A 115,343-nucleotide genomic window follows, 5' to 3' on the forward strand; every position below is an offset into this window, starting at 1 on the left:
CATGGGCAGCGGGCACTGGTCCGGCCCGCTGCGCCTGTACCCTTACGACGAATCCGCCCCTGTGCTCTACGGCAACGGTCGCTTCATCCAATGCCCGGCCGTCGACCGTTACCACTTCAACGCCGACCGCCTCATGGAAGAAGGCGAAACCCTCTACGACGCCTTCGACGGCCTGCAGCGCGGCGGTATCCTCCCTCGCGACGACAGCTGGCAGTTCAAATCGATCTTCGCGGCATCCCGGATCCCCGCCCTGCTCTCGCGCATCGGCGGTGGAAGCCGGTAGCAGGAACACGCGAACGGAAAGCGACAACGACCACACTCGATGGCCGGTTGCCCTGTCGCCTTCCGAACCGCACACTGTGGCCATCCGGCACGGACGGGTGGACATAGGATCACAGACCGCCAGGGCGAGCTCGATCGTGGCAACAGGGTCGAGCTGGTTCGCGGGTGTGGACACGTGCCATGGATGCTCGTATTTCGACCGGAATTCCGGCATCCGGCGATCCGCCGTGTCCCGCCGCCCCTCGGCAGCGGCCTATTGCTTACCGGCGCCATCTACCAGGTGGGCGGCCCTTCCGCCGACCACGCCGACGGCGTATCCGTGGTCGCGCCACAATAGGTAGACACCGACAGCACGGGAACCGTCGACCGCTGGATTGTTCGGGATGGCTGGATCGAGACGACTGCTATCGAATCCGCCGGTCTGGTATCGGGGGACACAGCTGCACACGCAGCCGCGTCGCTTCCGACGAACCGGATCTAGGATACAAAGCGGGGGGTAAACGGGGGGCCAGAACAAGATAGCAGGTCATGCCCAGTCTGAGACTGGGCATGACCTGCAATTTTTGTGGAGCTAAGGGGACTCGAACCCCTGACCCCCACACTGCCAGTGTGGTGCGCTACCAGCTGCGCCATAGCCCCGGATGGTTGCCGCCGGTTCCCCGGCTGCCTGAACGAAGTTACACCACCTCCACGTCGGGCACCAAATCGGCTGGAGTCCGGGTGAACGGCGCGGTCAGGGGGCGACCTGCTGGACCCATTCGTGGTTCTGGGTGTCGAGCTTGGTGGCGACGTCGAACACGCTGGGGGTTGCCGCGTCGCCGTCGAGGGCGGTTTTCAGGTCTTCGAGGGCCGCGGTGGCCTGCTGTCGCGCCTGGTCGGTGCGGGCGCCGGTGGTGATGCAGTCGTGGGCGGCCCGAGGCGCGCCGGACTCGGTGGCGATGGTGGCGAGTTCGTCGTCGGTCAGGCCGGAGCCTTCGTCGGGTTGCCGGGTGTTGAGGAGGGCATCGTGGAACTTCGAGTAGGTGACCCCGGAGCCGGTCTCCGCGACGCATTGCAGGGCTGCGGAAGCGCGGGTGGAGTAATCGCCGCTCTCGGACTTGGAGTCGAGGAAATTCACGAAGCGGTAGCGGACGGCGAGTTTGCCCTCGTCGATTTTCTGGGCGATTTCCTGGCCGTAGAGACGTTCGAGGCTGCCGCAGCCGGGGCACATGGGGTCTTCGTAGATTTCGAGGGTTTTCGGGGCCTCGGGTAGGCCGAGGCGCACGCCGCCGTCGGTCTGCACCGTCGCCGTGACCGAGGGGTTGCGGACCGGTCCATAGCCTTCGTTGCGCACTTCGGCCTCGTCGGTCCCCCAGCGGAAGGCGAAGAAGACGATCAGCGCGATCAGTGCCAGGGCCACCCCGCCCAGGGCGTAGGTGGTGCCGTTGGACATCGACCGGGGGGTGTAATCGGGCGGCGGTTTGCTCACGCGACCACTCTGCCGTATCCGGGCGAATCGGTCACGCGGACCCGGTTCCCGGACGCCCGGCAACGCGCCACCGCGATCGGCGTGGCCGGGGTCAGCGCTTCGAGTTCGCGGCGTTCTCTCCGGCCGATGTTCCGGTGCGGTCTCCGCCTCCGGCCTCGGCGTCGGCAGCATTGTGTGTGTTCCCAGGAGCGGCCATCGTCTGTTCCGGAGGCTCGACCATCCCCGGCGACTCCGGCTCGGGTTCGATGCTGGCACGCCTCATCGGTTCCGGAACGACGAACCAGGCAATAGCGGCCACGGCCAGCAGGGAACCGGTGGCTGCGAGCCCGGCGCCGTAGCCCAGCTGCTGGGCGATGGCGCCGACCACGATGGGCCCGAGGACGGTGCCCAGGTCCTGGGACATCTGGAACCCGGCGAGCATGGTGCCGCCGCGTGCGCGGGAGCCGATGATATCGCCGACGGCGGCCTGCTGGGCGGGGGTGAACAGACCGGATCCGATACCTGCGACGAACGAGGTGACCAGCAGCCACGCGAGATTCGGGGACAGGCCGAGACCAGTGGTACCGACCGCGCAGACCAGGGCGCCGGAGATCAGCAGGGGGCGGCGGCCGTAGGTGTCGGAGAGCCGGCCGGAGTAGAACAGGACGGTCGCGTTACCGGCGGCGAAAACAGTCAGGGCCACCCCGGCCATACCTGATGGCTGGCCGTGGACTTCCACGACCAACAGGGGGACGAGCGCCATCCGGACGCCGAACACCGCCGCGCCGTTGGCGAAGTTGGACCACAATGCCGCGCGGTATTCGGGTCGCGCCAGGCCCTGCATGAAACTCACGGTGGCGGCGTCGGCAGCGGATTCGGATTCGGTGATCCGCGAGTCCCGCAGATTGAAGTACACGACCGCCACAGCGACGAGCAGCGCCGCCGCATAGATGAGGAACGGTGCGCGCAGGCCGAACCCGGCCAGCGCCCCACCGATCAGCGGACCGGACAGTCCGCCGATCAGGAAACACGTCGACCACAGCCCGGTGACCCGGCCGCGTTCGGTGGGCGGGGACAGCCGGATCACCAGCGCCATCGAGGAGACGGTGAACATGGTCGAACCGATCCCACCCAGGGAACGCAGCACCATCAGCTGCCAATAGGTCTGAGCGAAGGCACTCGCGCCGGTCGAAAGCGCGACGATGAGCAGCCCGACCAGATAGATCCGCCGCTCCCCCAGCATCTGCACCAGGCGCCCACTCACGGGCGCGAACAGCAGCCGCATCGCCGCGAACGCGCTGACGATCGCGGACGCGGCCGCCACCCCGACCCCGAAGCTCAGCGCGAACTGCGGCAACACCGGCGAGACCAGGCCGAACCCGACCGCCACACAGAAAGCGGCGGCGATGAGCACCCAGATTTCGCTGGGCAGCGGCGGCCTATCTGTCTTGCGGACCCGGCGGCCCGGTCGGCGAAAGCGCCCCAGCAGGGAGGACCGGCCCACAGCGTTCGCCCCAACCGGCCCATTCACGCTCTGGGATCCGGATCGATCGTTCGCTACGGCCTCATCACTCACCCAGGCAACCAACACCGAGGTGGCCGTCACAATTCCCTGCTGTAGAAGCACGACGCCGCAGAGGCGGACAATTTCCGCAGCACCGTCCTCGTCGCTGTCGAAACAGCGGGCCGGCCGCAGAAGGGTGGGCCGAGCCCCGTCCCGGCCGATACGGCCCGCAAGATCACCGTGGCGCTCGACGCCGCATGAGCGGGTGGATCCGGCCGGGCCTCCCGGCCGGATCTTCCGGACGGCACGGCGAATCGGCGGGCTGTCGCCGGCCGCCGCGTATCCGTCAGCCGGCTGCCAGCACCCGTCCGACCAGCTCCCGGGCCGCTTCCTGGACCTGCCCCAAATGGTCGGGTCCGTGGAACGACTCCGCGTAGATCTTGTATTTGCTCTCCGTGCCCGACGGGCGGGCCGCGAACCAGGCGTTTTCCGTGCTCACCTTCAAACCGCCGAGCGCCGCGCCGTTACCGCGGGCCCGGGTGGCGACCTCGGTGATCGGTTCGCCCGCGATCTCGGTGGCGGTCACCTGTCCGGGGTCGAGGGCGGACAGCAGTTTCTTCTGCTCCGCGTCGGCGGGGGCGTCGATGCGGGCGTAGGCGGGGCTGCCGTGGTTGCGTTCCAGTTCGAGGTAGCGGGCCGAGGGGCTCTGCCCGGTGACGGCGGCGATCTCGGCGGCCAGCAGCGCGAGCAGGATGCCGTCCTTCTCCGTGGTCCACACGGAGCCGTCCATGCGCAGGAAGGAGGCGCCGGCGCTCTCCTCACCGCCGAAGGCGAGACTGCCGCTGAACAGTCCGGGGACGAACCATTTGAACCCGACCGGCACCTCGTAGACGTCACGTCCCAGCACGCGGACGACTCGGTCGATCATCGCCGAGGTCACCGCCGTTTTGCCGATCTTGGTGAGCGCATCCCAGCGGTGCCGGTTCGCCACCAGATAGTCGATCGCGACGGCGAGGAAGTGATTCGGGTTCATCAGGCCGCCGTCGGGGGTGACGATGCCGTGCCGGTCGGCGTCGGCATCATTACCGGTGGAGATGTCGTAGTCGTCGCGGATCGAGACCAGCGACGCCATCGCATGCGGGGACGAGGGATCCATCCGGATCTGGCCGTCGCCGTCGAGTGTCATGAAACGCCAGGTGGGGTCGACCGTCGGGTTCACCACCTCGAGCTCGAGATCGTAGCGCTGCCCGATTTCTTCCCAGTAGTCCACGCTGGCACCGCCCATCGGGTCGGCGCCGAGCCGGATCCCTGCGCCGCGGATGGCGTCGAGGTTGAGTACCGCGGGCAGATCCGCGACGTAATGGTCGAGGAAGTCGTAGCGGCCCGCGGCGGCCATTGCCTGCGTCAGTGCGGCCCGTTTCACCCCGGCCAGGCCGCCGCGCAGCAGTTCGTTGGCGCGCTCGGCGATCGCATCGGTGGCGCCGGTATCGGCCGGGCCGCCGTGGGGTGGGTTGTATTTGATACCGCCGTCACGTGGTGGGTTGTGCGACGGGGTCACTACGATACCGTCGGCCTGCGGTCGGGAACTGTCGCGGTTGTGGCGGACCACCGCATGGCTGAGTGCGGGCGTCGGGGTGTAACGACCGCGGGAATCCACCACGGCGCCGACCTCGTTGCCCGCGAGAACTTCGAGCACGGTGGTCCACGCCGGTTCGGACAGCGCGTGGGTGTCGCGGGCCAGATACACCGGCCCCTTGATTCCGCGGGTGGCCCGGTATTCGACGACGGCCTGGGTGATGGCCAGGATATGCGCCTCGTTGAACGTGGCGTCCAGGCTCGAGCCGCGGTGCCCGGAGGTTCCGAAAACGACCCGCTGGCTGGGTTCGGCGGGGTCGGGAACGCGACTGTAATACGCGGTCACCAACCCCGGCACGTCCACCAGATCGCCGGGGCGGGCCGGTCGCCCGGCTCGGTCGTGCGCCATGTTCGGAGCTCCCTTCGTGGTCGGCCGTACCCGGCTGGTCATCGTGATCATCCGAACGGTCCCGCGGCGGTGGCGCCGAGAGAGACCGCGCCGAGACAGATCCCGGTGTTGAGCACGATATTGCCGAACGCCTGCCCGGCAGCACCACCGGTGGCGAGCGCGACCGTCTCGTAGCCGAACGTGCTGAAGGTCGTGAATGCACCGCAGAATCCGATTCCCGCGGCCGCCACCACCGCGTCACTCGCACCCGACCCGATCAACACACCCAGCAGCGCCGAGCCCACAATATTAACCGCCAGCGTGCCGAGCGGAAGCCGGGAATCGGTATACGCGGTGACGACGCGATCGAGCAGATAACGCGCGGGCGCGCCCAGCATTCCGCCCAGCACCACCCATACCGCGGTCACCGGCCGGTATCCGTTCGCTGCCGGCACTCCGCACTCACCGCTACCGCCATCACCCGACCCCTCTCGCTCGTCCCGTCTTACGTTCAGCTCGTGCCGTACTGCCTTGTCCCGCCGCGTCTTCCCGTAATCCACCGGGTGACCGTCATTCCCGCGAGGACCGCGACCAGGCAGGTCACCACGGTTCCCCCGAGGTATCCGAGCGCTACACCCGGGGCACCCGATTCGAGCAGTGTACGAACCTCGGCGCTGTAACTGGAAAAGGTGGTGAATCCACCGAGTACCCCGACTCCGAGGAACGGGCGCAGCAGCCGCGGCGGGGCGAACACCTCGGTGATGATCACCATCAGGATGCCGATGGCCAGGCAGCCGAGGGTGTTGGCGAGGAAGGTGGCCCACGGAAAACCTCCGGGCCGGACCGGGATCCGCAGGGTGAGCCAGTAGCGCAGGCCGGCGCCGAGCCCACCGCCGCAGGCGACGGCCGCCAGGACGGCGGCATCCATCGGTGCGGTCTGCACTGGTTCGCTCATGCTCCGGGACCTCCTGCGTTCCACGGCGGCGTGCGCACGGATCGCGCATCGCAACGGTATCCGCAGGCGGGGCGGGGTTTATATCGGGCCGGATCGAAATGGTCTGCGTTAATTCGTAGCTTGCTACCATTCCGGATGTGAACCTCGCCACCACTGCGCCCCGGACGCGCCGTCTCCGGGTGGATGCGGCGCGCAATCAGCAGCGGATCATCGATGCGGCCCGGGAGCTGTTCGCCGACCGCGGACTGGAGATCACGCTCGACGATGTGGCCGACCGCGCGGGGGTCGGTGTGGGCACCGTGTACCGCCGGTTCGCCAACAAGCGGGAACTGATTTCCGAGGTCTTCGCCGTACATGTCCGGGAATTCGTGCAGGCAGCACAGGATGCACTCGCCGTTGCGGATCCATGGGAGGGTGTCGTCCGGCTCTTCGACTACGCGTGCCGGCATATGGCGGCCAACCGCGGTTTCAGCGAAGTGATGCTCGAAATGCATGACGACCCCGGACACCTCGGCCGTCCACGCGAACAGCTCGGCCCTGCCGTGGCGGCCGTGATGGAACGGGCCCGGAACGCCGGTGTGCTGCAGCCGGGGATCGAGGACACCGATCTGTTCGCGTTGATCTACATGGTCGATTCGCTCGCCGAGTTCGCCCGCCCGGTCGATGCCGATATCTGGCGCCGCTATATGGCGATCACTCTCAACGGCATTCGTGCCCAGGACACGCCGGCGCAGCCGTTGGCGGTGAATGCGCTCAGTCTTGCGCAGGTGGAGCGGGCCAAGGCGGCCAAGCCGTGCGTGGCCCGGCGCCGCTGAGCGCAACCCGATTTCTCCGTGTCGATTGCTCTGTGTCACGAGGTTTGCCCGGCAACCGGCGACACCATCCCTTAATGTTGGACATGTGACCAAGTTATGGGTGAACTGGGCCGGCGATCAGCAATGCGTACCGGCCCGGCTGGCCGCGCCGCGCGATCACGCCGAACTGGCCGATGAATTGGGCCGGGCCGCAGCGGACGGGCACCGGGTCCGCGTCGCGGGATCGGGCCATTCCTTCACCGGCGCCTGCCTCACCGACGGCCTACTCCTGGACCTCTCCCGCATGAACCGGGTACTGGAGGTCGACCGCGAGACCGGCCTGGCGAAGGTCCAGGCGGGGATGACCCTCGCCGCCCTCAACGACCGGCTCGACCAGTACGGCCTCGCCTTCCCGAACCTAGGGGATATCGACGCCCAGACCATCGCCGGCGCCACTGCCACCGGCACCCACGGCACCGGCGCCCGCCTACCCAACCTCTCCGCGCAACTACACGGGGTGGAGTTGATGACCGCCGACGGCAGAACTGTAGAACTGACCGAACACTCCGGCGCCGAGGCGTGGCGGGCGGCGCGGGTGAGCGTGGGCGCGCTCGGCGTGATCACCGCCTTCACCCTGCAACTCGTGCCCTCCTTCGTACTCGAGGGCGTCGAGCGGCCGGTGCCGGTGGCGGAGATCCTGGACGATCTGGACTCCTACGTAGACGGCAACGAGCATTTCGAGTTCTATATGTTCGCCCACAGCCCGCTCGCGATGACCAAACGCAATAATCGGGTCGATCTGCCGCCCGCACCACGACACAAAGCGGTCGACTGGTTCGCCGATATCGCCGTATCCAATCACGTCAGTGACGCACTGTGCCGACTGGCCCGCCGGCGGCCGGCCGTCATCCCGCCACTGCAGCGCGCCGCCGCCTACGCCTTCAGTTACCGGCGTCAGGTGGACCGCTCCTACCGGGTGTTCACCAGCCCGCGGCTGTTCCGGTTCACCGAGATGGAATACGCGATCCCGCGCGAACATTCGGTCGAGGCGATCCGTGAGATCAAGGAAACCGCCCGCCGTTTCGACTCGCCGATGCCCATCGAGGTGCGGTGGGTCGCGGGCGACGACGCCTTCCTCTCCCCGGCCGGCGGCCGGGCGACCTGCTATATCGCGGTGCACCAGTACGAAGGTATGGAACACGAAACGTTCTTCCGCGCCTGCGAAACGGTTTTCGACCGTTACCAGGGCCGGCCCCACTGGGGAAAACGCCACTACCAGAGCGCGGAGACGCTCCGGGCACGTTACCCGGACTGGGATCGATTCGCCGCGGTACGCCGGCACTACGATCCGGAAGGCCGCTTCGCCAACGACTACCTCGACGGAGTCCTCGGCCCCGTGTAGACCGATTCCGATGCACCGGACAGTCGTTGCCCGGCCGGATGCCTCACTGCCCCAGGATCAGGTCCACCAGCCGGGGCAGCGCCTCGCCGATGGGTTCACGCACGACCTCGGTGGCCATCGAATCGTACGGCGTGGGTTCGGCATTCACGATGACCAACGAGGCGCCCGCCGCCACCGCCCGGCCACACAGCGAGGCCGCGGGCTCCACCTGCAGCGATGTGCCGACAGCGAGAAAGATATCCGCTGTCTCGGCCGCCAGCGAGGCCTTCAGCAAGGTGCGCTGGTCCAGCGCCTGGCCGAACATGATCACGGCCGCCTTGAGGATGCCGCCACATTCCGGGCACGGCGGATCGGGCTCCCCGGCGCCGACCCGTTCGAGAGTCTCTGCCATGGTCGCGGAGTATGCGCAGTCCACGCACACCACATCGAACATGTTGCCGTGGATCTCGATCACCCGCTGGGAGTTCGAACCGGCGCGCTGGTGTAAGCGGTCGACGTTCTGGGTGACGATCGTGAGCGCACGCCCGGCCCGCTCCAACTCCACGAGCGCGAGATGTGCCGGGTTCGGTTCCGCACCCCAGGCCGGGTTGTCGCGGCGGGACTGCCAGGAGCGTTCGCGCAGGGCTGGGTCGGAGACGTAGTTGTCGTAGGTGGACAACAGTTCCGCCACCGGATCTTCGGTCCACACTCCCCGCGGCCCGCGAAAATCAGGGATTCCGCTGTCGGTGGAAATTCCCGCACCTGTCAGTACGGCGATACGGCCCGCGCGCTGATGCCACCGGGTCACCGGAGTACCCCCCGGGCCGGCGTCGCTCCGCGGGAATGGGCGCTCGACCAGGGTGGGCGCCGGTACTGAATCCGCATATCGCCAGCTTAGGCATGCCCAGCCCCACATACTTCACAGCGCACCCCTCGACGCAAGCTGGCTATCTTTCAGCAAACGATAGTCGGGGTCCGATTCGCACGATCCCCAAGGAAACATTCCTGGAGTACGGTTCGGGCGTGTCACACAAACCCACTCCTTTTGATCAGGCATTTTTCCCGAAAGATCACAGTCCGGGCACAGCACCTCCCCACCGTTTCCCACAGTGTGTGATGGCTGTCTCGAGATTTGCCACCCGGTATCCAAGCGGAGATTTGTCCGTTACGGTGAACACAGTTGCCACACTCGACCGAGACGGAGGTTCCGCCATGGCTCGCCACCGCGCACCCCGTACGGCAGATCCGCAGATCCGGCACATCCCCGTCCGGAACTACAGCAATAACGGTTTGATAACCGAGGCGGCGGGGTACTCGAAAAATATGACAGCACTGCGTAACCGACCAACCCGGATCGCCGGTATGGAATGGGGCACCGCATTGCTGGCGCTCGCCACCTGCCTCATTTTCAGTACCGGAATTGCCGCCATCACCCAGTCGTTTTCCATGGCACTGATCGCCACGGCCAGCATCCTCGTCGGCCTGGGCATCACTCTGCGCATCCTGAGAACCCCTCGCTGACCGCGCGCCCCGTTCTCGAATACCTGTCCGCAGGACTAGCCTGCGAGCATGGCATCCGGGGACGGGTCCGAGGAAAGCGTCGAGGGCAGCAGCGGTGGCGCCGGCCCGCCGGCCGAACCGGTCGATGCGCCGCACCGGAGCCGCAGCACGGATCCGGTGGTGGACCACAGCTGGCTGAACCGCCGCTCCCGTGCACGTGGCACGCATCTGCCGCGGCTTTCCACCGTGCTACTCGTCACCGCGTTCTCCGCCGTTCTGATCCTCTACCTGCTCCTGCAACCGGGCTGAGCAGCGGCCGGGAATAATCCGGTTGCCGCGGCGCTTTAAGGTTGTCGTCATGAAGGAGAAGGGGCGCAAGGTCATCGCGACCAACCGCCGGGCACGGCACAACTACACGATCCTGGACACCTACGAGGCCGGGATCGCGTTGGTCGGTACCGAGGTCAAGAGTCTGCGTGAGGGTAAGGCCTCACTGGTGGACGCCTTCGCGACCGTCGACAACGGGGAAGTCTGGCTGCGTGGCCTGCACATCCCGGAGTTCAGTCACGGAACCTGGACCAACCATTCGCCGCGCCGGGTCCGGAAGCTGCTGCTGCACAAGCGGGAGATCGAACGCCTCGTCGGCAAATCCCGCGAGGGCAACCAGACACTGGTCCCGCTGTCGATGTACTTCTCCGACGGCAAGGTGAAGGTCGAACTGGCCCTCGCCAAAGGTAAGCAGGACTACGACAAGCGGCAGGACCTGGCCCGGCGCACCGCCGAGCGCGAGGTCACCCGCGAACTCGGCCGGCGTATCAAAGGGATGCGCTGACCGGCGCGGACGGCACCGGGAAAACGGGAATGAACGACGGTGCCCGAGGTGTTAATATGACTGGCCCGGCAAGGTGCCGGGACGTACGGGGCTGAACGGTTTCGACTGCGTACGTAGATTCAGGGGAAGCGTGTCGGTGCAGGCAAGAGACCACCGTAAGCGTCGTTGCAACCAATTAAGCGCCGATTCTCATCAGCGCGAGTACGCTCTCGCTGCCTAAGCGATAGCGTCTCTGTCGGCCCGAGGTTCGCCCTCGGCTTCGGTGCCGGCATCAGCTAGAGGGCTCACCGCGCGACTCGGTCGCGGAGTAACGCGGGACATCCAACAGCGACTGGGATCGTCATCCCGGCTTGTTCGCGAGACCGGGAGATCCGAGTAGAGGCCCAGCGAACTGCACACGGAGAAGCCCTGGAGAAGCGGCGGAGGACCCGGGTTCGATTCCCGGCAGCTCCACAGCGGGGCCCCTCACTTGCAATGCAGGTGGGGGGCCTTTTTCATGCAGATCGCGATACCTGCTCAGTCCGTGTGGGCACATCTGGGCATGCTCAGCGTCTTGTCGTTCACGCCGGGAGCAGCAGGGGAAGAGCGTTGACCGCGCCATGGACGACGAGGATGGGCCACATTGCCCGGTACTTGCTCCACAGATAACCCAGGAACAATCCGAGGACGCCCTGATTGACGAAGACATGGGCGAGATCGACATGCAAAGCCCCCGTGCCCTGGATGCCGATGTGCCAAGAGGCCCACAGCGCCGATGTGAGCACGATCGCGGGCAGGCGTCCGAGGAGAACTTCCCACCTCGACTGGAGCCATCGCCGGTAGAACACCTCTTCGAGAAGGGCGTTGAGCAGGAACCCGACGGCGATGGTGGCGAGCAACATGCCGAGCGAGTCGATGGGGGCATCATCGCCCGGGGGAATAGCGAGGGGTCCGCAATAGCTGAGAAGCAGCCACGTTCCGACGGGTATCGCGGGGGCAACCCGCTGCCACGGGGTTGTCCCGTCGCGCGCTACCGGAATCGGCCGGCCAGGGCGCATAACCCAGAACATCGCCACCGGAACGCCGAGCAGCATCGACAGTTTGAACAGTGTATGTGCCGGTTCTCCGCCTCCTGCCGACCGCAAGGAGACGGCGAACACGAGGGCGAGCACCATGAGCGTTCCGGCTTGAATACGAAGCGCGCGTCCGCTCGTTGCGCTCGGCGCGCTCGTGGGAGCCTTCGCCGGTACGAGCCGGACGAGTGCGATCCCCGCGAGGGCGGGGATCCACCGAGCCCACATCGGCACGGTTTCGCCGTGGTCAGCGGAGTATCTGACCCCCGTATCGCCGGTCCACAGCAGCCATAACGCCGACGCGGCGACGAGCGCAACGCCCACCACGAGAACGACCGTCCCAAGACTGTTCGTTTCACGTGATTTTTTCAGCACAACTGTACGGTAACAGGACCGTACAGTTGTGCTATCAAGAGGTATGCCCAAGGTCGTCGATCACGCTCAGCGGCGTGCGGAACTTGCCCGCGCGGTATGGGCAGTCATCGGCAGGGAAGGGATCGAAGGCGCTACGGTCCGGCGGGTGGCCGAGGAAGCCGGAGTGTCGGTCGGCGGACTGCGGCACTACTTCGACAGTCAGCAGGGCCTCCTGCGCTTCGCGGCGGAAGCGATGGCCGGCAGCGTCCGGGCCCGCGTCGCCGAACATCTTCGCGCGGACCTGCCGGATGTGGAACGAGCCCGGCTGATCCTCGAGGAATTCCTGCCGCTGGACGAACCCCGAAGCGTGGAGGTGGACGTATGGCTGGCGTGCCTGGTGCGTTCACGCTTCGATGCCTCGTTCGACGAGCTACGCAGGATCAGCGGGGTCGGCGAACGCCACCTCTGCCGCCTCGCCCTGGCGTACTGTCGGGGAGTAGCGCCTCCCGGCGATATCGGGCAGCGACTGGATACCGGACTCCTGGAACAGCAGGCCGAGCGCCTCCACCTCTTCATGGACGGCCTGACATTGCAGGCGGCGATGTACCCCACCGAGTTCCCGCCGGAGCAAGTCCGCATGACCCTTCGGCGCGAACTGGGTTTGCTGGCCCGTGGCGAGTACTGATACGACGGATACCCGGTCCGCACCGGCAGGGCCTTCGTCTCATCCCGCCCGCAACCACGGCGGTGCGATCGGCGAGGGCGGCGGGTTCCACCCGCCCGCAGTCGGCGGTAGCGTAGGAACCACAGCTCACAGTGGTTGCCATTGGTGAGCCGGTCCGCGAAAGAGGTGGGCGCCATGCCCGATATGCGCGATCCCGGGCCAGAGCACGACGGAGCGAGCTCCGGCTACCGGTTGATGGACGAGGTACTCGATATCGGCGACGAGGACCGCGAAGAGCTGGACTACGACCTGGGCGACGACGATCAGGCCGACGAGGTCCGCGAATACGAGCGATATATCGCCGATCCCCCGAACGATCTGGTCATCCGCTATCACGAGAACGACGACACCGGCCGTTTGGGTATTGCCCGCGAACTCGACCAGGAGTGGACCCGCCGCCGGCATCGCGAGGAATTGCGCGCCGAGGACCGCCGTCCCGCGGAGGCGGCGGCCATGGAGATTCAGGACGAACTCCGGGATTGACCGGTCGGCTCCCTGTCGTTCGCTCGCGCGGCGGGCGATAGGTTCGATGCCATGAGCGAGTTCGCGGGGTTCCCGATCGCGGGGCCGGACTTCTACGAGGATCTCGAGGCCGATAACTCGAGGATATTCTGGACCGCCAACAAGCACATATACGAGGAATTCGTGAAGCGCCCGATGACGGCGCTGATCACCGACCTCGAACCGGACTTCGGCCCCGCCAAGATCTTCCGCCCCTACCGCGATGTGCGGTTCGCCAAAGACAAATCACCGTACAAGACGCACCAGGGCGCGGTCGTGCCCACTGCGCCGGGGGTCGGCTGGTATGTCCAGATCGGCGCACCCGGACTGTTCGTGGCCGGAGGCCTGTACGCCGCCGCACCGGAACAGCTCTCCCGCCTGCGCACCACCCTCGACGACGATATTCGCGGCGCCGAGCTCGAATCGATCGTCGACCACCTCGTAACAGCCGGCTACACCCTCGGCGGCGACAAGCTGAAGACCCGCCCGAAGGGCTACCCCATCGATCACCCCCGCATCGACCTGCTGCGCCATAAATCGCTGGTGATGAGCCGCGAGTTCGGGACCCCGGACTGGCTGGAGACACCGCGGGCCGCCACAGAGATCCGCAAGTCGTGGGAATCGCTGCGACCCCTCGTGGAGTGGCTCGGGGCGGTTGCAGGCAACTGAGTTCGCCGGCCCGGGGAAAGCCGCTCACTGTGCATGAGTCGACCGTTCCGATTCTCCGGCGCCTGCGGCCCCGGCGAAGTATGTGCACTCACGCGGCAGGCGGTAGCGGGCGCAGGCGGTGCAGACCGCCGCTCACCGTGCCTGGAGCGTTGGTCGTATCCGACGGCCGATCTCGACGACCGCTTCCCGGCTTGCCGAGCCCGGTGGCGCCACGGGAGCCGCCGGACCGATCCTGGCGCGGAGCCTTCACAGCATTGTCTGTTACTCGCCGTCCTACTAATGTGTATCGTCACAAGTACCGGCATCCACACATCCTTGTGACCGGGTACCGGCGCCGGTGACGATCGAGGAGGATCGATGAGGCTGTTCCGTAACCACGCCTCCGAACGGCTGACCGACCCGGGAGAGGTCGCGCTCACCGCCCGCAACGTGCATTTCGAATGGACCGGTATTCCACTGCACTGGATGAAATCCGATCCGATCGCCTCGCATGTCCTCAACGCTCTCAACCTGCTGTTACCCGAAGGCGAACGCAGCTTCCTGACGGCCTTCGGCGAGGCCCTGCCCTTCGTCCGCGACGAGAAGCTGCGTGCGGATATGCTCGGCTTCATCGGCCAGGAGTCGATGCATGCGGAAACCCACGCCGGATCGCACGAACTGCTGCTCACGGCCAACGGGATCGATCCCCAGCCTTATCTGGAACAGGCCGAGTACGTATTCCGCAAGACCATCGGTCCCCGGCGGTCCACCGCCACCCGGGCGGGACGCCAGCAGCTGGTGGATCGGCTCGCGGTGATCGCCGCGCTGGAACATTTCTTCGCCTTCCTGGGCGATTGGGTGCTCAACAGCGACCTGGAAAAGTTCGACGCCGATCCGCGCATGCTCGACCTGTATCGCTGGCACGGCGCAGAAGAGGTCGAGCACCGTAATGTCGCCCACGATGTCGCCGAATACTTCGGCGTCGGTTACCTGCGGCGGGGCGCGGTGATGATGCTGGTCTTCCCGTCGTTCCTGGTGCTTCTGGTGCGCGGGACCAAATACCTGGTGCACCGCGACCCTGCGCTGCCCGACCTCGGATATCCCCGGCTGCTGCCGCGGATTCTGCGGTCGATGTGGCGGGGTTCCCTCCCCGGCATCCCGGCCCTGCTGGTGAGTGCGCTGTCCACCTTCGAACCCGGATACAGTCCGGAATCGGTCGGCTCGACCGCCCAGGCCGTCGCGTACCTGGCGCAATCTCCGGCAGCCCGGGCAGCTTCGTGACCAGGCCCGTCCTGCCGCTGCCCGCCGACCTCTACGGGCGGCGCCGGCCCGACCGGACCCTGCGCGTTCTCGATGCCGTCGTGAACGCCCGGCTGAACTGGACGGCACTGACCAACCGTCGCGATCTGACACCGCGTATCGACGACCGCCGAATCCCGGTGGTGGTGACCGGGCGCCGAGTGGAAGCCTCCGACGAGGACGTGGTGAGCCTCCGCCTGACCGCACCCGACCGGCGTGCCCTCCCGCGGTGGCGCCCCGGAGCGCATCTCGATATCGAGCTGCCGTCCGGACGCCTACGGCAGTATTCGCTCTGCGGCGACCCCGCCGACACCCACCATTACCGGATCGCGGTGCGCCGTATCCCGGGCGGTGCGGGTTCGAACGAAGTGCACGACGCGCTGCCCGTCGGCTCGGCGCTGATGGTGCGGGGACCACGCAATGCGTTTCCGTTCGCCGCGCCCGGTTACGGGTCACCCGCGCGGCGGGTGCGGTTCGTGGCCGGAGGTATCGGGATCACGCCGATCCTGCCGATGATGCGGCTGGCCGAAACCCTCGGAATCGACTGGTCGATGATCTACACCGGGCGAGCCCTGGACACCCTGCCGTTCCTGGACGAGGTGCGCCGATTCGGCGATCACGTGACGGTCCGCACCGACGACCGGCACGGGCTGCCCACGGCCGCGGAACTTCTCGGCAAAGCCGGCGCCGGAACCGCCGTGTACTGCTGCGGACCCGCACCCATGGTCACCTCCATTGCCGGCACGGTGCGGGCAATGCCTGCGATAGAACTGCATTCCGAACGTTTCTCGGCGCCGCCGGTCGTGAACGGTATGCCGTTCCAGATCCAGTTGGGCGCCGGTGGCGAGGTGATCGATGTGCCGGCGGACCGATCCGCACTCGACATTCTGCTCGAACGCCGACCCGACCAGCCGTATTCGTGCCGGCAGGGCTTCTGCCGGACCTGCAAGGTCCGGGTATCGGCAGGCGTTCCCGACCACCGCGACCACGTCCTGACCTCCGCCGAGCGCGACCACGGCGACCTGCTGGTGTGTGTATCACGCTGTGCAGGCGGACGTCTCGTCCTCGACCTCTGATCCGACCACCCGCCCACAGCCTCAGGAGACCAGCGTGACGGTATCGATATCCGACTACCCGGCTACCGAACGAACGGTGCACCACCGTGGATTCGACCTCGCCGTCTACGAATACGGCGATCCGGACGCCGAAACCGTCGTCCTGGTCCACGGCTGGCCCGATACCCACCACCTGTGGAACGGCGTGATTCCGCTGCTTGCCCGGCGCTTCCACGTGGTCGCCTACGATACGCGCGGGCACGGCGCCTCCACCCGCACCGCACGGGTCGCCGATTTCCGGCTCGCCGAACTGTCCGCCGATTTCTTCGCGGTCGCGGAGGCCGTGAGCCCGGACCGGCCGGTACACGTCCTCGCCCACGATTGGGGTTCGGTGCAGGTATGGGAGGCGGTCTGCGAGCCGGGAGCGAGCGCCCGGATCGCCTCGTTCACCTCGGTATCCGGCCCGAATCTCGATCATCTGGCCGCCTGGGTACGGGCCCGGCTGCGCCGGCCGAGCGCACGAAATCTCTGGCAGCCGTTCACACAGCTCCTGTCGTCGGCCTACACCGGGTTCTTCATGACTCCGGGTCTGCCGCGGCTGGCGTTCGGTGCGCTCGCCACCGAACAGCGCTGGCGGCGGTTCATCCAGCTCATGAACAACACCGCGCCGTCGACGATCACCTTCGGGCCCACCTTGAAACAGGATATGGTCAACGGCCTGCTCATCTATCGGGCCAATATCGTCGCGCATCTGATGAAGCCGCGCGAGCGGACCACAGACGTACCGGTCCAGCTGATCGTCGCCGGCCGCGATATCGCGGTCCGGCCCGCCGGATACGACGATTCGGCGCGGTGGGTTTCGCGACTGTGGCGCCGCGATGTCCCAGCCGGGCATTGGATGCCGTTCTCGCATCCCTCCCTTCTCGCGACCGCGACCACCGAGCTGGTGGATGCCGTGGAGAAAGGCGAGTTCGCCACGGCAGACTCGGTCACCGCCGGGGAAACGCTCGGGCAGGTTCGGCAACTTCCTGTGGCGGACGGACCGCCGAAGAACGGAACCCGTTGAGTGCGCTCGGCCGGCACCGATCGGCGTAACCGGGCACGCCAGCGTGGTGCAGGTCTCGGGCCGACCCCCCGGTACGAAGGCTCGGCCGACCAGGCACCGAGCGGCGCGCCGAGATCGCGGCCCGGCGATCGGGCAGGTCATCACCTCGCCCAACTGCCGGGTCTGGTGTCGCCTGTTTCGAGCACGGGCTCGGCAGCCAGAAGGCCCGGCTACAGGACCCGTACTGTGGCTCCGCGCGCGGCCGGCGATCCCGGCGACGTAGTTGCCGGCCGGACAGGGAGCGGTGACGCGGAGACTGCCGAGGCTCAGGAAATTACGTCCGAACGGTCGGCCGGATCGTGCAGCGCGCGGCCGAAGCGCTCACTCCAGTCGCGGATCTGCGCGATCAGCTCCGGCGGTTCGAGCACCCGGAACTCTGCCTCGAGTGACCCCAGCGCCATGGTGGGCCAGTCCAGCGAATCGGTGGTCATCGATACCCGGCACCGGCCGGGCTCGACGGCCTCGACCGTAGCCCAGCGCCCGATCCGTTCCCGGACCGCGCCGGCCGGAGCCTCGACCAGGACTTCGATGCAGTAGGGCCGGGAAATCCGGTCGACCCCGGCCCGGACGAACTCCGCGGCATCGGCGGTGGGCAGCTCGCGTGGACGGAAACGGGAACCGTCACCGACGGGTCCGGTGAGCCGGTCGATCCGGAAGCTGCGCCAATCGTGCCGGGTCAGATCGAAGGCCACCAGATACCAGCGGCGCCCCAGGGCGACCAGCCGGTGTGGCTCGACATGGCGCTCGCTGTGCCGGCTGTCGGCCGCGGTGTAGGTGAAGCGCAGGCGCTCGCTGTCGCGGCAGGCCAGCGCGACGGTGGTGAGCGCGGCCGGATCCGGCCCCGGATCGGACCGGCCACCCCAATCGGCCGGAACAGTCATCGACCGGATCGCCTCGACCCGGCGGCGCAGCCGCGGCGGCATCACCTGCACCACCTTGGCCAGCGCCCGCACCGAGGATTCGGCGACTCCCTCGACCATGCCCTGCATCGCGACCTGCAGTCCGACGACCAGCGCGACCGCCTCGTCGTCGTCGACCATCAACGGAGGCAGCGCCGCACCCGCGGCCAGCTGATAGCCGCCGTCGACGCCACGCTGCGCCTCGACCGGATAGCCGAGGTCACGCAGCCGATCGACATCACGCCGCAAGGTTCGCGGCGAGACACCGAGACGCTCGGCCAACTCGGTACCAGGCCAGTACTTGTGGGTTTGCAGCAGCGACAGCAGGCGCAGGGTCCGCGTGCTCGTATTCGCCATACCTCGATTGTCGTCGAATTGCGGCCGGTTTCTGACCGCTGGTTACGGTCTAATTGGTATTTCCGTGCATGGAGATACCCGCGATGGTGCGGGCGGTGAGCGATCCGTCCGCGTGTTTGCGGCCCCATACCCACACAGGCGCGCCGATATCGATCCCGGCCGGATCGCTCGCGATCAGCACATAGAGCTTGGTCGAATCGTCGGAATATACGACGACCTCCGCGCTGGTGATCTCACTGCTCACGGTGAGAACCCCGTTGTCATTGGCCTGGACTTTGCCGAAGACGAACCCCGCCCCGACCTCCGGCGATGCGGGCCTGGCCGGCTCCGGCCGGGCGGACTCGGCGACAGGAGCCGACCCGGTGGCACCCACCTGCGGAGACGCCGCGACGAAAGTAGTAATCGCCGGCTCCCCGGCCGCGTGGGGGTCGGTGACACGACCGAGGTAGAAGCCACCGACAGCAAGCAGAACCGCAACCCCGAGCACGAGCCCCAGCAGGGCGTGACCACCCCAGTACGCCGGATGCAGGCCGTCGCCTCGGTTCGGATAGCCCGCCTGATCCGGCTCCCCGGCCCCGGCCGATGCCGCACGCCCGGTACCCGATGGTTGTTCGTCGAGACCGGCTTCGGCGGCCGGCTTCGAACCGGGTGAGCCGGGCCCGGCAACGGACCCGACGGCCCCGGGCCCCTTCGTCCGGTCGTCGGCGGTACCTCGCGCCACGCCGATTATTCGCGGATCCAAGAGACCGAACCGGTCGGCAGGCAAGTCGACTCCGCGGCGTGAGCCTGACCACGGAGTGCGCTTGCTAGGCATAGTGCCAGGTTAGGCTGTCTGTTCAGCCCCCTATCGTCACTGACGGGGAGAAGTCATCGAATGAAAGCTCCTCGCAGGCAATACTTCTCGCCGCCCGGTCACTCCGCGGCGACCACCTCCAGCACCTGTTCGCCGTAGCGGGCGAGTTTGCCCTCCCCGACCCCGCTCACCTCTCCCAGCGCCGGCAGATCCCCCGGTTTCCGGGCCGCGATTTCGCGCAAGGTCGCATCGTGGAACACCACGTAGGCCGGGACTCCCTGTTCCTTGGCGGTATCGGCACGCCACTGACGGAGCCTGTCGAACAGGGCCGAATCGGCATCGGAGAGGCCGACCGGCGCCGATTTCGCAGACTTGGCGTTGCGCGCCGCGCGCGAGGGAGTCGGGCGTTCGGGTTCCCGGCGGAAGCGCACCGTACGGCCGTCGAAGAGCACACCGTCACTGGCCTCGGTGAGGGTGAGGACTCCGTAGTCGCCGTGCACCGCGAGCAACCCCTGAGCCAGGAGCTGACGCACGACCCCGCGCCATTCGGTATCGCGCAGATCAGCGCCGACACCGAACACGCTCAGCTCGTGGTGGTCGTACTGCTGGACCTTCTGATTCTTCTTGCCGAGCAGGATATCGATGAGGTGGCCCGCGCCGAAGCTCTGGCCGCGTTCACGTTTCAGGCGCAGAACCGCCGACAGCAGCTTCTGCGCGGCAACGGTTCCGTCCCACGATTCGGGCGGGCTCAGACAGGTATCGCAGTTCCCGCACGACTGTGCGGGCTGACCGAAATACGCGAGCAACCGCGCACGCCGGCAATCGATCGTCTCGCACAGGGCCAGCATCGCATCGAGGTGCAGCTGCAACTGCCTGCGGTGCGCCGCGTCGCCGTCCGAGGAATCGATCAACCGGCGCTGCTGCACCACATCCTGCAGCCCGTACACCATCCAGGCCGTCGACGGCAGTCCGTCGCGGCCGGCGCGGCCGGTCTCCTGGTAGTAGCCTTCCACGGATTTGGGCAAGTCGAGATGGGCGACGAATCGGACGTCCGGCTTATCGATACCCATTCCGAACGCAATGGTCGCGACAATGACGAGCCCGTCCTCGCGCAGGAACCGGGCCTGGTTCTCGGCGCGGGTGCGATGGTCGAGGCCCGCGTGATAGGGCAGGGCGCGGATACCGTTCTCGGTGAGAAATGCCGCGGTCTTCTCCACCGAGTTCCGCGACAGGCAGTAGACGATTCCGGCATCGCCGGGATGCTCTGTGCGCAGGAAATCGAGCAATTGGCGATCGGGCCGGTTCTTCGGCTCGATCCGGTACTGGATATTCGGCCGGTCGAAACTGGCGACGAACCGGCGCGCTCCGCCGAGATCGAGCCGGGTGATGATCTCGTCGCGGGTTTTCTCGGTGGCGGTGGCGGTCAACGCGATCCGGGGGATATCCGGCCAGCGCTCGTGCAGTACCGACAACGCCAGGTAGTCGGGCCGGAAATCGTGACCCCACTGCGAAACACAATGCGCCTCGTCGATCGCGAACAGCGCGATACGGCCGGACCCCAGCAGCGCCACCGTGGATTCCATCCGCAACCGTTCCGGCGCCAGGTACAGCAAGTCGAGTTCGCCTGCCGCGAACTGCGCCTCGACCGCCCGGCGCTCGTCCGGGAACTGCGTGGAATTGAGGAACCCGGCCCGCACGCCGAGTGCGCTCAGCGCATCCACCTGGTCCTGCATGAGTGCGATGAGCGGCGATATCACCACCCCCACGCCATCACGGACCAGCGCGGGAATCTGATAGCACAGTGATTTGCCCCCGCCGGTGGGCATGAGTACCAGCGCATCACCGCCACCGATCACCTGCTCGACGATGGCGTGCTGTTCACCACGAAAGCTGTCGTACCCGAAGACCCGGCGTAATACCTCATGGGCGGCGTCGTCGGAGGGGGCGGGAGCTGCCACAGCGGTGTCTTCGGCGGTATCCACGCGGCCATCCTACGAGCGACCTCGATTCCCGGACCGCGCGAATGACGGCCGGACCGGCCGGACCGGCCGAGTTGTCCACATGGGGACAACCGTCGCCACCTGACGGTCACCAGAAAATTCCGGGAATTTCGACTAGGCCCGGAATTGCGGTCAAAAAGTGGCCGCAATGGGAAATAACGTGGGTATCGAACACGGAAAGAACCCCTCAGCAGCCCCTCTGAAAGGTGCAGACCATGGCCGAGACTGCAGCCCTCGACACGACCACCCCGCTGACCGGCGAACGCGCCGATATACTGGCCGTTCTGAGCAAGGCACGCCATTTCCTGCGATTCACCACCCGCGACCTGACCGACGAGCAGGCGGCGAGCAGCCCGACGGACAGCGAACTGTGCCTCGGCGGCCTGATCAAACACGTCACCGGTGTCGAACGGGGCTGGGTGGACTTCATCGTGCAGGGCACCGGGACCATGAAGGACTTCGACGATTTGACCGCCGAGGATTTCGCCGAGCGCGATGCCGAATTCCGATTGTTGCCGGGTGAGACACTCGCCGGGGTCCTCGACGCCTATGCCGAAGTAGCGGCCAGGACCGACGCGATGATCGCCACCGCCGACCTCGACCGCGCATGGCCGCTGCCCAAGGCGCCATGGTTCCAGGAGGATTCCTGGTCGGCTCGCCAGGTACTGCTGCACATCATCGCCGAGACCGCGCAGCACGCCGGTCACGCCGATATCATTCGCGAAGCCATCGACGGTGCGAAAACCATGGGCTGAGGCGATGGTCCCGGCCCCGCCGCGATAAGTGGGGCTGGGGCTCATCCCACCGGGCGATTCACGACCGCGCTTCCCGCCGGGGGGCTGCGCCCGGCTGGCGCGGGGCCGGCCGCCCGATCCGCTGTGGTTTCGCGAGGAGGCTCCAGATCGAGGAGCCGCCCGCGCGGCGTCGAGGCGGTTGCCGGCAAACAGGCGGTATACCAACCAGACGGCCGGACGCCTGGGGAGTGGATCGGACGGGCACCGCGTCGGCTCTACGACTCGTCGCCCGGCCTACTGGCTACCGGGCGAAACGGTCGAGTATCGGCTGATGCAGGCGTCCGTTGGTCGCGACCGCGTCACCACCGTGCGGGCCGGGCCGGCCGTCGAGAGCGGTGAAGGTGCCGCCGGCCTCCCGGACCAGGATGTCCAGCGCGGCCAGATCCCACAGCGACACCTCCGGTTCGGTGGCGATATCCACCGCCCCCTCCGCGACCAGGCAGTAGCTGAGGAAATCACCGTAGCCACGTACCCGCCACACCTCGTCGGACAGGTCGATGAACTTCTCCCGCAGGCCACGGTCACGCCAACCCGACAGGCTGGAGAACGCGAGGCTGGCCGAATCCAGTTCGGCGACGGCCGAAACGGTGATCGGCCGGGGCGCCCCGGGATGAAAAGTCGACCACGCGCCCTGACCCACGGCAGCCCACCAGCGCCGCGCCAGCGCGGGCGCGCTCACCACACCCACCACCGGCACCCCGTCCTCGAGCAACGCGATCAGCGTGGCCCATACCGGAACCCCCCGGACGAAATTCTTCGTGCCGTCGATCGGATCGATCACCCATTGCCGGCCGGAGAACTCGGCGCTACCACCGAACTCCTCGCCCAGCACCGAATCGTCCGGGCGGCCGTGCCGCAGCATCCGGCGGATCGCCTCCTCCACCGCCAGATCGGCATCGGAGACGGGGGTGAGGTCGGGCTTGGCGTCGACCTTCAGGTCCAGCGCGCCGAACCGTTCGCGGGTGATCGTGTCCGCCTCGTCGGCCAGGCGTAACGCGAGTTCGAGGTCAGAGGAGTGAGCAGCCACACCGAAACCCTAGCGCGCGTCTCACACCGCGACCGCCGGCGCCGCGACCAGCGCCTCCGCCCACCAGTGCACCTGGTCCGGCATGTGCCGTACCGCCGCTTCGGGTTCGGCGGGTGCGAGCAACAGCAACTGCCCGTCGTCACCGAACAGCCGGTAATAGCGCGGGAACGGCACATATTCGCGGACAGTGTGCGCATCCAGTTCGCTGAACACCTGCCGCAGATGTTCGATTGCGGTGAGCCCGCCGGTGGCGCCGCTGTATCCGACGAAAGCGACCGGTTTGCGCTGCCACTGGGTGAAATGACAGTCGATCGCGGCCTTCAACGAGGCCGGATAGCTGTCAGGCCGACGGTTCGGTCCGACTACCCAGATCGCCCGCGGCGATATCGCTGATGATCGAACCGAGCCGGCGACATGCTCGTCGGCACAGGACTCGTCGCCGGGCGGGGCCGGCTTCGCGCTCGCCCGTCACCCCGGCGGAGCCCGCGACCCCCCCGGGCGATGGGCGCTTCCCCCCCCGGCATGCGAGAAAGCGGCCGAGGGCCTCCGCGCCTGTGCGGTTTCCCCGCGCTCGACGCTGCTAGTAGCCTTGAACATCGTGCATCCTGACGTTACCGCCGACCTCGCCGAACTCGACGCGACCCTGAAGACCGTCGAATCGGTCCTCGATATCGAGGAGCTGCGCCGTCGTATCGACGAACTGGAGCATCAGGCGGCCGATCCCGAGTTGTGGAACGACCAGGATCATGCGCAGCGGGTGACCAGTGAGCTCTCCCACGCGCAGGGTGAGCTGCGCCGGGTGGCGGAGTTACGGCAGCGTCTGGAGGACCTGCCGGTGCTCTACGAGCTGGCCGAGGAGGAAGAGGGCGAGGCGCGCACGAGCGCGCTGGCCGATGCCGATGCCGAGCGCGCCGCGCTGCACACCGATGTCGAGGCCCTCGAGGTGCGCACACTGTTGTCCGGCGAGTACGACAAACGTGATGCGCTGGTCAATATCCGTTCGGGTGCCGGCGGTGTGGACGCCGCCGACTGGGCCGAGATGCTGATGCGCATGTACATCCGCTGGGCCGACCGGCACAAGTATTCGGTCGAGGTGTACGACACCTCCTACGCCGAAGAAGCCGGTATCAAGAGCGCCACGTTCGTGGTGAAGACCCCGTATGCCTACGGCACCCTCTCGGTGGAGATGGGCACCCACCGGCTGGTGCGGATCAGTCCGTTCGACAACCAGGGACGCCGCCAGACCTCGTTCGCCGAGGTCGAGGTGCTGCCGGTGGTCGAGACCACCGACCATATCGACGTCCCGGAAACCGATATCCGGGTCGATGTGTACCGGTCCTCGGGCCCGGGCGGGCAGAGCGTCAACACCACCGACTCGGCTGTGCGGATCACCCATATCCCGACCGGCATCGTGGTCACCTGCCAGAACGAGAAATCCCAGCTGCAGAACAAGGTTTCGGCCATGCGGGTGCTGCAGGCCAAACTGCTGGAACGGAAACGGCAGGAAGAACGCGCGCAGATGGATGCGCTCAAGACCAACGAGGGTGCGTCCTGGGGCAACCAGATGCGGTCCTATGTGCTGCACCCGTATCAGATGGTCAAGGATCTGCGCACCAACTACGAGGTGAACAACCCCTCCGCGGTGCTCGACGGCGATATCGACGGTTTCATCGAATCCGGCATCCGCTGGCGGATGAGTACAGTTCTGCAGGAGAGCTAGCCCTCCCCCGATTCCGGGGAAGCGCAATGGATCCGGAGCAGATGCGGGAACGGGTGGTCTGATGCGTGCGGAAGGGACCGACACCCTTGCCCTGTCCCTGGCATTATCGTCCGATGTGACAGGTTGGCTGCGTTCGTCCGGGCTCGAGATCGTCCTGCTGATCCTCGGAGCCATGCTGTTCGCCCGCTTCGCCAGCTACGTGCGCGACCGCGTGACCCAGCGCATCGATTCCGGTTTCCGTGGCGGCGACGCCCTGGTGCGGTCCGAAGCGGCCAAACACCGGCATGCCCTCGCGCAGGTGCTGACCTGGGTCGTCCTGACCGTCGCCTATGTGCTGGTCGCCATGGAGGTGCTGCAACGGCTGGGGTTCTCCATGTCGGGGCTGGTCGCGCCCGCCGCGGTCCTCGGCGCCGCACTCGGTTTCGGCGCGCAGCGCATCGTGCAGGACATTCTGGCCGGGTTCTTCCTCATCACCGAACGCCAATACGGTTTCGGTGATGTGGTGCGGATCGCGGTGACCGGCGTCGCGGATCCGGCCGAGGGCACGGTGGAGGATGTGACCCTGCGGGTCACCAAACTGCGTAACCCGGACGGTGAGGTGATCACCGTACCGAACGGCCAGATCGTGAAAGTGACGAATTTGTCCAAGGATTGGGCGCGGGCGGCAATCGATGTACCCGTCGCGGCGAGCGCCGATATCCTGCGGATCAACGAGGTACTGCACGAGGTGGGCGGGCAGGCCTACCGCGACCCCCGCCTCGAACCGCTGCTGCTGGACGAGCCGACGGTGATGGGCGTGGAGGACCTGACCGTGGACCAGATGAACATCCGGATGGTGGCTCGGACACTGCCGGGCAAACAGTTCGAAGTCAGCCGCGAGTTGCGGGTGCGGGTGGCCGCGGCGATGCGCCGGGAGGGTTTGAATGCGCGCGCGTAGATCGACGCTGGTGCTGGCCGGGAGCTGGATCGCGATCTTCGTGCTGTACCTGTTCGTCAAACCGGACGAGATCGCCCGGCAGCCACCGGCGCCTGCGCCCACCGTGGCCCCCGCCTCGCCCATCGGCTTCGGACAGGGGTCACCGGCGGTGGCCGTCCGGGAGGAATAGGGCCACCGATACCGCCCGCCGACGCGTTCGTTATCGAATGGTTACACTGACTCCTCGTGATCACCCTGCGCGACGTCAGCAAGTCGTATCCGACCGCGACGCGAGCCGCACTGGAGAACGTCACCGTCCATATCGACAAGGGTGAGTTCGTCTTCCTCATCGGTCCCTCCGGCTCCGGCAAATCGACCTTCATGCGGATGCTCATCAAGGAGGAGATCCCGACCGGGGGCGAGATCCATGTCGCGGATTTCCGGGTGGATCGGCTGCCCGGCCGGCGGGTACCCCGGCTGCGGCAGCGGGTGGGCTGCGTGTTCCAGGATTTCCGGCTGCTGCAACAGCGGACGGTCACCCAGAATGTGGCGTTCGCGCTGGAGGTGATCGGTAAACGCCGCCAGTTCATCGACCGGACCGTGCCGGAGGTATTGGAGTTGGTCGGGCTGAGCGGGAAAGCCGACCGGCTGCCCAGCGAACTGTCCGGCGGCGAACAACAGCGGGTCGCGATCGCCCGAGCCTTCGTGAACCGCCCGCTGGTGATGCTGGCCGACGAACCCACCGGCAACCTCGACCCCGAGACGAGTTACGAGATCATGCTGCTGCTCGAGCACATCAACCGGATGGGCACCACCGTGCTCATGGCCACCCACGACCCGTTGATCGTGGACGGTATGCAGCGCCGGGTGGTGGAGCTCTATGAGGGCCGGCTGGTTCGCGATCAGGCGACCGGCGGTTACGAGGTGGCCCGGTAATGCGCGCGGGCTTCCTGTTCGGCGAGGTCTCCGAGGGCCTGCGCCGTAACCTCACCATGACGATTGCGATGATCCTGACGACGGCAGTCTCCCTGACCATGCTCGGTGGCGGCATCCTGGCGATCCGGATCGCCGACAAGACCGAGCAGTACTTCCTGGACCGGCTCGAAGTGCGGCTGTATCTGACCGAGGACATCTCCGCGAACGATCCGGACTGCGCGCAGGATCTCTGCCAGACCTTGATGGCCGATCTGAAAACCGTCGACGGCGTGGAGACGGTGCAGTACCTCAACCGCGACGCCGCGGTCCGGGAGGCCACGGAGAAAACCTTCAAGGACCAGCCGGAACTCGCCGAGTACGTGAGCGAGACGCCGTTACCGGCCTCGTTGCGGGTCAAGATGAGCGATGCCTCGCTCTATCCCACGATCTACGAGCAGTTCTCCGAAAGCCCCGGGGTGGGCATGGTGCGCAACGACAAGGACATCGTGGACCGGCTGGTGAGCCTGTTCGACGGATTGCGCAATGCGGCGTTCGGGATGGCTGTACTGCAGGCGGTGGCGGCGCTGTTGCTGATCGCGAACATGGTGCAGATCGCGGCGTTCACCCGGCGGACCGAGGTGCACATCATGCGCCTGGTCGGCGCCACCCGCTGGTACACCCAGTTGCCGTTCCTGCTCGAGGCCGTGGTGGCCGCGCTGGCGGGCGGCCTGCTCGCGACAGCGGGCCTGTTCGCGGCCCGCCCACTGGTGATCGACCGCGCCCTGGGCGATCTGTTCGCGAGCAACGTTTTCCCGGCGATCACCTTCGACGATATTTTCACCACCGCGCTGATGGTTGTCCCGGTCGGCGTGGTGTTCGCGGGGCTCACCGCCTACGCCACCCTGCGCTGGTACGTGCGCGAGTAGCGCGCCCGGCCGTACAGGCCGGTCACAGCGCTACGAGCGCTACGACCCGGTCACGAAAACATGTCCAAGGCAGCCGGAGCACGCACCCTCCGGCTTCCCGCGCACACCGTTCCGGTACCGCCCGTCCGCTGCTGGACGGGCGGTACCGCTCTGCCGTGTGGGTAATCCCCGAGAGATGTCCGCTCACCAGGACAGAACTGGCACTCGACGCCGTTCTTACTCTTCAGTAAGATAGCCTTACTCCGCAGTAAGATAGCTGGGGCCAGACCCTCACCCCGCGCGAGAAAACAGGTGATGATGAGCATTCGAGACAGCGCTACCAAGCGGCGTCCGGACAACGGCGTCCGCCAGGAGAACGGGGTGGGCCTGCACCAACCCAAACGGGATTGGATGGGCGCCGCCATGCGGGTCATGTCGACGATCACCGGCTCGGAACTCGCCGAGAAATACAATCTCCGCAAACCGATCGACCGGGTCACCTACGAAAGCACCCGAACCGGCTTCCGGACCCTGGGTGCCGCGACCCGCGCCTTCAACAAGGTCGCCGGTGGCGGCGCGCCCAAGCGTCTCCCGGACAACGAGTCGAAGACCAAGGACTACTTCGATCTCACCCCCACCGACGAACAGCAGATGATCGTCGAGACGGTCCGGGAGTTCGCGGCCGAGATCCTGCGCCCGGCCGCGCACGACGCCGACGAGGCCGCCGCCGCCCCGAAAGATCTGCTGGGCCGCGCCGCAGAACTCGGTATCACCCTGATCAACGTGCCCGAAGAGCTGGAGGGCGCGGCCACCGAACGCGGTGCCGTCACCAACTCGATGGTGGCCGAGGCGCTCGCACACGGGGATATGGGCCTGGCCCTGCCACTATTGGCACCCAGTGGCGTCGCCGTCACACTGTCCCAATGGGGCACCGACGCCCAGCAGCAGACCTATCTCCCCGCGTTCACCGGCGAGAACGTGCCGCAGGCGTCGGTCGTCATCAGCGAACCGCGCGCCCTGTTCGATCCGTTCACCCTGCAGACCACGGCCGTGCGGTCGCCCAGTGGTTACCGGCTCAACGGTGTGAAGAGCCTGGTCCCGGCCGCCGCCGACGCCGAGCTCTTCGTGGTCGGCGCGGAACTCGACGGCCGCCCGGCACTGTTCATCGTGGAATCCGACGCCCAGGGCCTGTCGGTGGAGGCCGATCCCAGCATGGGTCTGCGCGCGGCCGGTCTGGGCCGGCTCGTCCTGGACAATGTTGCCGTCGGGACCGACGCGATCCTCGGTGAGGGCGATGCCAAACAGCACGCCGCCGACTACCGCGACGCAGTCCAGCTGGCCCGTCTGGGCTGGGCCTCCCTGGCCGCCGGAACCGGCCAGGCCGTACTCGACTATGTGATCCCGTACGTCAACGAGCGCGAGGCATTCGGCGAACCGATCAGCCACCGGCAGGCAGTGGCCTTCATGGTCGCCGATATCGCCATCGAACTCGACGGCCTGCGTCTGGTGACCCTGCGCGGCGCGGCCCGTGCCGAACAGGGCCTCACCTTCGCCCGCGAGGCCGCGCTGGCCAAGAAGCTCGCGACCGACAAGGGAATGCGGTTCGGTCTCGACGGTGTGCAGCTGCTCGGCGGGCACGGTTTCACCAAGGAACACCCGGTCGAGCGCTGGTACCGCGATCTGCGCGGTATCGGTATCGCCGAGGGAATCGTGCTCGTGTAATCGGCGCCGCCAACGGCGGCGCGGGGTTCGGGGCCCCGTGGGTCTCGTTCTTCATTCCGCCGCTCCTCCGCAACGCTGCACCGCTCCGTCGCTCCAGAACGAGACGGACCCCGAACCACAAAGGTGAAGCTCCAGGAGGGCGCAGAGCGCACGCCGACCGGCATTCGGCAAGCGGTGAGCCGCAAGGACCCCCGATCCTTCATCCAGGAGATTTTTGATGATCAATCTCGAACTTCCCAAAAAGCTGCGGGCCAGCGCGAATCAGGCCCATCAGGTGGCCGCGCAGATCTTCCGGCCGATCTCGCGCAAATACGACCTCGCCGAACACGAGTACCCGGTGGAGCTCGACACGATGGCCGCCATGGTCGACGGGCTCAGCGATTCGGGCACCCAGAAGATCAGCGGCGCGGCGGGTGGCCGGTCCGATGAGGACGAAAGTCCCGCCACCATGCCCGTCAACGCCAACGGCGGCAATATGTCGGCGCTGCTCAACGCGCTGGAAACCTCGTGGGGCGATGTCGGGCTGATGCTGTCGATCCCCTATCAGGGGCTGGGCAATGCCGCGATCGCCGCGGTCGCCACCGACGAGCAGCTGGAACGGTTCGGCAAGGTGTGGGCTTCCATGGCCATCACCGAGCCCAGCTTCGGCTCCGATTCGGCCGCCGTCACCACCACCGCCGTCCTCGACGGCGACGAATGGGTGCTCAACGGCGAGAAGATCTTCGTGACCGCCGGTGAGCGCTCCACCCATATCGTGGTGTGGGCGTCGGTGGATCGCAGCCTCGGCCGCGCCGCCATCAAATCGTTCGTGGTCCCGCGTGACGCCCCCGGCCTGTCGGTGGCCCGGCTCGAGCACAAGCTCGGCATCAAGGCCTCCGATACCGCGGTACTGCTGCTCCAGGACTGCCGGATCCCGAAGGACAATATCCTCGGCAGCCCGGAAGTGAACGTGGAGAAGGGTTTCGCGGGGGTCATGCAGACCTTCGACAACACCCGCCCCATGGTCGCGGCGATGGCCATCGGCGTCACCCGGGCCGCGCTCGAGGAACTGCGCACCATTCTCACCGACGCGGGTATCGAGATCTCCTACGACACCCCGCCCAACAACCAGCACGCCGCGGCGGCCGAATTCCTGCGGATGGAGGCGGACTACGAATCCGCCTACCTCCTGGCGATGCGGGCGGCCTGGATGGCCGACAACAAACAGCCCAACTCGCTCCAGGCCTCGATGTCGAAGGCGAAGGCAGGTCGTACGGGCACCGATGTGACCCTGAAGTCGGTCGAACTGGCCGGCGCCGTGGGGTATTCGCAGCGCCTGCTGCTGGAGAAGTGGGGTCGCGACTCCAAGATTCTCGACATCTTCGAGGGCACCCAGCAGATCCAGCAGCTCATCGTCGCCCGCCGGGTCCTGAACAAGACCAGCGCCGAACTGAAGTAGGCAGATCACCGAGCGGAACCGGTCCGGAACGCCGTAGCGGTCCGGGCCGGTTCGGCATGCCTCCGTCCGGCACCGGTTCCGCGAGGTTCGACGGTTACTTCGTTCGGCTGCTCATCACATCGTTCGGCGGCGCCGGGGAGGCCGGCCCTCGCCTTACTCGGGCGCGGCCGGACCGAGATTGCGCTCCCCACGCCCGCGCGGCGTTCTGGACAGCGTGCCGACCGGGTGACATGTTGGTGACGACCATTTTCGCGATTTGTTCGACCCGGCGGGTTCGCCTCCGCTCGACGCCCGGATCCGCCGGTACGTGTTGCCCCTCTCCACCCTGCTGACCCCACCCCCGGGTGCAGTGCCCCGGATAACGTATCTGCAAGGAGACTGGTTATGCGCACAAAGGGCTTCGCCCGTCGGCTCGTCACCTCACTCGCCGCTACGGCCGCGGCCACCATGCTCTTCACCGGACATGCCACCGCCGAGCCGGCCCAGGTCGATTGGGTGTCGGCGACCCAGCAGCTACGGACGGCCGCCGCGGGCAACCCCGGCGCCGAACGTGCCGTCGATATGCTCATCGGCGATCCGCGGGTCACCGATGCCGCGCGCGAGGCGGCGCTACCGGCCCAGCCGTTCCAGATTCCGGCCGAGTCGAATATCGGCCGCGGGGGCGGACCGGGCATGTACGGGTCGGGTGTGGCGCTGAATGTCGACGGTTTCCGGTTCGCTTTCTTCGGCGGCCCCGGCACCATCGCCCCGAATCAGGCCGGGGCCCGGCTGGAGGTGGTCTGGCTGAACCTGTCGAACGGCCGCAGCGGGATGGAACCACTGACCGAGCACATCGACATCATCGCCGACACCACCATCCGCACCCGGGTGATCGATCCGGGGCCCGGCATGATCGTGGCCGCCGTCTACGGCAGCCTGTGGCATCGGTGGCCGGTCCCGGTGAGCGCGGAACACCCGGATGGCTTCCAGTACGCGCGCGGGGAGATCACCTTCCCGTCGCTGGGCTCGATCTACAACTGAGCCTCCGGCAGATAAGCACAGCTCGGGCACGTGCCGGATATCCGGCACGTGCCCATTTCATGGGATGTTCGGGCTACGGCGGCGGTGTCGTTTTTGTCCGGTGCGTACGTTGTGAGCGTACGCACTTTCACTGCTACCGTGAGCCCCGATATGCCGTTCGGAATCGCTAGGTCGAGTGCCGACGCGAGGATCTGTGGAGGTGTTCGAGGGTGAACCTGGCGCATACGCTGGAGACTGTCAAGGCATATGGGCTGCTGCAGTCCAGTGGATTCATCGATCTGAAGAATCCGGGGGAAACTCTGCGGACGCTCAAGGATTCCAAGACCTATATCCCGCAGGCGACGCTGATCATGCATTCGGCCCGGATCGCCCCGGATGCGCAGGGCCTGGTCGACGAGCGCGGTGAGCTGAGCTACCGCGAACTCGACGAGCAGTCCACGAAGATCGCGAACGGCCTGCGCAAGGCCGGCCTCACCGAGGGCACCGTGATCGGCATCCTGGCCCGCGACCATCGCGGCCTCATCCTGTCGATGGCCGCCGCCGGTAAGCTGGGGGTGAAGATCGCCCTGATGAACACCGGCTTCGCCAAACCGCAGTTCGCCGAGGTGTGCGAACGCGAGAAGGTCGCGGCGGTCCTGCACGACAGTGAATTCCTCGGCCTGCTCGACGCTCTGCCGGCCGATATGCCGCGTTTCCTGACCTGGGTGGACGAGGGCACCGAACTCCCCGAAGGCGCGAAGAGCCTCGACGATCTGATTGCCGAGAACGGCCTCGACGAACTGCCCGTACCGAGTAAGCCGGGTGGTTTCATCATTCTGACCAGCGGTACCACCGGATTGCCGAAGGGCGCGCCGCGCGAGAAGGCTTCCCCGCTGGCCACCGCGCAGTTCCTGGACCGGATGCCGTTCCGCAAACGCGCCACGATGGTGATCGTGTCACCGATCTTCCACAGCACGGGCCTCGGTACCTGGCTCGTAGCCACCGGCCTGACCAACAAAATAGTCATGCGGCGCCGTTTCGACGCCGAAGCGACATTGAAGATGGTGTCCGATCACAAGGCCGATATGCTCGTCGCGGTACCGACCATGCTGCACCGGATGGTGGAACTGCCCGAGGAGATCCGGGCGAAGTACGATACGTCCTCGCTGAAGGGCATCGTGCTGGCAGGCTCGGCCCTCTCACCGGAACTCAGCATCCGCGCGGCCGAGGTCTTCGGACCGGTGGTCCACAATCTCTACGGATCCACCGAGGTCGCCATCGCGACCGTTGCCCAGCCGCACGAGCTCGCCAAAGCCCCCGGCACCGTCGGCCGTCCCCCGCTGACCTGTGATGTGCGGTTGTACGACGACAACGACAAGCGCGTCGACGCCAAGGATGTCACCGCCCGGATCTTCGTCCGCAGCGGTGCACCGTTCGAGGGGTATACCGACGGCCGGCACAAGCAGATCATCGACGGCTACATGTCCAGCGGGGATGTCGGTCATTTCACCGAGGACGGCCTGCTGATGGTCGACGGCCGCGACGACGACATGATCGTCTCCGGCGGCGAGAACGTCTTCCCGCAAGAGGTGGAGAACCTGCTGCTGGAACGCGAGGACATCTTCGATGCCGCCGTGGTCGGAGTGGACGATGTGGAGTTCGGTAAGCGGTTGCGCGCGTTCGTCGTGCCCGAACCCGGCCATACGCCGACCGAGGACGAGATCAAGGCCCACGTGAAGGAGAACCTGGCCCGGTACAAGGTGCCGCGCGAGGTCGTGTTCCTCGAAGATCTGCCGCGCAATCCCACCGGGAAACTGCTGCGCCGGGTCCTGGTGGAATACGAGGTCTGATACCGCTTCCGAGACGACGAAACCGGGACATTCCACAGCGATGTCCCGGTTTCTTTACTGTCCGAGACAATGCCGTCGCATCGGGCGGCCGGATTGCTAGGGTTGGCACAGCACTGGAGCTCGAACAGGTAGGCCGCCGGTCCGGCGGTTGTGCCGCGGAAGGTTGTCGCCGATGCAATTGTCGCTGCCCGGCCCCGTTCGCAAAGCCGGCGATATCGCGCTGGCCGTGAACGTGATGCGTAAACGCGGCCTGTTCGATCCGCTGCGGCTCGACCATGCCGTCAAGTCGATGGTCAATGCGGGCAGATACGGTCCGTTCGCGGCTGTCGTGATGCATGCCGTGCAGGACCGTCCCGACTCCCCCGCAATCGCCGACGAAAAAGGCGAGCTCACCTTCCGCGAGCTGGACGAACAGTCGAACGCCTTCGCGCGCGGACTCGTCGAACACGGCCTGCGCGCCGGTGATGTGGTGGCGATCCTGGCCCGCGACCACCGCGGCATGGTGCTGAGCATGCTGACCTGCGGCAAACTGGGTCTGCGTGCGGTACTGATGAACACCGGCTTCGCCACACCGCAGTTTGCCGATGTGGCCGAACGCGAGCGGGTCAAAGCCGTCCTGCACGACAGCGAATTCTTCGAGCTCCTGAGCGCGATCCCGGAGTCGATCCCGCGCATCCTGACCTGGGTCGACGAATCCGACCACGCCGATCCGGCGATCCCCACGGTCCAATCGGTATCCGCCGGACAATCCACCGCACCGCTCACCGCACCCGGTAAACCCGGCGGCACGGTTATCCTGACCAGCGGTACCACCGGAACCCCGAAAGGCGCCCCGCGCGACAAGGTCAGCCCCTTCATCTCCGCCCAGTTCATCGACCGGGTTCCGCTGCCCAGCAACGGCACCATGGTGATGGCGGCGCCGATCTTCCACGGCACCGGACTGTCTCAGTTCAGCCTCGGCCTGGGTCTCGGCAACCGGGTGATCTTCCAGCAGCGGCGTTTCGACCCCGAGCTCACCCTCGCCAATATCGAGCGCTACCGGGCGGATTCACTCGTCGTGGTACCGACCATGCTGCAGCGCCTCCTCGATCAGCCACGCGAAATCCTGGACCGCTACGACGTGTCCTCGCTGCGGGTCATCTTCGCGGCCGGTTCGGCGATCCCGCCGGATGTGGTGGTGCGCACCGGCGAATACTTCGGCGATGTGCTGTACAACCTGTACGGCTCCACCGAATGCGCGGTGATCACCGTGGCCACACCGGAGGAACTGCGGGCCGAGCCGACCACGGCGGGCCGGCCACCGGTCGGAGTGCGGATCGCGCTGTACGACGAGAATCGCAAACGGATCACCGAACCGGGCGTGACCGGCACGATCTTCATCGACAACCCACACGCGTTCAAGGCCTATACCGACGGCCGGACCAAGGAGCAGGTCGACGGGATGATGTCGTCCGGCGATGTCGGGCATCTGGACCGTAACGGTCTGCTGTTCATCGACGGCCGCGACGACGATATGATCGTCTCCGGCGGCGAGAACGTCTTCCCCCAGGAAGTCGAGCATCTCATCGCGAACCGCCCCGATGTCCTGGAGGCCGCGGTGGTCGGCGTGGACGATCGCGAGTTCGGCAAACGCCTACGGGCGGTCGTGGTCCCCGGCCCCGATTCGGCACGCGACCCGCAGGAGATCAAGGACTACGTCAAGGCCAATCTCGCCCGTTACAAGGTTCCTCGCGAAGTGATCTTCCTCGACGAACTCCCCCGCAACGCCACCGGCAAACTGCTCCGCAAACCTCTGACGGAGCTGGAATCGAACCAGTGACCCGCCGACCACACGGCTACGAGCCCGGGCGGTCGACACCAGCGCCGCCGCCGACCAGGACCTGGACCGTCGGCCCCACCGACGAACAGCAGCACCGGCTCCAGCCGGGAGTCCGGGCCTCGCCACCCACTGAACCGATGTGACAACGGCGGCACGCGGTTCAACGAGGCCCGGCAACGGTTCGGCCCGTCGAGACGACCGAACCCCACACGCGCCGGCGGGCCGAAAACACAGCTATCATCGCCCGGTGCAGATCAGGTTCGGTGCCACCCATCCGGTGGACCGTCGCGGTGCCGCCCGCGTCCGTGGTGCGGTGGCCGGACTGATCTCGGGCAGCGTGGCGGTAGCCGCTCACGGCTGGGCCGCCCCCACCACTGTCCCCGACAGTACGGCGATCATGCTGCTCGGTGCCACGGCCGCGGCGTTGGGCGCGCTGGTGTCCGGGTTACGCACCGGGGCAGCCGGGCTCACCACCGCACTGACGGCCGGCCAACTGCTGGGCCATTTCTGCCTCGGCTGGGGCAGCGGGCACCTGCACCACGGTGACCTGCAACTGACACCCGCGATGATCGCGGCACATGTACTGGCCGCGTGGGCCGCCGCGCTGCTCGTCCGGGGCGCCGAGGCCGCCTACCGGACCGGTACGGCAGCGCTTGCCCGGATCATCCCGCGCTTTCCGCGAGTCCCCGCGATCGCCGGGCCGGCTCCGCTGCGAACGACGCATCGCGACCGCCTGATTCCACGCATCCTCGTGACGGGTACCGGGGGTACCCGCGCCCCACCCGCAACCGTCCTGGTCTGATCACTCGTTCCGGCCTGCGGGCCGCGCCGTGCCTGCCGCACGGTTCGCCGTCGTCCGCGCCGGATGTCCTCATCCCGGTCGAGCCCGTAGCCGGCCGCCGGGGTCTGTGCGCACACCCGGCACGGCCCGGTGATGCGCCCGAACCAGCACAGGCAGGTAGCAACCTTGAGTACCACCGAGGTCGCCGCGGCGCGCGATAATGCCGCTCCCGCGACCGATACGAACAGGCCGGGCCGAGGCGCATTCCGCGCGCTCGCACTCCGGCTGCATTTCTACGCCGGCCTCTTCGTGGGGCCGTTCGTCCTGATAGCGGCGGTGACCGGAGCCCTCTACGCGATCTCCCCGACCATCGAATCCTTTACCGGCCGAGACGTGCTGTACGTGGGTTCCGAGGGTCCGCAACGGCCGCTGTCGGAGCAGGTAGCCGCGGGAGTCGCGATACGCCCGGATCTCACCCTGGTCGCGGTCGCCCCGGCACCGGAACCGGGCGAAACGACCCGGGTCCTGTTCAGCGATCCCGGTCTCGGGGAATCCGACCGCCGTGCGGTCTTCGTCGACCCCGTCACCGCGCAGCCGGTGGGCGAATCCGTGGTCTACGGCAGCTCGGGCGCGCTGCCGGTCCGGGCCTGGATATCGCAGGCACACCGCCACCTGCATCTGGGTGAACCGGGCCGGCTGTACTCCGAGCTGGCAGCCTCGTGGCTGTGGCTGATCGCCCTGGCCGGGCTGGTGCTGTGGGTACGGCGTGTGCGGGCGCGCCGCCGCCGCAACTCCACGGCCTGGCTGTTCGCCCCCGATCTGACATCGAATACGCGCGGACGGCGGCTCAACTGGCACGGGGCGGTCGGCATATGGATCCTGCCGATCCTGCTTCTGTTGTCGGCAACAGGACTCACCTGGTCGACCTATGCGGGCGCCAACATCGAGCAGTTGCGGGAGAACCTCAGCTGGACCACCCCCACGGTCGACACCGCGCTACCGAATACACCGTCTGCGGACCACTCCGGACACGCCGGCCATCACGGCGGGCCCACGATGACACATACCGTCCCCACCGAGCGGATCGAGCAACTGGACACCGTACTGGCCGCCGCCCGCACGGCCGGAGTAACCCGCGCTGCCGAGATCAGCATCCCCGGCGACGACGCCGGCGCCTTCGCCGTGAAGGAACTGCGCCGGTCGGGCACCCTCACGGTGGACGCGGTCGCGGTCGACGGTGCCACCGGAGCGATCACCGACCGGCTCCCCTATTCCGAGTGGACTCTCATGGCCAAACTGGCCAATTGGGGTATCCAGCTCCATATGGGCCTGATGTTCGGCCTGCTCAACCAGCTACTGCTGTTGGCGGCGATGATCGGCCTGATCACCGTGATCGTGCGCGGTTACCGCATGTGGTGGCAGCGCCGCCCCGCCACCGCCGGCACCTGGCGCGCCGCAGGTAAACCCCCACAGCGTGGTGCGCTTCGCCGCTCCCTGCGGCTCGCTGTCCCGGTGCTTGCCGTAGCGGCGCTGATCGGCTGGTTCGCGCCGGTTTTCGGCCTGAGCCTGCTGGGTTTCCTGGTGGTCGACATCATCGTCGGCCGGGTACGGAGACTGCGGGCGGCCGCCTGAGAAACCCGACGCGCACGCCGGGGCCGGCATAGTCCGGCTCCGGCGTGCCTCCACCCACCGACCCGGCGATACCGATACGGCTGGGTCACAGCACGCAGGTCGACCATATGCCATCCGACCGCAGATCACGGCTGCAGGCGACTTCCGCCCGGCTACCGGGCCGGCCTGGTGAACCCCGCGCCCGGACCGGCGGTTTCGAAGGCCCCGGCCGCTGCAACCCGATTCGGCGGGCCTTGTCGCACCGTTCCCGATCCGCTCGATTTCTTCACCTTCGGCGGGTTGTCCCACTCAGCTCCTCCCTGGGGTGCTACGCGTGGTCACCTGCGGGAGCCTGGGGTTCTTCACCCAGATGTGTTCGAGCACAAAACCGTCGCGGCCATGGCCGTCGAAGCCGGTGGCGCCCACAGTCTGCCCGGCGGACAGGTACGAATGTCGTGGCAGTGTCCGGCAATCCAGCGATGCCGACGTGCCGCCGACGACCACGACCACGGTGCCTTGTCCCCGAAATCGGCCGCCGTGCGCATACCGCCTGCGACGGCGTGTACACCGTCAGCACGTACTACCGGTCTACCGGCGCCAGACCTCCGTGAGGCCACCGTTCCGGATCGCCCGGCCGGCCGGGCGCCGCTGTCCGGAGTCACCCGAGTGGCCCGGCGCCCGGACCGGCGATGGCTTCGAAGGTTCGTGAACGGTTGTAGCCGATTTCGGCCAAGCGCTGCCGTACCACCTCGCCGATCCGCTCGGCGTCGGCGGTATCGACCAGGGCGATGATGCTGCCGCCGAATCCACCGCCCACCATGCGAGACCCGTGTGCCCCGGCCTGCTGCGCCGTGTCGACGGCCGCATCCAGCACCTCGGTGGAAACGGCGAAATCGTCGCGCAGCGAGGCATGGCCCTCGCTCAGCAGAGGGCCGATGGCCCGGGGGTCCACCCCTTCGCGGAGCAGTGCGGCGACGCGGCGCACCCGCTCGTTCTCACTCACCACATGGTGTGCGCGGCGGTACAGCACGGGGTCGGTGAGGCCGGTGAGCTGGTCGATACCGCCGATATCGCGCAGCGAGCCCACGCCGAGCGCCGCTGCCGCTTCGGCGCATTCGCCCCGGCGGGCGGCGTATCCGCCGCCGGCGTGCTCGTGGGCCTGACCGGTATCGATCACCAGCAGTCGCAGACCGGTCGCCGCCAGGTCGAACGGGAGCTGTTCGAGCCCCCCGGTTTCCGAGCTCTGGAAGGCACGCACGTCCAGGAACAGCGCATGCCCGGCGGTGCACAGGATCGAGGCAGCATGGTCGAGAATTCCGGTCGGTGCGCCCACGTAGTCGTTCTCGGCGGCGCGGGCGATATCGATCAGTTCCCGTTCGCCGGTCTCCGGCGCGCAGAGATCCCGTACGGCCACAGCGGTGGCACAGCACAAGGCTGCCGAGGAGGACAGTCCGGCGCCGGCCGGTACTTCGCCGTCGAATTCGAGGTCCAGTCCTTCGACCCGATGCCCGCGCCGCCCGAACTCGGCCAGCACCCCGAGGGGATACCGCGCCCATCCGGGTACCCGGTCACGGGCGGCGGCCAAGTCCGTGGCCGGTAGGCGCACCGGTTCACCCGGGCGCTGCCGGGATCGCACCTGTACCGGCCGGTCCGTGTGCTGGACGCCGCGGCAGGTGACCGTCAGCGGTATCGCGATCGGCAGGACGAACCCGTCGTTGTAATCGGTGTGCTCACCGATCAGGTTGACCCGGCCGGGCGCCGACCAGGCGCGGCGTGTGCCGGTCCTCTCCTCGCTTTCAGTCACCGGACCACCGTACGAGCTACGGCAGGCGGCCGGTCGGTACACCGCCGATACTCGGAACACCCGTTACGACGTTGTTGCGCCAAGACAGCGACAAATTCGGCACTGCATGTCATCATCGGACCAATAGTCCAGTTTTGGTGTCGGTCGCACAGCGCCCGGCTCGGACATCCCCTCGTACAGGAAGACTCGGTTTCGTCAGCCGCCGCTCGCTGGGTAGGTAGAGCACGACAGACAAGGATTTCCGACCTGAGACGCGGCTCGATTTCACCGGGAATGGAGCGACAACAAGGGGGGCTGATGATCATCAGCGATCCACAGCGTGCAGGACGGTACGGTTTCCACGGGTTACGTTGCTGGGCAGTAGTTTCTGCGATCGCGGCTGCCGCGGTCACGGTTCACCTGGTTGTCGACTCGCGCGTGCTGTCCTTGCTGGTGGCGGTATCGGCCGCGCTGGGCACAGTGACGGCGATCGTGATCGGGGTACGCCGGCATCACTCGGTTTCGGTCCTGCCCTGGTATCTGCTCGCGGCCGCGGCCGTCCCGTTCGCCGTCGGTACCGTTGTCCGGGAAATGTCCCCGGCGGCGTCCACCCCTCTCGACGAGATCTGCACGCTCACCGGATATATCGGAACCTCGCTGGCAGGGGTGCTGTGGCTGCGGCCGCGCCGGGCCCGCGCACATCCCGATGTGCTCCTGGACTCGGCATTGATCGGGCTCGGAGCCCTGCTGGCATCGTGGATCTTCCTCATCACCCCCGTCCTGGACTCCGGCCAGGCGGCCATGAATACGCTGACCACAGTAGTTTTCCCCGTATTCGATGCGCTGCTGCTCACCCTGCTCGCGCATTCCCTGGCCACCTCGAGCCGGTCGGAAACCTCGCTACGACTGTTGCATCTCGGCGTGGCGGGCGCCTTGCTCACCGATATCGGCTACCGCTTATCGGCGGCCGGCGCGCTGACGGTGAGTCCGGACGTGCTGCTGCTTCCGCTGCTGGGGACCTACGTGGCAGTGGGCGCGGCGGCGCTGCACCCGACGATGACAACGTTGAACGCACCGCGGCCGATCCGGCTGCACCATTCCCGGCAGCGGGCCAGCGTTATCGCGGTGGCCCTGGTGGTTTCCTCGCTCGTGCCGGTGGCCCGGGCCCCGCTCAGCCCGCTCGATCAGGTCATCGTGTCGGTGGTGCTGGCACTGTTGCTGATCGGGTTGCTGATCCGCAGCGAACGTGCCATCGGGCGCAGTGCTCGTAGCGAACGCCAGGCGAAGTATCAGGCCGATCACGATCCACTCACCGGACTGCTGAACCGTTCGGCGCTGCTGCGCGTTCTGCACCGCGAACATCGGGACTGGGCCGAGCGTTCGCTGTGCCTGCTGTTCGTCGATCTGGACGAGTTCAAGGCGATCAACGACAGTTACGGGCATACAGTCGGCGACGAATTGATCGCCGAGGCCGCGAACCGGATTCGCACCGCCGTACGCCGCGACGATGTGGTGGCCCGGTACGGCGGCGACGAATTCGTCGTACTGGCGCCGCTGGATCGCGACGAAGCGACCAAAATGGCCGAACGCCTGCTGGGCACCTTCATGAAGCCGTTCCGGCTCAGTATCGGCGAGGTGCCGCTCACCGCCAGTATCGGGTTGGCCTGCGGCGGTCCGCGCACCATCGACGCCACGGTCTACGACCTCATCCGCGATGCGGATGCGGCCATGTATCTGGCGAAGCGCCGAGGTTTCGGCTACATGTTCCACGACGCCATGCGGCATACGCCGGCCGAGCCGATCCAGCACAGCTGGCAGCGGGAGACGGCGGTCTGACAACCGGATCCGGAACCGTCGGGGGAACCGCGTCGCAGGCCCGAAGTCCGTGCGCGAGCAAGCTCAGTCAGTCAGTTCCTCGAGCAGTTTGCGGGCCTGCTCCAGTTCGGCCTGCAGTTGCTGGACTTTGGCTTCCTGTGCACCACGCACCGTTTCGAGCAGGCCTTCGACCACCTCGGCTACCTCGGGGGTCAGCAGTTTCGCCGCCTGGGCGACAGCCGGGCCGGGGACGGGCACGGCGCGCGCGGTGCGTTTTTTACCGCTGGTCACATCGACGGTCCACTCACCGTCCGCGGTGCCGTTGATGGTGACCACGACCTCCGGCGTCTTGGCCTTACGCGCGGCGGGCGCTTTGGCCGCCTTGGCCGGAGCCGGGGTGCGCGAGGCGGCAGCCGGTTTCGCTTCGGCCGCGGATTTGTTCGCGGTGGCGGAGGCGGATTCGGTGGCCCGCTTCTCGGAGGAGGTCTGGGACGCAGCGGTGGGCACGGGCGCTTCCTTCGGCTCGGGGGCGGTTTTCGGCTCGGGCGTGGTCTTCGGTTCTGCGGCGGCTTTCGACGCCGCAGGCGCCGGCCGGTCACGCGGTGGTTTGGTGAGTGTCACCTCGGTGGGCCCGAAGGACAGTACATCCTTCGACCCGGTGGGGCGGACCTGCAGGAAATCACCGTCGGCCGGGTCGCCGAGCGAGACGACCTTGCCCGAACGCCCTTCGGTGACCCCCACCGCCGCGGCGGTGAACCACACCATCGGCGGGCGGCCCGCTTCGATCTCCGTGGAGATCTGTTCGAGGTCGTTGTCGGACAGAGGTTTCGGTTTCGCGCTCGATGGTGTTCGCGAGGGCATGGGCACTCCGGCAATCTCACTGTTTCGTCGAATAGCTGCGTGCACAGATGATGCCGCACCGCACCGACACGTTCACACGCAGGCATGGCAAGACCTTCCGACCCCGATAGAACGTGTTCTACTATGGCCGCGATCCGGACACCGAAGGAGGCATCGTGCCGATCGACCCGACCGCCACCGAGCTACGGGACGCCGTACTGGCCTCGCCGCGCGCCGTGGCCGTACACGACCGGGCCGCCTGGGTGGGCCTGTTCACCCGCGACGCGGTGGTCAACGATCCCGTCGGTTCCGCTCCGCACCGGGGGCACGAGGCGATTACCCGCTTCTACGACACCTTCATCGCCCCCAACGACATCGTTTTCGACGTGGCCCACGATTTCACTGGTCCCGCGACCGTCGTACGCGATCTCACCATCACGATCACCATGTCGACCGGCGCCCGGGTCCGGGTTCCGATGCATCTGCGCTACGAGATCGCCGCGGAGGACGGCGACCTGCGCATCTCCCATCTTGCAGCCTATTGGGAACTACTGCCGATGATCGGACAGCTCATGGGAACCGGGATCGCAGGCCTGCGGGCGGGCACCCGCCTCGGCGGCCTGCTGCTACGCAATCAGGGCGTGCCCGGGCTCATGGGTATGGCCCGGGCCTGTACCGGTATCGGCCGGACCGGCAAGGAGATCGTGCACCGGCTGTGCGCAGCCGCGGCCGCGGGAGATGCGGCGACGGTCACCGAAACGACGGGTGGTCGCGAGACGGTGCTGCTGTGGTCGGGTGAGTCCATACCCCCTGCGGAACTGGTCGCCCGAGCCCGTGGCCTGCGCTGCGGGAAAACCCTTGCGGCAGGTCGCTCGGTGACCGTCAGCGGGGAAACTCCGGACGGCCCGGTCCTCTTGATCTTCGACTTCCATCCGGCCGCCCCACGCCTGGAAACCCTGCGCGTCCACACGCACCCGATCGCCTGACGCAGGGCAGCACGTCCACCGGATCGCCCGGATGCTCCGACGATCACGGTCACCGATTCTCGTCGTCCGGCAGCGATGCGACGACCGACCCGAAGCAGGCTCTCATCACCCGCCCAGCTCAGGGCACAGTTCTGTTGCGACTACCCCCTCGGCTATTTACTGAGACTCCAAGTCCCGGTAAATTTCGGTAGAGAGATGTACGCCATAACGCACGAGGAGGCACCGATGACGCCGTCGACTCTGCCCCGGGCCCCGAAGCTGGATGCCCGGTACCGCGAGATGCTGGAAACGCTGTCGGAAGGCTCGGTGCGCCGCCGCTTCGACCCTTATCTCGATATCGATTGGGACGCGCCCGAACTGGCCCTCGATCGCGACGATCCACGCTGGATCCTTTCCCCCGACTACGATCCGCTCGGCGCCACCGACTGGTATCGGCAGCAGCCGGTCGAGAAGCAGATCGAGATGGGGCGCTGGCGTATCGCCAACGCCATCAAGGTGGGCGCGGCCTTCGAAACCGTGCTGATCCGCGGCATGATGCAGTACATCGCGAAACTGCCCAACGGGTCACCGGAGTTCCGGTACTGCCTGCACGAGATGACCGAAGAATGCAATCACATCCAGATGTTCCAGGAGCTGGTGAACCGGATCGGCGACGATGTCCCCGGCATGCGGCCGATCTTCCGGGCCCTGTCCCCGTTCATCGGAGTGGCGGGCGGTTACGCCCATGTCATTCTCTTCCTCGGCATCCTGGGCGGTGAGGAACCGATCGACCACTACCAGAAGGCGATGATCCGCAACGGCGCGATTCTGCCGCCGCTGGTGGTGCGGACGATGGAGATCCATATCGCCGAGGAAGCTCGCCATATTTCGTTCGCGGGTGAATTCCTGCGCGCGCATATCGAGAAACTCAGCCCGGTCTCGACCGCACTGTGCGGAATCTCCTTCCCGCTGGCGCTGCGCTGGCTGGCCGGCGAGATCATGGCGCCACCGCCCGAGTTCGCCCGCCGATTCGATATACCGCGCCCGGTGATCAAAGAGGCCTTCTGGCGCAGCCCCCACTCCCGCGGGATCCTGTCCGGCTACTTCGGCGATATGCGCACCCTCGCCGACGAGCTGGGGCTGATGAACCCGGTCACCACCCGGCTGTGGCGGGCACTGGGCATCGACGGCGACCGTTCGCGCTACCGCAGCGAACCGGAACGCCGGATCCGGCCCGCGGTCGCCTGATCCGACACCTCGGCCCCGGACCGGCACTCTGCCGGTCCGGGCCGGATACTCAAGAGGTCACGCTGAGCCCGGCGATCACCTCGGCCAGTTCCCGGTCCGGGTCCACCACCACACCGACCGCGCGAGCAGCGCCGTCGAGGACGAACCACGCGTAGTCGGCCAGATCGGCCACCACTTCGACGCGGGTCCGTGCGGGTCGCGGATCGGCGACCCATGCGGCAAGTACCCCTTCGACCATCGTCACCACGGCGAACGGCACCGGCCCCAAGGCCGCCGAGTCGACGCCCACGATCGTGCCGATCGCCTCGATGAGTTCACTCGAACGCGCCGAGATACGTGTTTTCAAGCTGCTGATCGCATCCACGTTGTCCGGTCCGCCCGCCGGCGGCCCGGAACGCGCGAACGCCGTGAGGTTGGGATGGTCACCCATCCAGTCGGCCACCGCCCGCACGGTCCGGGTGATGATCTCGCGCACCGAACCGGTGGACACGTCCAGTTGCGCGTCCAGAACAGCACCCAGGTCGTCGATCAGATACGACCGGATCCGCCGGTCCAGATCTTCGCGCCCGCTGAACTGCCGGTACACGACCGATTTGGCGACCCCGGCCCGCCTGGCGATCTGGAGCACCGGGATGTCCGCGCCGGCCGGCTTCTCCTCGAGCAGTTCCACCGCGGCCTGCAGAATCGAGCGCTGCCGTTCGGTGTTGTGCTGCTGCCAGCGCGCCTCGTACCCACTGACTGCCCCCGGGATCCGCGACCGCGCTGAAGCCACCGACATGCCTGGGAGTGTACCCAGCGCCGGTGGGCGCGGGCGGACGCGTACAGGCCGGTTCTTCACGGCGATTTCACCTGCACCCGCATCCTGCACCCGCAAATGAAAGAACATTTACACATACATTAATGCGATATTTCCCACCCGGCCGACGTAATGCTCCCGCCATATTTCTACGAACCGGTCGTTTTGTCGATCATGATCATGTCCATCACCTGCGGATATCCCGTAACCCCTTCCCGCACAGACTTATCCACATTACCGGCCGATCGAGAACCTCGGCCACACTTCGAATCCCGAAAATCGGCGCGGTACAAATTGGAGCGCGGCCCCATCGAAAAAGGCTAGAATTGCGGCACATTGGTACCGGGCGGGTCCGGCGATCTGCTGTCACAACGTTGCTCGGTCGCGGGAGTTTCCGGCGAACCGGTTTCGGGGGCGGCGAAATCGAAGCTGCGTACCCACACGTGGCGACCCGCCGGCGCACCACGCGTACAGGAGGCAAGGATGCCCGACAACACCGGCCCCGAGGAGAACGACGTGGAAACGAGCACCGATCACACCCCCGTGATCTGGCCCGAGCCCAGCAGGCTGGAGGCCTGGTGGCGTGACATCATGGCCGACCCGGGCGCGCCGGGCCCGGCCGGCGAACCCGAACCCTTCCCGCCTTCACTCACTCACAATGCCTGATCCGCCGGGTGGGCGGACGACGGCACAGGGTTGCGTCCGCCCACGGCTTCACGCCGCGGCATCGTGACCCCCAGGCCCGGTCGGCGGGGCGCTGTCGGCCGCGCCGGAGCCACCGGCGCCCGGGGCACGCCGGCTATTCGTTCATCCGAGGGGTGAGCCGCACCAGGGGGATCTCACGGGTGGTCCGTTTCTGGTAGTCGCCGTACACCGGGTAGTCGGCGACGATCCGGGCCCACAGCGGCGCCCGCTCCTCCGAAGGCAGAACGCGAGCGGTCATCGGCTTACGAGGCCCGTTGCGGAACGCCACCTCGACCGCGGGATTGTCCCGGAGATTGTGATACCACGCGGGATTTGTCGGGTCACCGGCACGGGACGCGACGATGACGTAGTCGGTGCCGTCCACGATCGGCGCGGTCAGCATGACGGAACGAGGACGACCGGATTTACGGCCGAGGGTGGTCAACTCGAGAGCCGGCATCCCGAAGTACTCGGTCCCCATCCGGCCGAAGCTGACGCGCAGCAGTGCGCGGTGCGCCGTATTTACGGCTCTGAGCGTGAAATTCGACGGCATGGCAGGTCAATCCTCCGGTTGGCGACAGCACGTACCAGCAAACCAGTTCGGGTCTCGATCCGGCAACGCCTGCGGCGGGTAGTACGCACCCACACAGCGCGCCCGGAGGACCTTGTCCACCGCCCGTTTCCGCCGAGGCCTCGAACGTGTTGCGCCCGCGCGATGTTCGCCACCCGCTCTCCGCTCCCCTGTTGCCGCTACGTGACCTACCCGGAACCGACACGATGAATTACACGAATGCAATTCACGCGAACGGTTTATCGTGTGTCCTGAAAACGCTTTATTTCGAGGAGTTCTCGAACCATCAATTCGAAATCTGCGCACCCCCATGACCTCAGATGGACCTTCCCGCCCATTCGATTAGCTGACCATTTGCCATATCGCATCACTGCGAAGCGTCACCATCGAACCGAACTACCGGACAACAGCAAAGACAGCCACGCCCACCGAAGCAGCCGGGAACACGGCCGGCCCCACACCCGGCACGCGCCGCCGCTCACCGCAATCCGGCCGTCGCCGGACGGCCCTCTGCCGCACCGACCGAGAATCGCCCTACACAACCGGCGTGGCAGCACCGGGTAAGACCAGGACATCCGGGCGATACGCCCTGAACACAAGAGAAGGCCCCGGAGAGAAATTCTCTCCGGGGCCTTCTGGTAGTAGCGGGGACAGGATTTGAACCTGCGACCTCTGGGTTATGAGCCCAGCGAGCTACCGAGCTGCTCCACCCCGCGTTGGGTGAACACAACATTACACACGACTTCTCGGATATGACAAATCGCCAGGTCAACCACATTTTCGGGCCTGGTCCGCGAACCGATCGACACCCCGAAACACATATGAGCACGAAAGGTATCGGTCGCACCGTTGCCGTTCCGTGCCAATCGGCCACAACGAGCGTTAGCGGATCGATTGCCAAGGATCTCGAACGCAACATGCGTGACACGGATTACGGTTTTGAAGTGATCCCCGTCACATTTCCGTGTTATCACACGACCGACCGGGTAGCGGAAATTCGGATTATGACCAGCAGTTTTCCATATATTCCCGGATCTCGCCAATACACATATTGGTAGTTATCGATACGTGATCTGCGGAGATTTCTTCGTTACGGTCGTTCTCAGGCCCCGACCAGACCGGGACGGGCCGGCCGAACCGGAGAACACCGGCAACCCTGTCCCACGGTTCGGAACAAACCCCGACACAACACCTGGGGACAGGGGCACGCAGCTTCCAACGCGCTGCCGGTGGGCACAGGGAGGGATTCGCATATGACCAAGACCCGAAAGTTCAGCACCCGCGCCCTCGGTATGACCGCTATCGCCGGGGCACTCGTTGCCGTACCGTTCGGTCTTTCCACCGCCACCGCTTCGGCCTACTCGGGCAACTGGGACGCTGTCGCCCAGTGCGAGAGCGGCGGCGACTGGTCCATCAACACCGGTAACGGCTACTACGGCGGCCTGCAGTTCTCCCAGAGCACCTGGGAGGCCAACGGTGGCAGCGGCTCGGCGCACAACGCCAGCCGTGAGGAGCAGATCCGCGTCGCCGAGAACGTGCTCGCCACTCAGGGCCCCGGCGCCTGGCCGGTGTGCGGTTCGTACCTGTGACACCGCACGGCGCCTGATCGAGCGCCGGTCACCGCGTGAACGAAGAGGCGCTGCCATCCCGAAGGATGGCAGCGCCTCTTGCGTTATCTGCGGGCCCGCGGATCGGCTCGGTTGTTATCTACCGGCGTCCTGATATGCCTTGACCGCGGCGTCCAGCTCGTCCAACGCCCGGCCGAAGTCCGCGAAGTTCCCGGTACGCATCGCGGTGCGTACCGCTTCGATCTTGCGGTTCAGCTCGGCCGCAGCGGCACTCTGGGCCGCCGAGCCCGAGGCCGCCGGTGGCGGCGCGGCCCCCTCGGTGGTACCCGCCCCCTGGTCCTCGGGTTGCGGCTCCGTTTCCGTCGTAGGCGGCGCGTCGCCGGGGTCCGGCCGGATGGCCGGATCGCCACCCGACGGCGTCGCCAGCGCACCGGCACCCGGCAGCACCTGGTCGAGCGCGTCGGCGAGCGTCGATCCGTAACCGACCTTCACACTGCCTGCCTGGTCGCGATAGCTGACCAGTACGCGCAGGAGCTGCGGGAAGGTCGCCGTGTTCTGGCCGGTATTGCGCTCGTTGTAGAACGGCTCGACGTACAGGATCCCGCCATCGGCGACCGGCAACGTGAGCAGATTGCCATATCTGATCTTGTTCGAGTTGGACAGCAGGGTCTTCTCCTGCGAGACCTGCGGAGCTGTCGTCATCGTGTTCTGCGTCTGCTGCGGACCCTGTGTCTGGGTATCGGTCGGCAACTGCAGGATTCTGAACTTGCCGTAGCCCTCCGGATCGGAGCGCACAGAGATATAGGACGACAGGAACTGCCGGTTGTAGCCGACCATCGCACTGGTCAGGTTGAACGTCGGCTTACCGGTCTCCGGATCGCCCAGCAGCACGTAGTAGGGCGGCTGGCTCGCCGATACACCCTCCACCGTCGGATCGGCAGGCACCGACCAGAACGCATTGTTGGTGAAGAACTCGCGCGGATCGTCCACGTGGTACTTGGTGAGCATCTCGCGCTGGACCTTGAACAGGTCCTCCGGATAGCGGAAATGCGCCCGCAGCTCGGGGCTGACCTCGCTCTCCGGATTCACCGCGTCGGGGAACACCCCGCGCCAGGCCTGCAGGACCGGGTCGGAGGGGTCGGTCTCGTACAGCTCGACGGTGCCGTCGTAGGCGTCGACGGTCGCCTTCACCGAATTGCGGATGTAGCTGACCTCCTTACGGGGCAGCAACCGGCCGGTGCGCTGGTCGATACTGTCCTCGAGTGCGCCCTCCAACGAGGTGGTCTGCGCGTAGGGGTAGCTGTCCAGTGTGGTGTAGGCGTCCACGATCCACTTGATCCGGCCGTCCACGACCGCGGGATAGGCGTTGCCGTCCGGGGTGAGCCACGGCGCGACCTTCTGTACCCGTTCCCGGGGTGAACGGTTGTAGAGGATCTTGGAATCGCTGCTGATCGCCGAGGAGAACAGAATATTGCGTTCGGCGTACTTGGCGGCGAAGGCCAGCCGGTTGAACCAGTTGCCGATCGGCACACCGCCCGCACCGTCATAGGTGAAGCGCGCCTGATCGGAGTCGTACTCGCGGGGAGCCTGCCCCTCTTCCGCGCCGACTATGGCGTAGTCGGGATCGGACTGCGAGATGAGCTCGCCGTAGTAGATGCGAGGCTGATCGACCGGGATCTGCTGCTGATCCTTCGGGGTGAACAGATCACTCACCATGAAGATCGGATAACCGGAGTCGCTGCTGTTGCTGGCGGTGTTGACGTCCTCGGACTGCGGACGGTTCACCCGGTTCGCGGGCGCCGCGACGAAACCGTTGCCGTGGGTATAGACGGTGTGCTTGTTGATCCAGTCGGTCTGGTTCCCGCTCAAGCTGGCCGGTGACAGTTCACGGGCGGCCACAATGTAGTCCTGGACCTGACCGTTGAGCTCGTACCGGTCGATATCCAGTGCTTCGGGAAATCCGTAGAAGTTCTTGAGCTGGCGCAGCTGGGTGAACGTCGGCGACAGGATGTTCGGGTCGAGCAGCCGGGCGTTGGCGATGGTGGCATGGTCGACCGGCACATCCGCCGGGTTCTTACTGCTCTCCCCCTTGTAGGGCACATATTCGATCTTGTCGTCGGTGATGCCGTACGCGTCCCGGGTGGCGGCGATATTGCGTTCGATGTACTCGCTTTCCTTCTCCGCCGCGTTCGGGCGCACCGAAAACTGCTCGACCATCAGCGGCCACACCGCACCGACCAGTACCGACGAGAGCACCAGCAGTGCCGCCGCCATCGCCGGCACCCGTAGATCACGCAGCACGATCCCGGCGAAGAACGCGATCGCGCAGATGACCGCGATCGACAACAGGATCAGCTTGGCCGGCAACACCGCGTTGATATCGGTGAACGAACCGCCGTTGAAAGTGGGTTCCTTACGGCTGCTCATCAACAGCTCATACCGGTCGAACCAGTACGCGACGGCCTTGAGCAACACGAAGGTTCCGGCCAGCGCCGCGAGCTGGACCCGCGCCGGCGTGGTGAGCACGCCCTCACGACCGGTCAGACGCAGACCACCGAAAATGTAGTGCGTCACCAGATTCGCGAAGAAGGCGATCACCAGGGCAACGAACAGCCAGTTCAGCACCATGCGGTAGAACGGCAGATCGAAGGCGTAGAAACCGACGTCCAAACCGAACTGTGGATCGGTTTGGCCGAACGATCCGCCGTGCAGGAACAATTGGACGGTGACCCAGTTCGACTGCGCCACCAGCCCCGAGAGAACACCGAGCAGTGCCGGGATACCGAGACCGAACAGCTTCAGCCTGCTCAGCACGGTGGTGCGGTAGCGCGCGATCGGATCACCGGGCCCGGAGGCCGGTACGAAAACCGGACGGGATCGGTAGGCCAGCAGCAACGCCAGCCAGACGATCGCGCCGACGACGACCGCGACCGCCAGGAAGATCGCGACCCTGGTCAATAGAACGGTCAGATAAACGCCACGGAAATCGACCTCCCCGAACCACAACCAGTTCGTGTAGGTGTCGACGAGCCGTGGCCCTACCAACAGCAGTGCGGCCAGCACCACCGCGGCCACCAGCAGCAGACGGCTGCGCCGGGACAGCGAGGGTAAACCGGCTTGGGGGCGCATGCCCACGATGCCACTCTCCAGGGTCCGGCGGCGGGCGAACCGGTAGCCCACCGGCCGCTGCACCGCAGTCCGAATTGTTGCGGTCGGGTCCGTACGGACCTTCGACGCCCACTTTACGGAAAACGGACATCTGCGCGAGCGCAGGGTTCGGCCGGTGTCGCCGCGCAGGATGCGAGGATGGTCCGGTGAGCGACGACCTGCATGCCGAAATAGTCCTTGCCCGTTCCGTCCACGAGGTCGCCGAATTCGTGGACGCCGAGGGCTGGGGCGCCGCACCACAGATGTTCGCGTTGGTGCGGACAGCGGATCTGGTGGTCGCCGAGCCCACCCTCATCGATCAGATCGACACCGCGAACGAGCTGACTCCGGTGGCGCAGGACCCGCTGCCCGACGAGGTGACCGCCGGAACGATGCCACTGGACGAATTCCTGGCCACCACGAGTTGGCCGCCCGCGGTCGCCGGGTGTGTCCTGGTACAGGAAATCGTCGTCCTCCCACCGGACGCCGAGGAGGATCTCGACGACGCGCTCACTCCGCTACTGGCCGATGCCGACGCCGCCGATGCGGCCGGCCGGGCCGCCGCCCACGCGCATCCGGGACGCCGCGACGCTCGCCTGTTCGCCGCCGCGCTGCGGACCGGAAACAGCCTGTGCCTGCTGCAATTACGCCCCGAGGACGAATCCGAGGACGACGGCGACCTGGATCTGCGGACCTATCCGGACCTCGCGCCGAATCTGGTCGAGGCACTGCGCCATACGCTGGAGGACTCCGGCGACTGACCGTCGCGAGGCCCCGGGATCAGCCGCAGCTCGGGGCCTGCTCGCCTGCCGAGAGATCTTCCAGCGCCTGTACCGCACCCGCCAGCGTTTCCACCCGGACCAGCCGCAGCCCGTCCGGCACCCGCTGAATCGCCTCGCTGCAGTTGTCCGACGGCACCAGGAAGGTTTCGGCGCCCGCTTCACTGGCAGCCATCATCTTGTACTGGATTCCACCGATCGGACCGACATTGCCGTCCCCGTCGATGGTGCCGGTGCCGGCGATGAACGCACCGCCGTCCAGATCACCCGGGCTCAACTTCTCGACCAGCGCCAAGCTGAACATCAGTCCGGCGGACGGCCCGCCGATATCGGGCAGGTAGAAATCGACCTGCATCGGCGGCGCCGCAGCCTCGGTCGGTGTGAGGCCCAGGTACCCCTTGGTTTCGTCGTCGGGGCGCGCACCGAGGGTGACGTTCACCGTCTGCTCGGCGCCGTCGCGGCGGATGACCAGCGACAGCACCGTGCCCGGAGCGCTGTTCGACACCGCGGTGACGACATCCTGCGGGGTGGATATGGGGGTGCCGTTCACGCTGACGATCTGGTCACCCGGACGCAACACGTCCCGGGACGGGCCCTCCTCGGCCACCTCGTGCACCAGCACCGCGGTGGGCAGGTTCAACTGGCGCATCGCCGCGACCTCGGCATTGCTCTCCGAGTTCGTGAACTCCTGTTCATTGGATTTGTCCACTTCCTCGCGAGACAACCCCGGCGGGTACACCTCTGCCCGCGGCACGATGCCGTGCCGGCCACTGACCCAGAACCCGAGCGCCTCGAACAGGGTCAGGCCGTCACGCATGGCGATCGTGGTCATGTTCAGCTGACCGGAGGTCCGGTCCACCTCGGCGCCGGTCACCCCCACAACCTCGCGGCCCTGGAATTTCCCCAGCGTGTCATGGGTGGGACCGGGTCCGAGGGCGACGAACGGCACGGTGTAGACGCTGCCGATCACACCGAGCAACAGGACGGGGACCAGGGCGACGAGGAGCGTGATGATCCGACGATTCACCCGGTCAACACTAGCGATCCGAACCCGCCCTGCCCTCGCAGGCACGCGCGAGCCGACCGCTCCCGCCTCCCTGTCTCAGGTGAGCGGCACCCGGTCGGTCACGCCTGCCGGGCCAGTGCCTGTTTCACATCGGCCAGCGACGGGTTCGTAGCCGTGGAGCCGTCGGCGAACTTCACGGTCGGAACCACATGGTTACCGTTGTTCACGCTGCCCACGAACTCCGCCGAGTCGGGATCCTGCTCTATGTCGACCTCCACATAGGTGATCCCGGCCTCTTTCAGCTGCGTCTTCAGCCGGCGGCAGTAGCCGCACCAGGTGGTGGAGTACATGGTCAGATCGGGTGTCGAATCACTCACGCAGAGAGCAACGCCGCCACCGGTGGCGGTGTTCCAGCTCGGAGCCGGTGATTTCCCGCACCGGGTCGCAAGAGCCCGGCTGCCTCGAATCATCACAGCGTCGAAGCGCCCGGCGAGCACATCGCCGGGGCCGGGTACTGCCCGACAGCGGTCCGAGAATCACGCTGTCGGCTTCGGCGGATGAGGAGGGCGCCCCCTGGCTGGGCGCTCACCCGCCGAACGAACTCGACGGGCTACACGCCGGCCGGCCGGTACTCGTCCCGAGATCACCGACCGACAAAGGTCCGGCCGATACTGCCTGATACGAGAACAGCCGGCTCCACGCAACGTGCGTCGTAGCGTTACGTTGCGTGGAGCCGAGCGGTTGCACGGCGCCGACCGCGGCTCACGTTGCCGGGCCGAGCCGGTCGGGGCGAGCCGGACCGAGGGGGCTGCGGGCGGCGCTGAGGCAGGCGGCGTGCGCTGTCCGCGGGTGCTCACGCCCCTCGGCTCCCTCTCGTCCGTCCCCTGCTCGTGACGCTGACACCGTGGGTACTGCTCGCACCCGCGGGCGAGCCGGATCGGGGTGAGCCCGGGCGTGCGGGTCGGGGACCGCCGAGCCGCCTGTGCACAATGGACGCGTGGCCGCAGTCGATCTTTCCGCACTGGATCCGGAGCAGGCCGCCGCTGTCCGTGCACCGCGGGGGCCGGTCTGTGTACTCGCCGGAGCCGGGACGGGTAAGACGCGCACGATCATCTATCGCATCGCGCACCTCGTGGCGGCCGGACAGATCCGCGCCGACCAAGTGCTGGCGGTCACCTTCACCGCGCGCGCCGCGGGCGAACTCCGTGGCCGGTTGCGCGGCCTGGGTCTGGGCGCGGCGGCGAATACGGTCCAGGCTCGGACGTTCCACGCGGCAGCACTCCGGCAGCTGCGGTACTTCTGGCCGCAGGTCGTGGGTGAGGTCCCGTGGCGCCTGCTGGACCGCAAGTTCCCGGTGGTCGCCCAGGCCGCGAACCGGGTGGGAGTCGCGTCGGGCACCGACAGCGTGAGGGATCTGCTGAGCGAAATCGAATGGGCGAAATCCGCGCTGGTCGCACCCGAGGACTACGCGGCTGCGGCCGCCGCCCGGCAGCGCGATATCCCCTTCCCGGCGGCACGTATCGGCGAGGTCTACGCGGCCTACGAAACGCTGAAGACCACCCCGGACGGCATGCTGCTCGATTTCGACGATCTGCTGCTGCACACCGCCGCCGCGCTCGAGGACTATCCGGCGGTCGCCGACGTGTTCCGGGAACGCTACCGCTGCTTCGTCGTCGACGAATACCAGGACGTCACTCCGCTCCAACAACGCGTTCTGGATGCCTGGCTGGGCGACCGGGACGACCTCACCGTGGTCGGTGACGCCAACCAGACCATCTATTCCTTCACCGGCGCCAGCCCCGCGTATCTCCTGGACTTCTCGCGCCGCTATCCGGACGCGACGGTGGTCCGGCTGGAGCGTGACTACCGCTCCACACCGCAGGTAGTCGATCTGGCCAACCGGGTGATCGGGATGGCGAAGGGCCGGATAGCCGGAACCCGGCTGCAGTTGATCGGCCAGCGCGACGACGGGCCGGAGCCCGCATTCGCCGAATACGCCGACCTGCGCGAAGAAGCTGTCGCGGTAGCACACCGGATCACCGATCTACTGGCCGGCGGTACCCCGGCCGCGGAGATCGCCGTGCTGTACCGGATCAACGCCCAGTCCGAGGCCTACGAACAGGCGCTGACCGAACAGGGCATCGCCTACCAGGTTCGCGGCGGCGAGGGTTTCTTCCAGCGTCCCGAGGTCCGCCAAGCGGTCGAGGAACTACGCAAAACCGCGGCCCGCGACGATCTGCCCGCCGCATCGCGCACCGGTGAGAAACTTGTCACCCTGGTCCGGGCGGCGCTGGCCCCGATCGGGCTCACCGCCGCGCCGCCGGCCGGGGCGCAGGCCCGGCAACGCTGGGAGTCGCTGGTCGCGCTGGTGCGCCTCACCGAGGAACTCACCGAACAGCAGCCCGAACTCGATCCGGCCGGTCTGTTACGCGAACTCGCCGCGCGCGCCGAGGCACGCCACCCGCCGACGGTGCAGGGGGTGACCTTGGCCTCGCTGCACGCGGCCAAGGGGCTGGAATGGGACGCGGTATTCCTGGTGGGGCTGACCGACGGCACACTGCCGATCAGCTATGTCCTCAACGGCGACGGCTCGGTCGCCGACCCGGCTGCGCTCGAGGAAGAACGCCGGCTGCTCTACGTCGGGGTCACCCGGGCGCGGAGCCATCTACGCTTGTCCTGGGCGTTGTCGCGGGGTGACGGGGATCGCCGCAACCGTCGGCGCTCCCGGTTCCTCACCGGCCTGATCCCGGAGGAATCGCCGGCGTCCCGCATCGCCGCGCCCGCGCGGCCGGGCGCGGAAGCCGCCCGGCCGGTCTGCCGGGTCTGTGGGCGCGCACTGCTCGATTCGGAGACCGTGCTGCTGCGCCGCTGCAAAGGGTGTGCGGGTCAACCGGATCTGGAACTACTGGGGGCACTACAGGATTGGCGCCGGGAGAAGGCGGCGGAACTCGCGATCGACCCGCGCGGGATTCTCGGGGTGAATACGCTCACCGCGATTGCCGAACAGCTTCCCGACGACGAGGCGGGGCTGGCGGCGCTCGGGGTCGGTGCGGCGAAGCTGCGCCGGTACGGCGCGGAGGTTCTGGCGATCATCCGGTCCCGGCGGCGTTCCCTTTCGCAGCCGTAGCGCAGTCGTGCGCAAAACCGCAGGTAGAAAATAGGTTGTCGAGCCCGGCGCGATTGCCTTAAGGTGGGAATCGCGCTCGGGAGGGTACATCCACGCGCATCATTGGAATTTTCGGATCACGAGTACGGGAGGGAGGCAGACAGATGAACGGCATCACGAATTGCGGAATCACCACCGCGATCCCGAATACGCGGTTGTCGGCTGCTTCCCGGGGGGTCCTCGCTCTGCAGGGGACCGGCCTGTCCTGCATCGATCGTTACGGTGCGCAGCCGCGTATGCGCTATTCACATGAGCCGAACTTCGTCGAACAGCAGGACCAGTCCGTCGCGATCTGGCACCCGGCAGCTGCATTCGCAGCCGCCGGCTCGCTCGCTATCGATCCCGCCGCAGCACCCGCGGTGGCCGATAAGGGAGCGGAAAGCCTCCGCAAAGGACACCACGCGACCGTGAACAGGCGGCCCCACCGCCGACCAGGTCCGGGGTAACACCCCGAACCTCCTGGCCACGGGTCGCATATGCGAAACCGTGGCCATTTTTCTGGCCTTCAGCCCACAAGGCAGCGGTTTCGCAGCAGAAACACCGAACCGCTGCACAACAAGCTGAAGGAGAACGACGTGGTCACCACCACCCAGAGTTGGCCGCAGGCCGCTACTGATGTGGCGTGTCGCACCGTGGCAACCGATCCCGAAACTCAGCCGCTGACCACCCTGCCCTGCCGGGCGGGTGATCCGGATCTGTGGTTCGCAGAGAGCCCGGGCCAGTTGGAGCAGGCCAAGGCGCTGTGCGCGTCCTGCCCGATCCGTAAGGGCTGCCTGAGCGCCGCGATCGATCGGCGGGAGCCGTGGGGCGTCTGGGGCGGGGAGATCTTCGATCAGGGGGTCGTCATCGCCCGCAAACGCCCACGGGGCCGGCCGCGTAAGGTCGCCGGCTGTGTCTGACCGCGACGGCGGACACCCGCCCGCGGATTCGAGCCGACACCGGAAACGAGCCGCTCATCGCTTCGCCGATGAGCGGCTCGTTCGCGTTCTGGGCAAATTCCCGGAGGCGGGTAACCGTTGGCCTCCAAGGATTTTCAGGCGCTGTCGCGTTCCTCGCGGAATCCGGGCAGCCAGCGGGAGGCCAGTTGCATGAAGGGCACCTCGGCATCGAGCTGGGCACAGATACCGATCGAACCGCCCAGCACCCGGAAGATCATCACGTATTCGCCGGGCAGCATCATGGCCCGCGCGGTTTTCATCTCCGGCGAGGAATAGTCGGTGGCCTTACCCGCCACCCGCTGCATCCAGCGGCGGGTGAAATGGAACGATTCGGACCGAATCGGATCGGTGAACGGGCGCAGATACTCCTCGATCTCCTGTTCGGTGAGAGTTCTACCAGGTAGCACCCACCCGTTGGCGTGCAGTAGTTCGGTGAGCCGGCCGTACTCCTCGGCCACTGCCAGGGCGAGTATCCGTCCCAGGAGCTCGGGGAAACCGCCTGGAAGGGGGGCACAAGCGCCGTAGTCGATCACCGCGAGTTTGCCCTCGGGGGTGATCATGAAATTGCCCGGATGCGGGTCCGCGTGCAGGAGCCCGACGATTTCGGGCGAGGAGAAGTGGAAGCGGCCCATCAGTCCGGCGACCCGGTTACGCAGCACGCGAGTGCCCTCGGGATCGGCTTGGCCCGCGGCGATCATGGCGGAAACCGAAGTACCGTCGAGCCATTCGCTGACGATGACCTTCGGCGCGCTCGCGACCACCTTCGGCACCACGAATTCCGGATGCCCCTCGTAGGCCTTGCTGAACGCCCGCTGATTCGCGGCCTCGTTACGGTAGTCCAGCTCTTCCTCGGTGCGCTCGTTGATCTCGGCGAGCAGCGGTTTCACATCGGCGCCGGGGATCACCTTCGCGAAGAGGCCCGTCATCCGGTTCAGTGTCCGCAGATCCGCGCGCAGCGCCTCGTCCGCGCCCGGGTACTGGACCTTCACCGCGACCCGGCGGCCGTCCGACCACACCGCCTTGTGCACCTGGCCGATACTGGCCGAGGCGGCCGGGGTGTCGTCGAACGATTCGAAACGTTTCCGCCAGTCGGTGCCGAGCTGCTGATCGAGGACACGGTGCACTGTCGCCACGGGCATCGGCGGGGCCGCGGCCTGCAGTTTGGTGAGGGCCTCGCGATAGTGTTCGCCGAATTCTTCGGGAACCGCGGCCTCCATCACACTCAGCGCCTGACCGAATTTCATGGCGCCACCCTTGAGCTCACCGAGCACGGCGAACAGCTGTTCGGCCGCCTTCTGGTTCATCTCGGTGTTGATCTCCTTGCGATCGCCACCCGCGAGCTTGCGGCCGAAACCGACCGCGGCACGACCCGCGACACCGAGCGGAATCTTGGCTAACTTCGCATTGCGGGACACAGGCCGGCGCACGATCTCAGACACTCCCCCATCATGGCCGACGGACCGGCGGATCTGCCACGGAAAACCGAAGAGAATTACCACAGCCACCACAAGTGTGAGTGTCATCACAGTGCACCGCTGTTTTGCGATACCAGGCAACCGCACCGCTCATGCGGAATCCACGGACGACGGCGCAGCTGCCGGGTGCCGAGGTCGAACTCCACGGTGCGGTTCAGCGTCTCCGGCGGCGAAGCCGGGTCACAGGCCAGAATCGTCTCGAGTTCGCCGAGCGCCAGGGCGGCCACGGCGGCGATACCGGCAGGACTCGCATGCCCCGTCCGGCCGAGCAACTGAGCGGCCAGCCGGGGCCATTCGGCATCGCGATCGACCCGGGCGAGATCGGCGCAGCGCAGGCAGCTCGTGAGCCCGGGCAGAACCAACGGGCCGACGAGCCCCTTACCGTCGCGCAGCCGGACCACCAGGTGCGCGATCCGGGCCCGGGACAGCTCCCGGACCAGGCACGGATCGGGAATCAGCGCATCGGCCAGTACCACCAGATCCACTCCGGCGACCGGGCCGGGCAGCCGGCCGCTCCGGTCGCGGGAGCGGGACGGCCGGATACCGAGCGCGCTCAGGCCGGAGGTGATCGCGTCGGCGAGCGGGCCCGTCCCGTGGACGCGGATGGTTCGGACACAACCTGCGGGACAAAAGGGATGTACGACCAGGCCGGCCGCGTCGATCACCTCGAACAACGCCGTCGCGTGCCGAGGCTCGAGACCGAGCGACCGCGCCTGCCAGACGATCGCCGGCCGGCTGTTCAGGCCGTCGAGGAGACGGAGGAATCCCAGTACCTGCTGAGTCTCCAGGCCGGGAGCCTCACACAGTACGGCTGTCTCGGGATCCCAGCCCAGCTGGACCTGGCCGGTCGAGCGCACCAGGATCGGTACCCGGGGATGCAGGAGCGGCCCGCGCGGCCGAAGCGTCGTCATGCTCGAAGTATGCGACGGCCCTTGTGCCGCAACGGGTCCCGAAAGGTAGTTATCCACAGGCCCGAGGCCTGTGGATAACTGTGGTTTTCCCAGCTGACGCGCGGTTCGCGACGCTGCTCGAAGGCGCGCCGGAAATCGGCGCGAAATCGAGCCCTCCGGATGCCGGGGGCGGCGCCGCATCGACGACTTGCCGGTGGGGTGGGCCCCGCATCGATTACCTCGAGGGCCCGGACACTCCGCGATACTTCACTGTGCTCGACCCCCGCGCCGCCCGGTGCGCGGATCAGTCCTTGCTGCTGCCCTGTTCGGGGTTCTCCGGGCCGGATTCCTCTCCGCCTTGTTCGGCGGGCGGATCCTGTTTCTCGCCCTTACCGCCCTTACCGGCCTGTTCCCGCTCCGCAGCCTCGGTGGCGGCCAACTGGGCCAGGGGATCGTCGAACGCGCCGGCACCGCCGCCGATCACCGAATCGATGAACCCGGCAGGTGCGTCGAGATCTGCGGCGTCGGGCAGCAGATCGGGATGGGCCCAGACACCGTCACGGGCCGCGAGCCCGGCGTCGTCGGTCAAGCGTTGCCACAGCGTGGCGGCCTCGCGCAGTTTGCGGGGCCGCAGCTCGAGGCCGACAAGGGTGGCGAAGGTTTGTTCGGCCGGGCCGCCGGTGGCCCGGCGGCGCCGCAGTGTCTCGGCCAGTGCGCCCGCGCCGGGCAGACGTTCGCCGACCGCCGCGCCGACCACGACCTGCACCCAGCCCTCGATCAGTGCGAGCAAGGTCTCCAGCCGGTCCAGGGCCTGCTTCTGCTCGGGGGTCGTCTGCGGTTCGAAACTCCCCTGGGACAGGATCTCCTCGAGCTTGCTCGGATCGGTCAGCGCCGAGGGGTCGAGATCGCGGGCCGCCTCTTCGAGTGCGGAGAAATCCATGGTGATCCCGCGCGCATAGTCCTCGACGGCGCCGAGTAGCTGCTGGCGCAGCCATGGGACGTGCACGAACAGGCGCTGATGGGCAACCTCGCGGGCGGCGAGGAACACCATGATCTCGCTCTCCGGCTGTTCGAGCCCCTCGCTGAACTCCGAGATCGCCGTGGGCAGCAGCGCCGCCGTACCTGCCGGGCCCAGCGGCAGGCCGATATCGGTCCCGGTCAGAACTTCCTTGGCGAGCTGGCCCAAAGCCTGCCCGAGCTGCGAACCGAAGGCGAGCCCACCCATCTGGCCGAGCATGCCCATCATGGGTCCGGCCATTTCGCGCGCTTCTTCGGGCAGACCGGCGGTCCACATACCGGAGATCTGCTGCGCCACCGGATCGCAGAGCCGCTGCCAGGTCGGCAGTGTTTTCTCGATCCAGTCGTTGGCGGTCCAGGCCACCGTGGTGGTTGCGCCGGCGGGGAAGGTCGTCGCGTCGTCGAGCCACAGCTCGGCAAGATGGGCGGCATCGGCGACGGCCGCGGCCGTACCGCTCGACACCGGCTCCACGGTCTTACCGAGCTGCTGGCGGGCCAGCTGCTTTGCCACGTCGTAGTTCACCGGGCCGGAGCCGCCACCGGCCACGCCCTGCCCCATACCGCTGAGCATCTGCCCCAGCGAGGTGAGCATCTGCCCCAGGGCCGCCGGATCGAAACCGGCCGCGCCGCCGCCGAGGCCGAACGGATCGTTACCGCCGCCCGGCTTGTCGCCGCGGCCACGGTCGTCGTCATCGCCGCCCTGGGAGAATCCGAATCCGAAATCGCTCATTACGCCCCACCCGCCGGTACGACGTCCGGGTGGTGTCCGGGGAGCGCGCGCGCACCGAGCGAACCGGCCGGCGCTTCGTGAAGCTGCATGTTCTCCATAGTAGGCGCGACGAACCGGCCGGTCCGCCACGGCGGGGCGGCTTCGCGCTCGGTGAACATCCGGCCCGCCCGGTGACGGTTCACGCGCGAGCGCGTGGCGCCGCCCGGGGCGGTCCGGTGACCGCTCATTTCGCGGACGCACCTGCCCCGTCGGCGGCCACCCACGATTCCACGATGGTGCGGGCGATGGATACCGCGCCCGGCAGCAGCAGCTTCGGCCCCACCTCCGGATCGGGGTCGATTCCCGCGCCCGGCCGGGCGGGCCAGCCGCCGGCCGCCAGTGCCGCGCGCACCTCGTCGCGGGTGAACCAGCGGGCCTCGGCGATCTCACCGTCGGTGAACACCAGCGGCTGCTCCGGATCGGCGAGCGCGCAGAAGCCGAGCATCAGCGACCGCGGGAACGGCCACGGCTGACTCCCGAGATAGCGGATATCGCGGACGGCAAGCCCGACCTCCTCGAGCATCTCCCGCTCGACGCAGCGTTCGAGCGATTCCCCGGCTTCGACGAACCCGGCCAGCAGGGAGAACATCGTCGCCGGCCAGTTGTGCTGACGAGCCAGCAGGACACGGTCGCCGCCGTCGTGGATCAAGCAGATCACAGCCGGATCGGTGCGCGGGAAATCCTCCCGGCCGTCCTCGGTCACCCGTGACCACCCGGCCTTGGCGGGGATCATCGGACTGCCGTCGGCACCGTGGAACGCTGCCCCGGCATGCCAGTTGATCAGGGCGAGTGCGGCCGACAGCACTCCGGCGGTGAAATCGTCGATCCGGCTGTCGGCGAGCTGACGCAGGTCCCGTAGTTCGCCGGCGAGTTCGCGATCACGGACAGCCCACAGATGCACACCGTCACGGACACCGATGAACACCGCCTCCGGGCTCGGCTCGTCCGACAGTTCGGTAGCGGCTTCCCAGACCAGAGCCCCGGATTCGTAACGCACCGCACCGCGCCGCCCGATCCGTAACAGCCGGGCGGTGGCCCAGCCTTCCTTCAGCGCATGTGCGTCGCCGCGCAGATGGTCGGCGCGGTCGAGCGCCGAACGGGACAACAAAGGGATCTGGTTGAGCTCGAATACCGCCACGTCCCGAGACTATCGCGGCGCGAACCGCGGGGTATCCGGGTCAGCGAGAGCGACGGATATAGAGCAGTTTGTCCCCGGATTCCAGGGCGTCGACGGCCGCGTCACCCACCCGGACCAGCTCGCCGCCGCGCACCACACCGAGCACGATATCGCTGAGGTGGCGTGGCGATCCGCCGACCTCACCCGGCTCGACCTCGCGTTCGGCGACCGCGAAACCGTGTTCCGGGGTGAGCAGATCCTCCATCATCTCCACGACGCTGGGTGTGGTGGTCGCGATACCGAGCAGCCGGCCGGTGGTCTCCGAGGACACCACCACCGAGTCGGCACCGGATTGGCGCAGTAGATGGGTGTTCTCCGATTCCCGGATCGAGGCGACGATCTTCGCTTTCTTGGTGAGCTCGCGCGCGCTCAGGGTGACCAGCACCGCGGTGTCGTCGCGGTTGGCGGCCACGATGACCGAGGCCGCGTTCTGGACCCCCGCCAACCGCAGCACATCGGATTGCGTGGCCGTCCCGTGCACGGTGACCAGGCCCGCGGTGGCGGCGGCTTCGAGGGCCACGGCGTCGGTGTCGACGACAACGATTTCTGAGGGCTGCACCCCGTCCCCGAGCATGGCGTCGATAGCGGTGCGGCCTTTGGTGCCGTACCCGACGACGACGGTGTGATTACGCACGGTGCGCCTCCAACGCTGGATCTTCAAGGCCTGGCGGGAACGTTCGGTGAGCACCGCCAGGGTGGTGCCGACCAGGACGATGAGGAACAGCACCCGAAGTGGTGTGATGACGAAGATGTTCACCAGCCGGGCCGCGTCGGTCACCGGCGAGATATCGCCGTAACCGGTGGTCGACAGCGACACGGTCGCGTAGTAGAACGCATCGAGCAAACTCACCGAACCGTCGGCGCTGTCGTCGTAACCGTCGCGGCCGAGATAGACGACGATCGCGGCGGTGCACAGCAGGCCGATCGCGAACAGCACCCGGCGGGTCAGCGAAATCCACGGGCTGTTCTGCACCTCCGGGATACGCAGCACCCCGACCAACGCGAAATCCGGACGCTCGCCGCCGAGCCGGCCCCGGCCACCCAGCTGAGCGAACCGGGCCCGGACCGGGGCTACCATCCGATACCCCGGGAATTCGACACCCTCAGTCCCTCCGACACAGCTCGGGAGCCTACCCCTCGCAGACGGTCCGGCCCGTTGCGCGCCCTGTGGTCCACGGGCCGTCTTCGCCGGTATCCGCCGATTACGGTGGATACCATGGCAGACGACACACCTCCGGATACCATTCGCGATCCCGGCCGCACCCCCGCCCTGCGCCTGGCCGCGATCCTGCTGGGTGCCGGGGTCATGCATTTCGTGGCACCCACACCGTTCGATTCCATCGTCCCGAAGCGGCTGCCCGGGAAAGCACGCTCCTATACCTACTGGTCCGGTGTGGCCGAAATCGGTGTCGGGACCGCATTGTTGATCCCGAAGACCCGGCGGCTCGGTGGCCGGCTGGCGGCGTTGCTGTTCCTCGCGGTGTTCCCCGCCAACATCCAGTTCACGGCCGATTCGTTGGGCAACCCGAAGGCGCCGTTGGCACTCCAGGCGATCTCCCTGCTCCGGCTGCCCTTACAGGTGCCGTTGATCACCCAGGCGTTGGCGGTGGGTCGCCGGGCACCGCGTCCCTGAACGGACGCGCGCGACGGGGCACGGACCGGGCAGACTCCGCCACGCGGACCGTCCGGGGCAGGGTGAGGCTCATGGTCACAGCCCGCGTCCCCGGCACTCGGCCGGCCCGGTGCCTCGATGTGCTCACCGGGATAGGCGCGTACCCCCCGGCACGCCACCGGACGCCCCGACCGTTACTGCCGGGATTTCTCGTCCGGAAAGCCGACGCGTTCCGCCCCCGGTGTATTCGTGAGCAGTTCGGTGAGTTCCGCGGGTCCGGGCAACCGCTCAGGGGAGACGGTCCGGCCGGTGTGTACATAGTGGAAGGCGGCGCCCACCCGCTTCAGCACCTGCTCTTCGGTTTCTCCGGTACGCGCGGCCAACAGGCGCGCCCAGGCGAGGCGGTAGACGGCCAGCTGCATGGCGACCGCGGGTTCGTCGGCGGGACCGGGTTCGGCGCCGGTTTTCCAGTCGACGACGATCCAGCCGTCTCCCGGCTCGGCGAAAACGGCGTCCATCCGGCCACGGATCACGATCCCGGCGATGGTGGTTTCGAACGGCACCTCGATCTCCACCGGTCGGCGCGCCGACCAGCGCGAGGAAAGAAAAGCCTCCTGCATCCTGGCCAGTTCCACATCGGCCGCCGCACCGGCGTCCGCGGAGCCGGGCAGATCGTCGAGGCCGGGGAGCTGGTCGGTGGCGAACCAGCGCTGGACCCAGGCGTGGAAGGCAGTGCCGCGGCGTGCCAGCGGATTCGGCGGGTACGGCAGTGGACGGCGCAGCCGGGCGGCGAGTTTACCCGGGTCGGCGCGCATTTCGACCAGCGCGGTCGCCGGGAGCTGGCTGGGCAGTTCCACATCGGTGACCGCGGCCTCCGTCGACCGGAATTCGGCGAGCAGCGCATCGACATCGGCGGACCAGCCGTCCGGATCGTCGTCCGGTTCCGGTTCGGGTGCTCCGGCGGCGAGATCGGCCAGTGCGGCGTTCACCAGGGCGGCACCGTCCTCGATATCGGTGCGCCGGGCACCCAGCGGATCGCTGGGCCAGGGCGCGGTATCCGGGGTCGCGGCCAGCGGGTTCGTCTCGCCCTCTTCGGGTTCCGGCGCCCAATGCGCGATATCCATACCGCTGTCCGGCGACTCGGCGGCGGCCTTCACTTCGAGCAGGAACTCCGACGGACCTTTCGGTTTGTCGCCGGATTCGGGCCAGTGGTGGGCGGAGACCAGCAGTACACGTTCGGTTCTGGTCAGCGCGACATAGAAGAGCCGGCGGTCCTCGTCCAACCGGCGGTGCTGTAGCGCCTTCTTGTGCGCGGTCAGGCAACGCTGCAGGTCGGCACGGTCGGCGCAGTCGGCGAGATCGAGCACCGGCACGCCGTCCGGCGAATCGGCAGTGGCGCGGTCACCACGCAGCGAGGTGGGCAGCTCGGCCAGCGCACCCAGCCAGGTGTTCACCCCGCGGGTGGACGGGAACACCTCCTTGCACACATGGGGCACCGCGACCACCTCCCATTCCAAGCCTTTGGCCGCGTGCACGGTGAGCACCTGAACGCGGTCCGGGGCGACCTCCACCTCTCCGGGTTCCAGGCCGTTCTCCACCGATTCCGCGGCCGCGAGAAATGCCAGCAACCCGCCGAGGCTCGCCCCGGTATCCGCGGCATAACCGGCCACGACTTCGGCGAAAGCATCCAGATGTTCGCGTCCGGCACCGGAACCGGTCAGGGCACGCCGCGCCTGCGCCTCCACACCGACCCCGATGGTGCGCTCCACATCGGCGACCAGTTCGGTCAGCGGCTGCCCGGCTCGTTCGCGCAGCGTTGCCAGTTCCGCGCCCAGCGTGGTGATCCGCCGATACCCGGCGGCCGAATAGCGTTGCGGCGGGCCGGGGTCGGCAATCGCGTCGGCCAGCCCGGCACGTTCGGCAGGTTCCGGCGCGACCTCGCGCAACGCGGCGGCCAGTGTCGCCGCATCGGTGATTTCGCCGCCGGGGTCGTGGCCGATCGACAGTTCCCGCGCCCGCCGGGCCAGTGCGGCCAGATCGGCCACGCCCAGCCGCCAGCGGGCGCCGGTGAGGATCCGCACCGCCGCGCTACCGGCCGCCGGGTCGGCGATTAGGCGCAGGGTCGCGACGATATCGGCGACCTCCGGGGTCGCCAGCAGTCCGCCGAGACCGACGATCTCCACCGGCAGCCCGTGAGCGCGTAACTGTTCGGCGAGCTCGGCGGCATCGGCATTACGGCGGATCAGCACCGCGGAGGTGGGCGGTGGCCGTTGCGCATCGCGGGCGCGCGCCCATTCGGCGGCGATCCGCTCGGCGATCCAGCGGCGTTCGCCGGTCACGGTGGCGCACAACGCGAGAGCGAGATCGCCGCGGACGGCCTCGGGTTTGGCCCGCAGCGGATCCACCGTGACCCCGCCACTCGCACGGGCCGCGGCACGCAGCGGCTCGACGACCGTATTCGCCAGATTCAGCGCCTCCGGCGGGTTTCGCCAGCTGGTGAGCAGCGGCAGCACCGGCGCCGGATCGCCCGGTCCGCGCGGGAAATCGGTGGTGAACCTGGGCAGGTTGGCCGCCGAGGCACCACGCCACCCGTAGATCGACTGCATGGGATCGCCGACCGCGGTCACCGCCGGAGGCTGCGGTTCGCTGCGCCGGGGGCCACTGCGTTCGGCCGCATACCCGGCACCGAACAGAGCCGAGAGCAGGATGCGCTGCGCGTGACCGGTGTCCTGGTATTCGTCGAGCAGCACCAGCCGGAACCGCGCGCGCTCGGCATCGGCGACCTCGCGATGTTCGGCTGCGAGACGCGCCGCCAGCGACATCTGGGCCCCGAAGTCGAGTGCACCGCGGCGATGGAGGGTTTCGCGGAGTTGCCGGACCAGCGGCAACAACGCGACCCGCTCCCGCTGCGCCCGCAGAATCGCCAGCAGCTCCTTGTTCGGTCCGCCGCGCTGGCGGGGCCCGGGCGGCAGGGTGTGGACCAGTTTCTCCAGCTCGGTATGTGCCTCGGACAGCTGTTCGGGTTCGACGAGATGTTCGGCGAGCTGACCGGACAGTGCGAGAACTGCCTCGGTGACGGTCAACGGTGCGCGATCGGTCTCCAGATCGCCGTCCCAGCCGCGCACCACCTGATGCGCGATCTGCCACAGCTGGGTTTCGGTGAGCAGCGCCGCCGACGGTTCCACCGGCAGCAGCAACCCGTGTTCGCGAAGCAACCGGCCGGCGTAGGAGTGATAGGTACTGATCTCCGGTTCCGCGGCGGTCAGAGTGGTGCGCAGCTCACCGGTGGGGTCCAGGTCGCGCAGAAGGCGGGAACCGGCCAGCCGGGCCAGCCGGGTCCGGATCCGGGCGGTGAGCTGCTGGGCGGCCTTCCGGGTGAAGGTCAGGCCCAGTACTTCCTCCGGGGTGACGAGGCGGTTGGCCACCATCCAGACGACCCGCGCCGCCATGGTCTCGGTTTTCCCCGCGCCCGCACCCGCCACCACCAGCGCCGGACCCGGTGGCGCGGCGATCACCGCGGCCTGTTCCGCGGTCGGCGGAGGTAGACCGAGCGCGTCGGCCAGCTGCCCCGGTGTGACCCGGGCGCTCACTCGTCGGTCACCTGACGTCCGGCGTCCTGCACCGGGCAGCTGTTCTTCACGGCGCAGTGGCGGCAGCCGTCGTTGCGGATCGCCAGGAAACCGGGTCCCGCGGTGGTCGCCGCGGCCGTGTGGATCGTGTCCCGCCAGGCGTCGAGGGCTTCGGCGTCGAATGCCGGTTGGACCCGTTCCTTCGCGACCCCGCTGGAAGCCGGCAGCCCGACATACACCAGCCGCGCACCGCCGGGTTCGGGGTCGGCCGTGGTGTCGTCGAGCGCGCCCGCGGCCGCGGCGACCTGGTAGGTCGCCAGCTGGGCGTGCTGCGCGGCATCTGCCTCGCTCACCGGGTTCTTCCCGGTTTTCACGTCCACGATCACGAACCGGCCCCGGTCGTCGCGTTCGAGGCGGTCGATCCGGCCGCGGATCCGGACCGCGGGTGCCTCCCCGCCGCGACCGGGCAGTTCGCAATCGACCGGAACCTCGACACCGGCCTGCGTCAGTTCGGCCCGGGTACTGCGCACCCAGGCCACGAACGCGTCCAGCATGGCCTCGGTGCGGCGCAGTTCCTGCCGGGAGTGCCAGCTGGTTTCGGGATCGATACTCGTCCAGCTCCGGGCCAGTTCGGCACGTACCCGGTCGAGCGGCACCCGCCCCGCGAGCGCCTGCACCAGGGTGTGCACCAGGGTTCCCTTCACAGCGTGCGGATTCTCCCCGTCCGACCCGCCGTGCCGTTCCAGCGCCCAGCGCAGCGGGCAGGTGCGCAGCAGTTCGACCGTCGACGGGGACAGCGCGACCGGCCCGTCGTCCTCCCACAGCGTCTCGGTGGTGCTGAGACCGGGGATGCCGTACCAGTCGCCGGACGCGGTACCGGGTATCCCGGCCAGCGCCAGCCGGGCCAGCTGCGCGGCGGCGCGGCGGCGCCGCTCGGCACCGGCGTCCGGATCGCAGACAACCGCCCGCAGTTCGGCCACCAGGGCATGCAACGCCAGCACCCGGCCCGGCTCCGCGATCGGGAGAGCGCCGGGCTCACCGTCGGACTCGCCGCCGACCAGTTCGGCCAGGAACCGGGACGGCACCAGATCGCGTTCACCGGTCACCGATTCCACGGCCGTCACCAGCAGGGAACGCCGGGCCCGGCTGCACGCGAGGAACAGCAGCCGGCGTTCCTCGGCCAGAATCGGCGCGGACCGGCTCACCCGCTCGGTGATACCGGCGACGTGATCCACCAGGTCCTCGGTATGCAACAGGGTGCCGCGGGGGCGCGGATCCGGCCAGATCCCCTCCTGTACCCCGGCAACCGCGACGACCTCCCATTCCCGCCCGGCCGCGGCATGCGCACTCAGCAGATCGACGGCCTCGTCCTGCCGCGACCGCGCCGCGCGCTCCTGCGCGATCTGCTGCTCGGTCAGGTATTCCACGAAACCCTCGATGGTCGCGCCCGGTAGCCGGTCGGTATAGGCGGCCGCCGCATCGAACAGCGCGACCGCCGCGTCGAGATCGCGATCGGCCTGCATTCCCGCCGCCCCGCCGCGCTCCGACTGCGCCAGCCAGCGCTTCTCCAGTCGCGATCCGGTCCACAGCGCCCACAGCACATCCTCGACGCTGCCGCCGTCGCGGCGGACCCGGCGGGCCCGGTCGAGCGCGCGCAACGCCCGGTTCAGCGGTGCGAGCTCGACCTCGGTGAGACCCGCGAGGATCCGCTCGTCCCCCGCCCCCAGGAGCAGGTCACGCAGAATATCCACCGAGGGCCGATCGGAAATCGGTCCGATGCCGTCGGCGGTACCGGTATCGTCGACGGCCGTCCGGCCGGAGCCCGAAGACGAACCGGTGGAGACATTGCCGTCTCCGTCTCGGCCACCGGCGGACGGGCGAGTGCCCCGAGGCGAACCGGTGGTACCACCACCGTCGCGACCCCCTGGTGCCGCACGACGGCCCGCCACGCCCGTGCGGTACCCGGCCGACACATCTTCGGCATCCTGGAGACCGGCCCCGCTGCCGGCCCCATCCGGCGACCGGATTTCCTGCACGGGCGGCACGCCGGTTTCCGCGTTCACGAACTGCCCTGCCGGATCCGGGGCCGTGCCGGGCGACCGATGCGCTTGGACGGTCCCGGACCGTCCGGCGACCGCACCGTCGCTCCGGGTGGAGTCTCGATGGCCCACAGCACGCTGCGCAGCCGGAGGAGAGCCGGTCGGCCACAGATGATCCGGGCCGAGGGATCCGGCGAGATCGTCCCCGGGCGCGCCGACATGGTCCGGCCCGGGCTCGCCGGGCTCGGCCGGGCCCCCGGCCCGGTCCACCGGAGCCCGCTGCAGGTCGTATGCAGGCGACAAAGAGCCGGAGCTGTTGTGGCTGTCCCGGCCCTCCGGCGGCGATCCGAATCCGTCGCCGCCGCCCGAGTGCGCCCGTGGTCGCCCGGACCCGTCGTCTGTATCGGCAGGAGCCGGCTGCGGTCCGAACTCGTCGTGCTCCCCGCCCGCCGCCACCAGATGGCTCGCCACCGTGGGTGCGGTGCCTTCGCCGGGAAAATCCGGCGAAGGACCGAACTCGTCGTCTTCGTCCGGGCGCTCCGGTGCAAGCCCGTCCCACGGATCGTCGTAGGGGAGGTCCCCGTCGAGGCCGAACCAGTCTTCGTCCTCGGCGTAGCGGACGGTGTCGTCGGCGAGACGGTCCGCGTCACGGAAGAATTCGGGGTCCGGGAAGTCCTCGGGGCGGTGCGCCTGTGGTGAATCCGGGTCGGGAATCGGCGGCTCGTATTCCGGTTCGATCGGGGCGTATTCGGGTTCGGACAGGCCGGTTACCGGTTCGGGAAGCGCATCTCCGGGTTCGGACGTTTGGCCCGCAGCATCCCCCGGCTCGCGCGGTTCGCCCGCAGCATCTGCGCTGGCCGGCGTCGACCGGGTGAGTTCGAGAGTGGTCCGCCGGATTCCGCGGCGCAGGCGGCGCATGGCGATCTGGTCGGCGCCGCCGAGCGGGCCGCCCAGCAGATCGAGTGCGTCGTCCGGGCCGAACAACGATGCCGTGGATCCCGTGCCCCGGCGGGCGGCTTCCCCCGCGAGCACGGCGCGCAGCGAAAGCAGCATCCAGGCGGCCCCGCGGCGGCGGGCCAGCGGGATATCGATCGCCGGCTGCCGAACCGGGACTCCGGCGGCCAGTAGCGCCCGGCGCAAGGGTGGCAGCAGCAGCGGGACCGATCGCACGATCACCGCCATCTGCGACCACGGGACCCCGTCGGTGAGGTGGGCGCGGCGCAACTGGTCCGCGATGAGCGAGGCCTCCTTGGCCGGACTGCCGAGCACCCGGACCCTGACCTGCGCGGCGGGTGCGGTATCCCCCGCTTCCGATGCACCGCGTTCCGCGGGACCCAGATCGGCGAAAGTCGTGCGATGCGCGACACTGCCCGGCAGGCGCGAAGCGATACGCGCGGTCGCGGTGTGGATGGCCGGACCCGAACGGTGGTTGGTGTGCAGGACGATCCGCCGGGCTGCCGGAACCTCGAGGTCGGTGAGGGATCGGGCGTCGGCGCCGCGGAAGGTGTAGACGGCCTGGTCGGGGTCGCCGGCGATCACGGTGGTTCCGGCCCCCTCGGCGAGGATCCGCACCAGCAGCGCGGCCTGCGGGTCCAGGTGCTGCGCGTCGTCGACCAGCAGGCAGCGCAACCGGGCCCGTTCGGCGGCGAGCAGGTCGGCGTCACCGGCCAGCGCATCGAGCGCGGCGCCTACCAATTCCGCCGCGTTCAACGCCGGTGCCGAGGCCTCCGGCGCGGCCACCCCGACCGACCAGCGCAACAGCATCGCCTGTTCGTAGCGCAGCGCGAACCGGCCCGCCGCCACCCAATCCGGCCGGTCCTGCTGCCGGCCCAGCTCCATCAGATCCTCCGGGCCGAGTCCGCGTTCGGTAGCGCGCAGCATGAGGTCGCGGAGTTCGTCGGCGAAGCCGTCCAGGCTCAGGGCGGGTTGCAGTCGCCGCGGCCACAGGTCACGGGCACCGGCCGCGATATCGATGAGGTCGCCGCGCAGCATTTCACGCAGGACGGCGTCCTGTTCGGCGCCGGTGAGCAGCCGCGGCGGCGGGTTCCCGTGCCGCGCGGCCTGGCGGCGCAGAATCCCGAAAGCGTAGGAGTGGATCGTGCGGGCGAGTGGTTCGCGGGTCGCTCCGGAGATCGGCAGTCCGGAAGTGGCACCCGATAGAGATAGGGAGGGGTCGTTCGCCTTGGCGGACATGTGATCGGGCACGGCGGTAGCGAGCGGGTGATCGGGTCCGGCGGAGGCGGGGGAACCGGCCCTTTCGGGTGTGGACGGGCTCCCGGCCCCGGCGGCAGTGGCCGAATCGCCGGCCGCCGTCGAGGTGGGGGTTTGATCGGTCCCGGCGGCAGTCGGCAAGCTGTCGCCCGGGAAGAGCCCGTCGTCGGGCGCCGGGTCGGAGAGCGGGAACAGCGCAACGTCGGCGGCGCCGTATCCGCCGGGACCGTTGTCGAACACGGGGGCGCAGGTATCCCAGTGCGCCAACCGCTCCGTGAGAGCGTCGCGTGCGGCCGCCGCGGCCTGTTTCGAGTGGGTGAGCAGCAGCACCGATTCCGGATCGGCACCGCCGGCGATCCGCGCGGCCGCTACATCGACCAGCAGTGCCGATTTCCCTGTGCCGGGCCCGCCGAGCACACGCCACAACCGGCCGGAACCGGATTGCGCAGAAGTTGCCAGGGCGGGGGCGAAGAGCGCGCGAATACCGGCGCCCCAGGTCCGAGCCCGGGGAGCCGATGTTCTCCGGCGCACCAGCCGCACCGGCCTATCCGAACGCACCACGACCGCTATTGCAACAGACGGGGCCGACACCGCCGATACCCCGTCGCACCCGCGGGCGCTGTGAGTCGGCCGTACGGCGATAAGAATGTCACCGTGTCCACACTGCATGTTCACCGATTCGGCCCGGTCACCGGCCCGCCGCTGCTGGCCCTGCACGGTCTCACCGGCCACGGCAGGCGCTGGGCCGACCTGGCCAACCGGTTGCTGCCCGATATCCGAGTCATCGCACCCGACCTGCGTGGACACGGGCATTCCACCGCGCTGCCGCCCTGGGATCTCGAGACGATCGTGGCGGACCTGGTGGCGCTGCTCACCACGGAAGCCGATGGACCGGTGCCGGTGGTCGCGCATTCCTTCGGGGGCGCGTGCGCGCTGCGGCTTGCCGAACTACGGCCCGACCTGGTCCGTGGTCTGGTGCTGCTCGATCCGGCGGTCGCGCTCGACCCCGCCTGGCTGCACGCGATCGCCCTCGCCACCCTCGACTCCCCGGATTACACCGACGCCGAAGAGGCCCGGAGGGACAAACTCGCCACCGGCTGGGGCGCGGCCGACCCGGATCTGCTGCAGGCCGAACTCGACGACCATCTCGTCCCGGCACGCGACGGGCGGGTCGGGTGGCGGGTGAGCCTGCCGGCGCTGATCGCGTACTGGAGTCAGCTGGCCCGCGAACCCGCGCTACCGCCACCCGGTATGCCGACAGTCCTGGTACGCGCCACGAAAGTGGACCCGCCTTTCCTCCCCGAGCCGGTGCAGGCGGTGCTCGCCGAGCGGCTGGGCGCGAATCTCACGATCGAGGAGTGGGACTGCGAGCATATGGTCTCGCAGATCCTGCCGGAGCAGACCGCGGCGTTGATCCGCGCGGCACTGGAGGACCGCGATGGTCACCAGTGACGCGCAGGTCGAACACGTCCGGGAATTGGTCGCCTCGATACCGCCGGGCCGGGTCGCCACCTACGGTGATATCGCCGTAGCGGTGGGATTGTCGACGCCGCGCACGGTGGGCTGGATCATGCGCACCGACTCCGGCGACCTGCCCTGGCACCGGGTGCTCGGCGCCTCCGGGAAACCCGCCGCTCATCTGGCCGAACGTCAGCTGCGACTGCTCGCGGCCGAAGGGGTACCCATCTCCGACGGCAGGGTCGACCTCCGCGCGGCACGGCATCGGTTCGGCTGAGTCCGTGAAGTGGTCACGGACTCGGGAGGTCGCCCCAGACGGGCGCATAGCATGAACGGTATGCCGAATTCCGCGCCCGCCCCGGACGTGATCGTGCTCGCCGGGGGCCGGGCCAGTCGTATGGGTGGCGTCGACAAACCGGGGCTCGTGGTGGGCGGACGGTCCATGCTGGAAACGGCGCTGGCCGCCGCGGGATCGGGTCGCACGGTGGTCGTCGGGCCACCGCGACCGGAACTCGCCGCGTCGATCCTGCAAACCCGCGAATCCGAGCCCGGGTCCGGTCCGGTGGCGGCCATTGCGGCCGGTGTGGCCGCACTCGGTGCCGAGGTCACCGCCCATGTGGTCGTCCTCGCCGCGGATATGCCGTTCCTGACCTCCACGGTGATCGGTGAATTGCTGGGGCAGCGGGCGGATTTCGACGCGGTGTTCGCGGCCGACAGCAACGGGCGGCCGCAATACCTGATCGGTGTGTGGCGGTACGAGGCCCTGGCTGACCGGCTGCGCGAACTCGGCACCGTGGTCAATCAGCCGATGAAGGCACTGGTGCCCGCGCATACGAAGATGGTGATGCTGGCCGGGGTCGACGATTGCGATACCCCGGGCGATATCGATGCCGCCCGTGCCGCGCTCGCAACGCGTCGGGATTCGGCGCACCGCGTCGGCCACGACGATCCCTACAGCACCACCGACGGTTCGGCACCGGGCACCAGCGGTGACGCGACGTTCGGCACGGGCAGCACCGAGATAGCCGGCAGCGGTCGCGGCACACCCGGGCACAGCGGCAGTTCCGAGGTAGGCGACCTTCCTGCCGCGTTCGCTGTCGGCAATTCCGGGCCGGCCACCTCCGATGACTCGGCGACGAGCGATACCGGCACAACGGTTCCCGTGACCACCGCACAACCTGTCGCCGGCACCCACCCCCCGCATCACGCTGGAATCCGGGAACCCGCCGCCGACGCGGCGCTACCACTGGATCGGGCACGTGAAGCCCTGCGCGAGAGCTTGTCCCGGCTTCCCGGACGTCATTGTGAGCTCACCGCTGCCCGGGGCGGGGCGCTCGCCACCCCGATCACCGCGCTCGGCGCCCTGCCACGATTCGATGTCTCGGCGATGGACGGCTACGCGGTCCGTGGTGACGGCCCGTGGGAGCTTCGCGCCGATATCGGTTTCGCCGGCGGGCAACGGCCGGACGGTTTACACCCCGGTGAAGCAGTCCGGATCGCCACCGGCGCCCAGGTTCCCGAGGGCACCACCCGTGTCCTGCGCGATGAATTCGCCCGGTACGACGGCCGGCTGCACCGTCTCCCCGATACTCCGCAGCGTTCCGATATCCGCCGGCGCGGCGAGGACCGCACACCCGGTGATGTCATCGCACCGGCCGGTTGCGCCGTCACCGCCGCGCTGGTTTCCGCGGCCGCCGCGGTCGAGGTCACCACCGCTGCCGTCCGCGGACCCGTGCGCGCCCGCATCGTCATGACCGGCGACGAGATCCGCAGTACCGGTCCGCTACAAGCCGGTCAGACCCGGGATTCCATCGGCCCCATCCTGCCCGTACTACTCGCCGCACAGGGCGTACGCACCCTCGACCAGGTACACCTCCGCGACACCTCCCACGGTTTCGACCAGGTATTGGCCACCGCCACCGACTGCGATCTCCTCGTCGTTGTCGGCGCGACCGGCGGCGGCGCCGCCGACCAACTGCGGGGCGCCCTCGACCGCGCTCGAGCCCGAATCCTGGTCCCCCGCCTCGCGCTGCGCCCCGGCGGTTCCACTGTGGCAGCCGAACTCCCCTCGGCCACAACGGTTCTCGGACTCCCCGGCAACCCGTTCGCCGCAGTCGCCACCCTAATCGCCCTGACCCCCGCGATCGTCACAGGCCGCACCGGCGCCCACCCGCCCCCGCCCCTGATCGGCCCCCTGCACAACGCCACCGAGATCTCCGGCCCCGTAACCCGGATCGTCCCCGCCCGCAGTGCGAACGACTCCGGCGGCTGGATCGGCGACCCCACCGTGCGAACCGCCCACCTCGGCGGCCTGGTGGACCGCGACGGTGTGGTGATCGTCCCAGCCGATGCCCACGACGGGGCCCCGGTCGAGTTCGTCCCGGTCCCCCGATAGCAGGAACGGTTACGCCGATGGGGCACACAGGGCGACCACTACGACGCGTTCGGGTACGCGACCACGGCACGGCGTATGATTTCGGCAGCTTTTACCCCGTCGGCCTCGACACGTTCCCGTATCTCGGTGGGAAACCGGATAAAGGTCACCGGCGTGTTTCCCCCCTTGCCGGCATCGCCGGCCGGTCGCCCGCGATCGAGCACGACCGGATCCCGGTATTCGATCTCGCCCACGACCTCCTCGGCGGCTACCGGGTACTCCGAGTAGTCGCGAGCCATGTCTTCGTAGTCTTCGTCGGTCAATTTCTTGCGGCTCACCACTTCGGTTCCTCCCGTTGCGGCGCAAGGTCCAATGGGTCGATATACGACTCGAGGCCGGCATTTGCCCTTGTTCCGGACGCAGCATCATCGCGTGAGACACGACCATCTCGGCCGGGTCGGACACGTCGGCAATCGTCTCTATCAGGGGTTCGTTGTTGTCGTAGCGGCCGATGAACAGCACACGCCGACCAGGTCCTGAACCACGAACCCTGCACACCCTTGACTATGCCGTTACGGCAGGGTTCACCCTGTAGTCCCGGTCGGCGAGCACGCGCCGGCATTCCGATCCGAGGAGCCGATCATGTCCTGGAGTACTCGTGAACTCGCCGAACTCGCCGGCACCAGTGTGCGGACGGTACGGCACTATCACGATGTCGGCCTCCTCGAACAACCCGAACGCGGCAGCAACGGTTACAAGCGCTACGGCGTCGCGCACCTGCTACGCGTACTGCGCATCAAACGCCTGGCCGATCTCGGCATACCCCTGTCCCGGATCGCCGATATGGGTGAGAACGAATATCCGCGGGAATCGCTACACACGCTGGATGCCGAACTGGCCGCGACCATCGAGCGCCTGCAACGCATCCGCATGGAACTGGCCCTCATTCTCCGCCAGGGCTCCCACACCGATCTCCCACCCGACCTTACGCCGGTCAGCACAGAATTCACCGAGGCCGATCGCGCCTACACCGTCATCGCGAACCGAGTCCTCGGTCCGACCGCCCTGGATTCGCTACGCGAATTTCTCACCACCGGCGACGCCACCGATCCCGCCATGACCGATTTCGACAACCTCCCTGCCGACGCCGACGAACAGACCCGGGAGAGAGTCGCCGAACAAGTCGCGCCGTATGCCCGGAAACTCCACACCACCTACCCGAACCTCAGCACAGTGCACGATTCACCGGTCGGCCCCCAGCGCGCAGTCCAAGCTCTCGCGCTGGCCCTGAAGGAGCTCTACAACGAGGCCCAGTTCGACGTCCTCCTTCGCGTGTCCCGCCTACTCACGGCCGCTGAGCAGGACTGACCGGGGTCAGTGCCAGCGTTCCGGGGTGACCGGGGCTTCCCAGGCGCGGGCGTAGCGGCGTTTGTCGGGGCCGGCTACTTCCTTGCTGCGGTAGACCACGTAGGGGCGGACCAGGTACCCGACGGGGGCGGAGAACATGTGGACGAGGCGGGTGTAGGGCCAGACGGCGACCAGTGCCAGGACGAACAGGCCGTGGGCTTGGAACGTCCAGGGGGTGCCGACCATCAGTTCCGGCTGGGGGCTCAGGGTGAAAAGGCTGCGGAACCATGGGGAGACCGTTTCGCGGTAGTTGTAGGTGCCCCACAACAGGTTGCTGCCCATGGTGTTCAGCATGCCGGTGATCAGGGCGCCGGCCAGCAGGAAATACATGAACTTGTCGTTGGTGGTGGTTGCTTTGCGGACGGCGGGGACGGTGCAGCGGCGGTAGAGCAGGATGCCGATACCGGCGATCACCATGAGACCGGCCACCGAGCCCGCGCTCACCGACACCAGGTGATAGGCGTGTTCGCTGATACCGACCGCCGCGGTCCAGGATTCGGGGATCAGGACACCGAGCACATGTCCGAAGAACACCCCGAGCATTCCGAAATGGAACAGTGGGCTGCCCATCCGCAACAGGCGGGATTCGTAGATCTGCGAGGAGCGGGTGGTCCAGCCGAACTGGTCGTTGCGGTAGCGCCAGATATGGCCGAGCACGAACGACGTGAACGCCACGTACGGCAGGGTCATCCACAGGAAAGTGGTCACCGGGTCCTCCTCGGAGCGAATTCGAGCGGTCCGCACAGGCGGAGATATCGCCTCACCGGCGGCCTTCCGCTCGGCCCGGCATCGTCGGGTCCATGGCGAAGGGGTCCAGTCCGACCTCTTCCTCGGGCGGGCCCTGCGCCGCGAGTTCGGCGATCTTGCGACGGTCCGCGGTGGTCGGTGGGGCGAGAGTCGCCAGTACGGCGGCCAGTACCCCGGCATAGGGCGAACCGGCATCGGACAGCGACAGTCGCAGCAGCTCTATCACCGGGACGTGTTCGCCGAGGAGACGTTCCCCGCCGACGGGGTCCACGGTGGCGGCGAATTCGAGCAGCACCGGCAGGTGATCGGGGAGCTCGGTGTCGTCGAGTTCGACCCCGGCGTGCCGGTAGGCGTGTTTGAACCGCAGCAGCGCCATACCGCGTTTGCGGGTGTCACCGTAGGCGTAGAAGGTGAGGTGCAAGCTGGCGCGGCGGCGCATATCGAAGGTTTCGACGTAGTGCGCGGCCAGGTCGAGTTGCGGTGTGGTGCGCAGGTGGTCGAGGAATTCCGACGGGTGCGTGCGGACCGGGTCCGGAAGTTCCGCAACGGCTGCACTCACCTGATCGAGCATCGTGAGCGTCGCGGTGGTGGGATAGTCGAGCAGCAGGGCGGCGGTTCGCCAGACGACCCGGCGGTCCCGTTCACTCATCGCGACCGTGGGCTCGGGCCGGCGGCGGAGTTTCAGCAGCGCCATCACACACTCCGCTCGGCGATCGGCGGGTAGGTCATCGGCCGACCTCCGAGGGTTCCGGTTGCGGCCCGCTGTCACCGTTCCCGTTCATCGCGGAACCGTTGCCGGGCGTACCGGCGCCCGAAGGGGTTCCGTTGCCATTGGCCTTCCCGTCTCCGGGACGGCCGGCTCGCCCGCCGCCTCCATGCCCGTTCGATCGGGGAGCGTCCTGCCCATGCCCGTTCGACTCCGCCGCGTTCGCACCGACCGGTACCAGACCTTCGGTACTCTTCCCGTCCCAATTGAGCAGGTTGATCCGGCCCGTCTTCTCCTCCGGTGCCGCGTCATTCGAGTCGGTGAGCTGGAATTTCTCCACCATCTGGTCGAAGGCGGTCATACCCGGACCTCCATCGTTGTCGAGACTGCATCCCGTCGCGAGGGAGTCCAATTCGTGTGCCTGTGCGCCCGCGCCGGTCGGGATCACGTAGCGGTGCTCGTATTTCGCGATGGCGAGCAGCCGGTACATGGCTTCGATCTCTTCCGGTTGCAGCCGGACCGAAGGCGCGATGGCCGGGTCGGGCTCCTGTCCGAGGTTGACCGACCGCATGAACGCGCGCATCCCGGCGAGCCGCTGCAATGCCGCGCGGACCGGGCCGACGTCGCCGGCGGTGAACAGTTCGGCCAGGTATTCCACGGGAATGCGAAGAGCATCGATGGCGCCGAACAGGTTGGCGTGGTCCTCGCCGTCGTGCCCGGTATCGGTCAGCACATCGACCACCGGGGAGAGCGGCGGGACGTACCAGACCATCGGCATGGTGCGGTATTCCGGATGCAGGGGTAGCGCGATCTGATAGTCGACGATGAGTTTGTAGACCGGTGAATCCTGCGCGGCCTGAATCCATTCCGGCGAGATACCGGCCCGTTCGGCTTCGGCGACGACGCGCGGATCGTGCGGGTTCAGGAAGACTCCGAGTTGGCTCGGATACAGATCCTCGTCTTCGGTGACCGACGCCGCCTCGAGCACCGCGTCGGCGTCGTAGAGCATAACGCCGATATAGCGCAGCCGGCCGACGCAGGTTTCCGAGCATACGGTCGGAATACCGACCTCCACTCGGGGATAGCAGAATGTGCATTTCTCGGCTTTGCCGGTTTTGTGGTTGAAGTAGATCTTCTTGTACGGGCAGGCGGTCATGCATTGCCGCCAGCCGCGGCATTTGTCCTGGTCTACCAGGACGATGCCGTCCTCGGAGCGTTTGTAGATCGCGCCGGACGGACACGATGCCGCGCACGACGGGTTCAGGCAGTGTTCGCAGATGCGCGGCAGGTAGAACATGAAGGTCTCTTCGAATTCGAGCTTGACCTTCTCGGAGACGCGGGACAGCATCGGATCCCTACCGACCTGTTCCGGTCCGGAGCCGAGATCGTCGTCCCAGTTCGCACCCCAGGTGACCTTCGTATCCTCGCCGGTGATCAATGATTTCGGCCTGGCCACCGGTGTGGTGTCGATCGCCGGTGAGGACAGCAGGTTGTCGTATTCGTAGCTCCAGGGCTCGTAATAGTCCTCGATGGTCGGCAGATCGGGATTGGCGAAAATATTCAGCAGCCGTTTGAATCGCGACCCCGATTTCAGCGTCAACCTGCCCCGTTTGTCGAGAGTCCAGCCGCCCTTCCACTTCTCCTGGTCCTGATATTGCCGTGGGTATCCCTGGCCGGGCCGGGTTTCCACATTGTTGAACCAGACGTATTCGGTACCACCGCGGTTGGTCCATGCCTGTTTGCAGGTGACCGAACAGGTGTGGCAGCCGATGCATTTGTCCAGATTCATGACCATGGCCATGTGCGCCATCACACGCATAGCTGCGGTTCCGCCTCTCCGAATATTTTGCGCACGGCGGAGAGCCGTCGACAGCCGTGCACGCGTGCCTGCGGTCGAGTAGGTGCACCGATTCCGGACGTACCCGGTGAGTTACCCGGACCGCACCAAATCAGGTGTCGCCTGTGTGGATGAGCCGGCTGCGCCATATCAGTACCTGACTTCCTGGCTGCGGCGGCGGATCGTAGTGACCTCGTCGCGCTGGTTACCGGTCGGGCCGTGGTAGTTCAGTGCGAACGACTGTTGGGCATAACCACCGATGAGATGCGTGGGTTTGATCATGATCCGGGTGAGCGCGTTGTGGATACCGCCGCGTTTACCTTTGCCCTTGAAGTTTTCGCCCGGTTCCGCGACTCCCTCGATCCGCGGGACGTCCACCGCACGGTCCTGCGCGTGGTACATGAACACGGTGCCCTCGGGCATCCGGTGCGAGACGATGGCGCGGGCCACCACCACACCGTTGCGGTTGATCGCCTCGATCCAGTCGTTGTCGGCGACACCAATTTTCGCCGCGTCCTTATCCGACATCCAGATCGTCTGCCCGCCGCGCGACAGCGTGAGCATATGCAGGTTGTCCTGGTAGGCGGAGTGGATCGACCATTTGGAGTGCGGGGTCAGATAACGCACGGTGATACCGCGTTCGCTCACCTCGCCGACCCCGGGTTCGGCGAACAGCGCCGTCATATCCAGCGGCGGCCGGAAGGTGGGTAACTGTTCGCCGAGTTCGATCATCCAGTCGTGGTCGAGGTAGAAATGCTGGCGTCCGGTGAGCGTGTGCCACGGTTTGAGCCGTTCGGTGTTGATGGTGAACGGCGAATACCGGCGGCCGCCGGTTTCCGAACCCGACCATTCCGGTGAGGTGATCACCGGTACCGGACGTGCCTGGGTATCGGCGAAGGTGATCCGTTTACCCTCGTGTTCGGCGGCCAGATCGGCCAGTTCGGTACCGGTGCGCCGTTCGAGCGCCCGGAAGCCTTCCACCGCGAGCCGGCCGTTGGTGGTACCGGACAATGCCAGGATCGCCTCGGCGGCCTGGCTGTCCTTGGCCAGCGACGGCCGGCCTTGCGCCACCCCGGACACCACCGTGCCGTTCATCCCGGCGAGGTATTCGACCTCGGCGCCGGGGTGTGTGGTGATCCCCTTCGTGGTGACGCCGAGGGTATCGATCAGCGGCCCGAGCGCGGCCATCTTCTCGGCGATCTTCGAATAGTCGCGTTCGACCACCACGATTTTCGGCATGGTCTTCCCGGGGATCGGCTCGCATTCCCCGGCCTTCCAGTCGAGTACCTTGCCCCCGGCCTGTGCCATGGCATCCGGCGAATCGTGCTGCAACGGCACCGCGACGATATCTTTGCGCACCCCGAGATGTTTCTCGGCGAGCCAGGAGAAGCCGCGGGCGATCCGGTGGAACGCCTCGAAATCGGTTTTCGCCTCCCACGGCGGGGCGATGGCCGGGGTGAAGGCGTGCACGAACGGATGCATATCCGTCGAGGACAGATCGTGTTTCTCGTACCAGGTGGCTGCCGGGAGCACGATATCGGAGAACAGCGTGGTGCTGGTCATCCGGAAGTCGAGCGAGAGCAGCAGATCGAGTTTGCCGGTGGCGGCCTCGTCCCGCCAGACCAGCTCCTCGGGGCGGACCCCGGCAGTGTCGGTGGTCTGCAGATTCGAATCCGCGCCGAGCAGGTGCCGGTGGAAGTATTCGTTGCCTTTACCGGAAGAACCCAGCAGATTGGCCCGCCAGACCGTGAGTACTCGCGGGAAGTTCTCCGGGGCGTCCGGGTCTTCGCAGGCGAAACGCAGGTCGCCGGACTTCAGGCCGTCGACCACGTGGTCGGCCGCGGTGCGGCCCGCGGCCTCGGCTTCGTCGGCGAGGTCGAGGGGATTGCGATCGAAGGTCGGAGAGGAGGGCATCCAGCCCAGACGGGTGGCCAGGGCAATATTGTCGGCGGCTGTGCGCCCGGCGAACGTTCCTTTGCCGAGGGGTGAGGCGAAGGTTTCGGCAGTGAACGGGTCGTAGCGCCACTGATCGTTGGTCAGATACCAGAACACCGTGCCCTGCATCTGCCGCGGCGGACGCTGCCAGTCCAGGCCGAAGGCCAGCGTGGACCAGCCGGTCACCGGGCGACATTTCTCCTGGCCCACGTAATGCGCCCACCCACCACCGTTGACGCCCTGGCAGCCGGTGAGCAGGGTCAGGGTGAAGAAGGACCGGTAGATCTGATCGGAATGGAACCAGTGGTTGGTGCCGGCACCCATCAGGATCATCGACCGGCCGCCGGAACGGTCGGCGTTATCGGCGAATTCGCGGGCGATCCGCCGAGCCTGCACGGCCGGGACGCCGGTGATGGCCTCCTGCCAGGCCGGGGTGTACGGCTCGGTGGCGTCGTCGTAGCCGGTGGGCCAGGTCCCGGGGAGGCCCGGACGGCCCACGCCGTACTGGGCGAGCAGCAGATCGAACACTGTCGTGACCCGTTTACCGGCAACAACTTTCGTCGGAACGCCGCGGGTCAGGACGCCGGGCACATCGCTGTCGAACCGGGGGAACTGTACGGCCGCAGCATCGTCGGTGCGGCCGTACAGCGTCAGGAGCGGTTCGACACCCTCGAGGTCCAGATTCCATCGACCGGTCCCGTTCTCACCGAACCTGTCCCCCAGCGATCCGTTCGGCACCACCGCAGTCCCGTCCGAGTCCAGCACCACGGTCCGGAACTCGGCGCCCTCGTCGGTGTTGCCGAGATCGGCGGCGGTGAGGAATTTGCCCGGTACCGCGACCCCGTCCGCGCCCTCGTCCACGGTGATCAGGAACGGCAGATCGGTGTACTTGCGGACATAGTCCAGGAAGCGCGGCGTACTGCGGTCGACGAAGAACTCCCGCAGCACCACATGACCCATCGCCATGGCCAGCGCGGCATCGGTCCCCGGCCGGGCGGCGACCCATTCGTCGGCGAATTTGGTGTTGTCGGCGTAATCCGGTGACACCACCACAACCTTCTGACCGCGGTAGCGGGCTTCGGTCATGTAGTGGGCGTCCGGGGTGCGGGTCACCGGAACGTTCGAGCCCCACATGATGAGGTATCCGGCGTCGAACCAGTCCGCGGATTCCGGCACATCGGTCTGATCGCCGAACACCTGCGGCGAGGCGACGGGCAGATCGGCGTACCAGTCGTAGAACGACAGCATCGACCCGCCCAGCAGGGAAATGAACCGGGCGCCGACCGCATGGCTGACCATGGACATCGCCGGGATCGGCGAGAATCCCGCGACCCGGTCCGGGCCGAACTCCTTGATGGTGTGCACATGCGCGGCGGCCGCGATCTCGGCGGCTTCCCACCATTCGGCGCGGACGAATCCGCCCTTACCCCGCGCGGCCTTGTACTGCCGGGACCGCTCGGGATCGGCGACGATATCGCCCCACGCGAGTACCGGATCCTTCAACCGCTGTTTGGCTTCCCGGTACATCTCCAGCAGCGTGGAACGCACGTACGGGTACCGGACCCGCGCCGGGGAATAGGTGTACCAGGAAAACGACGCACCGCGCGGGCAGCCGCGGGGTTCGTACTCCGGTTTGTCCGACCCCACCGACGGATAGTCGGTCTGCTGCGATTCCCAGGTGATCACACCGTCTTTCACGTAGATCTTCCAGGAACACGAGCCGGTGCAGTTCACTCCGTGGGTGGAGCGCACCACCTTGTCGTGCGACCAGCGGTCACGATAGAACTCATCGGCGCTGCGCCCGCCGGCCTTGTGCACGGTGCGGTGATCGGCCGAGATCTCACCGCGCTGGAAATATTTGCCCAGCCGCAGGAGCGCGTCCCCCGCGCCCGGTTCCCCGGCCGCGATATTCGAAGCGATAGGTGAACCCGGAGTACGTGAAGCAACCACGACGCCCCCTTTTCTGCACGCGGTGAAATCGGGCTGACGCCTCGACTGTAGGGATGCCGCCGGACCTGGCCAAACGGCTTTCTCACAACGAAAAACGCAGGTCCGTGAGCTGTGAGGGCGGCGCAATGTGGTGGTCACTGCACGGGTCCGGGTGATACGACGGCCGGGAAATACCACCAGGGAAAACGGGCCGTGATGCGTTGGATCGGACGTTTCGGCGACACCCACCGGCCCAGCCGGTGAATTTTCGGAAATGGCCGCTTCTCCAGTGGTTTACATTTGTTTACATATCGTGGCGGTCACATGAGACCGGATCAGGCGGCCCTGGGGTGAGGACACTTCTACACAGCGGGAAGCCGCCGGCTTCGTATCCGGGCGCGGTGCGCCTACGATTGCTGCCCGATCCGACTGCCGCCGGCGGTCGCCCGATCAGCTTCGAGGTGCACCATGGTCAGGCCTGTGCCGGTGTCGCGGAGGCGGAGAACCACTCGCCTCCTGGCCGCTGTCGCGGCGATAATGCTGGCCGTCGGTACGGCGGCAGTCGCCGGTACGGTCTCCGTTCCCGGCCGGGCCGCCGCGGCCCCGGCGGCCGCCGCCCCGGCGGTGACCGTGTATCCCGGTATGGAAGTCAGGCGTAGCGTGATCGTGGGCGGAAAGGTCGAGATCAGCCGCTGCACGGTGGGGCTCACGGGCACGATCGGCACGGCACGGTACGCGGTCACCGCGGGACACTGCTACCGCGACGGAGTTGTCACCGACAAGGACGGCAATCCGATCGGCTGGTACGAATTCCACCGGCCGGACGAGGGCCTCACCTTCGGCTTCGCGCTGATCCGGCTGTACGACGGTATCGGGGTCGCGGCCAGTATGGGCAGCTTCGGCCTGTCTTCGGTGGATATGAAGCCGCGAAGGAACCAGCAGGTCTGCAAGCTCGGCGCGACCACCGGCTGGAGCTGCGGAACGATCACCGAAATCACGCAACGCTACCTCTACACGACCAACACTCTGGGCGCGGAAGGCGGCGATTCCGGTGCGGTGGTCTACCGGCAGACCTCCGACGGGCACGCCGCCTTCGTCGGCCTCCTGGTGGCCTTCGACCGGGATGCTGGCCACAGCGCGGTGGTCGAGCCCGCCGAATGGCTTTTCGATCAGATCGACAAGTACGGCCCCACCCGCGACAATCCGTTCGTCTGGTACCGGGTCTGATCCGGTTCAGACGCCCAGCGCGCCCGCGAAAACCGGCCAGGACCGGTGCAGATCGTCCTGCCAGTAGGCCCAGGCATGCGTGCCCGGATGGAAGTGCACGGTCGCCGGGATCTGCCGGGCGGCCAGCGCTGCCGCCAGCGGGCCGGTGCAGTTGCTGACGATGGATTCCATCGTGCCGCCGACCAGCACCCGGTCGGCCAGCCGTAGTGGGTCGCCGTCGATACCGCGGGAATTCAGTACCTCGTGCGGGCCCGGCGCGCCGTTACCGGAGGAGAGGTAGAGCGCTGTGCCCCGCAGCCGGTCCAGATGCAGCATCGGGTCGTGTTCGAGCCACGCGGGATGGCCCGGATCGCCCCACATATTGGTGGCGTTCGCCCCGAACAGCGCCAGCTGCGAGTACACGATGGCCCGTGCCGCCGGGTCGCTGGTGCGCGGGCAGCCGCTGTACGCGCCGACCGCCTGGTAGAGGCCGGGCGCGTGGATGGCCAGATTCAACGCCGAGGTCGCCGACATCGACAGCCCCGCCACCGCATTGCGGCCGGTCATCCCGAAGCGGGCGTCGAGCAGCGGCGGCAGTTCGCGGGTGAGGAAGGTTTCCCATTTGTTGCGGCCCAGTACCGGGTCGTCGGCGATCCAGTCGGTGTAGTAGCTGGCCCGGCCCCCCATGGGCACGATCACGTTGACCGGACGATCGGCGAAGAACTCGGCCACATCGGTGCGCCGCATCCACGGGCCGCCGTCCTCGCCACCGTCGACGGCGTTGAGCAGGTACAGCGCAGGTGCGCCGGATCCCGGATGCGAAAGCCACAGCGTGACCGGTTTATCCATCGCGCCGGAATGCACCACCACCTCGAACTGCCGGCCACCGAGCGGACGTACATCCACGATCCGGGCGGGCCCCTCGGCGGCGGCCGGGCCCGCCGCGATTCCCGTCGCCACCAGCGCGAAAGACAGCGTGAACAGGGACACCAGGCAACGCGGCAGCCGGTACATGCCGTGGTTTCTACCACGACGCGATACCCGGCCCGGGGTTATCACCTGGCGTGTTCGTCGCGGGCGTGCACCCGTAGCGCGGTGATCGCGTCGGCGTCTGCTTCCGGCACCCGCATCCGTTCGGCGATCGACCAGCGCAGGGCCCGGGGCAACTGCGGTGCGACCTTGCCCAAATACGCGTACAGCCAGTCGATGCGCGCGACCAGGAACGGGTAGTCGGTGGTCATCATGGGGCGGATCACCAGCATCGGCAGCGGTGCGTCCAACGGATGGAAGGCGGCGTTCCACAGCCCGGGTACCCGGCATCCCGGGTAGAACTGGCCGAGCATCAGGCCGTCGCAGACCACCTCGGTCTTGTGGCGGCAGTGCGCGGTGTCGATCCGGTCGGTGCGGGTGAGTCCGGGGAAGATCGTCACCGTGGTCAGGCGGCGGTCGCCGGACTCCCCGGCGCGGAGGCTTTTGTACAGGCCGTGGGCATCCAGAACGGCCGCCGAGATGTTCTCGACGGTCAGCTCGTCGCCCCCGCGGATCACGGCGGCCCACAGGGCATGGTGGTTCGTGGTCTGGCGGATGAACGGGCATACCGGGCCGTCTCGGCCCAGGTCGGGATGTGGCTGCCGGAGATACTCGGCGATCCAGCGCGTGAGTACCGCGGCATCGGGATGTTGTGCGGCCCAGCGTTCGGCGTCGTGGTAGACATCGCGCCAGGTCCGGCCGGTCCGCGGCCCGCGATATGCGTGGGCGGTCGCGGGTACCGGGCCCTCGGAGTTCGCCGGCCTGTTCATCGGCTGTCCGCCCGCGCGGTGAGTTCGGCCGGATATCGGTCCAGGACAGGTGCGATCACCGCGACGGATTCGGGATTCATCAGCCGGCCGTGCTCGGTATCGACCGGGTACTCGAGCAGTTCACCGGTGACGAACGGCCGCCACATCTGCACATCGAGCATTTCGGTCATGCCGCGGGTCGCCGAGAAGTACAGCAGGTCACCGTCGAAGACGCCGGGACGGTAGCGGGCCGATATCTCGACCCCCGCGATGTAGGCCCGATGCAGGCGGTCGAGCTGGCCGGCGGTCAGCCCCGCGCCCAGGGTCGCCCCCGCGGCCGCCAGTTCCGCGGCGGCTTCGGCGGCCGTCAGTTCCGGAGCTTGCGCCGCTGCGTGCGCGTCGGGTTCGTCGCCGAGCAGGTGGGTGAGCAGATCGCGCATCCGCGGCCGCGGTGGTGGTGGGGCGTCCGGCGGAAAGACGACACTGTCGAGCATCGCCAGCATCGCGACCTCATGGCCGAGATCGCGTAACCGGACCGCCACGGCATGGGCGAGCTGGCCACCGAGCGACCAGCCCAGCAGATGGTAGGGGCCATCCGGTTGCACCCGCAGGATCTCGCGCAGATAGCGGCCGGCGAGAGTATCGGCCGTGGCGACCTCCGAGTCCGGGGAAGTCAGGACCGGCGACTGGACTCCGTAGACCGGGCGGGCGGCGATCCGGTGTGACAGTCCCGCGTAACACCACGCCAGCGGTACCGCGGAATGGAAACAGAACAGCGGCGGCCGGGAGCCGTTGCGGCGCAGGGGCAGAATTATCTGCAAGCCCTCCGCCCCGCCGGTGCCGTTACCGCCCGTCGCCGCGAACCTCCGGGCCGGTGACACCGAATCCGCTGGTTCACCACTCGCGTGGTCGCTGCCCTCCTCATCGCTGTCCGCCGGAGTGCCGGAGTGCCGGTAATCCGCGATACGGTCGGCCAGCTCCGCCACCGTCGGCGCGGTATACAGCCAGCGTACGGTCACCGGAACGCCCGTCACCTCGGCCAGCTCGGCCGAAAGAGCCACGCCCAGTAGCGAATTACCACCCAGCGCGAAGAAATCGTCGTCCAGTCCGATATCCGGACGGCCGACCACACCGCCCACCTGCCGCGCGACCAACCGCTGCACATCCGTTTCCGGGGCGCGATAGGCGCGAGACAGCACCGGTTCCGGCAGCCGGTCCCGGTCGGTTTTCCCATTGGGGGTCAACGGAATCCGATCGATCTCCAGTAACACCGCCGGCACCAGCGCGGAAGGCAGTACGGTGCGGATCCGGCTCAGCGTGGCGACCGGATCGAATCCATGGCCCGCGGCCACCACCACATAGGCGGCCAGGCAGGCGGCCGGTCCGGATTCGCCCGTCACCGTAACCACCGCCTGCGCGATTTCCGGTCCCGCGGTGAGCGCCGATTCGATCTCGCCGGGCTCGATCCGGCGGCCGTGCAGGCCGAGCTGACGATCGGCCCGGCCGAGGTATTCGAAGCCGCCGGGATCGGCGCGCACCAGGTCCCCGGTCCGATACAGGCGTTGCCCGGTGCCCGCCGGATCGGCCACGAACCGGACGGCCGTGGTCGCGGGATCGTGCAGATACCCCAGCGCGACACCCGGCCCGCCCAGATACAGTTCGCTCCGCCCGCCCACCGGTACCGGCCGCAGCCGGGGAGTCAGTTGCACCGCTCGCACATCCGGCAGTGCCGGCCCGATCAGCACCGGGCCGGCCGGGGACAGTGGCTCGCTCTGCATCGTCATCACGGTCGTCTCGGTAGGACCGTAGCCGTTGTACAACCGCACCCGCGGAGCCCAGCGCCGGACGAGTTCGCTGCCGGGGGACTCGCCACCGGTCACCACCACCCGCAGACTCGGCAGCCGGGCCGGGTCCAAGCTGTTCAGCACCACGGGAGTGCTCAGCAGATGCGTGATCTCCGCGGTACGGATCAATTCGGTGAGCCGGGTCCCCGCCACCGGCCCCGCGGGGGCGACCACCAGCCGCGCACCGACCGCGAACGCCGCGAGCAGCTCCAGCAGATGCGCGTCGAATACAGGCGAATGCGCGTGCAGGACAACGGACTCGGCATCGACCCGATAGCGCTCGACAAGATAGTCGGTGAGCGGTCCCAACCCACGGTGACCGACGAGCACCCCCTTCGGAGTTCCGGTGGTCCCCGAGGTATGGATCAGATAGGCGGGGTGGTCCGGGCACAGCCCCGCCCAGGGTTTCCGATCCCCGCCGATCGCCGCCGAATACCTCCACGGTCCGTCGCCGTCGCCGACTCGGGCAGCTACTCGCTGCGCGCGGGTACGCTCACCTACCTGCACGGATCCGACCAAACCGTTCCGCGTACCCGCACCAGCCCCGTTCCGCGACCCGGCGGGCACGGCGCCGGTTCTCGCCGATATGCCCCTTCCTCCGTGCGCCGTTCCCGTTTTCCGGCCGTCGGCCGAGCCCTCCGGCTTCCGCCCGGAGTGCACGGAACCCACCTCGACGGCGTTGTTGTCGTTCCCGGCTCGATGTAGGGCCCCCTCCGTCCAGGTATCGTCACGGTTCACCACACGTTGTCCATCCGGCGCGGGCCCCGTATCCGGCTCGCCCGGTTCGACACCGGGAGCGACGGTATCCCGCCGCGACCCGGCCGCCGGTCGCTCCGCGGTACCGGCATCTATCGAATCGCCTGACGGTTGCCGCGGCTGCACTGCCGTTGCGGCCGGGCCGTCCAGCTCCAGCCAGCGCACCGGCTCGCCGCTGCCCGGCCCCGCGGTCGCCGCACGGGTCGCATCCGCTGCGGACAAGCCCGGCCGTACCGCCGCCACTGTGAGACCGAAGCCGATTCCCGCGGCCGCAAGCACCGACGAGATCCGATCCGGCGGGTCGGCGGGGTCGATCGGTACGAAACAAGCGCCCGCGGTGGCCACCGCCCAGAGCGCGAGCACCGATTCGATCGAACGCGGGATGACCACCGCGACCGGCGTCCCGGGGCCTGCACCACGGTCGATCAGTTCCTGTGCCCAGCCGCGGGAGAGTTCGTCCAGCCGGCGATACGTCAGTGATCGGGTGCCTTCGCTCACGGCCACCGCATCCGGGCGCATTCCCATACGCAGGAGCTCGGGCAGCAGTCGCACCGCCGCGATGGGTGCCGGGGAGTCCCGCGGATCCGCTGCTTGTCGCGGAACGAAGCCCGGTACATCCGGGGCCTTTTCGCGTTCGCCGAGGCATGCGACCGGATCGTCTGGTGCTGCGGTGAGGAAATGGTGCAGATAGAAGAGGAATCCGTGGTGATACCAGGAGAGCGCCGCGGCCGAATACCGGGCGGGATTGCCCTGGAAATCGATACTGATGCTGGACTCGTCCGGACCCAGCTGATACCCGTTGACCAGCAGATCCTCCACCGGTCCCAGCGACAGCAGCTGCGCCTGCCCGGTGAGCGGACCCAACCGCAGCGGTTCCACGAAACCGAGCACGTTGACCACCGGCCCGAATCCGCCGCGCTCCACCCGGCCGCGGCCGCGGTCGTGCTGGATCTCCTCGTACGGATACCGCTGATGCCGCAGCGCCGCAACGATCTTCGTCCGTACCGCGGCGACCGCGACCCCGACGGTGCCCCGCGTGAGGCCGGTGAGCCGCAGCGGCACGACATTCGATACCGACCCGGCCGACCGGCGCAGTACCGCCGTCGTCCAAGCCGGTACCGGGAGTGTGATCACGGGGTCGTCGTTCCCGGTGAGCTGGGCGAAATAGCAGGCGAAGGCGGCGATGAGCAGTTCGCCGAAGGAGGCACCGTACTGTTCGCGGGCGGCGGCGACCGCATCCGCGGTCGCCGGTCCGAGCCCCGCCGAAGCCCGGTGCGGCCGTGGCCGTGGCCCCGCGGGATGGCCGGCCAGCCCCACCGGCTCGGACAGACCCGACAGCGCGGAGAGCCAGTACTCCTTATCGGCCGCCGCCCGCGCCGACTTCCGATAGGTCTCCTCGGCGGCGAGCAGTCCGGCGGTGTCCAGCGCGCCGGGCTCGCCCGCCTCGGTATCGGTGACCGCAGCCCGGTACAGCTCACCGGTGCGCCGTAACAGTGCGACGGCACCGGCGCCGTCGAGAACCAGGTGATGGCTGCGCAGATACAGCAGATGCCGGTCCGCGGCCACCCGGTACAGCGTCGCGACGGTGAGATCGTCGGTGCGCGGATCGAGCGGAGCGAAGTGGTCGTCCGCCATCCGATCGAGCGCCGCGATGATCGGATCGGTGTGATCGGCGAGATCGCAGACGAAGAACGGGAGATCGGTATCCGCGAGCAGCTGCCGCGGCCGGCCGTCCACTTCCCGCACCCGGATTCCGGGCGATTCGAGCTCCCGGGCCGCGCGCCGCCCGCATTCGCGCATCAGCTCCACCTCGACCGGCCCCCGCAGATCCAGGTACATGGCCACGGTGTTCGGGATCCCGGGATACAGCTGTTGCGCCACCCACCACCGCAGTTGAGCGGCCGACAGCGGATGATCCGATCCCGTTCCCTGGTACCTCACCTGGACCGCGCCTCCTGCGTTGCCCGGCCGGCCCGGAAATGAGAACAACGCGCGACGCCGATCCACGCGCCGCTCCGTACCGGCCCGGCCGCTACGACTACCTGCGGAATCACCTGCGGCGAACACTACGCCTGCCCAGCAAGGTAATGCACCGGCTCCCATCTCCAGCGCAATCCCTCAACCGAACCAGAATGCGCTAATACGTTTTTATGCGCACAACAATCGACCTACCTCCGGAACTCATGCGCGCCGCCAAGATCGCCGCCGCCACCGAGCGCGGTCTCAGTCTCGAGGACCTTTTCACAAAGGCCCAGGCACATGAGGTAGGCGCAGGTGTCCATCCGCCGAAGTCCGGGCGTGTCCGGTTCCCATTGGTCGGCGCGGCGGATGCCCCGCACAAGGTGGACCTGAGCAACGCGGACCTCGATGAGGCACTTGGAAACGACGACGCTGCCGAGTACGCATGACAGCGCTCGTCGACGTGGGCGTGTGGCTGGCTGCGGTATGGGGCCGCCATATGCACCATTCCGCAGCCGCGAAGTGGTTCGACAGACACCCGGGCGACCTTGTGATGTGCCGGGTTACCCGAACCTCGCTACTACGATTGCTTTCGAATCCTTCGGTCATGCAGGGTGATGTCCTCACCCGCAGCGCAGCATGGCGGGTGATCGATCAACTACTGGCCGATGAGCGAGTGGCCTGGGCCGATGAACCGGCGGACCTCGAGGCTGTATTCCGGGCACTGTCTGCGCGCGATGAGACGAGCCACAAGCTGTGGACCGACGATTATCTCGCCGCGTTCGCCCAGACCAGCGGTGCGGAGTTGGCAACGCTCGACCGAAAACTGGCGGCCCGGTATCCGTCGATCCCGGTTGTCACGATCGCGGGATAGCGGTTCCGGTCGGCGGCAGGGTGGGCCGGCCGGACCGTTCGCGTAGCGCAGCGCGGTAGCGGTCGGCGATCAACCGGACCACGGCGGGATGCACGCCGATCGGGTCGGCCACTCCGGTCGCGCCGGCCTGGTGCAGGCGCTCGTGGAACAGTCCGTGTGCCAGCAAGTAGGAGGCGACGAACACACGGTCCTGGCCCTCCTCGCGCAACTCTGCCACGACTTCCGGAACGCGCGGTGCGCCCGTGGCGACATACGCCGTGCGCACCGGTGTGGCGAGTTGTGCGGTGAGCATGGCGGCAGCACGGTTCACGTCCGCGCGAGCTCGCGGATCGGAAGAGCCCGCGGCCGCGAACACCACGGCATCACCCGGGCACCAGCCGGCCGCGCGCAACCGCACGGCCATGATCCGCGCCAGGGCGGGATCCGGACCCATCGCGGGGGTCACCGTCACGGCGGGATGGGCACTGTCGCTCACTTCCCGCGGCACATCCTTGTAGACGTGATAGCCCGAAGCCAGGAAGGCCGGAACCACCACGGCCGGTGCCGGATTCACGGCATCCGGAGACTGTGCGACGAGATCGTGCAGCACTTCCGACGGTGAGGGACCGAGGACATCGACGAATGCGGTGCGCACCGGCGTGCTCGTCGTGGACCGACCGGAGACCACGCCGAATTCTGCGAGGGGATCGACGGCGCAACCGCACACCGCGGTTGAGTGCGCAGCAGGAAGCATCGCTGTGCGGCGAGCCCGCGCGGGCTGCCCGGTGCCGGTACCCGGCCCAGCAGCCGCGTTGTGCGCGCAGGGGGTTCCGGCCGGTACCGGCCGGTGCCCGAGTTCGCGACCCACTGCCTCGGCCAGCGCGGCGATCATCTCCACCCCCTTACCGCTGCGGGTCCCGTGGGCCACCAAGACCAGCGCGGGCGGTTCCGGCCTGAGTGCTTCCGGCGCGCTCATCCGGGAACCACCGTGCGCACATAGCGGGTGTTACGCACCGCGGGCAGCGCGGCGGCGGCATTGTTATCGGTGCATTCGGCCGGGTCCATGGCCAGCCGGTAACCGCGTTTGACCACGGTCTGGATCGCCTTCGGTGCCCCCAGCCCCGCCCGCAGACGGGCGATGGCCGTCTCCACCGCGTGGGTGTCGTCGCCCCCGCCGGGCAGGGCGGCCAGCAGATCCTCACGCGACACCACCCGCCCGGGATACCGGGCCAGCGAACGCATCAATGCCATCGGTGCGGGAGCGAGCTGTTTCACCGTGCCGTCCACCACCACGCATGACCCGCGCACGCTGATGGTGTGCCCGGCGGCGTTGATCCGGCCGGCGCGGCGTGGTAGCTCCTCGGCCACATGGCGGGCCAGGGCGCCCAGCCGCGCGCGGGCGGGCATCGTCACCGGGACACCCAGTTCCTCCAACGGCGCCGCGGTGATGGGCCCCACGCAGGCCGCCGGCACCCGGATGCGCAGAGCATGCAGGAGGCCCTCGAGCACACCGGTTTCCTTGGCACGCATCAACATCGACGCCACGGCGGGCGCACTGGTGAAGGTCACACAGTCGATGGCCGACGTCATCACGGCCTCGATGAGGTTGTCCATCGGACCGCGATCGGCGGGCGGCTCCCACCGGTACACCGGCACCGGCACCACATCCGCGCCGGCGCAGCGCAGCACCTCACAGAAATCGGGGATCGGTTCCCATTCGGTGGTCGCGCCGTGCAACTGCACCGCGATCCGCACCCCCTCGACCCCTTCCGCGAGCAGATGGTCCAGCACCTCCGCCGACGATTCGGACGCAGGCGACCATTCCTCCCGGAGTTCGGCCGCCCGGATCGCCCCCTTGGCTTTGGGCCCGCGGGCCAGCATCCGGGTGCCGCCGAATGTGATGCGCAACCGTTCGGCCAGCCCCCACCCCTCGGCCGCCTCCATCCAGCCGCGGAAACCGATCCCGGTGGTGGCGACGGCGATCTGCGGTGGGTCGGCGACGAGTTCGCGGGTCACCCGTTCGAGTTCGGTGTCGTCGGCCAGCGGAATGATCCGGATGGCCGGCGCGGATACGACAGTCGCGCCCCGGCGGGTGAGCAGGGTGGCGAATTCCTCGGCGCGCCGGGCCGCGGTGATACCGATGGTGAACCCGGCCAGCGAGGGGGACGCATCCGGAACCGTCATGCGGGTACGCCGTCCGCGGCCATGACGAGGGGTTCGTCGGAAATCGAGACGAGGCCGCCGTCCACGCGCACGGCGTACACCGGCAGCGATTCGGTCGCATCGTCCAGGCAATGCCCGTCGAGCAGCGAGAATGCCTGCTTCAACAGCGGCGACGCGACGACCGGTTCGCCACCGCGGTCACCGACGATCCCGCGCGACATCACCGCCGCACGGCCGAAGGGGTCGATATTGCCGACCGCGTACAGCGTGCCCTCGGGCAGCAGGAACAGCGCCGCCTGGGCCCCACTCGGCAGCAGCACCGCGACGCCGCGGCCGGGAATCAGATAGTCGAGCCGGCAGGCCAGCGTCCACCCTGTGGTGGCCGGGGCAACGCCAGGGGTATCGATCACGGTCATGGTGTTCTCCTCCATACGCCTCAACCATTGGTACCGGCGCACTGTTTCCACTCGGTTAAGCCGTCATTTCCCACCCGTAGCGGCTGGTTCCGCGGTGACATTTCACTGCGGCCTCCGTGGTTACATTCCACTGCCGCCTCCGGGCATCGCGGGCAGGCTGTGTCCGCTTCGGCCTACCCACAATGCCCTCCGTGGTTACATTCCACTGCCGCCTCCGGGCATCGCGGGCAGGCCGAGCAGTACCGGGACCTTGCGTTCACCGCTGTCGTCGAACGAGATCGTCGGATCCGCTTCGGCCGGGGCGTTGACGAAGGAGACGAACCGGGAAAGCTTCTGTTCGTCCTCGAGCACCGCGGCCCATTCGTCGCGATAACCGGCCACATGCGATTCCATCGCCGCTTCCAGATCGGCCGCGATACCGAGACTGTCCGCGCAGACCACTGCACGCACATAGTCGATACCCAGATCCTCCTGCCACGGCGCGGTGCGCTGCAACCTGTCCGCGGTGCGGATGTAGAACATCAGGTAGCGGTCGATATAGGAGATCAGAGTCTCGTCGTCCAGATCGCCGGCCAGCAGCACTGCATGCTTCGGGGTGAGACCGCCGTTACCGCCGACGTAGAGGTTCCAGCCGTTCTCCGTAGCGATCACACCGACGTCTTTACCGCGGGCCTCGGCGCATTCCCGGGCACAGCCGGAAACGGCCAGCTTCAGCTTGTGCGGTGACCGCAAACCGCGGTAACGCTTCTCCAGCAGGACGGCCATCCCGACCGAATCCTGCTGGCCGTACCGGCACCAGGTGGACCCGACGCAACTCTTGACGGTGCGCAGCGATTTACCGTAGGCATGGCCGGATTCCATTCCGGCGTCCACGAGCCGTTTCCAGATGAGCGGCAACTGTTCGACGCGGGCGCCGAAGAGATCGATCCGCTGACCACCGGTGATCTTGGTGTAGAGACCGAACTCCTTGGCGACCGCACCGATCACGATCAACTGCTCGGGTGTCACCTCCCCGCCCGGCATCCGCGGCACCACCGAATAGGTGCCGTTCTTCTGCATATTGGCCAGGAAATGGTCGTTGGTGTCCTGGAGCGCGGCCTGTTCACCCTCCAGGATGTGCTCGTTGGAGGTGGAGGCCAGGATCGAGGCGACCGTCGGTTTGCAGATATCGCAGCCGATACCCCTGCCGTGCCGGGCGATCAGATCGGAGAAGGTACGGATACCGGTGGCCTGCACGATCCGGAACAGTTCGGCACGCGACTGTTCGAAGTGCTCGCACAGCGCCTTCGACATTTCGACGCCGGATTGTTCCAGCACCTTCTTGATCATCGGCACACAGCCGCCGCAGGAGGTGCCGGCCTTGGTGCAAGATTTGACAGCAGGGATATCGCAGGCACCGTCGGCGATGGCACCGCAGATCGCGCCCTTGCTCACATCGTTGCAGGAGCAGATCTGGGCTTCGTCGGGCAGCGCATCGGCGCCGAGTTCCGCGCCGGCCGGAGAGATCAGTGCGGCCGGTTCGGCCGGTAGCGGCCGCCCGACCAGCGGACGCAGGGCTGCATACTGGGTGGCGTCGCCCACCAGGATGCCGCCGAGCAGGGTCTGCGCATCGTCGGAGATCACCAGTTTCGCGTAGGTGCCGCGCGCCGCGTCGTGCAGCACCACCGACAGCGCGCCTTCGGTCTTACCGTGGGCGTCGCCGAAGCTGGCCACATCCACACCCAGCAATTTCAGCTTGGTGGACATATCGGCGCCGGGGAACTCACCGGCCCCGCCGAGCAACCGGTCGGCCACGATCTCGGCGGTCGTGTACCCCGGCGCGACCAGGCCGTAGCAGACACCTTCGACCGCCGCGCATTCACCGATGGCGTAGATGTTCGGATCAGAGGTGGCCAGGCCCAGGTCCGTGATGATCCCGCCGCGCGGGCCCACCTCGAGGCCGGCGTCGCGGGCGATCTGGTCCCGGGGCCGGATACCTGCGGAGAACACCACCAGGGCGGCATCGATCGAGCTGTCGTCGGAGAGACCGATCCGCAACCGCCCGGCGGGGGCAGCCGTCTCGTCCCGTTCGATGCACTGAGTGCCGACCCCGGTATGCACCTGTAATCCCAGGTCGGAAACCAGTTTCTCCAGGATCGCGCCACCGCCCTCGTCGACCTGCGCGGGCATCAACCGGTCGTTGTACTCGATCACATGCGGGGTCAGGCCGAGCATCCGCAACGCGTTGGCGGCCTCCAGGCCGAGCAGACCGCCGCCGACGACCACACCGTGCGCCCCCGGGCCCGCCGCCTCGGCCGTCGCCTTGATGCCGTCGAGATCGGCGAGGGTGCGGTAGACGAAGCATTCCGGATGTTCGTGCCCCGGCACGGGGGGCACGAACGGATACGAACCGGTGGCCAGCACGAGCGCGTCGTAGTCGAGTACCGCACCGGCGCCGGTGGTCACCTTCTGCGCCGCCCTGTCGATGGCCTCGGCGCGCTCTCCGAGGCGCAGGTCCACCAGTTCGTCGCCGGCGTACTCGTTACCCGGCAGCGCCAGCGCGGCCGGATCCCAGCTGCCGACGTAGGAGGACAACCCCACCCGATCGTAGGCGGGCAGCTGTTCCTCGCCGAGTACGACGACCTGCCACTGCCCGGCGGAGTCCCGGGAGCGGAGCGCCTCGACGAAGCGGTGCCCGACCATGCCGTGACCGGCGACGACGACTGTCTTGCGCTGTGCATTCATGGTGTCCTCCGTGGGAATCCGGGATCAGGCCGACGACCGGGCGGACCGGGTTTCGGTGGGCTGGGACGGGGCGCCGGATTCGGCCCGGCGGACCAGGGCCTCGGCCCCGGCGACGACCTCCCGGCCGGACGCCGGAGCGGCGGGGCGGCGCAGGAACACCGCCCAGGTGACCACGGCGCAGGCGATATAGAACGCCATGAACACCCAGAAGGCGGTGGTCGCCGACTGTGTCGAGGCGTAGGAGGAACGCAGTACCAGGTTGATCCCCACACCGCCGAGCGCGCCGATGGCGCCGACGAAACCGATCAGCGCACCGGAGGTGTTCTGCGCCCAGGCGGCGCGTTCGGCGGGACTCCCGTCGAGACTGCGCGATTTGGCCTCGAACACCGACGGGATGATCTTGGTGACCGAGCCGTTGCCCAGGCCGGACAGTATGAACAGCGCCACGAAACCGCCGACCAGCACCGCGAGCACCGGGCCGGAGAAACCGTTCGCCGAACCGTCCGCGATCGTCGAGGCCACGGCCACCACCACGGCGGCGACCATCATCGCCACGAAGGTGACCACGGTGACCTTGCTACCGCCGAGCCGGTCGGCCAGCTTGCCACCGTAGGGCCGCGCCAGCGAGCCGAGCAGCGGCCCGATGAAGGCGATCTGCGCGGCATGCAGGGTGGCCTGCGCCGCGGTTTCCCCACCGGCGACGAAACTGATCTGCAGGACCTGCCCGAAGGCGAAGCTGTAACCGATGAACGAGCCGAAGGTCCCGATATAGAGGAACGAAACCGCCCAGGACTGCGGCACTTTCAGCGCGGTGAGCATAAAGGACAGATCGGCTTTCTGATTGGGCAGATTGTCCATGAACAACGCCGCGCCGAGCCCGGCCAGCACGATCAGCACCAGGTAAGCCGCGCAGATCACCGAGGCGTATTCGTTGCCGAGGGTCGCGATGATCAGCAGCCCGAGCAACTGGATCACCGGAACACCGATATTGCCGCCGCCCGCATTCATGCCCAGGGCCCAGCCCTTGAGGCGCTGCGGGTAGAAGGCGTTGATATTGGTCATCGACGAGGCGAAGTTGCCGCCGCCCAGCCCGGCGAACGCCGCCACGATCAGGAACGTCGTATAGGACGTTCCCGGCTGGTTCACGAAGTACAGCGTGAGCAGGGTCGGGATCAGCAGTGCCACGGCGCTGAACACCGTCCAGTTGCGGCCGCCGAATCGGGCCGTCGCGACCGTATACGGGATTCGCAGGATCGCGCCGATCAGGGTCGGCACCGCGACCAGGAAGAACTTACCGGCGGCGTCGATACCGTAGGTTTCAGCCGGCATGAACAGCACCATGACCGACCAGATGGACCAGATGGAGAATCCGATGTGCTCGGCGACGACCGACCAGATCAGGTTGCGCGTCGCGATCTTCCTACCGCCGGCCTCCCAGGCCGCGGTGTCCTCCGCGTCCCAGCGCTCCAGCTTCGGCCGCTGGAACAACGCCTGCACGGCGCCGCGGCGGCTTTCTGTCTGCGTGTTCAAGGGGCCTCCCAACGTGGTTCGACCCCACGTTAGGAAACGTGTATTGCCGTAATGCTGCCCAAAATGTCCACCGAATCAACGGTTTCTCACCTGGTCAGCGCGGTGGGCGTGAGAAACCGGCGCTTGTTAACACGCTGTCACAGAAGGATTTCCGGGCGTCACGAACGGCCCACTTCGCGCCGGGAAAGCGGTGAGGACTGAGCACAGGATGACCTGCGTCACGCTCCGGGTGCAATCCCGGGAAGCTCACTCGGTCGCGCGCTCACCCACCACCGCGCACCGGCTTCAGGGCGAGATGATCAACCGCCCGCGGGCCCATCCTCCAGCAGCCGCGGTTTACAGGCCTGCCAGGCACCGATCAGGAGCACCACCACCGAGACCCCGAGCAGCACGAACGGCGCTTCCCAGCCGCCGGTCACGGTGTGCAACATCCCGAACACCAAAGGTCCGATACAGGCCAGCGCATAACCGACGCCCTGGGTGAACCCGGACAGCGCCGCCGACCCCGCCGGGGTGCGCGTCCGCAAGTTGATCAGGGTGAGCGCCATCGGGAAGGTACTGGGGCCGAGGCCGAGGATGACCACCCACAGCACCGGCGCACTCATCGGCGCGATGAGCAGGCCGGCGAACGCCACCAGGAAACAGACCGCGCAGCCGACCGCGACCGGGAAGGGATTGGTCATGCGGGCCGCCACCGTCGGCGCGGTCAATGCCGCGATCAGGCCCATGAGTGCGAACAAGGCGACCATCGAGCCGCCGAACGCCGCATCCGCACCGGCATCGGACAGGATGGTGGGCAACCAGGTGAATACGGAGTAGGTGGTCAGCGACGTCATACCGAACATGGCCGACATACCCCAGGCCAATGGCGAGCGCCATACCTTCGGGGCCCGGCCTGTCGCGCCGGGTAGTCCCGTCGTATCCGCCGCGGCACGGCCGCGCCGATTCCACAGGACACCGATCCACGGCAAGGCCGCGGCGAACCCGAGCAGCGCCCACACCCCCAGCGAGACCCGCCAGCCGTGGGTTTCGGCGAGTGGCACCGCCACCAGGGCGGGAATAACGGTACCGATCTGCACCATGGTGATGTAGAGCGCGCTCACCGTGGCCAGGCGATCGGGGAAGTAGCGTTTCACCAGCGGCGGGACCACGATATTGCCGATCCCCATACCGCCGAGCGCCAGCGCGGAGAACAGCAGCAGTCCCACCGTTTCGGAGACCAGTACGCGGGCGAGCATGCCGATCCCGGCGGCGGCCATGGCCGCCAGCACGGTCCATTCGAGCCCGATTCGCCGTACCAGCAGCGGGGTCAGCAGCCCGGTCACCGAGAACATCAGGGTCGGGATCATCCCGAAGACGCCGACGACGGCCGTCGAATAGCCGATATGTTCGCCGATTTCTTCGGCGAGAGGAGTGAAGGCGGTGACCGCGACCCGAAGGGTGAGGGCCGACATGACGATGGCCGCCAGTACCAGCAGGCGGCCTTCGATGAGTGAGCGTCGCCGGTCCGCGGTGGGCGGGTCGGCCGGACGGGAGGTCTCGGGCAACGCTGCAGTCACCGAGAAATCATAGGATGACCATATGACCAGGACAAGGCGGTTGTGACGGGCGGTACGCTGTCAGCGTGCAAAGCGTTCGCCGCACCAGTCTCATCGCCCAGGTTACCGAGCAACTCAAAGAGGATATCCGCTCGGGACGCTGGCCGGTCGGGACGCGGATACCCACCGAACCCGAACTCGCCGAGCTGACCGGAACCGGCCGCAATACGCTACGCGAGGCCGTCCAGGCGCTGGTCCACGCCGGCATGCTGGAACGGCGGCAGGGTTCGGGTACCTATGTCATCGCGACCTCCGAAGTCGGCAGCACCCTCGAAAAGTATTTCGCCGAGGCCGCCGAACGCGATGTCCTGGAACTTCGCCACGGCCTGGAAGCCACCGCCGCCGCCCTGGCCGCCCACCGCCGCGACGAAGCCGATATCGCCAAAATGCAGCGCCTGCTCGAGGAACGCAACCGACTCTGGCCGACCGATCGTTCCGCCGCCATCGCCGCCGATGTACAACTGCACCGGGCGATCGTGGCCGCCAGCCACAATGCGGTGTATCTGGAGTTCTACGATTCCCTGCTCGGCCGGATCGAATCCTCCACCCGCTCCCGTACCGACCGGATCGACGGCTGGTACAACGACGAACACAGCGAACTGGTGCAGGCCATCACCGACGGCGACGGAGAACGCGCGGCCAAGACCACCCGCTGCTTCCTGGATACCTTGCTGGCCGATTATCCCGAGCGCTGAGGACGTTCCGGCGCGACCGCCTCGGTCACAGCAGGAACCGGACCATATCGGCGGTACGCACCAGCCCGGGTAACGCCTCCGGTGTCGACCGCGGATGCAGGACATGCACCGCCAGCCGGAACATCACCGCGCGTAACAACATCTGCGGCCATTCGGGCAGATCGGCCCATCGTTCGAGCAACCCCTCGTCGGCGCCGCCCCACGACAGCGCATCCACCACGATCACGCCCGCCGCCCACGCGGCCGGCCGCCAGTACGGGGTGATATCGGTGAGCGCGGGAGTCTGCGCGCCGGCGAACAGTACGGTGCCGAACAGGTCGCCGTGCACGAGCTGGGCCGGAGTGCGAACGGGTTTGCGCAGCGTCGACAACTGGCCGATCAGGTCCAGGCTGTGCCGGCCGTCCGGCGAATTCTCGATCACCGCACCCGCGGCACGCAGGGTACGCAACGGCACCGTCTCCCAAGCCGCCCGATCCGCGGCCACGAAAACATCCACATCCAGCCACGGCGTCACCGGCGGCTGGGACAGAAATCGGGGTCGGTCCAGGGTGGCGGTCGCCTTGTGCAGCCGTAACGATACCGAGACCACCTCGTCGTGCCGCGGCTCCGGAGACCCGGGCATATAGGTATCGCAGCGCCACCCCGATACGACGTATCGCCCGTCGGTGGCCCGCACCGGGCGGGCCAGCCGCAACCCGTCTACCCGCAGGCTTTCCCGGGTCTTGGCCGACCACGCGGCCCGGGCGTGATCGGCGACCGGGCTGAGCACCACATCACCGAGGCGCCAGCCACCCTCCCAATCGCCGAGAGCGACCGGGTCCAATTCACGCAGACCGAATGTGGCCCGCACATGTTCGGGGGGTTCGACTGTGGTGGTCACGCGCCGTACCGTACTCCCGGCGCCCAGCACGTCGAGTGCGCCACACCGAGCCGTAGCCGTGCCGCGACACGCCGGTCACAACCCCGGAACCCGTGGTCGCGACCGCGCGGTCGCGAAGATCATCACCGACCGGCTCACCGCACCGCCTCCCCCGCGCACCGGAGTCCCTCGCACACCATCACACCGTAAACGCGGATAGCGTGACTGCGCCGCAATCTCCGTCCAGGGATTGCAAACCCGTAGCGCGCCACGGATACTCACCACCGGCCCGCTCCGGTCCGGACGCGGACGATCCGGGCGTGCCTGCGGTGCGGCGCGCAGCCGGAGCGGCGGATACCGACTCTTCACCGGGCCCGGGGCTGGAGGCGAGCCGGACGACACGCAATCCGGCGGTCGAGGGGTACTCGTCAGGCTCCGTGCACCGCCCGGCGGCAACCCCGTCTTCCGGGCGGCGATCCCGGAATCCGCCGCCCGGCACATCGGCTTACGGCTATCAGTACACCGGCAGCGAGGGATCCACCTGATGCGCCCAGGCGATCACGCCGCCCTGGAGGTGGGTCGCGTCGGCGAAACCGGCGCGTTTGAGCGCGGCGAGCGCCTCGGCCGACCGGATCCCGGTCTTGCAGTGCAGCACGATCTTTCGGTTCTGCGGCAATTCCGACAGCGCCTCACCGGAAAGAATGCGGTCCTTCGGGATCAGCGTCGCACCCTCGATATGCACGATGTCCCACTCCACGGGTTCGCGGACATCGATCAGCTCCACTTCACCGGCGGCGAGCATATCCTTGAGCTCACGCGCGGTTACGGTCGAACCGGCCGCCGCGGCCTGGCCCTCTTCCGACACCACACCGCAGAACGCGTCGTAGTCGATCAGTTCGGTGATCGGCTCACGCGCGGGATCGCGGCGCAGTTTGATCGTCCGGTAGCTCATATCGAGGGCGTCGTACACCATGAGCCGGCCCAGCAGCGGTTCGCCGATACCGGTGATGAGTTTGATCGCCTCGGTCACCATGATCGAACCGATGGATGCGCACAGCACCCCGAGTACACCGCCCTCGGCGCAGGACGGCACCATCCCGGGCGGCGGGGCCTCCGGGTAGAGGTCGCGATAATTGATCCCGCGGCCGTCGGGTGCGTCCTCCCAGAACACCGAAACCTGGCCCTCGAACCGGTAGATCGAACCCCAGACATAGGGCTTGCCGGCCAGTACGGCGGCGTCGTTGACGAGATACCGGGTGGCGAAGTTATCGGTGCCGTCGAGGATCAAGTCGTATTCGGAGAACAGTTCCACCGCGTTCTCCGGCTCCAGCCGGAGCTTGTGCAGCCGCACGTCGATATTGGAGTTGATCTCCAGAATCGAATCGCGGGCGCTGTCGGCCTTGGGCCGGCCGATATCGGATTCCCCGTGGATCACCTGCCGTTGCAGGTTCGAGGCATCCACCTCGTCGAACTCGACGATGCCCATGGTGCCCACCCCGGCGGCGGCCAGATACAGCAGCGCCGGTGAACCCAGGCCGCCCGCGCCGATCACGAGCACCTTCGCGTTCTTCAGCCGCTTCTGCCCGTCCATCCCCAGATCGGGAATGATCAGGTGGCGGCTGTACCGGGCGACCTCGTCCCTGGTCAGTTCCGCCGCAGGCTCCACAAGTGGGGGCAGGGACTTCGGTGATGACACGTCTGCGAACTCCTCGTATCGAATAGCCGGGTTCCGGTTACAACGCGGGCCCACCGAGCATTCTTCCCGATCAGCCGCGTGGATAAGGCCACGGGTTGAAACGGCAGGTCTTCCCGTCCATCGGCACAACCCCGGACGGGTCGAGCGCGGCGATCTCGTCGTTCGCCGTACCGAAGGTCTGCTGCATCATCACCGGCGCCAGCCCGCCTTCGCTTTCACACGGCTGATGCGCGTGGTACCCGATGGCATGCCCCACCTCGTGGTTGACCAGGTACTGCCGGTAGGAACCGATATCCCCGTCGAACGCCGGTGCGCCCCGGACCCAGCGGGCCTCCGACAGCACCACCCGCCCCTGGTCGGAGTTGTAGCAGGACGAGTCGATCGGGATCTCGAAGCCGCAAGCCTCGCGGGTGGTGTTGCGGGCGGTGAGCGAAATACGGAAATCCGGGTCGCCGCGGTCGATCCGCCGGAAGGCGAACTTGCGATCGTGCACCCAGCTCTTCGGGTTGCCCAGAGTCGATTCGACCATCCGGGCCACCGAATCGTCGCCGCCGAACGCCCGGGTATCGATACCGTTCTCGATTTCTACGGTGTAGCTGAAGGTGTACTGCTCCCCCGCCCCGGCCCGTTCGGATGTCCCCGGCACAACTCGCCAGGTGCCCTTACCGTCCTCGGTGAACGGTCCACCGGCCGGCAGGGCTCCGACGGGCAGATCCTCGGGAAAATGCCCGTCGCCCGGTGGGGCACCGATGATCCCCGCACTGGCCGGCGGTGTTCCGAGTACACCCGGCGCCGGATCGGCCGGTTCGGCAATGATCCCCGGCCCGGACCGGATGGCGTCGACCGCTACGAAAGCGGTGAGGGCCACCAACGCCGGGAGTGCGTACGCACGCCAGCCGTAGCGTGCGGCGAAACGGCGCAACCAGGCCCGTTTCCCACCGGCCGGCCCGGAATCGGCAGGCGGCGGGGTCGCGGTGGGATCCCAGCGTGCGACCAGCGGCTGCCGGGATTCGTCCACCCGCTCGACCGCGGACCCGGCCCCGGTCGTCGTCGCGTCGTTGGCGGCGAGGTCTGGATCGTGGGGGCGGTGCGCGCTGCGCCCGCCGCCGGAAGAGCTGTCCGGTCGGTCGGTCACAGCGTCCACACTCTCACAGGCGGTCCGGACCGGCGGCAACTGCGGTGGCCGGGGTACCGGGTTCGCCCACCCGGGTCGGCAACAGCACTGTGAGCGAGTATGGTGCTCAAAAGACCCGGTACACACCCCTTTGCCGGGGAATCGACTGGGAGATCCGAATATGACCGACCTCGTGGACCGGATGACGTCGCGCTCCTCTTCCGGCACCGCCCCCAAACGTGGCACCCGGCTTCCACGTGACGAACGACGCCAGCAGCTCCTGGCCGCAGCCAGCGAGGTCTTCGTACTCCGCGGCTACCATGCCGCCGGAATGGACGAGATCTCCCAGTGCGCGGGAGTCAGCAAGCCGGTGCTCTACCAGCACTTCACCAGCAAACTCGAGCTGTACCTGGCGGTCCTGCAGAACTACGTCGACATGCTGGTATCGAGCGTGCGCCAGGCGCTGCGCTCCACCACCGACAACAAACAGCGGGTCCGGGCGGCCGTCGCCGCCTATTTCGATTTCGTCGACAACGAGATGCAGGGTTTCCGCCTCGTCTTCGAATCCGACCTCACCAACGAGCCGCAGGTGCAGCGCCGGGTGGAGCAGGCCACCGAAGCGTGTGTCGACGCGGTGTACGACCTGGTGGCCCACGATTCGGGCCTGGATCCCTACCGAGCGCGCATCCTCGCCGTGGGTCTGGTGGGAGCCAGCCAGTTCACCGCCCGGTACTGGCTGGAAGCCGATCGGCCGATCCCGAAGGACGAGGCCGTCGACACCACGGTCGCGCTGGCCTGGGGCGGTCTCAAACACGTCCCGCTGCACCCGCTGGTCTGAAACATGCCGAAGCCCCCGCCCGGATCGGGCGGGGGCTTCGGCAATGTTACGGGGCGCCGACCTCAGACGGCGGCGAAACCCACCCGGCCGCCGGTGGCCGCGCCGATCTCCACGTAGGCGATCTTGCCGGCCTGGATCAGGTACTTCCGGCCCTTCTCGTCGGCCAGCGTGAGGACCCCGCCCGAGGCGCCCAGCGCTTCGGATACCAGCGCCTCGACCTCGTCCGGGGTCTGTGCGCTGGGGATGACGAGCTCGCGCGGGCTATCCGAAATACCGATCTTGACCTCCACGGCCAACCTCCGAACCTTAGAGTTCTGTGCTGTCCCCGCAAGGTTAGTTGAGCCCTGTCGCACCGTGGCAGATACCCGGGTGCGCCCTCAGCGAACAGGCTCGATCGGCGTCCCGGTCCGCAGATTCCGGCTCCTACCGGGATCTGCGCATCCGGAGCAGCGAGCACGCCGCTTCTCAGCGGCCGTACCGGGCCGGACTAAAGACCGAGGACTGCCATACGTTCGGAGTGGGCGGTCTGCATGCGATCGAAGAGGGTGGCGATGCCGTTGAGATCGCCCGTGGCCGCGAGGACGAGTTCGGTCAACTCGTCGCGCTGGGCCATCACGTACTGGGCCTGGGTGATCGCCTCACCGAGCAGGCGACGGCCCCACAGGGTGAGCCGGTCGCGTTCCGAACGGCTGGCCGCCACTGCCCGGCGGACCTCGTCGATCACGAATTCCGAATGCCCGGTATCGGCCAGCACATCGCGCACCACAGCGGCCACATCGGGGCTCAGCGCACCGGCGATCTCCCGGTAGAAGTCCGCGGCGATACCGTCGCCGACGTGAAACTTCACCATCGATTCCAGCCAGGTCGACGGGTCGGTGGAGCGGTGGTAGTCGTCCAGGGCCCGGGTGAACGGCGCCATGGCCGCGTACACCTCGGCACCGCGTGCGGTGAGCGCGGCCTCGAGACGTTCGAAATGCGCGAGTTCGGCCGCCGCCATGCGCGCCACCGCGACCTTGCCGGGCAGGCTCGGCGATAGCGCCGCCTCCTCGGTGAGCCGGTAGAAGGCGGAGATCTCACCGTAGGCCAGGACCGCGAACAGGTCGGTGACGCCGGGATGCTCGGCGGGGACGGGTGAGGCGATCGGCTCGCTCGGCGTAACACCCAGCGCGGCGGGTGACTGTGCTCCCATGGAACTCCAGCGTAGTACCTGCCGGCGCCGGGCGATCGCGGTCACGCCGGTGTTGTGAGGAACTTGTCCAGGTAGGTCCAGGTGGTGTCACGGGCGGTGGCGCCGGTCAGGATCGCCAGATGCCCGCCGGGTGCCGTCTCGTAGCGCACGGCTTCGGCGCCGCTGAGGGTGCGTAATCCACGTTCCACCGCACGCGCCGGAGTGATCACGTCCGAAGGCCCGCCCACCAGCAGTACCGGCGCGGTGATATCGGCCAGGTGGATCGGCCCGGTACCGAAATTCACCACCCCGCGGCCGATTTCGTTACGCAGCACGAGCCGGTTCCACAACTGCTGATACATCCGGCCCGGATAGCCGGGCATATCGGCCATGAAGCGATCGACGGCCTCCATCCGGGCCAGCGATTCGGTACGAGCCAGATTCCCGGCCACGAACCAGGGCCGCTTGACCTCCCGGTCCCATGCGGTGATGCGGTAGGCGAGCCGGGTCAGCGGCGCCGGAACACCACCCATTGCGCCCAATGCCGCCCCCACCGCGGCACCGGTCCCGGTACGCCGGGCCAGCGCGGCCAGCTGCGGGGTACCCGGCATCGCGTTGTAGTCCAGTGGCGACCCGATCGCGGTGATCGACCGGATCGGCAACCCGGTATCGGCAGCGGCAGCCAGCAGGGCCATCGTGCCGCCCAGTGACCAGCCGACGAGATCCACCCGCGGATCCTCGCCGGCGCCGTCCCGATCGGCGACCGTGCGCCGGATCGCCTCCGGAATGATGTCGTGCACCCAGTCCTCGAAACCCATCCGCCGGTCGGCGTAGGAGATCTCGCCGTAGTCGATCACATAGGGCGCCCGGCCGGTCTCGAGCAGGAACTCGGCCACACTCTGCCCCGGCCGCAGATCGAAACAACTGGCAGGCGCGGCCAACGGCGGCACCAGCAGAACCGCCGGCCGCGCCCGGCCCCGGCCGGCCACCGGCGCCGGCTCGAACCGCCGCAACTGCCGATGCGGTTCGTCCCACAGCACCGTCGCCGGCGTAGGCCGTCGCCCCTCTACGCCGTCACCGAACGTCAGCGCCCACGCATTACGCGCGGCCCGCTCGACGGCCCGGGTCACCTCACCCTCGGGATCGACCGCGCGCACGGCACGATCCGCCAGGGCAATACCTCGATCAGCGATACTCACTGTGTTATTTTGGCGCGCCGCCGGCGCGCCGGGGGTCGGCCCCCCTCGGCGTGGTTCGAGACCGACGGAGACCCGCTGGTGAAAGTTGCCGGCGACGGCAAGATCCCGAGCGGGTCTAACGGTAGGCGCAGAACACGGGAACGGCACGGGACACTGGGCTCATCTCGTGTGGGCTCGGCCGACACCTGCCCCAGGCAAGGTAGCCACTGATCACCCCGAGCGAACCAACCGGCAACGGTTGCAGAGAGGTGCGCTTCGAGGGCGCCCGCGGCCCGCCGGCGGAACCTCCGCAGTCCAGGCCACACACGTCAGAGCCGGCCGAGCGCACATGTGTCGCGAATCACGCCGTACCGAGCACCCGATGGCCTGAAAACGCGCCGGACGGCAGTGCCGAGTTCAGCGAGGCCCTCAAAGGTTTTGGCCCGGCCGTGCGTTCAGCGCTCGATGCGATGCGGCGCGGCCGCGAGTGTCGAGTGCTGAACGCCGGGACCTCAGGGGCCAAAAGGCGCGCCGCCGGAGGCGGCGCCGATAAACACAGCTACAATCGCGAACGGACATCCGAAGAATTTCGGTCGATCCGTTGGAATCGGCAGCGCCGAAAGTCGCGCACCGCGGGTGGGCGGAGCGGTAGCGAGGAATTCTACGGAGTCCACGGAAAATGTGCGCGCACCAGATCCGCGTCACCGATGCGCTGCGCCGATGTCCGAGCTTCGCTGTCCGTCATCCGGGCACCTGCCGACATCCGGCGGCGGCCCGGGTGAATATCGCAGGGCGGATCCGTGGTTGTCGTGGGCCGACCGGTCCGCCCCACGCCTCGTGCGCGTGTAGCGCGATAACGAGGGAAGGCACGAACCTGAGCAAGATCACTGTAGAACCGGAACCGGGTCTGGCGGAAACGCTGCTGACAGCCGAGCTGGACGCCGGACATACCGCACCGTCTTTTGCCGAATTGGGAGTGCGGGACGAAATCGTCCGCGCCCTGGGCGAGATGGGTATCGAACGTACTTTCGCAATCCAGGAACTCACCCTGCCGCTGGCACTGGCCGGCGAAGATCTCATCGGGCAGGCCCGCACGGGGATGGGTAAGACCTTCGGATTCGGGGTTCCGCTGCTGCATCGGATCAGCACCGTGGAATCCGGGACCACCCCGCTGGACGGCACCCCACGCGCACTGGTCATCGTGCCGACGCGCGAACTGTGCCTGCAGGTGACCAAGGACCTGGAGAACGCGGCGAAATACGTCAGCAGCGAGCGCGGACCGCTGCGGGTGGCCTCCATTTACGGCGGCCGCCCCTACGATTCCCAGATCGCGGCTCTGCGCGAGGGCGTGGACGTCGTCGTCGGAACTCCCGGCCGATTGCTGGACCTCGCGGATCAGCAGCACCTGATTCTCGGAAAAGTGGGCGTCCTAGTGCTGGACGAAGCCGACGAAATGCTCGATCTGGGCTTCCTGCCCGATATCGAACGTATTCTCGGCATGGTGCCCGATAAACGGCAGACCATGCTGTTCTCGGCGACCATGCCGGGTCCGATCATCACATTGGCCCGTACTTTCCTCACCCGGCCGACACATATCCGGGCCGAGGAACCACACGATTCGGCGGTCCACGATCGCACGGCACAATTCGTGTACCGGGCCCATGCGCTGGACAAAGGTGAATTGATCGCCCGGATTCTGCAGGCCGAGAGCCGCGGCGCCACGATGATCTTCACCCGGACCAAGCGGACGGCGCAGAAGGTCGCCGACGAGCTGGGCGAACGCGGTTTCGCGGTCGGCGCGGTGCACGGCGATCTGGGGCAGATCGCGCGCGAAAAAGCGCTGTCGAAATTCCGTAAGGGCACGATCGACGTGCTGGTCGCGACCGATGTCGCCGCGCGCGGTATCGATATCGACGATGTCACCCACGTCGTCAACTATCAGTGTCCCGAGGACGAGAAAACCTATGTGCACCGCATCGGCCGCACCGGCCGGGCCGGTCGCACCGGTGTGGCGGTCACCCTGATCGACTGGGACGAGCTCACCCGCTGGGCGGCGATCGATGCCGCGCTCGGACTGGGAATCCCGGAACCGGTGGAAACATATTCGCGGTCGCCGCATCTGTTCTCCGATCTGGGGATCCCGGAGGGTGTGACCGGCACGGTCGGCGCGCGGAAACCGGAACGCGATCCGGACGCCGTGGTGGTCGAACGCCCGGAGCGCGCCCCGCGTAAACGCAACCGGAGGCGCACACGCGGCGGTAAGCCTCTCGAAAATGGTACGGGCGCAGTCGATTCGACGGATGCCGAGACCACTTCCGAGGCGAGCGGCGGCCCGGCCGGCGCGGAAACCGACGCCGACCGGGAAGCGAGTCCGGCGCGCCGCAAGCGGCGCCGGCGGCGTTCCGCCACCGGCGAGGGTGCCACGGACGACGCGAACCAGGGCACCGAACCGGCGGAGGCGAACGGCGGCGAGGCTGCCGAGCAGCCCGGGGAAACCGGTACCAACGCCGATACCGAGAAACCCGCACGGCGCCGGCGGCGCCGTAAACCGGCCGACAAGAGCGCCGGCGACGATTCCGGGGCGGCGGCGGAGCCCGCCGGCACGGCATCCGCGGACGCGCCGCCCGGCATGTCGAACGGTGCCTCGGCGCCGGAGTGACGCTCGACAGGACCAGGACTCGGGCCGGCGGTTACCGGACCGCCGGCCCGGGTCATTTCGTACGTGGCGCCGCCCGGGCGGTGCCGCGAGCACCGTCCGGGCGCTCGGCCCGCATCCGTTAGGCTCGCGTACGTGCTCGCACCTGAGCGGCGAACGCGCGCCGATGTCATCACCGCTGCCGCGATCGCCGTCGTCGTGGTGATCGCGGGGCTCGTGGCGTGGGTGAGCAGCGATGTCGCCGGAACCGAATCGGTGGTCGCCGGCAAGCCCGCCCGCACCCCTTCGGCGGCCCGCGAACTTCCCGAAGAACTGCACGAGCTGTGGCGCGCGCCCGATACCGCGTCCGACCGCGCACTGACGTCCGAGGGAGTGGCCGTCACCGCGGACGGCGGTACGGTGACCGGCCACGATCGGCGGACCGGTGACCAGGTGTGGCGCTACACCCGCGATCTACCGCTGTGCGGCGTCGAAGCACAGTTCGGCATGGTGATCGCGGTGTACCGCAGTGAACGCGGCTGTAGTGAGACCACCATGCTCTCCGGCACCGACGGCCGCCGCCGCACCGCCCGCAGCAGCTATATGGACGATCGGGTCGGGCTTTCGGTCGACGGTACGTACGTGGTGGCGCACGGGCCACGGAGGCTGGAGGTGTGGCGCTCCGATCTCGTCCGCACCCTGGAATACGGCTACGTGGACGCCAAGGAGAACTGGAAGACCCAGCCACGGCACGACTGCGAGTTGCAATCGGCGGCCTCGAGTTCGTCGCGACTGGTGGTACTGGAACGCTGCCCGGGGGATCCGGCCGGCCGGCTCACCGTGCTGGCGCCCGCGCCCAAGGACGACAATGTGCCGGAAGAGTACGGTTCGCGGATCCTGGAAGGTCCCGGCGCCGATTCGCCCGACGCGCGCGTTATCGCGGTCTCCGACAACCGGATAGCGGTCTATCAGCCCGGAGCCGGCGGCCCCGAGCCGGCCGCACCCCGCCTGACGATATTCGATGCCAAGGGCAATCCACTGGTGGTGCAGGAACTCTCGGCACCACTCGACGAAACCACCACCACGGTCCGGGCGGGTTCCGCCTTTCTCGTTTTCACCGGCAACAGTGTGATCGCACTGCAGGCCAGTACTTTCGATCCGCTGTGGACCGCGGCCGACGCGCTCGGCGCCCCCGTGCTGATGGCCGACCGGCTGCTGATTCCGGTACCGGGCGCGATCGCGGCCCTCGATCCCGCCGACGGCACCGAGATCGCCCGTATCCCGGTGAACCGGCCGGACTATCGCGGCGGCCCGATCTCACTCGGAGTGCTGGGCAACACGATTCTGGAACATCGCGACGGAGCACTCGTCGCACTGGCCGATCCGGAGGCCCCCGAGACCGGCGACGCAGAGGCGAACCGACCGGCAAAACCACTGCGGTGAAACGTTTTTGTCGGTACCCGCGGGCACACTGGCGGATATGACAGAAGCAGCCCGCCCCACCGATGCGGCCCCCGGGGCCGAGACCGCCCGCTACGACGATCCCGGCGCACCGTGGAACCGGTGCACCGAAGACGCTCCGGCGGTCTGGAATACCGACGTGATCCGCGAATTCCGGGCGAACGGTGGGCGCGTCGGCGGCGCCTACGCCGATGCGACGCTGCTGCTGCTCACCACAACGGGCGCGAAGACCGGTAAGCGGCATGTTGTTCCGCTCGCTGCGCTGTATCGAGGCGAGACCCTCTACATCAGTTCGCTCGTGGACGACGGGTATCCGTCCTGGTATCACAATGTGCGGGCGGATCCGGCGGTGATCGTGGAACTGGGCGATCACGTGCATCACGCCACGGCCCGGGTCCTCACCGGCGCGGTCTACGACGAGTTCGCCGCCTGGGTGCTGGCGAACAATCCGATGCTCGCCGATTTCCAGGCCACCACCGAGCGCCCCATCCCGCTGGTGGTTCTGACCCTGGCCGGCTCGCGCTGACCGAGGCCCTTGTACACGTGCCGCCGTAGGCCCGGGACCGAGGCATGCGGAGGCCGGCTCTGCCGCCGACTCGGATAGCAAGAGGGCACCACGACCTCGGCCGGTCGGGACACATTCCGCGCGCCGGGCATCATGGTGCGTATGCCCGGCTCCGAGAACGCCCGTGTGGTCCTGTTACGGCACGGCGAGACCAGCTGGTCGGTACAGCATCGCCACACCGGCCGCACCGACCTACCGCTCACCCAGGCCGGTGAACAGCAGGCCGCGGCGGCCGGTCCGGTCGTGGCCGGTCTGGGTCTCCGGGATCCGATGGTTCTGGTGAGCCCGCGCGCCCGCGCGCAGCGGACTGCCGAATTGGCGGGCCTGACCGGCGCCCGGACCGAGCCGGACCTCGCCGAATGGGATTACGGCGACTACGAAGGCCGCACCACCCCACAGATCCGTACCGGCGACCCCGGCTGGACCATCTGGACCGGCGCGGTACCCGGTGGTGAATCCGCGGGCGTGGTGAGCGCCCGCGCCGATCGCGTACTGAACGCCGCGACCGCTGCACTCGGCGAGCGCGATGTGATCCTGGTGGGGCATGGGCATTTCTCCCGCGCCCTGATCGCCCGCTGGCTCGGTTTCCCGGTCCGGGAGGGCCGCCGGTTCGCGCTGGCGACCGCCGCGGTCAGTGTCCTGGGCTACGAGCGCGACGAACCAACTCTGTGGGCGCACAATCTGCGATCGGGCACCGTATGAGACGGTCACCGGAAGAGACGTCGGCGATCACCGTGTCCGATCGCCACCGCCGGCTCCCGGCCTGCCCGAGCCCACCGTACCGCCGCGATACCTGTCGCACCCTGCCCCTGGAGACCAGGATCCCCGGCCTCGCCGCGGCTACGACGACCGAGCCGGGGATGCCGGTCGAGGTCGGGCAGCCGAGCGCTCAGGGACGGATAACCGACGCGCCTCACCCCTGACAACACCGAAGGAGACTACGTGTCCCACGCTGCCGATCCGGTGATCCGCCGCGCCGAACCCGGCGATGTACCCGCACTCGTCGACCTGGTCTACGGCCTGGCCGAATACGAGAAGGCGCGGTACGAGTGCACGCTCACGCCCGAGCAGCTGCACACCGCATTGTTCGGCCCGCATCCGGCCGTCTTCGCCCATGTGGCACTCGTGGACGGCACGGTCGCGGGTTGCGCCATCTGGTTCCTGAACTTCTCCACCTGGGACGGCGTCCACGGGATCTATCTCGAGGACCTCTATGTCACTCCGGAGGCGCGCGGTACCGGGCTGGGCCGGGCCTTGCTGGCCGCTCTCGCACACGAGGCGTATTCGCACGGCTACAGCCGGGTCAGCTGGTCGGTACTGACCTGGAACACGCCGTCGATCGGCTTCTACGAATCCTTGGGTGCCCAGGTCCAGGACGACTGGGTGGGCTACCGGCTCAGCGGTCCCGCCTTGACCGCGCTGGCCGCGACTACCGGCTCGCACCGGTAACGGCCGCGTGGGCACGATCCGGCCGCGGCGCTCATTCGTCGTCCGTGGCCCCGTACTCCTGGGCGGCCCACCGCGAGGTGGGTGGAGCGAACAGCAGGCCCAGCGCGCCCAGTGCCACTACGCCGAGCAGGGTCCCGTACAGCGGCTGCCCCGAGCCGAACAGCAACGACCACACCACCGGCAGCAGCAACAGCTGGGTTATCACCGCGATGGCCCGCCCCCAGCGCTGCCCGAGCAGTAGGCCGATACCGGAGGCGAGCACCGCGCCGCCGAGGATCCCGAACCACATGGCCGTGCCGTAACCGCTGATCGCGTCCTCTTCGTGGCCCAGCAGCGCCCGCACCACGAGCACCACGGCCACGGTCACCGCGACGGCGCCTTCCAGTGTCACCAGCCCACCGGCGCCACGCACGGTCCCGGGCACACCAACGTCTTTTCGCTCGACCACCCCGCCAGCT

General features: G+C 67.7%; 93 protein-coding genes, 2 tRNA genes, 1 other RNA gene and 2 pseudogenes. 49 read left to right on the forward strand and 49 right to left on the reverse strand.

Annotated elements, in window-relative coordinates; translation table 11 throughout:
* Positions 1 to 283 (forward strand): annotated as a pseudogene (locus NFL01S_RS36050) (nuclear transport factor 2 family protein); the annotation flags it as partial.
* Between the two features lie 565 nt (positions 284 to 848).
* Here NFL01S_RS36050 and NFL01S_RS07270 read toward each other — a convergent pair.
* The 6 genes from NFL01S_RS07270 to crcB (NFL01S_RS07295) all read right to left on the reverse strand — a co-directional run bounded on the left by NFL01S_RS07270 (position 849) and on the right by crcB (NFL01S_RS07295) (position 6,151).
* Positions 849 to 921, reverse strand: a tRNA-Ala gene (locus NFL01S_RS07270).
* A 94-nt stretch (positions 922 to 1,015) separates the two neighbouring features.
* The gene (locus tag NFL01S_RS07275; RefSeq protein ID WP_245670559.1) at positions 1,016 to 1,750 is read right to left on the reverse strand and encodes a DsbA family protein; all 735 of its coding nucleotides are present in this window, start codon (positions 1,748 to 1,750) and stop codon (positions 1,016 to 1,018) included.
* A 91-nt stretch (positions 1,751 to 1,841) separates the two neighbouring features.
* Entirely contained in the window at positions 1,842 to 3,215 is a 1,374-nt protein-coding gene (locus NFL01S_RS07280; protein WP_174555661.1) for an MFS transporter, read from the reverse strand.
* 364 nt (positions 3,216 to 3,579) lie between these two features.
* Positions 3,580 to 5,217 (reverse strand): phosphoglucomutase (alpha-D-glucose-1,6-bisphosphate-dependent), encoded by a 1,638-nt coding sequence (pgm, locus tag NFL01S_RS07285; RefSeq protein ID WP_062972979.1) that lies wholly within the window; start codon positions 5,215 to 5,217, stop codon positions 3,580 to 3,582.
* 47 nt (positions 5,218 to 5,264) lie between these two features.
* Positions 5,265 to 5,651 carry a fluoride efflux transporter CrcB gene (gene crcB / locus NFL01S_RS07290; protein ID WP_245670560.1) on the reverse strand — a complete coding sequence of 129 codons (387 nt, stop codon included), beginning with the start codon at positions 5,649 to 5,651 and terminating at the stop codon, positions 5,265 to 5,267.
* Between the two features lie 56 nt (positions 5,652 to 5,707).
* Complete coding sequence (gene crcB / locus NFL01S_RS07295) at positions 5,708 to 6,151, reverse strand: fluoride efflux transporter CrcB (RefSeq protein ID WP_062972821.1); 444 nt, start codon at positions 6,149 to 6,151, stop codon at positions 5,708 to 5,710.
* A gap of 137 nt (positions 6,152 to 6,288) precedes the next feature.
* On the opposite strand from crcB (NFL01S_RS07295), the gene NFL01S_RS07300 reads away from it, so the two are divergent.
* Positions 6,289 to 6,966, forward strand: coding sequence for a TetR/AcrR family transcriptional regulator (locus NFL01S_RS07300; protein ID WP_062972823.1), 678 nt, complete (start codon positions 6,289 to 6,291; stop codon positions 6,964 to 6,966).
* Positions 6,967 to 7,051: 85 nt separating this feature from the next.
* Complete coding sequence (locus NFL01S_RS07305; RefSeq protein WP_062972825.1) at positions 7,052 to 8,347, forward strand: D-arabinono-1,4-lactone oxidase; 1,296 nt, start codon at positions 7,052 to 7,054, stop codon at positions 8,345 to 8,347.
* Between the two features lie 43 nt (positions 8,348 to 8,390).
* On the opposite strand, the gene NFL01S_RS07310 is transcribed toward NFL01S_RS07305, so the two are convergent.
* Complete coding sequence (locus tag NFL01S_RS07310) at positions 8,391 to 9,134, reverse strand: SIR2 family NAD-dependent protein deacylase (RefSeq protein WP_062972827.1); 744 nt, start codon at positions 9,132 to 9,134, stop codon at positions 8,391 to 8,393.
* Positions 9,135 to 9,649: 515 nt separating this feature from the next.
* Here NFL01S_RS07310 and NFL01S_RS34210 point away from each other — a divergent pair.
* The 4 genes from NFL01S_RS34210 to ssrA all read left to right on the forward strand — a co-directional run bounded on the left by NFL01S_RS34210 (position 9,650) and on the right by ssrA (position 11,114).
* Positions 9,650 to 9,847 carry a hypothetical protein gene (locus NFL01S_RS34210; RefSeq protein ID WP_081595711.1) on the forward strand — a complete coding sequence of 66 codons (198 nt, stop codon included), beginning with the start codon at positions 9,650 to 9,652 and terminating at the stop codon, positions 9,845 to 9,847.
* Between the two features lie 48 nt (positions 9,848 to 9,895).
* Complete coding sequence (locus NFL01S_RS07320) at positions 9,896 to 10,135, forward strand: WLR motif membrane protein (protein ID WP_062972831.1); 240 nt, start codon at positions 9,896 to 9,898, stop codon at positions 10,133 to 10,135.
* Between the two features lie 49 nt (positions 10,136 to 10,184).
* Positions 10,185 to 10,658: an SsrA-binding protein SmpB gene (gene smpB / locus NFL01S_RS07325; RefSeq protein WP_062972833.1), complete on the forward strand. Its 474-nt coding sequence runs from the start codon at positions 10,185 to 10,187 to the stop codon at positions 10,656 to 10,658.
* An 87-nt stretch (positions 10,659 to 10,745) separates the two neighbouring features.
* Positions 10,746 to 11,114: a transfer-messenger RNA gene (gene ssrA / locus NFL01S_RS07330) on the forward strand.
* A gap of 104 nt (positions 11,115 to 11,218) precedes the next feature.
* Here ssrA and NFL01S_RS07335 read toward each other — a convergent pair.
* Positions 11,219 to 12,085, reverse strand: a complete 867-nt coding sequence (locus tag NFL01S_RS07335) for a CPBP family intramembrane glutamic endopeptidase (protein WP_062972835.1) — start codon at positions 12,083 to 12,085, stop codon at positions 11,219 to 11,221.
* A gap of 43 nt (positions 12,086 to 12,128) precedes the next feature.
* On the opposite strand from NFL01S_RS07335, the gene NFL01S_RS07340 reads away from it, so the two are divergent.
* The 6 genes from NFL01S_RS07340 (at position 12,129) to NFL01S_RS07365 (ending at position 17,357) form a co-directional block, all read left to right on the forward strand.
* The gene (locus tag NFL01S_RS07340) at positions 12,129 to 12,749 is read left to right on the forward strand and encodes a TetR/AcrR family transcriptional regulator (RefSeq protein ID WP_062972837.1); all 621 of its coding nucleotides are present in this window, start codon (positions 12,129 to 12,131) and stop codon (positions 12,747 to 12,749) included.
* 174 nt (positions 12,750 to 12,923) lie between these two features.
* Positions 12,924 to 13,271: a hypothetical protein gene (locus NFL01S_RS07345; RefSeq protein ID WP_245670561.1), complete on the forward strand. Its 348-nt coding sequence runs from the start codon at positions 12,924 to 12,926 to the stop codon at positions 13,269 to 13,271.
* Between the two features lie 51 nt (positions 13,272 to 13,322).
* The gene (locus NFL01S_RS07350) at positions 13,323 to 13,958 is read left to right on the forward strand and encodes a DUF2461 domain-containing protein (RefSeq protein ID WP_062972839.1); all 636 of its coding nucleotides are present in this window, start codon (positions 13,323 to 13,325) and stop codon (positions 13,956 to 13,958) included.
* Positions 13,959 to 14,315: 357 nt separating this feature from the next.
* A complete protein-coding gene (locus NFL01S_RS07355; RefSeq protein WP_062972841.1) occupies positions 14,316 to 15,218 on the forward strand; it encodes a metal-dependent hydrolase in 903 nt (300 codons plus the stop codon).
* Entirely contained in the window at positions 15,215 to 16,312 is a 1,098-nt protein-coding gene (locus NFL01S_RS07360) for a PDR/VanB family oxidoreductase (protein WP_371851787.1), read from the forward strand. Before NFL01S_RS07355 ends, NFL01S_RS07360 begins: the two co-directional genes overlap by 4 nt.
* Positions 16,313 to 16,346: 34 nt before the next feature.
* A complete protein-coding gene (locus NFL01S_RS07365; protein WP_084492490.1) occupies positions 16,347 to 17,357 on the forward strand; it encodes an alpha/beta fold hydrolase in 1,011 nt (336 codons plus the stop codon).
* A gap of 305 nt (positions 17,358 to 17,662) precedes the next feature.
* Here NFL01S_RS07365 and NFL01S_RS07370 read toward each other — a convergent pair whose 3' ends face one another.
* From NFL01S_RS07370 to recQ, 3 genes are all read right to left on the reverse strand, one after another.
* Entirely contained in the window at positions 17,663 to 18,652 is a 990-nt protein-coding gene (locus tag NFL01S_RS07370; protein ID WP_062972843.1) for a helix-turn-helix transcriptional regulator, read from the reverse strand.
* 49 nt (positions 18,653 to 18,701) lie between these two features.
* The gene (locus tag NFL01S_RS07375; RefSeq protein ID WP_062972845.1) at positions 18,702 to 19,373 is read right to left on the reverse strand and encodes a hypothetical protein; all 672 of its coding nucleotides are present in this window, start codon (positions 19,371 to 19,373) and stop codon (positions 18,702 to 18,704) included.
* 191 nt (positions 19,374 to 19,564) lie between these two features.
* On the reverse strand, positions 19,565 to 21,427 hold the full coding sequence (gene recQ / locus NFL01S_RS07380) for a DNA helicase RecQ (RefSeq protein ID WP_062972847.1): 1,863 nt from the start codon (positions 21,425 to 21,427) through the stop codon (positions 19,565 to 19,567).
* Between the two features lie 233 nt (positions 21,428 to 21,660).
* Between recQ and NFL01S_RS07385 the strand changes: the two genes are divergently transcribed.
* Entirely contained in the window at positions 21,661 to 22,200 is a 540-nt protein-coding gene (locus tag NFL01S_RS07385) for a DinB family protein (RefSeq protein WP_062972987.1), read from the forward strand.
* A gap of 280 nt (positions 22,201 to 22,480) precedes the next feature.
* Here NFL01S_RS07385 and hisN read toward each other — a convergent pair whose 3' ends face one another.
* Together hisN and NFL01S_RS07395 are read right to left on the reverse strand one after the other, a co-directional pair.
* Complete coding sequence (gene hisN / locus NFL01S_RS07390; RefSeq protein WP_062972849.1) at positions 22,481 to 23,266, reverse strand: histidinol-phosphatase; 786 nt, start codon at positions 23,264 to 23,266, stop codon at positions 22,481 to 22,483.
* A gap of 21 nt (positions 23,267 to 23,287) precedes the next feature.
* On the reverse strand, positions 23,288 to 23,653 hold the full coding sequence (locus tag NFL01S_RS07395; protein ID WP_084492491.1) for an NADPH-dependent FMN reductase: 366 nt from the start codon (positions 23,651 to 23,653) through the stop codon (positions 23,288 to 23,290).
* 211 nt (positions 23,654 to 23,864) lie between these two features.
* Here NFL01S_RS07395 and prfB point away from each other — a divergent pair, with 211 nt between their 5' ends.
* From prfB to NFL01S_RS07450, 12 genes are all read left to right on the forward strand, one after another.
* Positions 23,865 to 24,986, forward strand: coding sequence for a peptide chain release factor 2 (prfB, locus tag NFL01S_RS07400; protein ID WP_033243561.1), 1,122 nt, complete (start codon positions 23,865 to 23,867; stop codon positions 24,984 to 24,986).
* A 61-nt stretch (positions 24,987 to 25,047) separates the two neighbouring features.
* Entirely contained in the window at positions 25,048 to 25,923 is an 876-nt protein-coding gene (locus NFL01S_RS07405; RefSeq protein WP_062972853.1) for a mechanosensitive ion channel family protein, read from the forward strand.
* The gene (locus NFL01S_RS35270) at positions 25,910 to 26,092 is read left to right on the forward strand and encodes an Rv3103c transmembrane domain-containing protein (RefSeq protein WP_157116336.1); all 183 of its coding nucleotides are present in this window, start codon (positions 25,910 to 25,912) and stop codon (positions 26,090 to 26,092) included. The genes NFL01S_RS07405 and NFL01S_RS35270 overlap by 14 nt, the downstream gene beginning before the upstream one ends.
* A gap of 56 nt (positions 26,093 to 26,148) precedes the next feature.
* Entirely contained in the window at positions 26,149 to 26,838 is a 690-nt protein-coding gene (gene ftsE / locus NFL01S_RS07410) for a cell division ATP-binding protein FtsE (RefSeq protein WP_062972855.1), read from the forward strand.
* Positions 26,838 to 27,743, forward strand: a complete 906-nt coding sequence (ftsX, locus tag NFL01S_RS07415) for a permease-like cell division protein FtsX (RefSeq protein WP_062972857.1) — start codon at positions 26,838 to 26,840, stop codon at positions 27,741 to 27,743. The genes ftsE and ftsX overlap by 1 nt, the downstream gene beginning before the upstream one ends.
* 291 nt (positions 27,744 to 28,034) lie before the next feature.
* Positions 28,035 to 29,444 carry an acyl-CoA dehydrogenase family protein gene (locus NFL01S_RS07420; RefSeq protein WP_157116338.1) on the forward strand — a complete coding sequence of 470 codons (1,410 nt, stop codon included), beginning with the start codon at positions 28,035 to 28,037 and terminating at the stop codon, positions 29,442 to 29,444.
* A gap of 217 nt (positions 29,445 to 29,661) precedes the next feature.
* Entirely contained in the window at positions 29,662 to 30,882 is a 1,221-nt protein-coding gene (locus NFL01S_RS07425) for an acyl-CoA dehydrogenase family protein (RefSeq protein WP_062972861.1), read from the forward strand.
* Between the two features lie 384 nt (positions 30,883 to 31,266).
* Positions 31,267 to 31,902, forward strand: coding sequence for a hypothetical protein (locus NFL01S_RS07430; RefSeq protein WP_062972863.1), 636 nt, complete (start codon positions 31,267 to 31,269; stop codon positions 31,900 to 31,902).
* A 209-nt stretch (positions 31,903 to 32,111) separates the two neighbouring features.
* On the forward strand, positions 32,112 to 33,731 hold the full coding sequence (locus NFL01S_RS07435; RefSeq protein WP_084492492.1) for an acyl-CoA synthetase: 1,620 nt from the start codon (positions 32,112 to 32,114) through the stop codon (positions 33,729 to 33,731).
* A 172-nt stretch (positions 33,732 to 33,903) separates the two neighbouring features.
* Positions 33,904 to 35,550, forward strand: coding sequence for an acyl-CoA synthetase (locus NFL01S_RS07440; protein WP_062972866.1), 1,647 nt, complete (start codon positions 33,904 to 33,906; stop codon positions 35,548 to 35,550).
* Between the two features lie 247 nt (positions 35,551 to 35,797).
* Positions 35,798 to 36,352: a hypothetical protein gene (locus tag NFL01S_RS07445; protein WP_210744431.1), complete on the forward strand. Its 555-nt coding sequence runs from the start codon at positions 35,798 to 35,800 to the stop codon at positions 36,350 to 36,352.
* Between the two features lie 165 nt (positions 36,353 to 36,517).
* Positions 36,518 to 37,963 carry a PepSY-associated TM helix domain-containing protein gene (locus tag NFL01S_RS07450; RefSeq protein ID WP_062972868.1) on the forward strand — a complete coding sequence of 482 codons (1,446 nt, stop codon included), beginning with the start codon at positions 36,518 to 36,520 and terminating at the stop codon, positions 37,961 to 37,963.
* 637 nt (positions 37,964 to 38,600) lie between these two features.
* Here the strand turns inward: NFL01S_RS07450 and galK are convergent.
* Positions 38,601 to 39,746 carry a galactokinase gene (galK, locus tag NFL01S_RS07455; RefSeq protein WP_062972870.1) on the reverse strand — a complete coding sequence of 382 codons (1,146 nt, stop codon included), beginning with the start codon at positions 39,744 to 39,746 and terminating at the stop codon, positions 38,601 to 38,603.
* Between the two features lie 297 nt (positions 39,747 to 40,043).
* Here galK and NFL01S_RS07460 point away from each other — a divergent pair, with 297 nt between their 5' ends.
* Complete coding sequence (locus NFL01S_RS07460; protein ID WP_062972872.1) at positions 40,044 to 41,561, forward strand: GGDEF domain-containing protein; 1,518 nt, start codon at positions 40,044 to 40,046, stop codon at positions 41,559 to 41,561.
* A gap of 63 nt (positions 41,562 to 41,624) precedes the next feature.
* Here NFL01S_RS07460 and NFL01S_RS07465 read toward each other — a convergent pair whose 3' ends face one another.
* Positions 41,625 to 42,401, reverse strand: a complete 777-nt coding sequence (locus NFL01S_RS07465) for a DUF6319 family protein (protein ID WP_062972874.1) — start codon at positions 42,399 to 42,401, stop codon at positions 41,625 to 41,627.
* 155 nt (positions 42,402 to 42,556) lie between these two features.
* Here NFL01S_RS07465 and NFL01S_RS07470 point away from each other — a divergent pair, with 155 nt between their 5' ends.
* Both NFL01S_RS07470 and NFL01S_RS07475 read left to right on the forward strand, forming a co-directional pair.
* Positions 42,557 to 43,366 carry a nuclear transport factor 2 family protein gene (locus tag NFL01S_RS07470; protein WP_062972991.1) on the forward strand — a complete coding sequence of 270 codons (810 nt, stop codon included), beginning with the start codon at positions 42,557 to 42,559 and terminating at the stop codon, positions 43,364 to 43,366.
* 225 nt (positions 43,367 to 43,591) lie between these two features.
* Positions 43,592 to 44,593, forward strand: coding sequence for an AurF N-oxygenase family protein (locus NFL01S_RS07475; protein WP_062972993.1), 1,002 nt, complete (start codon positions 43,592 to 43,594; stop codon positions 44,591 to 44,593).
* Positions 44,594 to 44,642: 49 nt separating this feature from the next.
* Here the strand turns inward: NFL01S_RS07475 and NFL01S_RS07480 are convergent, their stop codons facing one another.
* Entirely contained in the window at positions 44,643 to 45,371 is a 729-nt protein-coding gene (locus NFL01S_RS07480; protein WP_062972995.1) for a TetR/AcrR family transcriptional regulator, read from the reverse strand.
* A gap of 501 nt (positions 45,372 to 45,872) precedes the next feature.
* Here NFL01S_RS07480 and NFL01S_RS35275 point away from each other — a divergent pair.
* Positions 45,873 to 46,055, forward strand: a complete 183-nt coding sequence (locus NFL01S_RS35275; protein WP_157116341.1) for a hypothetical protein — start codon at positions 45,873 to 45,875, stop codon at positions 46,053 to 46,055.
* Between the two features lie 133 nt (positions 46,056 to 46,188).
* On the opposite strand, the gene NFL01S_RS07490 is transcribed toward NFL01S_RS35275, so the two are convergent.
* Both NFL01S_RS07490 and NFL01S_RS07495 read right to left on the reverse strand, forming a co-directional pair.
* A complete protein-coding gene (locus NFL01S_RS07490; RefSeq protein ID WP_062972876.1) occupies positions 46,189 to 46,626 on the reverse strand; it encodes a nitroreductase/quinone reductase family protein in 438 nt (145 codons plus the stop codon).
* Between the two features lie 660 nt (positions 46,627 to 47,286).
* Positions 47,287 to 47,360 (reverse strand) — tRNA-Met (locus NFL01S_RS07495).
* 537 nt (positions 47,361 to 47,897) lie between these two features.
* On the opposite strand from NFL01S_RS07495, the pseudogene NFL01S_RS07500 reads away from it, so the two are divergent.
* Positions 47,898 to 48,230, forward strand: a pseudogene (locus tag NFL01S_RS07500) (transglycosylase family protein); the annotation flags it as partial.
* 117 nt (positions 48,231 to 48,347) lie between these two features.
* Here the strand turns inward: NFL01S_RS07500 and NFL01S_RS07505 are convergent.
* The gene (locus NFL01S_RS07505) at positions 48,348 to 51,347 is read right to left on the reverse strand and encodes a UPF0182 family protein (protein ID WP_062972996.1); all 3,000 of its coding nucleotides are present in this window, start codon (positions 51,345 to 51,347) and stop codon (positions 48,348 to 48,350) included.
* Positions 51,348 to 51,526: 179 nt separating this feature from the next.
* Between NFL01S_RS07505 and NFL01S_RS07510 the strand changes: the two genes are divergently transcribed.
* A complete protein-coding gene (locus NFL01S_RS07510; protein ID WP_062972879.1) occupies positions 51,527 to 52,120 on the forward strand; it encodes a PPA1309 family protein in 594 nt (197 codons plus the stop codon).
* Between the two features lie 19 nt (positions 52,121 to 52,139).
* Here the strand turns inward: NFL01S_RS07510 and NFL01S_RS07515 are convergent, their stop codons facing one another.
* The gene (locus tag NFL01S_RS07515; RefSeq protein WP_084492493.1) at positions 52,140 to 53,165 is read right to left on the reverse strand and encodes a YlbL family protein; all 1,026 of its coding nucleotides are present in this window, start codon (positions 53,163 to 53,165) and stop codon (positions 52,140 to 52,142) included.
* Positions 53,166 to 53,263: 98 nt separating this feature from the next.
* Positions 53,264 to 53,494: a mycoredoxin gene (locus NFL01S_RS07520; RefSeq protein WP_062973000.1), complete on the reverse strand. Its 231-nt coding sequence runs from the start codon at positions 53,492 to 53,494 to the stop codon at positions 53,264 to 53,266.
* 647 nt (positions 53,495 to 54,141) lie between these two features.
* Here NFL01S_RS07520 and NFL01S_RS07525 point away from each other — a divergent pair.
* Both NFL01S_RS07525 and NFL01S_RS07535 read left to right on the forward strand, forming a co-directional pair.
* Entirely contained in the window at positions 54,142 to 56,271 is a 2,130-nt protein-coding gene (locus tag NFL01S_RS07525; protein WP_157116342.1) for an ATP-dependent DNA helicase UvrD2, read from the forward strand.
* A 656-nt stretch (positions 56,272 to 56,927) separates the two neighbouring features.
* Entirely contained in the window at positions 56,928 to 57,209 is a 282-nt protein-coding gene (locus tag NFL01S_RS07535; RefSeq protein WP_062973001.1) for a WhiB family transcriptional regulator, read from the forward strand.
* A 134-nt stretch (positions 57,210 to 57,343) separates the two neighbouring features.
* Here NFL01S_RS07535 and NFL01S_RS07540 read toward each other — a convergent pair whose 3' ends face one another.
* The 5 genes from NFL01S_RS07540 to NFL01S_RS07565 all read right to left on the reverse strand — a co-directional run bounded on the left by NFL01S_RS07540 (position 57,344) and on the right by NFL01S_RS07565 (position 63,654).
* Entirely contained in the window at positions 57,344 to 58,687 is a 1,344-nt protein-coding gene (locus NFL01S_RS07540) for an ABC1 kinase family protein (protein ID WP_062973005.1), read from the reverse strand.
* A gap of 83 nt (positions 58,688 to 58,770) precedes the next feature.
* A complete protein-coding gene (locus NFL01S_RS07545) occupies positions 58,771 to 59,634 on the reverse strand; it encodes a TOMM precursor leader peptide-binding protein (RefSeq protein WP_062972884.1) in 864 nt (287 codons plus the stop codon).
* A gap of 283 nt (positions 59,635 to 59,917) precedes the next feature.
* On the reverse strand, positions 59,918 to 61,360 hold the full coding sequence (locus NFL01S_RS07550; RefSeq protein ID WP_062972886.1) for a zinc-dependent metalloprotease: 1,443 nt from the start codon (positions 61,358 to 61,360) through the stop codon (positions 59,918 to 59,920).
* 223 nt (positions 61,361 to 61,583) lie between these two features.
* Positions 61,584 to 62,537 carry an NAD(+) diphosphatase gene (gene nudC, locus NFL01S_RS07560; RefSeq protein WP_062972890.1) on the reverse strand — a complete coding sequence of 318 codons (954 nt, stop codon included), beginning with the start codon at positions 62,535 to 62,537 and terminating at the stop codon, positions 61,584 to 61,586.
* A 40-nt stretch (positions 62,538 to 62,577) separates the two neighbouring features.
* Positions 62,578 to 63,654 (reverse strand): potassium channel family protein, encoded by a 1,077-nt coding sequence (locus tag NFL01S_RS07565; RefSeq protein ID WP_062972892.1) that lies wholly within the window; start codon positions 63,652 to 63,654, stop codon positions 62,578 to 62,580.
* A 138-nt stretch (positions 63,655 to 63,792) separates the two neighbouring features.
* On the opposite strand from NFL01S_RS07565, the gene NFL01S_RS07570 reads away from it, so the two are divergent.
* Positions 63,793 to 64,209: a DoxX family protein gene (locus NFL01S_RS07570; protein ID WP_062972894.1), complete on the forward strand. Its 417-nt coding sequence runs from the start codon at positions 63,793 to 63,795 to the stop codon at positions 64,207 to 64,209.
* 173 nt (positions 64,210 to 64,382) lie between these two features.
* On the opposite strand, the gene NFL01S_RS07575 is transcribed toward NFL01S_RS07570, so the two are convergent.
* Together NFL01S_RS07575 and NFL01S_RS36785 are read right to left on the reverse strand one after the other, a co-directional pair.
* On the reverse strand, positions 64,383 to 67,778 hold the full coding sequence (locus tag NFL01S_RS07575; RefSeq protein WP_062972896.1) for an ATP-dependent helicase: 3,396 nt from the start codon (positions 67,776 to 67,778) through the stop codon (positions 64,383 to 64,385).
* Positions 67,775 to 72,466 carry a PD-(D/E)XK nuclease family protein gene (locus tag NFL01S_RS36785; RefSeq protein WP_371851790.1) on the reverse strand — a complete coding sequence of 1,564 codons (4,692 nt, stop codon included), beginning with the start codon at positions 72,464 to 72,466 and terminating at the stop codon, positions 67,775 to 67,777. The genes NFL01S_RS07575 and NFL01S_RS36785 overlap by 4 nt, the downstream gene beginning before the upstream one ends.
* Before the next feature lie 195 nt (positions 72,467 to 72,661).
* On the opposite strand from NFL01S_RS36785, the gene NFL01S_RS07590 reads away from it, so the two are divergent.
* Genes NFL01S_RS07590 through NFL01S_RS36425 form a run of 3 tightly spaced genes read left to right on the forward strand, consistent with a single transcriptional unit; the run spans position 72,662 to position 75,860 of the window.
* A complete protein-coding gene (locus NFL01S_RS07590) occupies positions 72,662 to 73,459 on the forward strand; it encodes an alpha/beta fold hydrolase (protein WP_062973007.1) in 798 nt (265 codons plus the stop codon).
* Positions 73,446 to 73,742: an MGMT family protein gene (locus NFL01S_RS07595; RefSeq protein WP_062972898.1), complete on the forward strand. Its 297-nt coding sequence runs from the start codon at positions 73,446 to 73,448 to the stop codon at positions 73,740 to 73,742. Before NFL01S_RS07590 ends, NFL01S_RS07595 begins: the two co-directional genes overlap by 14 nt.
* Positions 73,743 to 73,802: 60 nt before the next feature.
* Positions 73,803 to 75,860: an NTP transferase domain-containing protein gene (locus NFL01S_RS36425; protein WP_245670563.1), complete on the forward strand. Its 2,058-nt coding sequence runs from the start codon at positions 73,803 to 73,805 to the stop codon at positions 75,858 to 75,860.
* 38 nt (positions 75,861 to 75,898) lie between these two features.
* On the opposite strand, the gene NFL01S_RS07605 is transcribed toward NFL01S_RS36425, so the two are convergent.
* The gene (locus NFL01S_RS07605; protein WP_157116344.1) at positions 75,899 to 76,177 is read right to left on the reverse strand and encodes a hypothetical protein; all 279 of its coding nucleotides are present in this window, start codon (positions 76,175 to 76,177) and stop codon (positions 75,899 to 75,901) included.
* Between the two features lie 304 nt (positions 76,178 to 76,481).
* On the opposite strand from NFL01S_RS07605, the gene NFL01S_RS07610 reads away from it, so the two are divergent.
* Complete coding sequence (locus NFL01S_RS07610; protein ID WP_062972902.1) at positions 76,482 to 77,207, forward strand: MerR family transcriptional regulator; 726 nt, start codon at positions 76,482 to 76,484, stop codon at positions 77,205 to 77,207.
* 6 nt (positions 77,208 to 77,213) lie between these two features.
* Here NFL01S_RS07610 and narI read toward each other — a convergent pair whose 3' ends face one another.
* The 4 genes from narI to NFL01S_RS07630 all read right to left on the reverse strand — a co-directional run bounded on the left by narI (position 77,214) and on the right by NFL01S_RS07630 (position 84,391).
* Positions 77,214 to 77,954 carry a respiratory nitrate reductase subunit gamma gene (gene narI / locus NFL01S_RS07615; protein ID WP_062972904.1) on the reverse strand — a complete coding sequence of 247 codons (741 nt, stop codon included), beginning with the start codon at positions 77,952 to 77,954 and terminating at the stop codon, positions 77,214 to 77,216.
* 52 nt (positions 77,955 to 78,006) lie between these two features.
* Positions 78,007 to 78,687: a nitrate reductase molybdenum cofactor assembly chaperone gene (narJ, locus tag NFL01S_RS07620; protein WP_062972906.1), complete on the reverse strand. Its 681-nt coding sequence runs from the start codon at positions 78,685 to 78,687 to the stop codon at positions 78,007 to 78,009.
* 31 nt (positions 78,688 to 78,718) lie between these two features.
* Entirely contained in the window at positions 78,719 to 80,518 is a 1,800-nt protein-coding gene (gene narH / locus NFL01S_RS07625; protein ID WP_062972907.1) for a nitrate reductase subunit beta, read from the reverse strand.
* A 168-nt stretch (positions 80,519 to 80,686) separates the two neighbouring features.
* Complete coding sequence (locus NFL01S_RS07630) at positions 80,687 to 84,391, reverse strand: nitrate reductase subunit alpha (RefSeq protein WP_062973009.1); 3,705 nt, start codon at positions 84,389 to 84,391, stop codon at positions 80,687 to 80,689.
* 477 nt (positions 84,392 to 84,868) lie between these two features.
* Here NFL01S_RS07630 and NFL01S_RS07635 point away from each other — a divergent pair, with 477 nt between their 5' ends.
* Entirely contained in the window at positions 84,869 to 85,627 is a 759-nt protein-coding gene (locus NFL01S_RS07635; protein WP_157116346.1) for a chymotrypsin family serine protease, read from the forward strand.
* A 6-nt stretch (positions 85,628 to 85,633) separates the two neighbouring features.
* Here the strand turns inward: NFL01S_RS07635 and NFL01S_RS07640 are convergent, their stop codons facing one another.
* From NFL01S_RS07640 to NFL01S_RS07650, 3 genes are read right to left on the reverse strand one after another with little or no spacing between them, the layout of a single operon-like run.
* Entirely contained in the window at positions 85,634 to 86,620 is a 987-nt protein-coding gene (locus tag NFL01S_RS07640) for an alpha/beta hydrolase (RefSeq protein WP_062972911.1), read from the reverse strand.
* Positions 86,621 to 86,661: 41 nt separating this feature from the next.
* Entirely contained in the window at positions 86,662 to 87,405 is a 744-nt protein-coding gene (locus NFL01S_RS07645; RefSeq protein WP_062972913.1) for a DUF6875 domain-containing protein, read from the reverse strand.
* Positions 87,402 to 91,925: an AMP-binding protein gene (locus NFL01S_RS07650; RefSeq protein WP_168433860.1), complete on the reverse strand. Its 4,524-nt coding sequence runs from the start codon at positions 91,923 to 91,925 to the stop codon at positions 87,402 to 87,404. Before NFL01S_RS07650 ends, NFL01S_RS07645 begins: the two co-directional genes overlap by 4 nt.
* A gap of 209 nt (positions 91,926 to 92,134) precedes the next feature.
* Here NFL01S_RS07650 and NFL01S_RS07655 point away from each other — a divergent pair, with 209 nt between their 5' ends.
* The gene (locus NFL01S_RS07655) at positions 92,135 to 92,392 is read left to right on the forward strand and encodes a hypothetical protein (protein ID WP_062972916.1); all 258 of its coding nucleotides are present in this window, start codon (positions 92,135 to 92,137) and stop codon (positions 92,390 to 92,392) included.
* Positions 92,389 to 92,817 carry a TA system VapC family ribonuclease toxin gene (locus NFL01S_RS07660; protein WP_063915883.1) on the forward strand — a complete coding sequence of 143 codons (429 nt, stop codon included), beginning with the start codon at positions 92,389 to 92,391 and terminating at the stop codon, positions 92,815 to 92,817. The genes NFL01S_RS07655 and NFL01S_RS07660 overlap by 4 nt, the downstream gene beginning before the upstream one ends.
* Here the strand turns inward: NFL01S_RS07660 and NFL01S_RS07665 are convergent.
* The 6 genes from NFL01S_RS07665 to NFL01S_RS07690 form a co-directional block, all read right to left on the reverse strand.
* Positions 92,801 to 93,772: a sirohydrochlorin chelatase gene (locus NFL01S_RS07665; protein ID WP_062972918.1), complete on the reverse strand. Its 972-nt coding sequence runs from the start codon at positions 93,770 to 93,772 to the stop codon at positions 92,801 to 92,803. The genes NFL01S_RS07660 and NFL01S_RS07665 overlap by 17 nt on opposite strands.
* On the reverse strand, positions 93,769 to 94,980 hold the full coding sequence (locus NFL01S_RS07670) for a uroporphyrinogen-III synthase (RefSeq protein ID WP_062972920.1): 1,212 nt from the start codon (positions 94,978 to 94,980) through the stop codon (positions 93,769 to 93,771). Before NFL01S_RS07670 ends, NFL01S_RS07665 begins: the two co-directional genes overlap by 4 nt.
* Positions 94,977 to 95,375: a nitrite reductase small subunit NirD gene (gene nirD, locus NFL01S_RS07675; RefSeq protein WP_062973013.1), complete on the reverse strand. Its 399-nt coding sequence runs from the start codon at positions 95,373 to 95,375 to the stop codon at positions 94,977 to 94,979. Before nirD ends, NFL01S_RS07670 begins: the two co-directional genes overlap by 4 nt.
* A gap of 195 nt (positions 95,376 to 95,570) precedes the next feature.
* Positions 95,571 to 98,099: a nitrite reductase large subunit NirB gene (nirB, locus tag NFL01S_RS07680; RefSeq protein ID WP_062972921.1), complete on the reverse strand. Its 2,529-nt coding sequence runs from the start codon at positions 98,097 to 98,099 to the stop codon at positions 95,571 to 95,573.
* 24 nt (positions 98,100 to 98,123) lie between these two features.
* Positions 98,124 to 99,596, reverse strand: coding sequence for a nitrate/nitrite transporter (locus NFL01S_RS07685; protein WP_174555662.1), 1,473 nt, complete (start codon positions 99,594 to 99,596; stop codon positions 98,124 to 98,126).
* Between the two features lie 332 nt (positions 99,597 to 99,928).
* A complete protein-coding gene (locus NFL01S_RS07690; RefSeq protein WP_245670564.1) occupies positions 99,929 to 101,188 on the reverse strand; it encodes a CynX/NimT family MFS transporter in 1,260 nt (419 codons plus the stop codon).
* A 65-nt stretch (positions 101,189 to 101,253) separates the two neighbouring features.
* On the opposite strand from NFL01S_RS07690, the gene NFL01S_RS07695 reads away from it, so the two are divergent.
* Positions 101,254 to 101,922 carry a FadR/GntR family transcriptional regulator gene (locus tag NFL01S_RS07695; RefSeq protein ID WP_062972925.1) on the forward strand — a complete coding sequence of 223 codons (669 nt, stop codon included), beginning with the start codon at positions 101,254 to 101,256 and terminating at the stop codon, positions 101,920 to 101,922.
* Positions 101,923 to 101,947: 25 nt separating this feature from the next.
* Here NFL01S_RS07695 and NFL01S_RS07700 read toward each other — a convergent pair whose 3' ends face one another.
* The 3 genes from NFL01S_RS07700 to NFL01S_RS07710 form a co-directional block, all read right to left on the reverse strand.
* Positions 101,948 to 102,802 (reverse strand): TIGR02569 family protein, encoded by an 855-nt coding sequence (locus tag NFL01S_RS07700; RefSeq protein ID WP_062973017.1) that lies wholly within the window; start codon positions 102,800 to 102,802, stop codon positions 101,948 to 101,950.
* A 493-nt stretch (positions 102,803 to 103,295) separates the two neighbouring features.
* The gene (gene moeZ / locus NFL01S_RS07705) at positions 103,296 to 104,477 is read right to left on the reverse strand and encodes an adenylyltransferase/sulfurtransferase MoeZ (protein ID WP_062972927.1); all 1,182 of its coding nucleotides are present in this window, start codon (positions 104,475 to 104,477) and stop codon (positions 103,296 to 103,298) included.
* 70 nt (positions 104,478 to 104,547) lie between these two features.
* Positions 104,548 to 105,612, reverse strand: a complete 1,065-nt coding sequence (locus tag NFL01S_RS07710; protein WP_174555660.1) for a DUF3152 domain-containing protein — start codon at positions 105,610 to 105,612, stop codon at positions 104,548 to 104,550.
* A 160-nt stretch (positions 105,613 to 105,772) separates the two neighbouring features.
* On the opposite strand from NFL01S_RS07710, the gene fasR reads away from it, so the two are divergent.
* The gene (gene fasR / locus NFL01S_RS07715; RefSeq protein ID WP_062972929.1) at positions 105,773 to 106,429 is read left to right on the forward strand and encodes an HTH-type transcriptional activator FasR; all 657 of its coding nucleotides are present in this window, start codon (positions 105,773 to 105,775) and stop codon (positions 106,427 to 106,429) included.
* Between the two features lie 62 nt (positions 106,430 to 106,491).
* On the opposite strand, the gene NFL01S_RS07720 is transcribed toward fasR, so the two are convergent.
* From NFL01S_RS07720 to NFL01S_RS07730, 3 genes are all read right to left on the reverse strand, one after another.
* Entirely contained in the window at positions 106,492 to 106,719 is a 228-nt protein-coding gene (locus NFL01S_RS07720) for a DUF3107 domain-containing protein (protein ID WP_062972931.1), read from the reverse strand.
* Positions 106,720 to 106,916: 197 nt separating this feature from the next.
* The gene (locus NFL01S_RS07725) at positions 106,917 to 107,618 is read right to left on the reverse strand and encodes a ferritin-like fold-containing protein (RefSeq protein ID WP_062973021.1); all 702 of its coding nucleotides are present in this window, start codon (positions 107,616 to 107,618) and stop codon (positions 106,917 to 106,919) included.
* 41 nt (positions 107,619 to 107,659) lie between these two features.
* Entirely contained in the window at positions 107,660 to 108,796 is a 1,137-nt protein-coding gene (locus NFL01S_RS07730) for an alpha/beta fold hydrolase (protein WP_371851789.1), read from the reverse strand.
* A gap of 886 nt (positions 108,797 to 109,682) precedes the next feature.
* Between NFL01S_RS07730 and NFL01S_RS07735 the strand changes: the two genes are divergently transcribed.
* The 5 genes from NFL01S_RS07735 (at position 109,683) to NFL01S_RS07755 (ending at position 114,885) form a co-directional block, all read left to right on the forward strand.
* A complete protein-coding gene (locus tag NFL01S_RS07735) occupies positions 109,683 to 111,434 on the forward strand; it encodes a DEAD/DEAH box helicase (protein ID WP_157116362.1) in 1,752 nt (583 codons plus the stop codon).
* Positions 111,435 to 111,566: 132 nt separating this feature from the next.
* Positions 111,567 to 112,853 (forward strand): Rv3212 family protein, encoded by a 1,287-nt coding sequence (locus NFL01S_RS07740; protein ID WP_063915884.1) that lies wholly within the window; start codon positions 111,567 to 111,569, stop codon positions 112,851 to 112,853.
* Between the two features lie 37 nt (positions 112,854 to 112,890).
* Positions 112,891 to 113,397, forward strand: a complete 507-nt coding sequence (locus tag NFL01S_RS07745) for a nitroreductase/quinone reductase family protein (protein WP_062973024.1) — start codon at positions 112,891 to 112,893, stop codon at positions 113,395 to 113,397.
* Positions 113,398 to 113,538: 141 nt separating this feature from the next.
* On the forward strand, positions 113,539 to 114,138 hold the full coding sequence (locus NFL01S_RS07750; RefSeq protein ID WP_062973026.1) for an acid phosphatase: 600 nt from the start codon (positions 113,539 to 113,541) through the stop codon (positions 114,136 to 114,138).
* A gap of 261 nt (positions 114,139 to 114,399) precedes the next feature.
* Positions 114,400 to 114,885 (forward strand): GNAT family N-acetyltransferase, encoded by a 486-nt coding sequence (locus NFL01S_RS07755; RefSeq protein WP_062973028.1) that lies wholly within the window; start codon positions 114,400 to 114,402, stop codon positions 114,883 to 114,885.
* 31 nt (positions 114,886 to 114,916) lie between these two features.
* On the opposite strand, the gene NFL01S_RS07760 is transcribed toward NFL01S_RS07755, so the two are convergent.
* Entirely contained in the window at positions 114,917 to 115,333 is a 417-nt protein-coding gene (locus NFL01S_RS07760; RefSeq protein WP_062972933.1) for a hypothetical protein, read from the reverse strand.
* Positions 115,334 to 115,343 lie beyond the last annotated feature (10 nt).

Origin of the sequence: Nocardia flavorosea NBRC 108225 (assembly GCF_001613385.1) — a bacterium.
In the GTDB taxonomy this organism is placed as follows: Bacteria; Actinomycetota; Actinomycetes; order Mycobacteriales; family Mycobacteriaceae; genus Nocardia; species Nocardia flavorosea.

Coding starts and splice junctions, on each gene's coding strand:
- NFL01S_RS07465 (WP_062972874.1), bottom strand. CDS start 42,401: ATGCCCTCGCGAACACCATCGAGCGCGAAACCGAAACCTCTGTCCGAC.
- NFL01S_RS07350 (WP_062972839.1), top strand. CDS start 13,323: ATGAGCGAGTTCGCGGGGTTCCCGATCGCGGGGCCGGACTTCTACGAG.
- NFL01S_RS07550 (WP_062972886.1), bottom strand. CDS start 61,360: ATGAGCGATTTCGGATTCGGATTCTCCCAGGGCGGCGATGACGACGAC.
- NFL01S_RS07750 (WP_062973026.1), top strand. CDS start 113,539: ATGCCCGGCTCCGAGAACGCCCGTGTGGTCCTGTTACGGCACGGCGAG.
- NFL01S_RS35275 (WP_157116341.1), top strand. CDS start 45,873: ATGCCCGACAACACCGGCCCCGAGGAGAACGACGTGGAAACGAGCACC.
- NFL01S_RS07665 (WP_062972918.1), bottom strand. CDS start 93,772: ATGAGCGCGCCGGAAGCACTCAGGCCGGAACCGCCCGCGCTGGTCTTG.
- ftsX (WP_062972857.1), top strand. CDS start 26,838: ATGCGCGCGGGCTTCCTGTTCGGCGAGGTCTCCGAGGGCCTGCGCCGT.
- nirD (WP_062973013.1), bottom strand. CDS start 95,375: ATGACCGTGATCGATACCCCTGGCGTTGCCCCGGCCACCACAGGGTGG.
- NFL01S_RS07645 (WP_062972913.1), bottom strand. CDS start 87,405: ATGAACAGGCCGGCGAACTCCGAGGGCCCGGTACCCGCGACCGCCCAC.
- NFL01S_RS07745 (WP_062973024.1), top strand. CDS start 112,891: ATGACAGAAGCAGCCCGCCCCACCGATGCGGCCCCCGGGGCCGAGACC.
- NFL01S_RS07635 (WP_157116346.1), top strand. CDS start 84,869: ATGGTCAGGCCTGTGCCGGTGTCGCGGAGGCGGAGAACCACTCGCCTC.
- NFL01S_RS07480 (WP_062972995.1), bottom strand. CDS start 45,371: ATGTCGGTGGCTTCAGCGCGGTCGCGGATCCCGGGGGCAGTCAGTGGG.
- narH (WP_062972907.1), bottom strand. CDS start 80,518: ATGCGTGTGATGGCGCACATGGCCATGGTCATGAATCTGGACAAATGC.
- NFL01S_RS07385 (WP_062972987.1), top strand. CDS start 21,661: ATGGCCGAGACTGCAGCCCTCGACACGACCACCCCGCTGACCGGCGAA.
- NFL01S_RS07520 (WP_062973000.1), bottom strand. CDS start 53,494: ATGTACTCCACCACCTGGTGCGGCTACTGCCGCCGGCTGAAGACGCAG.
- NFL01S_RS07460 (WP_062972872.1), top strand. CDS start 40,044: ATGATCATCAGCGATCCACAGCGTGCAGGACGGTACGGTTTCCACGGG.
- nirB (WP_062972921.1), bottom strand. CDS start 98,099: ATGAATGCACAGCGCAAGACAGTCGTCGTCGCCGGTCACGGCATGGTC.
- pgm (WP_062972979.1), bottom strand. CDS start 5,217: ATGGCGCACGACCGAGCCGGGCGACCGGCCCGCCCCGGCGATCTGGTG.
- NFL01S_RS07545 (WP_062972884.1), bottom strand. CDS start 59,634: ATGACGACGCTTCGGCCGCGCGGGCCGCTCCTGCATCCCCGGGTACCG.
- NFL01S_RS07640 (WP_062972911.1), bottom strand. CDS start 86,620: ATGTACCGGCTGCCGCGTTGCCTGGTGTCCCTGTTCACGCTGTCTTTC.
- NFL01S_RS07405 (WP_062972853.1), top strand. CDS start 25,048: ATGCGTGCGGAAGGGACCGACACCCTTGCCCTGTCCCTGGCATTATCG.
- NFL01S_RS07660 (WP_063915883.1), top strand. CDS start 92,389: ATGACAGCGCTCGTCGACGTGGGCGTGTGGCTGGCTGCGGTATGGGGC.
- NFL01S_RS35270 (WP_157116336.1), top strand. CDS start 25,910: ATGCGCGCGCGTAGATCGACGCTGGTGCTGGCCGGGAGCTGGATCGCG.
- NFL01S_RS07670 (WP_062972920.1), bottom strand. CDS start 94,980: ATGACGGTTCCGGATGCGTCCCCCTCGCTGGCCGGGTTCACCATCGGT.
- NFL01S_RS07320 (WP_062972831.1), top strand. CDS start 9,896: ATGGCATCCGGGGACGGGTCCGAGGAAAGCGTCGAGGGCAGCAGCGGT.
- fasR (WP_062972929.1), top strand. CDS start 105,773: ATGACCGACCTCGTGGACCGGATGACGTCGCGCTCCTCTTCCGGCACC.
- NFL01S_RS07610 (WP_062972902.1), top strand. CDS start 76,482: ATGTCCTGGAGTACTCGTGAACTCGCCGAACTCGCCGGCACCAGTGTG.
- NFL01S_RS07345 (WP_245670561.1), top strand. CDS start 12,924: ATGCCCGATATGCGCGATCCCGGGCCAGAGCACGACGGAGCGAGCTCC.
- narJ (WP_062972906.1), bottom strand. CDS start 78,687: ATGGCGCTGCTGAAACTCCGCCGCCGGCCCGAGCCCACGGTCGCGATG.
- NFL01S_RS34210 (WP_081595711.1), top strand. CDS start 9,650: ATGACAGCACTGCGTAACCGACCAACCCGGATCGCCGGTATGGAATGG.
- NFL01S_RS07340 (WP_062972837.1), top strand. CDS start 12,129: ATGCCCAAGGTCGTCGATCACGCTCAGCGGCGTGCGGAACTTGCCCGC.
- NFL01S_RS07355 (WP_062972841.1), top strand. CDS start 14,316: ATGAGGCTGTTCCGTAACCACGCCTCCGAACGGCTGACCGACCCGGGA.
- NFL01S_RS07725 (WP_062973021.1), bottom strand. CDS start 107,618: ATGGGAGCACAGTCACCCGCCGCGCTGGGTGTTACGCCGAGCGAGCCG.
- NFL01S_RS07370 (WP_062972843.1), bottom strand. CDS start 18,652: ATGGCGAATACGAGCACGCGGACCCTGCGCCTGCTGTCGCTGCTGCAA.
- smpB (WP_062972833.1), top strand. CDS start 10,185: ATGAAGGAGAAGGGGCGCAAGGTCATCGCGACCAACCGCCGGGCACGG.
- crcB (WP_062972821.1), bottom strand. CDS start 6,151: ATGAGCGAACCAGTGCAGACCGCACCGATGGATGCCGCCGTCCTGGCG.
- NFL01S_RS07490 (WP_062972876.1), bottom strand. CDS start 46,626: ATGCCGTCGAATTTCACGCTCAGAGCCGTAAATACGGCGCACCGCGCA.
- NFL01S_RS36425 (WP_245670563.1), top strand. CDS start 73,803: ATGCCGAATTCCGCGCCCGCCCCGGACGTGATCGTGCTCGCCGGGGGC.
- NFL01S_RS07595 (WP_062972898.1), top strand. CDS start 73,446: ATGGTCACCAGTGACGCGCAGGTCGAACACGTCCGGGAATTGGTCGCC.
- NFL01S_RS07425 (WP_062972861.1), top strand. CDS start 29,662: ATGATCAATCTCGAACTTCCCAAAAAGCTGCGGGCCAGCGCGAATCAG.
- NFL01S_RS07430 (WP_062972863.1), top strand. CDS start 31,267: ATGCGCACAAAGGGCTTCGCCCGTCGGCTCGTCACCTCACTCGCCGCT.
- NFL01S_RS07440 (WP_062972866.1), top strand. CDS start 33,904: ATGCAATTGTCGCTGCCCGGCCCCGTTCGCAAAGCCGGCGATATCGCG.
- NFL01S_RS07475 (WP_062972993.1), top strand. CDS start 43,592: ATGACGCCGTCGACTCTGCCCCGGGCCCCGAAGCTGGATGCCCGGTAC.
- NFL01S_RS07655 (WP_062972916.1), top strand. CDS start 92,135: ATGCGCACAACAATCGACCTACCTCCGGAACTCATGCGCGCCGCCAAG.
- NFL01S_RS07565 (WP_062972892.1), bottom strand. CDS start 63,654: ATGGTAGCCCCGGTCCGGGCCCGGTTCGCTCAGCTGGGTGGCCGGGGC.
- NFL01S_RS07570 (WP_062972894.1), top strand. CDS start 63,793: ATGGCAGACGACACACCTCCGGATACCATTCGCGATCCCGGCCGCACC.